The following is a 113,623-nucleotide window of genomic DNA, read 5'->3' as shown; positions in this document are numbered from 1 at the left end:
ACCAAGGAGCGCCTGCTCGTCGAGGTCGACGCCTGGAACGGCTGAACGTTCGTGAGCGCCGATCAGGGTTAGCACCCCCGATCGGCACTCACGACCCGGCTACGCCGCGAACCATATGAAGTAGGCCAGGAACACCAGCAGCAGTACGTACAGCGCCGGGTGGACGTCTCGCCAGCGCCCCCGGAACAGCATCATCAGCGGGTAGAAGATCAGGCCGAGCGCGATGCCGTTGGCGATCGAGTACGTCAGCGGCATCGCGATCACCATCACGAACGCCGGAATCGCGAACTCCAGCTTGTTCCACTCTATGCCGCCGAGACCGGTCGCCATCAACACACCGACGACGATCAGGGCGGGCGCGGTCACCTCGGGCGTCACCACCGCCAGCAGCGGCGAGAAGAACAGCGACAGTAGGAACAGCACCGCCGTGAACACCGACGTCAGCCCGGTCCGGCCACCAGCGGCGACACCGGCGGACGACTCGATGTAGGACGTCGTGGTCGACGTCCCGAGCACCGCGCCACCCATGGTCGCTACCGAGTCGGAGGTGAACGCGCGCATCGCGCGGGGCAGCTTGCCGTCACGCAACAGGCCGGCCTGGTTGGCGATCGCGATCAACGTGCCCGAGGTGTCGAAGAAGTCCACGAACAGCATCGTGAACACCACGATCGCCATCTGCGCCGTGAACAGCTCCGGGATGTTCGTGATCGCCTCGCCGAACGTTGGTGCCAGGCTGGGCACGCCGCTGACCACGGCGTCAGGCGGGTCGATGTAGCCGGTGATGACCCCGGCCGCCGCGGTGAGCACCATGCCGTAGAACACGCCGCCCCGAATGCCGCGCACCAGGAACAACGTCGTCATCAGCAGACCGAACGCGGTCAGCACGGTGCCCGCCGAGGTCAGGTCGCCCAGAGTGACCAGGGTCGAGTCACTGTCTACGACGACACCGGCGTTCTGCAGCCCGATGAAGGCGATGAACAAGCCGATCCCGGCGCCGGTGGCGAGCTTGAGCTGGATGGGGATGGCATTGATGATCGCTTCCCGGACACCGGTGACCGCGAGGAGGAAGAACAGCAGGCCGGAGGCGAATGTGCCCGCCAGCGCAGTCTGCCACGGGATGCCCAGCGTCAGCACCACGGTGAACGCGAAGAAGGCGTTCAAGCCCATGCCTGGCGCGAGCGCGATAGGGTAGCGCGCCCACAGGCCCATGATCAGCGTGCCGAGCGCGGCGGCCAGCCCGGTCGCGACGAAGATCGCGTCGGTGTCCATCCCGGTTTCGCCGAGAATGCTGGGGTTGACGAAGAGGATGTAGGCCATCGCGAGGAACGTCGTGACGCCCGCGATGGCCTCTCTGCCGACGGTCGTGCCTTCCGTGCTTAGCCGAAAGAAACGGTCCACGATATTGCCGCTTTCGCCCTGGTCTGGGGCCGAGACCTTGTCGTCCGACGTCACGATCGTCCTCCTGCCGGTGCTGAATGATCTCGCGATGTGGCCCCTGATCCTGCACCACGGACGCGGTTCGTCCAAGTCCAGCGGGGTGACACTGTGATAAGCGACGATCGTTCGTGGCCACCTTGACGAGATGCCGTGATGTGACCCACTATGATTTCGTATTCCGGTAAATGCATTCCAAGACTCGGAAGTGCGGAGGCGGGCATGGTTGACCTGGCGTTCAGGGCGCGACGAGCTATCACGGCGGCAGGCGAGGTCGCGCGGTCGATCGGCGTCTCGGACGGAAAGATCGTGGCCATCGAACCGTACGACGCCGATCTGGACGCCGATCGCGTCATCGACCTGGACGACGACGTCGTGCTGCTGCCCGGCCTCGTCGACACCCACGTGCACGTCAACGACCCTGGCCGCAGCGAGTGGGAGGGTTTCGAGACGGCGACCCGCGCGGCGGCGGCAGGTGGCATCACCACCCTCGTGGACATGCCGCTGAACAGCATCCCGCCCACGGTCGACGTCGAGTCGCTTGAGGTGAAGCGCAAGACCGCCGAGGGCAAGGTGCATATCGACGTCGGGTTCTGGGGCGGCGCCGTGCCGGGCAATCTCGGGGACCTGCGCGGTTTGCACGACGCGGGCGTGTTCGGGTTCAAGTGCTTCCTGCTGCACTCCGGGGTGGACGAGTTCCCGCCGCTCGGCGCGCAGGAACTGGAGGACGCGCTGCGCGCGGTGCGTAGCTTCGGGGCGCAGATGATCGTGCACGCCGAGAACTCCGACGCCATCGAGCATGCGCCCGCCGCACAGGGGGCGCAGTACGAGAAGTTCCTGCGCTCACGTCCCCGTGGGGCGGAGAACGTGGCGATCGCGCAGGTCATCGAACTGGCGCGGTGGACGGGCGCACGGGTGCACATCCTGCATCTGTCCTCGTCGGACGCGCTGCCGATGATCGCCACCGCCCGCCGCGACGGCGTCGCGCTGACCGTGGAGACTTGCCCGCACTACCTGTGCTTCACCGCGGAAGAGATCCCGGAAGGCGCGACCGAGTTCAAGTGCTGCCCGCCGATCCGCGAGGCGGAGAACCGGGAACTGCTGTGGCAGGGGCTCGCCGACGGGACCATCGACTGCGTCGTCAGCGACCACTCGCCCTGCACGCCGGAGCTGAAACGGCTCGACATCGGCGACTTCGGCGTCGCGTGGGGCGGCATCGCGAGCCTGCAACTCGGCCTGCCCGCCGTCTGGACCGAGGCGCGGAAGCGCGGCTTCGCGCTGACCGACGTCGTCCGCTGGATGGCAGAACGTCCCGCCGCGCAGGTCGGCATGCGCCGCAAGGGGCACATCGCGCTCGGCTACGACGCGGACTTCTGCGTGTTCGCACCCGATGAGGGGTTCGTCGTGGACGTCGGGAAGCTGGCGCACCGCAACCCGGTCAGCGCTTACCACGGCCGCACGCTCTCCGGCGTTGTGCGCAACACCTGGCTGCGCGGCGCGGAGATTTCGGGGGAGGAGCCCACCGGGACGTTGCTGCGACGCGGGATGTGCTGACTAGCCGAGATTGACCCAGACCGCCACGGCGGGCACCGCGCCGGTGTTGGCGATGCGGTGCGGCCTGCTGGACGGGAACTTGATGGCGTCGCCAGGGCCGAGTTCGTGGGTGTCGTCGCCGACCTCGATGAGGAGCCTCCCGGACAGCACGCTGCCCATCTCGTGCCCGCCGTGGCGCAGGAACTCACCGTCCTGGGTGGACTCCGCGCCAGGCGGATAGGTGCATTCGTAGATCTCCAGTCCAGGCACGGATTCGGGTAGGAGCCGCCGGTAACGCACGCCCTGGCCTAGTTCGAGCATCGGCATGTCGCCGCCGCGCGTGACGACGACGTCGTCGTCGAGGGCGTGGGTGGCGCGCCCGGGTTCGAACACCGCCGACAGTGGCGCGTTGAGCAGCGACACGATCTGGATCAGGCGCGTGACCGATGGCCGCATCGTGCCGCGCTCGATCTGCGACAGTGCGCTCGGGCTGATGCCCAGCTCGCCGGCGAGCGCGCGTAGCGACGTGCCCTTGGCACGACGAAGGGTGCGTATGCGGGCGCCGATGTCATCGCCGTCGCGTGATTCGTCTGGAACGTCCTGCGGCGCATGAGCCATAACGTTGTCGAGTCTAGGGCGATCGAGGTGACGTCGTCGGCTTGTCACGACACCGTGACCCAACTCGGTGTTCAGCTATCGCTTCACAAAGACGTCGCTCATCTATTGACGTACGTCACACCTAAGTGCTGTACTCCAATGAACGGAAGCTTGTTTCCGTAAAGCGGAATCATAGACAGCCTTATCCACAGCACTCAGGGAGACTCCCGTGAGTAACGAGCAGATCGCCGCGAGGATCCATCGCAGCCCGTCCACCCCCGTTCCGGACGTCTCGGCCTCGGCTTCCGCGGAGCCGGACTCCTTGGTCGTCCCCACCGACGACCCCACCCTCTACAACAAGGACCTCGCCCCGCTGCCACACGCCAAGCGCAAGTGGGGCGCGTTCGAGATCTTCAACGTCTGGTCCAACGACATCCAGAGCTTGTTCGGCTACACGCTGGCGGCCACGCTGTTCATCTCCTACGGCCTCAGCGGTTGGGCGGTCATGGCGGGCATCGTGCTCGCCGGGTTGATCGTCATGGGCTTGGTGAACCTGACCGGGAAGCCCAGCGTCCGCTACGGCATCCCGTACCCCGTGATGGCGCGCGCCAGCATGGGTGTGCGCGGCGCGCAGTTTCCCGCGTTGGTACGCGGCATCGTGGCGATCTTCTGGTACGGCGTACAGACGTACTTCGCGTCGACCGCGATCGCGCTGCTCATCACCGCCGTCACCGGATCGTCCGGTGGGCCGACGTTCCTTGGGATGACCGCGATCGGCTGGCTGTCGTACGTCATCGTCGCGGTGTTCCAGGTCGGGCTGTTCCTGCGCGGTATCGACTGGATCTCCCGCTATCTCAACTGGGCCGCGCCGATGGTCTACGTCGTGATGATCGCGCTGATGGTGGCCATCTGGGTGCGGGCGGGTGGAGGTCTGCTCGGCGAGCTCGGCACGATGTTCTCCGGCGTAGGTTCGTACGACGGCGGGCCAGTGCTCGCGTTCGTCGCTGTCGTCGGCACGATGGTCGCCTATTTCGCCGCCGTGATCATCAACTATGGCGACTTCTCACGATTCGTGAAGACAGAGCGCAAGATGCGGCGTGGCAACTTCTGGGGCCTCCCAGTAAGCCTCGCGGTGTTCTCGCTGCTCGCGATGGTGATCACCGCCGGTACCGGTGTCCTCTACGGCGAGGCGCTGACCGACCCGGCCGCGATCGTCGAGCAGGTCGACAACATCTGGCTCACCGTGGTCGCCGCGCTGACGTTCTTCGCGGCGACCGTCGGCATCAACTTGGTCGCGAACTTCGTCCCGCCCGCTTACGACCTGGCGAACCTCATGCCTGGCAAGATCAGCGCCAGGACCGGTGGCATGATCGCCGCGTCCATCGCCTTCGTCATCGGTGGGCTGTGGGTGTCGTTCGTGTCGAATATGGGCATCGCGCAATTCGTCGACACGCTCGGCGCCGTGCTCGCACCGCTCTACGGCGTGCTGGTCGCCGACTACTACCTGGTGCGCAAGCAGCGTCTGAACGTTCAGGAGCTGTTCAACGCCGAGGAGGGCAGTGCGTACTACTACGTCAAGGGCTGGAACCTGCGCGCCCTCGCCGCATTCGGCATCGCCGCGGTGTTCTCGGTGGCGACCGTGTGGGTACCGGCGCTGACGAACCTGACCGGGTTCGCGTGGATCCTCGGCGCGGCCATCGGCGCTGTACTGCACGTGCTGTTCATGCGGGGGCACCGAGAAGCAGCGCGAGTCGAGGCTGAGCCCGCGCACTGATCCCGAGTGCCGAGTTAATCAACATTGCTCCCCGTGTGACGAAGAATATCCGACAAAGCGGATAAAATTCGGTCTCCCAGGGAGCACGGTTGATCAACTACTCAGGGCGACCGAGCGCCAAGCCTTGTGGACGGCTTGGCGCTCGGCCCTCTTCCTAGGCGGGAGGCTCGATGCCCTTGTACTGACGCCAGGAGCCGACGTCGGAGATGTCGGTGAGCGTTGCCGTGCGGCGGTATTCCTTACGCAGCACGACCGCGAACGACGACGTGCCGTCCTCCAGCTCGATGACGCTTAGCTCCAGTTCTGGTGGCTCCGCGGGCAGCAGCGAGTCGCGCAGCGTCTCCATCGGCAGGTCATACAGTTCACCCCAGACAGCGACGCCGCCCTCGTCGACGGGCTCCAGGGCGGGGAAGCGGTCGTCGACAGAATGGAAGCGGTACTTCGGCGCGGTGCGTGTCTCCTTCACCAGCGGTGCGCCCCGCAACTGGTGATGCAGATCGCCGCCGCGCATTCCGCCGCCATTGAGGAACATATAGACCACGGGAAACCTCCAGGGAGTTCGGTCAAGAGCGCGCATATCGCGCGTCCGGGACTTTTGCTCAGCCGAGAACAAGACGTTCGACGTCGACAGCGGCCTGCTCGGACACCGCCGCGGCCGCTAGCGCGGCGCGCACGCCATCGGCGTCGGCCAGCGGTCGCTTGGAGACGACGACCTCGGCCGCCGACGCGCTGAGCCCGGCATCCTCGGTCAGCACCGTGACGGCGTTCGCGCCGGGCAGCCGGTCGAACCAGTTCAGCCCGATCCGTTTTCGCCCCGCTGCGGTGAGGTCGCCGAACAGCCGGAGGCGAGCGAATCCGCCGTCCGGATAGACGTCGACCCGAGCGTGTGTCACCGGAGCGGACTCGGCGACCAGGAACCGATGGCAGGTGTCGGGCTGCAGCCGGGTGCGGCTGATGAGTTCCTGCCAGTCCTGCGTGTGGTCGGGATCAGTTCCGCCGACAAGGCGGAACCAACCGGGTGCGTTGCCTTTGAAATGCGTGGTATCCACGACGACCTGCCGCACGACGCCCTCGGCCGCGAGCCGCACGCTAACCCAGTCGTTGGCGTCGTCGCGGCGACGAGCCGTCTCCCAACCTTCGCCCATGCTGTGCGCGTTGCCGGGCAGTAACAGGTTGTTCGGAGTGGAGAAGAACCTGTTGGAGCAGTCGGTGACCGCGCCCCCGTTCGCCATCGCCGCCAGGTCGAGCGGCATCCCGACGAACCAGCGCGGGTCCGGCACCACCTCGCCGTGCACGCGCAGCCGTGCGACGCCGCCGTCCGGATGGATGTTCAGCCGCACGTGAGTGAACCGCTGCGTCGAGTCGGTGGGAAACAGGTTCGCGGTGTCGCCCTTCAGCGGGGAGCGTGGCAGGATCTCCACCCACTCGGCGTCCGCCAGTTCATCGGGGGAGGGGTAGCCGGGGATCGCGGCCGCCTCGACGGAGCACTCCTCGGGGTAGTTGCCCTTGAAGAACGCCGTGTCGACGTTGACTCCGTGAATGACGCCGGGCGCACCAAGCCGCACCACGGCCCAGTCGTGGCCGGGTTCACGACGACGGCGCGTCTCCCAGCCGTCGTAGACCTGCCCCTTGTGACCGAACGTGTGCGGGCGGAACTCCGGCGCGCCGGGATTGAGCAGGTTCTCTTTCTCCGCGAAGAACTCGTCGTTGGCCGCGATGACGGCACCGCCGAGCGCCCTCGCGGCGAGATCGGGCAGGTCGGTGAATGCGGTGCTCGTCATCGCGTCTCCTCCAAGTGGGTGTCGGTGTCGATTATCGCCGCCAGCCGCTGCTCGGCGAGCCGCTCCAGCAGCGGGCCCGCTTCGTCGACGCAACGGCGCTGGTCCGGTTCGATGTCGGTCAGCGCATAGGCACCCGCGAACCCCGCCGCATGGAGGGCCGCGTGGGGCAGCAGGCACCGGCCCGCCACCGCCACCACCGGTACTCCGGCGGCGCGAGCGGCGTCGGCTACACCAGCGGGTGCCTTGCCACGCAACGTTTGCTCGTCGAGTGACCCCTCCCCGGTGACGACGAGCGATGCGCCCGTCAACTGCCGGTGGAAGCCGACGAGGTCGAGCAGGTACTCGATACCGGGCCGGAGTTTGGCGTCGAGCAAAGCGAGCGCGGCGAACCCGACACCGCCCGCCGCACCAGCGCCGGGCAACGTCGCGGTCGCGGGCGCGACGCCAGCGTCTCGCTCCAGCACCTCAGCCCAACGGGCCAGCGCGGCGTCCAGCAGCTCGACCTGCTCGGCGTCAGCGCCCTTCTGCGGGCCGTATACCCCTGCCGCGCCGTGCTTACCGAGCAGCGGGTTGTCGACGTCGCTCGCGACGACGATGTCCGCCTCGCCCACCGCCGGATGCACACCGGATACGTCCACGGTGGCCAGCCTCGTGAGTGCTTCTCCGCCCGGCGGCAGGTCGTCCCCGTGCTCATCGAGCAGCCGCACGCCGAGGGCCTGTGCCATACCCGCGCCACCGTCGGTGCAGGCACTGCCCCCGAGACCGAGCACGATCGTGCGGCAGCCGTCGTCCAGCGCGGCACGGATGACCTCGCCGGTGCCGAACGACGTCGCGATCAGCGGAGCCAGCCGTCGTCCTGGCAGACGGGACAGCCCGGAGACGTCGGCCAGCTCCACCACAGCGGTGTCACCCTGGCGTACGTAGGCGGTGGTCACCGGCTCGCCGGTGGGGCCGCTCGCGGTCACCGGCACCCGGGTGAAACCCGCCGCCAGCGTGGCGTCCAGTGTGCCGTCACCGCCATCGGCGACCGGCACCTCGCGGACGTCGACGTCAGGTCGCGCGCGCCGCAGGCCCGCCGCGACGTGCGCGGCGACCTCCGGCGCGGACAGCGAACCCTTGAACTTGTCTGGCGCGACCACCACCTGGTTCATGAACCTATGGTGGCGATCGCCGTCGGGGCATGCTCGGCCGAGGTGGCCAACTCCTCGAACTCGTTCACGTTGTCGAGTTCGGTGCCCATCGCGATGTTGGTGACTCGCTCCAAGATGACTTCGACGACGACCGGAACCCGGTATTCGGCCATGAGTGAACGGGCCTTGTCGAAGGCGGGTTGGATCTCGTCGGGGTCGTGCACGCGGATGGCTTTGCAGCCGAGACCTTCCGCGACCTTGACGTGGTCCACGCCGTATGAGTTCAGCTCGGGGGCGTTGAGGTTGTCGAAGCTGAGCTGCACGCCGTAGTCCATGTCGAACTGCCGCTGTGCCTGCCGGATCAACCCGAGATAGGAGTTGTTCACCACGACGTGCAGGTAGGGCAGGTTGAACTGCGCGCCGACCGCCAGTTCTTCGATCATGAACTGGAAGTCGTAGTCACCCGAGAGCGCGACAACGGTGGCGTCCGGATCGGCCTTGGCGACGCCGAGGGCGGCGGGTGCGGTCCAGCCGAGGGGTCCGGCTTGGCCGCAGTTGATCCAGTGCCGCGGCCGGTACACGTGCAGGAACTGCGCGCCCGCGATTTGGGACAGCCCGATCGTGCTGACATAGCGCGTCTCCGGTCCGAACGCGCGGTTCATCTCCTCGTAGACCCGTTGCGGTTTGATCGGCGTCTGGTCGAAGTGGGTCTTTCGCTGCAACGTCGCCTTGCGGCGCTGACAGTCGGCCACCCACGCGACGCGGTCTGGCAGCCCGCCTCGTGTCGCTCGCTCCCGCGCGACGTCGAGCAGCATGCGCAGCGCCGCACCCGCGTCGGAGGTGATGCCGTAGTCCGGCGCGAACACCCGGCCGATCTGGGTGGGTTCGATATCGATGTGCACGAAGGTGCGGCCCTGGGTGTAGGTGTCGAGGCCGCCGGTGTGGCGGTTGGCCCACCGGTTGCCGATGCCGAGCACGAAGTCGGATTCGAGCAACGTCGCGTTGCCGTAGCGGTGCGCGGTTTGCAATCCGGCCATGCCCGCCATCAGCGGGTGGTCGTCCGGGATGGTGCCCCACCCCATCAGCGTCGGGATGACGGGGATGTTCAGCAGTTCGGCGAGTTCGACCAGCTCGGTCGACGCGTCGGCGTTGATGATGCCGCCGCCCGCGACGATCAGTGGCCGCTCCGCCTCAGCGAGCATGTCGAGCGCCTTCTCGACCTGTGCCCGGCTCGCGGCGGGCTTGTGCACGGCGAGGGGCTGGTAGGTGTCTGGATCGAAGTCGATCTCGGAGAGCTGGACGTCGAGGGGCAGGTCGACCAGCACCGGTCCGGGGCGTCCGGAGCGCATCTCGTGGAACGCGCGCTGGAACACCCAGGGCACCTGCGCCGGTTCCAGGACCGTCACCGCCAGCTTTGCCAACGGCTTCGCGATCGACGAGATGTCGACGGCCTGGAAGTCCTCCTTGTGCAGCCGTGAGCGGGGTGCCTGGCCGGTGATGCAGAGGATCGGGATGGAGTCGGCGGCTGCCGAGTACAGCCCGGTGATCATGTCGGTGCCTGCGGGGCCGGAGGTGCCGATACACACGCCGATGTTGCCCGCGGTGGTGCGGGTGTAGCCCTCGGCCATGTGGGAGGCGCCCTCGACGTGGCGGGCGAGCACGTGGTCGATCTCGCCGGAGTCACGCAGCGCGGCGTAGAACGGGTTGATAGCCGCGCCGGGCACACCGAACGCGGTACTGACACCTTCGGCTTTCAGAACCTCCACCGCCGCGCGGGCGGCCGTCATACGAGCCATGGGCGTTCTCCTTGCTGGGGCGGGCTACGGGAAAGGCTGTGGGGAGGGTGCGGCTGTCGACATACGCACAGGGAGCATGTCGACAGCCGCACCGGGGATCAGGTGATTAGCTGCGGCCGGAGAGCTCCTCGACCAGCTTGAGCAGCGCGGAGTGGTCCAGCGCGCCGTCGCCGCGGGCGACAAGGGCCGCGACCAGCTGGGAGGCCACCGCGCCGAGTGGGATCGTCACGCCTGCCTCGCGGGCAGCGGCCTGGACGATGCCGAGGTCCTTGTGGTGCAGCTCGGTGCGGAAGCCCGGCGTGAACTCGCGCTTGAGCATGCCCGCGCCCTTGCGTTCCAGGATCGCGCTGCCCGCGAGTCCGCCGTTCAGCACCGAGAGCGCGGCCTCGGTGTCAACGCCGTGTGCTTCCAGGAACACGATCGATTCGGCGACCAGCTCCAGGGTGCCCGCCACGATGAGCTGGTTGGCGGCCTTGACGGTCTGGCCGGAGCCTGCCTTGCCGACGTGCACCACGGTTTTGCCGACCGCGTCGAACACCGCCGATGCCGCCTCGAACGCCTCGGCCTCGCCGCCGACCATGATCGACAGCGCGCCGTCGATCGCGCCCTGCTCGCCGCCGGAAACCGGAGCGTCCAGCGCCCGCACGCCCTGCTGGGCGGCCTGTTCGGCGACCGTGCGGGCGGTGTCCGGCTTGATCGTGGAGCAGTCGATGTAGAGCACCCCGGCTTTGGCGTTGGCCAGCACGCCGTCCTCACCGAGCGCGACCCGTTCGACGTCGGGGGAGTCCGGCAGCATGGTGATCACGACGTCGGCGTCGCGCACCGCTTCGGCCACTGATGACGCGGCCTTGCCGCCCTGCTCGGCCAGCCGGTCCACCGCCGCTTGGCTGCGGTTGTAGCCGACGACGTCGAAACCGGCCTTCACCAGGTTGGCCGCCATCGGCCCACCCATGATGCCGAGACCGATGAATCCCACTGTGGTCATCGCTTCAAGTCCTTTCTATGTGCTATCGGGTGAACCAGCCGAAGCTGTCGGCGGTGGCACCGGATGGCTTGTATTCCGCCGCGATCCAGCCGGTGTAGCCACGCTCGCTGAGCTGGTCCAGGTAGCCGCTGATGTCGAGCGTGCCGGTGCCGGGCTCGTTGCGGCCTGGCGCGTCGGCGATCTGCACGTGGGCGATGCGGTCGGCGTGGGTGTCGATGGCCCGCGCGACATCATCGCCGTTGACGTGCAGATGGTAGAGATCAGCGAGGAGTGCGGCATTGGTCGCGCCACGCTCGGCGAGCGCCGTGATGACGTCGATGGCGTCGTTGGCGGTGCGCAGTGGATATCCGGTCGCGCCGCTGACGGGTTCGATTAGCACGGTGCCGCCGATCTCGGCGACGGCCGATGCCGCGTGGCTGAGGTTGTCCAACGCGAGCTTGTCTTGCGTATCCGGGTCCGTGTCGTCGAAACGGTTGCCGTACAGCGCGTTGAACGCCCGGCAGCCCGTGCGTTCACCCAGGGCGGCGACGACGGCGGCGTTGTCCCGGAACTCCTGCTCGCGACTTGGCCAGGACACGATGCCTCGGTCACCGGCGGGCATGTCCCCGGCGAAGAAGTTCAGCCCGATCAGCGACACGCCCGCGTCGTCCAGCGCGGCCACGAACTCGTCTTGCTCCGCCTGGCTCGGCACTGGTTCCGCGAACGGCCACCAGAACTCAACGGCGTCGAAACCGGCCGCCTTCGCTGCCGCCGGACGTTCGAGCACGGGCAGTTCGGTGAACAGGATCGAGCAGTTCACCGCGAAGCGATTCGCGTGCCGGTCCATGATGGCTCCTGTACTTTCATGATGCGGAAATATTGTTCTGTTTTCTGGAAATTAGCGTACGACGCGGGTGTGAGCTGCGTCAAGCGAGTCGCTACGGCGACAAAAAACGGCACCCCGCTCGCTCGCGGGGTGCCGTCGGTCGATGCGCCGGGTCGCTTCAGCCGCCGCGTTCCTGCTCGGCGATCGACTTGGACAGCCGGGCGCCGATCTCGATCGCCGTCGGTGCGATGCGTTCCGCGATCTCCGGGGTGAGCCTGCCTTCCGGGCCGGACACCGACACCGCTGCCGGGACGGGGCAACCGGTCAGTGGCACGGCGATGCAGCGGACGCCCAACTCCTGCTCGCTCTCGTCCAGTGCGTACCCCTGTGTGGCGATGTCGGCCAGGTGGGAGATGAACTCCTCCGGGTCGGTGTGGGTGTGTGGGGTGTAAGCGGGCATGCCGGTTCGCCGCAGCAGCGCCCTCACCTCATCGGGTGGAAGTTGCGAGAGCACTGCCTTGCCGACACCGGTGCCGTGTGGCAGCAGCCGACGTCCCACCTCGGTGAACATCCGCATCGAGTGCTTCGAGGGGACCTGCGCGACGTAGACCATCTCGTCGCGTTCCAGCACGGCCAGATTCGCCGTCTCGCCTGTGGTATCGACGAGCTCCGTGAGGTGCGGTCGTGCCCAGGTGCCGAACTGCTTGCTTGCCTGCTCGCCGAGTCGGATCAGGCGAGAGCCGAGGGCATAGTGCCGGTTCGCGTTCTGCCGGACGTAGCCCAGCTCGACAAGGGTGCGGATCAGCCGGTGGATCGTGGGCATGGGTAGCCCCGTTGTGGCCGCCAGTTCGGAGAGGCTCGCCTCGCCCCCGGTGTCGGCGAGCCCCTCGAGCAGCTCAAACGCGCGCCGGAGCGACTGGACGCCGCCGCCCCCACCGCCGGTCTGCTTCGGGGATGTCATGCCGACTCCTTTCGTCGAGCCCCACATTGTTGTTCCGTAATGCAGAAACTATAGTCCGTTATGTAGAGAAGCGCAGTAACCCGTGGCTTGGAGAGTTCGTATGACTGATGTTCGTGTCCTCGGTGGCTCCGTCGATCGAGGCGACGAGATCCTGACCCCCGAGGCGCTCGCCTTCGTCGGTGGGCTGCACAAGGCGTTCGCCGCCCGGCGCGACGAACTGCTCCGTGCACGCGCCGAGCGTAGGGACGCCGCGGCGAAGGCGGGCAAGCTTGACTTCCTGCCGGAGACCAAGGAGGTGCGCGAGGGCGACTGGCAGGTGGCTCCCACCCCGGAGGCGCTGCGCAACCGTCGCGTCGAGATCACAGGTCCGACCGACCGCAAGATGACCATCAACGCGATGAACTCCGGCGCCAAGGTGTGGCTGGCCGACCTCGAGGACGCCAACACGCCGCACTGGTCCAACGTCGTCTCCGGCCAGGTCAACCTGTACGACGCCGCGCGCGAGACGATTTCGCTGGACACCGGCGCCAAGAAGTACGAGCTCCGCGACGACGTCGAGCGCCCGACCATCGTGGTGCGTCCGCGCGGTTGGCACCTGCCCGAGCGCAACATCACCGTCGACGGTGAGATCACCGTGGGTGCGCTTGTCGACTTCGGCCTGCACTTCTTCCACAACGCGAAGTATCTGACAGAGCGGGGCACCGGTCCGTTCTACTACCTTCCGAAGATGGAGAGCCACCTCGAGGCGCGGCTGTGGAACGACGTGTTCACGCACGCCCAGAAGGAGCTGGGCATCCCGCACGGCACGATTCGTGCCACCGTGCTGATCGAGACCATCCCGGCAGCCTTCGAGATGGAGGAGATCCTCTACGAGCTGCGCGACCACGCCGCCGGCCTGAACGCGGGCCGCTGGGACTACCTGTTCAGCGTCATCAAGTACTTCCGCGACGCGGGCGAGAAGTTCACGCTGCCGGACCGCAACTCCGTCACCATGACCGCGCCGTTCATGCGCGCTTACACCGAGCTGCTGGTGCGCACCTGCCACAAGCGCGGCGCGATGGCCATCGGTGGCATGGCCGCGTTCATCCCGAGCAAGGACCCCGAGGTCAACGAGAAGGCCTACGCCAAGGTCACCGACGACAAGAACCGCGAGGCCAACGACGGCTTCGACGGCTCGTGGGTCGCCCACCCCGGCATGGTCGCGCTGTGCCGGGAGCAGTTCGACAAGGTGCTCGGCGACAAGCCGAATCAGGTCGACCGCAAGCGCGAGGACGTCTCGGTGACCGCCGAGCAGCTGCTCGCCGTGGAGGAGACCCCAGGTTCATGCACCGAGGCTGGGCTGCGCGGCGCGGTCGACGTCGGTGTCCGCTACATCGCGTCCTGGCTGAGCGGTAACGGCGCGGCCGCGATCCACAACCTGATGGAGGACGCGGCGACCGCCGAGATCTCCCGCTCGCAGCTGTGGCAGTGGGTGAACAATGGTGTCGAGCTGGAAGGCGGCGTGAAGGTCACCGCTGACCTGGTCCGCGAGGTGCTCGCCGAGACTCGGAAGGAGCTCGCTGGCGAGATCGACGCCGAGGTGCTCGACCCAGCCGTCGAGCTGTTCGAGCAGGTCGCGCTGGCGGACGAGTTCCCGGACTTCCTGACGCTGCCCGCCTACGACCGCATCCAGTGACACACCGTCCTAGGTGACGCATGGCGGCCCCCGGTCACTGCCGGGGGCGGCCATGCGGTTGTGTCCTGCGTTCCCGACGGTGTGTCCGACACTCACGACGTTGTGTCCTGCACTCACGACGTTGTGTCCTGCACTCACGACGTTGTGTCCGTCAGTCAGGGCGGTTCGTGCGTGGCTCGAACGGTGGCACGTCCGGGTCGTCGTCGGCGGGCGGCTCCGGATCGCGCCACGTCTCAGCGCGCGTCGGCTTGTCGCCACGCAGCGTGCCTTCGAGTTCTTCCTTGAGCGCCTCGTCCTGTCGGGGTGAATGCTTCTCGCTTTCGCGCTCCATCTCACCTCCCTGATGGGGTGCGTTTGTGGTCCGGCGTACCCACAGGTCGTGGTGACAAACCCGTGTCCCACGCAGCAGTGCGCCGAACGACTGGCGCGAATGCCTAATACAACGTCGTGAGTGTCGGACACACTGTCGTGAGTGTCGGACACAACGTCGGGAACGCAGGACACACCGTCGTGAGTGTCGGACACGGCGCGGTGGTGGCTCAGGGTAGGGCGGCGCGGATGCGACGGGCACGTTCGTCGGGGTGCTGGTTGGGGCAGCTGGCGCACTTGGCGAGTCCCGTGGCCTTGTCGATCAAACAGCAAGACACCCGCCGCACGACCAGACGGTCGCCGTAGCGTTCGAACCGTGGCCGGGGGAGTGCGGGGCCAATCCCGTCCGCGACCGCGCTCACCACGGTTAGCGCACGGTCGACGTCACCGATTGCCTGCCCTGCCCAGAGCGCCCGGTTGGCGATCGAGTCAGCGGCGATCGCCCACAACGCCCGCTCGCTAGCACCACACGCGGACGACACCGAAGTGACGGCGGCCGCTAGCGCGGCACCCATCGCCTTGCCCAGTGCGACAGCGTCACCGTCGAAGGGGCGGGAGGAGTGCGCGTCGACCAGCCGACCGTCGGAGTGAATCTGCAACGTCACCGCGTCAAGCGAGGGATCAGCGGCTCGTCCGGTGTGCAGCAGCGCCTCCAACGGTGGCGCGACCAGCACCGACGACGTCGAGTACCACCACACCGTGCCAAGCACCCGGTTCGGCGCCGACCCGTACAGCGCCCGCGCGAGCCGCAACCGTTCCGCCATCCAGTCCGGGTCGGTGATTAACGCGGCGCTGAACTCCGTCATCCCGCCTCACCTCGGGGCCGGTACACGCCGACCGTGCACGACACGGTGACCGTCACGTTGTCCGGCAGCGCGTCGAGCGCGCCCGGGGAGAGGTGATGCGCTGCCGGTCCCATCTCGATCAGTGTCCGTGCCTCCGTCGCGGACAATTCCAGCGGGTAGCTGACGTCTTCGGCGTCGGCCTGCTCGAAATGCCGCGACAGGCCTTCCGTCAACCGCTGTTCCTTCGCCGGATCGACGTCGAGGGTGAACTCGCGAAATTCGGCCAGGTGCGCGGATGTCGGTGTCACGACGACCAAGATCCCATCGGCGCGAAGCACGCGCCGGAACTCCGCGGGGTTGCGCGGCGCGAAGATGTTCAACACGACCGACGCGCAGCCGTCCGCGAGCGGTAGCGGCTCCCACGTGTTCCACACGGCGGCGGCGGCGCGCGGGTGCGCCCGTGCCGCGCGCCGGCACGCGGCGGCGGACAGGTCCAGCGCGAGGCCCGTCACGTCGGGGAGTGCCTCCAGCGTCGCCGCGAGGTAGTACCCGGTGCCCGCTCCGACGTCCACGACTAGAGCGTGTCTCCCGATTCATCGGGCGAGCATGACGGTGGCGGCGAGGAGTACGCCGCCGAAGTAGGTCCGCGCGTACTTGTCGTAGCGGGTCGCGATTCCGCGCCACTGCTTGAACCGGCCGAAACCGCGCTCGACGGTGTTGCGCTGCTTGTAGAGCTCGGGGTCGAAACCCGGTGGCCGACCACCGGCGGACCCCTTGTCCTTACGGCGTTTGGCCTGGTCGGAGCGCTCGGGGATGGTGTGCCGGAGGCGTCGCCGCCGCAGTTCGCGGCGAGTCGACGGGTGTGAGTAGGCCTTGTCCGCCAGCAGGCGATCCGGCCGGTGCCCGGTCGCGGCCAGGGCCTCGAGCAACGGCGCCAGGCGCGGATTGTCCCCGGCTTGCCCGGCGGACAGCAGCATGGCCACCGGGCGGACACCGGAGGTGACCAGGGCGTGGACCTTGGTGGTCAATCCGCCGCGCGAACGACCGATCGCGTGGTCGTCCGGCTCGGAAATCTTGTCATTCGACCTGGCCCCCTGTGTGGTCCGCGGAGGGCGCGCCGGCGGCATGCTGGTGCGCCCGCACGACGGTGGAGTCCACCGACAGCAACCAGTCCAGCTTGCCCGTATCGGCGTGGTCGGACAGCACATGCTCGAAGATCCGCTCGTACGTGCCGTCGCTTGACCAGCGGCGATGCCGCTTCCACAAGGTCTGCCAGGGGCCGAACTCAGCGGGCACATCACGCCACGGCGATCCGGTGCGAAAGCGCCACGCGATCGCTTCCAGCACCTGACGGTGATCACGCCAGCGCGCACCACGCCGCCCAACATCAGACGGCAACACCGGCTCGATCGACTCCCACAACTCGTCCGTGATCACACCAGTTCTGATCATTCACCGATCATCAGCGAACCACCGGCCGATATTCGGGAGACACGCCCTAGGCCCGAGGTGCCGGCTGCCGCACGGGAGACCGCCTCCGCCAGCGGTGTGTAATGCCCCGCGTCCAGGAACGCCGCCCGCGCCGCGACCATCTCCTTCGTGTCGGCCGTCCCCGACGGCACCTTCGCGTGCAGCAGGTTGACGTAGCCCTGCTTGGCGATGTCGAAGTTGTGTCCCTGCTCGCACCGCACGGCGCGCCCTGCGATCGCGAAACCAGTGCCACACAGCGAACAGCGCAAAGCTCGTAATACAGATGGCCTACACACGCCGCCCGCGGAGGCAGTCACCGACCGTGCGTTAACCATCGCACTCCGTTCAATATCCCTGGTCATGCTCTCCCGAATCAATCGGACAGGGGGTGGACAGCGGATGCGCGAAACGCACCGTTAACACGCCCTGTCGCTTGGTTCACGGCAGGGAAACGTGGCACGTCATTCCGCGCAACATGGCTTTCCCATGCTTTGGGCCAATTGTCATGTAGGCGAGTACGTCTCAAGGAGACACCATGGAAGGTAATACCGCCTGGCTGCTCACCAGCTCCGCGCTGGTGCTGCTGATGACGCCGGGTCTCGCGTTCTTCTACGGCGGCATGGTCCGCTCGAAGAGCGTGCTCAACATCATGATGCTCTGCTTCGGCGCCATGGGCCTGATCGGCGTGCTGTGGGTGATCTACGGCTACGGCATCGCCTACGGCGACACCATCGGAACGCTGTTCGGTTGGTCGTCCGACGCGATCGGGCTGAACGGTCTGATGGACCCGGCCGAGGACCCGACAGGGACGACGGTGGATGTCGCGTTCCAGGCGATGTTCGCCATCATCACGGTCGCGCTGATCGCGGGTGCCATCGCCGACCGGGTGCGGTTCGGGCCATGGCTGCTGTTCGCGGGCCTGTGGGCGACCCTCGTCTACTTCCCGGTCGCGCACTGGGTCTGGGGCGGCGGCTGGATCGCCGAGATGGGCGCGCTTGACTTCGCGGGTGGTACCGCGGTCCACATCAACTCCGGTGCCGCCGCGCTTGGCCTCGCGTTGGTGATCGGCAAGCGCAAGGGCTGGCCGAGGGAGCCGATGAAGCCACACAACTTGCCGTTCGTCATGCTCGGCGCTGGTCTGCTGTGGTTCGGCTGGTTCGGCTTCAACGCTGGTTCCGCGTACGCCGCCGACGGTGTCGCCGGTATCGCGTTCGTCAACACCCTGACGGCCACCTGTGCCGCGATGCTCGGCTGGCTGCTGCTCGAGCGCATCCGCGACGGTCACGCCACCAGTCTCGGTGCGGCGTCCGGCATCGTCGCTGGTCTGGTCGCCATCACCCCGGCGTGTGCCTTCGTCGACACCTGGGGCGCGCTGGCGATCGGTTTCATCGCCGGTGTCGTCTGCGCGCTCGCGGTGAGCCTGAAGTACAAGCTGGGTTACGACGACTCGCTCGACGTCGTTGGCATCCACATGATCGGTGGTCTGATCGGGACCGCGACGATCGCGCTGTTCGCCACCTCGACCGTCGACCCTGGTGCGGGCACCGAGGAGGCCTTCACCGAGGGCCTGCTCTACGGCGGTGGCCTTGACCTGGTCGTCCCGCAGCTCGCCGGCGCGTTCGGTGTCATGATCTACTCCTGCGCGGTGGCGATCATCCTGGGTCTGGCGATCCAGAAGACCATCGGCTTCCGGGTCAGCGAAGACGTCGAGACGTCTGGTATCGATGAGTCCGAACACGCCGAGGTCGCCTACGAGTTCGGCGCCCTGCGTGGCGGAAGGACCGGTGGCTCCGTCACCGCTCCGGCAACCAAGAAGCTGGAGGACAGCAAGTCATGAAGCTGATCACCGCCATCATCAAGCCGTTCACCCTTGACGATGTCCGCAACGCGCTGGAACAGCTCGGCGTGCTCGGCATGACCGTCAGCGAGGTGCAGGGCTACGGCAGGCAGAAGGGCCACACCGAGGTCTACCGGGGCGCCGAGTACGCCGTTGACTTCGTCGCGAAGCTGCGGGTCGAGGTGGTCACGGACGAGTCCAGTGTGGACAAGGTCATCGAGGCCATCACCAGTGCCGCGCACACCGGCAAGATCGGCGACGGCAAGGTGTGGGTGACCCCGGTCGAGCAGGTGGTCCGGGTCCGCACCGGTGAACGCGGCACGGACGCGCTCTAAGCGCCCGTGATCGCAGGGGAGCTCGTCGAAGCGGCCGAACGGCTGCTCGGCGGCAAAACCAAGAACGGGAGGATGGGGGCGGCGGCGCTGCGTGCGGCGCTGGTGGACCTCTACGAGTTCTGGCTGGGGAAAGGCGCGGCGGCGGCCGGCGTCGACACCGACCATCCCGGTGTCGCGCTGGTCGCCGTCGGCGGCCTCGGGCGCGAAGAGCTCGTGCCCTACTCCGATCTGGACCTGGTACTTGTCCACACGGGCATGCCAGGGATCGCCGAGACCGCGGACGCGCTGTGGTATCCGCTGTGGGACGCCCGCGTCGGACTCGACCACTCGGTGCGCACCACGTCGGAAGCGCTTTCCGTGGCACGCAAGGATCTGCGCACCCAACTGGGGTTGCTCGACGCCCGCTACATCGCGGGCGACGCCGAACTCGCCGCGTCGCTGGTGACCGCCGCGCGTGAGCAGTGGCAGCGCACCGCGCGCAAACGCGTCGGGGAGCTGGCCGACTCGGTGCGCCAGCGCTGGCGACGCACCGGCGAGATCGGCCAGTCCGCCGAACCCGACCTCAAGTACGGCGGCGGCGGGCTGCGCGACCTCGGACTGCTGGACGCGCTCTCAGCCGCCCAGCTCGTCGATCGGCCCGGTGACGAACTGCACCGCGCTCGCACGCTGCTGCTCGACGTCCGCACCGAACTGCGGCTAGAGCTTCGCCGTGACCGCGACGTCCTCGCGGCGCCGCAGGCCGACAAGATCGCCGCGACGCTGGGCTTCGACGACCGGTTCGCGCTGGCCCGCGAGCTGGCGGGCGCGGGCAGGGCCGTGCGCTACGCCGTCGACGTCGCGCTGCGTGCCAACACCGACACCCCGAAGCGCGCTTTCGGACTACGCGGTGCCCGTAAGCCCCTCGACGAGGGTGTCGTGCTGCATGGCAACGAGGTCGCGCTCGCCAAGGGGGCGCTGCCCGCCAAGGATCCCACGCTGCTGCTGCGAGTAGCTTCCTCCGCGGCGCGTACCGGCAAGCCGATCACCTACGCCGCGCTGCGCACGCTCGCCGACTCCGCGCCGGAACTCCGTACGCCGTGGCCCGCTGATGCCCGCCAGGAACTGACCGCTCTGCTTGGCGCGGGCGAGGGCCTGGTCGACGCGGTGGAGGCACTGGACAACACCGGGCTGTGGGCGCGGCTGTTTCCGGAGTGGGGAGCGGTCCGCGACCTGCCGCCCCGCGAGCCCGTGCATCGCTGGACCGTGGACCGCCACCTGGTGCAGACCTGCGTCGAGGCGTCCGCGCTCACCACCACCGTGTCCCGGCCCGACCTGCTCGTGCTCGGTGCGCTGCTACACGACATCGGCAAGGGGCGCGGCACCGATCACTCCGAGCTGGGGGCCGCGATCACCACGCAGGTCGCGCGGCGCATCGGTTTTCCAGGGCCAGACGTCGAGCTACTGACCGGCATGGTGCGGCACCACCTGCTGCTGCCGCACACCGCCCTGCGTCGCGACATCTCCGAACCGGAGACAGTGCAGCGCGTCGTGGCCACGCTTGACGAGAATCCGGTGCTGCTTGAGTTGCTGCACGCGCTCGCTAAGGCCGACGCGCTGGCGACCGGACCTGGTGTGTGGAGCGAGTGGCGGGCAGGACTGCTGCGGGAGCTGGTCGCGCGGTGCAAGGCGGTCATGCGGGGCGGGCCGCTGGTCACCGAGGAACCCCTCGACGAGCGACAGCGGGTGCTCGCCGAGACGGCGAAGTCGTCCGGTCGTACCGAGGTGCTGGTGACGTCGGAAGGCAACGTCGCCACCATCGCCATCGCCGCACCTCCGGGCGGCGACCTGCTCGCGCCCGCCGCTGGCGCGCTGGCGTTGCAGTCCCTTGAGGTGCACCAGGCGTCGTTGCACGTCCACGCCGGAGTACGGGTCGGGCTGTTCAGCGCATCACCCCGTTTCGGCACCCCACCCGACCCGGCGTTGCTGCGGGAGAAGCTCACCCGCGCGGTGAGCGTGCCGGACGCGCTCGGCGAGCAGTTGGCGTCGAAGGAACGCGACTACGGCGACCAGCCGCAACAGGCGGAGCCGAGAGTGCTGTGGTTCGACGAGGAGACCGAGGGCGCGGACACCGTGCTGCTTGAGCTGCGCGCCACCGACCGGATCGGGCTGCTTTACCGGGTCGCCGACGCGCTGCGCTCGTGTGACGCCGAAGTGCGCTGGGCCAGGGTGGCGACGCTGGGCGTGTCCTGCGTCGACTCGTTCGCGCTGCGGCCGAAGGGCGGGCGGGCTGACCTGGAGTGGCGGCGCGGTGTCGAGCGGGCGGTGCTGGCCGCGGCGACCGGCTGACGGGCATCCTCACAGGCGGCGCGCGTATGTGACGCGATACGGTGGTCATGAGGGTCCTTCCGCCCGCGCGGCGGGAAGGCAGCCACTTCATCGACCCGCTGGAGTATCCACTCGTGTTCGAGACCCTTTCCGACCGGCTCACCTCGGCCCTGCAGAACCTGCGTGGCAAAGGCAAGCTGACCGACGCCGACGTCGACGCCACGGCGCGCGAGATCAGGATCGCGCTGCTCGAGGCGGACGTCGCGCTGCCTGTGGTGCGCACCTTCATCAACCAGATCAAGCAGCGCGCCAAGGGCGCGGAGGTCTCGCAGGCGCTGAACCCGGCACAGCAGGTCATCAAGATCGTCAACGAGGAGCTTGTCGGCATTCTCGGCGGCGAGACCCGCAGGCTCAACCTCGCCAAGAACCCGCCGACGGTGATCATGCTCGCCGGTCTACAGGGGTCCGGTAAGACGACGCTGGCGGGCAAGCTCGCCATGCACCTGAAGAAGCAGGGCCACGCGCCGCTGCTGGTCGCGTGCGACCTGCAGCGCCCCAACGCTGTCACGCAGCTGCAGGTGGTCGGCGAGCGCGCGGGGGTGCGGGTGTTCGCGCCTGAACCGGGCAACGGCGTCGGTGACCCGGTCGCCGTCGCCCGCGACAGTGTCGCGGAGGCGCGCTCGGCGCAGCACGACGTCGTCATCGTCGATACCGCGGGTCGCCTCGGTGTCGACGAGGAGATGATGCGCCAGGCCGCCGACATCCGTGACGAGGTCGAGCCGAACGAGACGCTGTTCGTCGTCGACGCGATGATCGGTCAGGACGCCGTGTCCACGGCGGAGGCGTTCCGTGACGGTGTCGGCTTCACCGGCGTCGTGCTGACCAAGCTCGACGGTGACGCCCGCGGTGGTGCCGCGCTGAGCGTGCGGGAAGTCACTGGCGCACCGATCCTGTACGCGTCCAACGGCGAGAAGCTGGAGGACTTCGACGCCTTCCACCCGGACCGGATGGCGAGTCGGATCCTGGGAATGGGCGACATGCTCACCCTGATCGAGCAGGCCGAGCAGGCCTTCGACCAGGAGCAGGCAGAGCAGGCGGCGAGCAAGCTCAGTACCGGCGAGATGACGCTGGAGGACTTCCTCGACCAGATGCTCGCGGTGCGCAAGATGGGCCCTATCGGCAATCTGCTCGGGATGCTGCCGGGCGCGGGCCAGATGAAGGACCAGCTCGCGGGCATCGACGACAACTACCTCGACCGGCTGCAGGCGATCATTCGGGGCATGACGCCGGAGGAGCGAGCCAACCCCAAGATCATCAATGGCTCGCGTCGTTCTCGCATCGCCAACGGTTCCGGCGTGCAGGTCCGCGAGGTCAACGACCTGGTGAACCGCTTCTTCGAGGCCCGCAAGATGATGCAGCAGATGGCGGGTCAGTTCGGCATGGGTGGCGGGAAGAGCGCCACCAAGAAGCGCAAGGGCAAGAAGGGGAAGAAGGGCAAGAACAAGGGCCCCACGCAGCCCAAGGCGCGCGGCGGCTTCCCCGGCGGCATGCCGATGATGCCGCCGCCAGGTGGCGGCGGCCAGGGCGGGCCCGACCTTTCGCAACTCGGTGGTGGCATGAACGACTTGCCACCCGGCTTCGACCCCTCGAAGCTGAAACTGCCGAAGAAGAAGTAGCCCGGCAGCCTGCCGCCATGGCGCCATCACGGCACTGCCACGGCGGAGTCGAGGCGAATGATCGGAAGGCCAGTCGCAAGGTCGAGTCGAGGAAGGGGTTCTCGTGGCGCCGCTTCACCTGCACGGTGTTGTCCTGCCGGACGGTGAGGAACGCGACTTGTGGCTCGTGGATGGCAGAATCACGCACGAGCCGGTCGCGGGTGCGGAGACGGTGGTGCGCTCCGGGTATCTGCTTCCTGGGCTGGTGGACGCGCACTGCCATATCGGGATCGGCCCCACCGGCGGTGTGGACATCGACACTGCCGAGCGGCAGGCGCTCACCGAGCGCGATGCCGGGGTTCTGCTGGTGCGCGACTGTGGTGTCCCGATCGATACTCGGCCGTTGCAGGGGCGTTCGGACCTGCCACGCATCGTGCGTGCTGGTAGGCATCTGGCTCGGCCGAAGCGGTATATGCGCGGTTTCGGCGTCGACATCGAGAACCCGGATGCGTTGCCGGAGTTCGTTGCCGAGCAGGTCGCGTACGGGGACGGTTGGGTCAAGCTGGTTGGCGACTGGATCGACCGCGAAGTTGGCGACTTGGCGCCGCTGTGGCCGGACGACGTCCTCGACCAAGCCATCAAGGTGGCGCACGAGGGTGGCGCGCGGGTCACCGCGCACGTCTTCGGAGAGGCGGCGCTGCCGGGGCTGCTCGCCGCTGGCATCGACTGCATCGAGCACGGTACGGGCCTCACCGAGGAGACCATCGCCGAGATGGTGCGCCGCGACGTCCCGCTGGTGCCTACGCTGATCAACATCGCGAACTTCCCTGACATCGCGGCGCAAGCGGCCAAGTACCCTGACTACGCGGCACACATGCTCGACCTGCACGCCCGTTGCGACGACACGATCCGTGCCGCGCACGACGCTGGCGTGCGGCTCTACACGGGCACCGACGCGGGCAGCGTCGTCCAGCACGGTCGCATCGTCGACGAGATCGAGGCACTGCACCGGGTCGGTCTCACGCCGGAACAGGCGATCGGTGCCGCGTCGTGGCACGCACGGGAATGGCTCGGCTACTCGGGGCTCGTCGACGGCGCGGAAGCTGACGTTCTCGCCTTCGACTCCGACCCGAGGGACAACCTCGCCGTGTTGCGCGACCCATCGGCGATCGTGCTGCGCGGTGTGGTTGTGCGGTGAGCCACCGTGGTGAGCCCGGTGGGCAGGAAGACGCCGCGCTGCCTTCGGGGTCGTCGGAGTCGTCGCGTGCCAGGCTCGTGTTCGGTGCGCACTGGGCACTGCTGGCGTTCCTGATCGGCCTCGGTGGCTATCACCTGCTCAACGTCGTCTTCGCGGTGATCCTGCCCGGCACGGCGGAAAACGACTTCGGATCGGCGGTGGTACTGGCATTCGTGCCGACCGTGGCGCTGGCCGGTGGTCCCGTGATCGGCTCGCTGCTGTGGGGCGAAGGCCTGCCGCGGGACTTCCATCCGTTGCCGAACCGCCATGACCTGCGCGTCGGTTTGTTCTGCGGGTCGGCGGCACTGGTCGTCGCGTACGGGCTGACGTGGCTATTGCGGCCGGTGTACGGCGACCGCGAACTCTCCGACGCCCCGCTGCGCGATGTCTTGTCCGGTTTACACGGCTCGACGGTGGTGCTCATCACTGTCGCGGTGATCATGGTGCTGGCCGCGCCGCTCGCCGAGGAACTGCTGATGCGCGGGGCCTTGTGGCGGGCGCTAGCACACTACCGGGTACCGCCCTGGGCGGTGCTTGTCGTCACTTCGGTGTTGTTCGCTTATCTGCACACCGACTCCTCCCGCACGCTGGTGCTCGTCGGGCAAGGACTCGCCTTCGGTGCGGCTCGGTTGATCACCGGTAGGGTCGGGGCGAGTGTCGTCGCGCACGCGGTGAACAACACACCACCCGCGGCGCTGATCCTGGTGGGGGCATGGTGACGGCGGTGTCGGACGAGCGCACCTATCCGAGCCACCGCTGGGGTTTCGGAGCGTTCCTTCTCGTAGAGGCCTTGTTGCTGGCGACGGCGGCGCTGGTGTCGGTGTTACTGGCCGCCGACGAGCCACGCGAGTCGATCCCGGTGCGTGGCGTGTTGATCGGCACCATCGCGCCGACGGGTATCGCCGCGCTCGCCGCGTTGCTGATCACGGTCGTGCGTGGCAACGGCCCGATGACCGACCTTCGGCTGGAATGGCGCTGGGACGACGTCAAGACCGGGCTCCGGTTTGGTGCCATCGGGCTGGTCGTGACCACCGTCGGTGTGGCCGTCTGGACCAATCTCGTCGGCGAGGAGAACGCGCAGTCCGCCATCGGCACGCTGGTCGCGGACAAGCCCATGTCGGTCAGGGCCGCGTTGGTGATGTTCTGCTACATCTGGTTGGTCGGGCCGATCTGCGAGGAGATCATCTACCGGGGCTTGCTCTGGGGCGCTGTCGAGCGCTTGCATTGGGGGAGCGAGCGCTGGGGCCGCTGGGCGGCGTTCGTGCTTTCCACCGGTCTGTTCGCGGTAAGCCACCTCGAACCGCTGCGTACATCGCTACTGCTGGTCATCGCCATCCCGATCGGTCTGGCGCGGCTGGTGACCGGCAGGCTGCTCGGTAGTGTCGTCGCGCACCAGGTGAACAACTTCCTGCCCGCGGTGGCTATCCTGCTCCCAGCGCTCGGTGTCATGCAGTTCTGACGCGTGCTCCGCGATGCGGTCTTAGTGTCCGCGGGGCGGGTGGGCGCGGGGCAGACAGGTGCGTCTGGCAGAATGTTTGCTTGTCCGCTCCGGTCGGACCCCTCTCACCGCACCGGGGCCTACCAGAACTTCCGGCCGCGGCATCCGTCCCCACTCGGAAGCGCGCGCGGCCGAGCAGCGACCAAACGAGAGAAGCAAGGAGTCCCACACCCGTGGCCGTCAAGATCAAACTGCAGCGCCTCGGCAAGATCCGGGCACCGTACTATCGGATCATCGTCGCCGACGCTCGCACCCGTCGTGATGGCAAGGCCATCGAGACGATCGGCAAGTACCACCCGAAGGAAGACCCGAGCTTCATCGAGGTCGACTCCGAGCGCGCGCAGTATTGGCTGGGCGTCGGCGCGCAGCCGACCGAGCCGGTGCAGCGGATCCTTGAGGTCACCGGCGACTGGCAGAAGCACAAGGGCCTGCCTGGCGCGGAAGGCACCATGAAGGTTGCCGAGCCGAAGCCGACCAAGCAAGAGCTGTTCAACAAGGCGTTGGCCGAGGCGGGCGAGGAGCCCACCACCGAGGCGACCACGCCGAAGAAGAAGCAGCCCAAGAAGAGCACCAAGGCCGAGAACGCCGACGAGTCCGGCGCCGACGACAAGGCCGAGGCCAAGTCCGAGGAGGCGGAGTCGGCCGAGGACAAGGCGTGAGCTTCCTGGCCGACTCACTCGAACACCTCGTCAGGGGCATCGTCGAGCACCCGGATGACGTTCGCGTTGACCTGATCACCACTCGCCGTGGTCGCACCCTTGAGGTGCATGTGCACCCCGACGATCTCGGCAAGGTGATTGGCAGGGGTGGCCGCACCGCGACCGCCCTGCGCACCGTTATGGGTGGCATTGGCGGCAAGGGTGTTCGGGTCGACGTCGTGGATACCGACAGATAACCAGCGGCGGAAGTCAGTGGACGTCACTGTCGGAAGGGTCGCCAAGGCGCATGGCATCGGCGGTGAACTGGCCGTCGATGTCCGCACCGACTCACCGGAGCTGCGCTTCGCCGTCGGCGCCGTGCTGACGGCGAAGAAGCGCGGCCAACCAGCGCGTAGCCTGACCGTGGCGTCCGCCCGTTCTCACGGCAATCGGCTGTTGCTGCGCTGCGAAGAAGTGGCAGGACGCGACGATGCGGAGACGCTGCGCGGCGCATTGCTGCTCGCCGACACCGACGACCTGCCACCTACCGAAGATCCGGACGAGTTCTACGACCACGAACTCGCTGGGCTAGCCGCCGAGTTCGTCGACGGCACTCCCGCGGGCACCGTGCGCGAGGTGGTGCATGTCCCTTCGGGTGAACTGCTCGCGGTCGACGTCGACGGCAGCGACGTCCTTGTGCCATTCGTGAAGGCGATCGTGCCTACGGTGGACGTCGCGGCGGGTAAGGTCGTCATCGATCCGCCCGATGGTCTGTTCGAGTGACCATGCGCATCGACGTCGTCACCATCTTCCCGGAGTACCTCGAGCCGCTGCGTGTCGCGCTGCTCGGCCGTGCGATCGATCGCGGACTGATCCGCCTCGACGTTCATGACCTGCGGGACTGGACCCACGACGTGCACCGCGCGGTGGACGATGCCCCCTATGGCGGCGGGCCGGGCATGGTGATGAAGCCGCAGGTGTGGGGGGAGGCACTGGACGACGTCGCGCCGGAAGGCACCGGCGCGCGCTTGGTCGTGCCGACCCCTGCCGGGCGACCGTTCACCCAGTCGCTCGCGCACGAGTACGCGAGCGAGTCCCACCTGATCTTCGCCTGCGGCCGGTATGAGGGCATTGACCAGCGCGTCATCGACGACGCGGCGCGTCGGATGCCCGTCGATGAGGTCTCCATCGGCGACTACGTGCTTGTCGGGGGCGAGGCCGCGGTGCTTGTCATCGTCGAGTCCGTCGTTCGGCTCCTGCCAGGGGTGCTCGGCAACCCGGCATCCGCCAAGGAGGATTCGTTCACCGGTGCGCTGCACGGTCTGCTGGAAGGCCCCAGCTATACCCGTCCGGAGCGGTGGCGCGGTCTCGTTGTGCCTGATGTCCTGCGCTCAGGTGACCATGCCAAGATCGACCGCTGGCGGAGGGACCAGGCGTTGATCCGGACCTTCCTGCGGCGGCCAGATCTACTCGACGCGCTGCCGGAAGAGGACCTGGACGCCGCTGATCGGAAACTGCTGGCTGAGCTGCGCGAGCAAGGGGAGTAACCATCAGTGACCCCCCGGATGCCGGAGCCAGCTCGCTGTCTGTAATACTTGCCTGGTTGGCGCGGCCGGTGTCGGCGCGCCCGCATCCTTGAGGCGACTCGCACCATGCTCGAAGCGCGCCTCTGCGAGTACGTAGACCCAGTGCGAACGATGAGGACGGACCACCGATGAACACCCTGGACGCTCTTGACGCCGAGTCGCTGCGTTCCGACATTCCGGACTTCCGGCCAGGCGACACGTTGAAGGTTCACGTCCGCGTCATCGAGGGCAACCGGGAGCGCACCCAGGTGTTCCAGGGCGTGGTCATCGCGCGCCAGGGCGGCGGTATCCGCGAGACCTTCACCGTGCGCAAGGTCTCCTTCGGCGTCGGTGTGGAGCGCACCTTCCCACTGCATTCGCCGAACATCGCGAAGATCGAGGTCGATAAGCGCGGTGTCGTCCGCAGGGCGAAGTTGTACTACCTGCGCGACAAGCGCGGTAAGGCCGCCAAGATCAAGGAGCGGCGAGAGGCTCCTTCCGCCTCCTGATACCGCACGCGGTGCCGTAACCTGGCATTGTGGTCGACGTTGTGTCAGCGAGCGGTGCGGAAGGCGAGCGTCGGCCGCGGCGTTATCGGGTGAACGACGAGTCCGCCGGGCCAAGGCCTTCGCGCGGCGCGCATCGGATCAGGAAACCGAGGAAGCAGCGGTCGTTCTGGAAAGAACTGCCGATCCTGATCGTCGTCGCGCTCGTGCTCACCTTCGCGATCCAGCACTTCGTCGCGCGTGTGTACATGATCCCGTCCGGCTCGATGGAGCAGACGCTGCACGGCTGCCCCGGTTGTACGCCGGACCGGGTGCTGGTGGACAAGATGATCTACCAGTTCACCGATCCAGAACCCGGTGACGTCGTCGTCTTCAAGGGGCCGGGCCCGTGGACGGAGAACGACGTTCCGCTCGACACGTCTGGGGAGAGCCTCACCGACGTGTTTCAAGATTTCGGGTCGCTGGTCGGCCTCGCGCCGCCGGATGAGCGGGACTTCGTCAAGCGCATCATCGCCGTTGGCGGCCAGACGGTCCGCTGCTGTGACGGCAACAACCGCGTCGTCGTCGACGGCAAGCCGCTCTACGAGCCTTATCTCTACTGGTCGTCGCCGTATAACCAGGAGCAAGCGGAGTTTGGTCCCGTGACGGTGCCAGCTGGCAGCGTGTGGGTCATGGGGGACAACCGGAACAACTCCAGCGACTCCCGCGTGCAGGGTGGTGGCGGCGTGCGGGGTGCCGTCCCTGTGGAGAACATCATCGGCAAGGCCCGGCTCATCGTGCTGCCGCCGGGCCGCTGGGGCTCGGTGAGCGACTACAACCCGCAAAAGGGACTGCCGCTGCCTTGATCAGGGCTCGCGACCGCCCTGATCGGACACGCCTCGGTCCGACTCAGCGCCGCCACCTGGTTCCCGTAACCTTGCGCACGTGTCCGATGACGTGACTGACGACGATTACGGTGACGAGCCACACGAGGAGACGGACCGGCGGCGTACACCGCGCAAGAAACGGTCGTTCTGGAAAGAGCTCCCGATTCTGATCCTCGTTGCGCTGCTGCTGACGTTCGTGATTCAGCAGTTCATCGCGCGGCCGTACATGATTCCGTCCGGTTCGATGGAGCAGACGCTGCACGGTTGTACCGGCTGCACACCGGACCGGGTGCTTGTCGACAAGCTGGTGTACCGGTTCAGCGATCCCGAGCCGGGCGAGGTCGTCGTGTTCCGGGGTCCGGACACGTGGCTCGACGGCGCCGAGACATCGGACTCCGAGAACATCTTCGCCGGGTTCGTGCAGTATCTCGGCTCCCTTGTCGGGCTCGCGCCCGCGGACGAGCGGGACTTCGTCAAGCGCATCATCGCCACCGGCGGGCAGACGGTGCGCTGTTGCGATGAGGACAATCGCGTCGTCGTCGACGGCGAACCGCTTGACGAGCCTTACGTCTACTACCCGCCTGGTGGTGAGCACCAGCATGACCCATTCGACCCCGTCACGGTGCCGGAGGACATGGTGTGGGTGATGGGAGACAATCGTGGCAACTCCAGCGACTCGCGAGCGAACGGTCCCGTGCCGGTGGACAACATCATCGGCAAGGCTCGCGTCATCGTGCTACCGCCGGGCCGCTGGGGTGTCGTCAGCGACCACAATCCACAGCAGGAGGCGAGCGGGTGACGGCTTCGGCGTTGCGTCCGGCGCGGGTGCCGATCCGATACGACTCGGGAAGCTGGGGTTTCCAGAGTGCGCTGGACCGGCGAGGGCTCGGACCGGTAGCGGGAGTCGACGAGGCGGGCAGGGGTGCCTGCGCCGGCCCGCTCGTCGTCGCGGCGTGTGTCTTACGTCCTGGTGACGGCACCCGATTCGCCGACCTGACCGACTCGAAGTTGCTCACACCCGCCGTGCGGGAACGGATCTACGATCAGGTACTGGCGCGGGCGGTGACGTTCGCGGTCGTGGTGATACCGCCGGAAGAGGTCGACGCCGACGGTGTACACGCGGCGAACATCGCGGGCATGCGGCGCGCGGTGGCGCGGCTGGACCGGCATCCCGGCTACGTGCTCACCGACGGCTTTCGGGTACCTGGGCTGACCGCGCCGAACGTGCCGGTGGCGAAAGGTGACCGCATCGCGGCCTGCGTGGCCGCCGCTTCGGTGCTCGCCAAGGTCACGCGCGATCGGATCATGGTTGATTTGCACGATGAGTTCCCCGTGTACGGTTTTGACGTGCACAAGGGGTACAGCACCGGTGATCACACCGCCGCGCTCACCGCGCACGGACCGTGCGAGATGCACCGTTGGTCGTTCGCCAATGTCGCCATCGCCGGGCGTGATCACGGCAGGGTGCCACCTCGGCGGGTGTTACGGAGCGCCGCGTCGGTGCGCGCGGTCGCCACGGGATCGCTGTGTGCTGACGAGGGCGCCGTGAGTCAGAATGGATTGACCGTGGACACGACAGCCGACCTGCGGGCGGGAGGGACATCAGCACGATGAGCGCGGAAGATCTCGAGAAGTACGAGACGGAGATGGAACTCTCGCTTTACCGGGAGTACCGCGACATCGTCAGCCAGTTCACCTATGTCGTCGAGACAGAGCGGCGGTTTTACCTGGCCAACGCGGTGGATGTGCAGGTCCGCGACGCCGGTGGCGAGGTGTACTTCGAGGTGAGCATGTCCGACGCCTGGGTGTGGGATATGTATCGCCCTGCCCGCTTCGTGAAGAACGTTCGAGTTATTACGTTCAAGGACGTCAACGTCGAAGAACTGGACAAGCCCGACTTGCGGCTGCCCGAAGACGGGCCGTTCGCGGGCTGAGCGCGCGGGCTCGGAGGCGGGTCGTTCGCCGAGCCGACGTGGGTTCACCGCTGGCCCAGTGCGCCGTTCGCTTACCGGGTTATCCACCGCGCCGAGTTGTCCACAGGCGCGGATCCGGTCTGGTCTGACCGCCAATCGCCGCGTGATCGTTGTGTCGCCACACACGACGGTCTCGGAACGGGGGTAGGCGATGGCGGCCGACAGTCGCGGCGGCGCCACGGCGCGGCAGGAACTGGGTCGCGAGGGGGAGGAACTCGCGGCGCGTCATCTTGAGCGGCAGGGCTTTACGGTGCTGGCGCGCAACTGGCGGAGCAGAGCGGGCGAACTGGACATCATCGCATCGCGCGGCACACTCCTGATCGTCTGCGAGGTCAAAACCCGCTCCGGGACCGGGTTCGGCGTCCCCGCCGAGTCGGTGACACGCACCAAGATCGCGCGTATCCGCAGACTCACGCAGCTGTGGCAGTGCACCTACCACCGGCCGTGGGGACAGACTCGTTTCGACGTGATCAGCGTGCTGTTCGACCAGGACGGCCAGGCGTGGTTGCAGCACATCGAGGGCGCGTTCTGATGCCGATCGCGCGGACGTGGTCCATCGCGCTGTTCGGTGTGTGCGGTATCCCGGTCGAGATCGAGGCGGACATCGGTGTCGGCCTGCCGGGTACGACGCTGGTCGGGCTGCCAGATCCCGGTTTGCGGGAAGCCAAGGATCGAGTGCGCTCGGCCGTGCGCAACTCGCGGTGCGACTGGCCCAACCGGAAGCTGACGCTCGGTTTGTCCCCGGCGAACCTGCCGAAGGTCGGCTCCGCGTACGACCTGGGTATCGCGCTGGCGGTGCTCGCGGCCGCGGGCACGGTGCCGGAGGGCAAGCTCGCGGGCACCGTGCTGCTCGGCGAGCTTTCGCTCGATGGCAGGATCCGGCCGGTGCGCGGTGTGCTACCGAGCGTGCTTTGCGCCCGCGACCACGGTCTCCGCAGGATCGTCGTCCCCAACGACACGCTCGCCGAGGCCGGTCTGGTGGACGGCGTCGAGGTGCTTGGTGCGGGCAGCCTCGCCGAGGTACTCGCGTGGTGTCGTGGCGCCGTAGCGTTGCGTCCCGCACCCGAACCACGCGCCCATGCCGCGCCCACCGTCGCGGACCTCGCCGACGTCACTGGCCAGCCGGAGGCCCGGTGGGCGCTCGAGGTCGCCGCCGCCGGCGGCCATCACATTTTGTTTCTTGGTCCCTCCGGCACAGGGAAAAGCATGCTGGCGCGACGGCTACCAGGCCTGTTGCCGCCGTTATCGATAGACGAGGCGTTGGAAGTGACGGCGGTGCACTCGGTCGACGGCTCCCTCTCGCCGGATGCGCCTCTGGTACGGACACCGCCGTTCATCGCACCCCACCACTCCATCTCGATCGCCGCGCTTGTTGGTGGCGGGGCGCGGCTTGCCGCACCAGGGGCGATCAGCAAGGCCCATCGCGGGGTGCTGTTTCTCGACGAGAGCTGCGAGTTCGGTGCGAATAGTCTGGACTCGCTGCGTACCGCGCTCGAGGAAGGCGAGGTCCGGCTGGCAAGGGCGCGTGGCGTCGTCACCTATCCCGCGCGCTTCCAGCTGGTGTTGGCCACGAACCCGTGCCCCTGTGCCTCACCCACGGAGTCCGACTGCACCTGCAGCGCCATGACCCGACGGCGCTACCTCGGCAAATTGTCAGGGCCGCTCCTTGATCGAGTTGACATCAGTGTCCAGATGCGTCCGGTCACCACTATGCACGCCCACCTCGCGGAACGGCCCGAGTCGACCGCGACGGTCCGGGAGCGGGTCGTCGCGGCACGGGGCAGGGCACGGCAACGATGGGCTGAGCACGGCTGGCTCACCAACGCCGACGTGCCAGGACCTCGCCTGCGCACGACCGCCGCGCCCGATAGGGACGCGACCGCGTTGCTCGACCGAGGACTGCAGCGCGGGTTCCTCACGGCACGTGGGGCGGACAAATGCTTGCGGCTCGCATGGACGCTCGCTGATCTCGCTGGCCGGAGCCGGCCTGGTGTCGACGAGGTCGCGGCGGCGATGGACCTGCGGGACAGGACGGCGATATGAGCGATATCAGCGAGATCCGGCTCGCCCGCGCGTACCTGCTCACGGTTGCTGAACCACCCGCACCCGCCGTGTCGGCGCTGATCGCGAAATGCGGTCCGATCGACGCCGCCCACCGGGTACGAAACGGGGAGGTGCCCGATGCTGTCGCCAAGGAAACAGCGGCACGCAGCCGACGCGAGATCACCGAGAAGGATCTCGCGCACGCCAAAGAAGCCGGGACCCGGCTGATCATCCCGGAGGACGACGAATGGCCGCGGTGGCCGCTGCTGTCGCTGCGGGTGGCCGACGGGCGCGGTGTGCGGGGAATGACCGGTCCCATCGCGCTGTGGGGACGCGGTCCCGCCCGGCTTGACGAGATTCTCGATCGCTCGGTTACCGTCGTCGGTTCTCGTGCGGCGACCGGCTACGGCGAGCACATCGCCGCTGAGTGGGCCTACGCCTTGGCGCGGTCTGGCGTGACGGTGCTTTCCGGCGCGGCGTATGGCATCGATGGGGCGGCGCACCGTGGCGCGCTCGCGGCGGGTGGGCCGAGTGCGGCCGTGCTCGGCTGTGGGCTCGGCGCCGGCTACCCAGCCGGACATCACACGCTACTGCGGCGTATCGCCGAGTCCGGCGTCGTCCTCAGCGAGTATCCGGACACGACACCGCCAGCACGGCACCGGTTTCTCGTGCGGAACAGATTGCTGGCCGCTCTGAGCGCCGGTTCGGTTGTCGTAGAAGCTGATCTGCGCAGCGGCGCGCGCAATACCGCGGGCACCGCCGCCGCGCTCGGCAAGGCGGTCATGGCCGTGCCAGGACCGATCACGTCACGCACGTCGTCCGGCTGCCACGAGATGCTCCGTTCAGGTACGGCGAGGCTGGTCACAACGGCTGACGATGTGCTGGAAGACGTCGGCAGACTTGGTATCGACCTGGCCGTGCCCGCCGCCAAGCCCTCTCGTGATACCGATCGCCTCAGCGGCGACGCGTTGCGGGTGTATGACGCACTACCGCCGCGGGCTGGCCGGTCGGTCGACTGGATCGCCGCTGAGGCGGGTGTGCCCACCACCAAGGCTCGTGCGGTGCTGTGTGCGCTCGAACTCGATGGCTTGAGCCAGCGCTGCGATGCGGGCTGGCGGCGTGGCACTGGTCGCGGACGGCGCGACACGGGCTGATGGTGCTTGACGACGCGTGTCCGCTCGCGCAGCGTCGACACCATGGTGCGGGAAGGAGGGAACGGGCGTGCTCGCGCGCCCGGCCTAGCCGCGTCGCGGTCGGCGCTGCCACGTGCGACCGCGGCGATCGTGGCGGACTACGAACGGCACCTGAGCGCGGAGCGGGGCCTGTCGCCCCATACCGTGCGCGCCTACCTTGGCGATGCCGTGTCGCTGCTGGCGTGCTTTCACGGGGTCGCTGACTCGGACCGAGACGGTTCCTGCCATCCCGCACGCACCGAGACGGGCGGCGAGGGGGTGCCGGACGACGCTGACCTCACTGGCCTTGACATCGCTGAGATCCGCGGCTGGCTGTCCGCGCAGCACGCGTCGGGTGTCAGTCGCTCAACGTTGTCGCGCAGGACGGCGTCGGTGCGTACGTTCACCGCGTGGGCGCATCGGGCGGGCTACCTCGACAGCGACCCCGGCGTACGAGTGCTCGCACCGCGGCCCCGGCGGACGCTGCCTACCGTGCTCAGCGCCAATCAGGCGGGCGAACTGCTGCGTGCATCCGGTACTCCGGCCACGGAACAAGACCCGGTGATGTTGCGGGATACCGCGATACTGGAGACGCTGTACGCGACTGGCATCAGGGTCGCCGAGCTCTGCGGGCTCGATCGTGACAACATCGATTTCTCGATGCGCCTGCTGCGGGTGCTCGGTAAGGGAGGAACGGAGCGCGTGGTGCCGTTCGGGAAACCGGCCGCCGTGGCCCTCCGGGGATGGCTTGATCACGGCCGCCCCAGGCTCCTGGCTGGTCGCACGACGTCCCATGGTGCTTCCGCTGATTCGTCTACCGGCGCGGTCGAGGGCTCACGGAGGGTAGCGGGTGATGCCGTGTTTCTCGGTGTACGTGGGGGCCGAATCGACCAGCGCACCGTCCGTAAGATCGTGCATGCTGCGGTAGGCAGCGTTCCAGGTGCGGCTGACATGGGACCGCATGGGCTGCGACACTCCGCGGCGACCCATTTACTCAACGGTGGGGCTGACCTTCGCAGCGTTCAGGAGTTACTTGGTCACGCTACGCTAGCGACGACCCAGCTCTACACTCATGTGACCGTCGAGCGGCTGAAGGCGATACATGACCGAACCCATCCCCGCGCGTGATGACCGCATCGGTGACGAGGCGACGTCCCGATCCGTCGAGGTGGCCACGACTCCGGCCAGGGCAACCGATCGCGTCCAGGTTCAGGTGCCGTCCGACGAGAGCGCGACTGATCGGGACGGGCAGCACGAGACCGGCACCCCCACCTCGGACATCGACGAGCTGTGGCGGGAGTACGTCCGCCTGCCGAGCCGTGCCCTGCGTGATCGGCTGGTACTGCATTACGCGCCGCTGGTGAAGTATGTCGCCGGCCGGGTCGGTACGGGTTTGCCAACGCACATCGACACCGGGGATTTGATCGGATCTGGCATCTTCGGTCTCGTCGACGCCATCGAGAAGTTCGACCCAGACCGGGGATGGAAGTTCGAGACCTACGCGATGCAGCGGATCCGTGGCGCCATCCTCGATGACCTGCGTTCCCAGGACTGGGTGCCCAGGGTGGTGCGTAGCAGGGCGCGTGAGGTCGAACGAGCACTGGAACGTCTCGGTGGACGGCTACACCGCACCCCGACCGACGTCGAACTCGCCGACGAACTCGGCTACACGGTCACCGAACTTCGCGACCTCTACGGGCAGCTGCGGTTGACCAGCGTCGTCGCGTTGGAGGAGCTCATCGGCGCCGGTCGGGAGTCCGGCTCCCTTGTCGACGCACTGCCCGATGACGACGCGATCGATCCGGTCTCGGTGCTCGTCGACAGGGACAACCGCAGGCAGCTCGCCGACGCGATCGCGCAACTCGCCGAGCGGGATCGGATCGTGGTCAGCCTGTACTACTTCGAGAGCCTCACGTTGGCCGAGATCGGCAAGGTTCTTGGTGTGACCGAATCGCGGGTGAGCCAGCTGCACACCAGGGCGGTGCTGCGACTGCGTGCCAAGCTGACCGAACAGGCGAGCGTGTAGACGGTCGTGCGGGCTCAGTCCGGCCATGGTTTCAGCCGGACAGTGGTGTGTGCCAGAAGTGGTAGCGGGTTGAGGTACTCCGGCGGTGCTGATCCGCGCCGGACGCCCCAGTGCAGGCAGGCAGGCACGCAACCGCGATGGCCCCGCCGCAGTGTGCCGATTCGCTGTCCCGCGTACACCTGCTCTCCCGCGGTGACGGTCGGTTCCACGGGTTCGTAGGTGGTGCGCAGCAGGCTATGGTCGATCGAGACCACGCCCCGGCCCGCCAGCGTCCCGGCATGGATCACCACCCCCGAGGCCGCGGCGTATACCGGAGTCCCTGGCGGGGCCGCGAGGTCGATGCCTCGGTGGCCAGGCCCGAACGGGGAGAGCGGCGCGCTGAACGGACGCGTGACGTCAGGTCTGCCCGGTAGTGGCCAGTCGAACCGTGGTGGATCGGATCGCACGGCTTCGGTGACGGTCCGGCTGGCGTGCCCTATCGCCGGCTCCGCCGTCGGCACGGTCGCTGCTGGAAGTAGTGCCAGCACTCCGAAGGCCAGCAGTACGAGGGCACGGGCTGGTCTGCGTTGTCGTCGTGTCGTCATGGCCATTACCGTCGTCCGCCACGGCGCTTCGTGGCCGCCCGCCGCGCGTATGGGGATGATTTCGCGTGCCGATGGCGCCAGCGGCGTATCAGGCGGTGGCACGTCCGGGCGATGGGGACGGCCGACAGGCCTATCCGCTGCTCATGGGCAGTGACGAGCCGCGTACACTGATCCGTGCAGTCCGCCTCGTGTGGATTGACTTCGCGTGCGCGTGCGCGGTCGGCGGGTGGTGCATCCATCGCTGGCCACGGCGCCCTGCGGTCCCCGAGAAACTCACCGGGGTCAGGGCATCGGCACCGCACCAGGGCGGCTGACCACCCGGCAGCCGCGACAACCGACACCGGTGATGCCCAGCGCATCACCACAACGCAAAAGAGGTGCTTTCGGTCATGGCCGTCGTCACCATGAAGCAGCTTCTGGACTCCGGTGTGCACTTCGGGCACCAGACCAGGCGCTGGAACCCCAAGATGAAGCGCTACATCCTCACCGAGCGCAACGGCATCTACATCATCGACCTGCAGCAGACGCTGTCCTACATCGACAAGGCGTTCGAGTTCGTCAAGGAGACGGTCGCGCACGGCGGGTCGATCCTGTTCGTCGGCACGAAGAAGCAGGCGCAGGAGGCCATCGCCAACGAGGCGCTGCGCGTCGGCATGCCGTTCGTCAACCAGCGCTGGCTCGGTGGGATGCTCACCAACTTCCAGACCGTGCACAAGCGGCTGCAGCGACTCAAGGAACTCGAGTCGATGGAGCAGACGGGCGGCTTCCAGGGGCTCACCAAGCGGGAGATCCTGACGCTGACCCGCGAGAAGGACAAGCTGGAGCGCACGCTCGGCGGTATCCGCGACATGTCCAGGGTCCCGAGCGCGGTGTGGATTGTCGACACCAAGAAGGAGCACATCGCCGTCGGCGAGGCTCGTAAGCTGGGCATTCCGGTCGTCGCCGTCCTCGACACCAACTGCGACCCGGACGAGGTCGACTACCCGATCCCGGGCAACGACGACGCCATCCGGTCGGCCGCGCTGTTGACCAAGGTCGTCGCTGAGGCCGCTGCCGCTGGCCTGCTCGCCCGTTCCGGTGCCCGCAATGGTGCCGCCGAGGGTGAGGAGAAGCCGGAAGCCGGCGTCGCCACGGACGAGCCGCTCGCCGAGTGGGAGAAGGAGCTGCTCGCTGGCGAGGGTGCCGAGTCGGGTGAGACCGCCGACGCGGACGCCGCGGCCAAGCAAGAGCAGACCACTGGCTCCTGATCGCCACCACCAGCATCGAGAGGACGGGAACAACCAACGATGGCGAACTACACCGCGGCTGACGTCAAGCGTCTCCGCGACACGACCGGCTCCGGCATGATGGACTGCAAGAAGGCGCTCGAGGAGAGCGGCGGTGACTTCGACAAGGCGGTCGAGCTCCTCCGCATCAAGGGTGCCAAGGACGTCGGTAAGCGTGCCGAGCGTGCCACGGCAGAGGGCCTCGTCGCCGGTGGTGGCGGTGCGCTGATCGAGCTGAACTCGGAGACCGACTTCGTCGCCAAGAACGATGAGTTCGTCGCGCTCGCCGACAAGATCGTCGACGTTACCCGGGCCGTGAAGGCTACGGATGTCGAGCAGGTCAAGGCAGCTGAGCTGGACGGCGGCACTGTCGACGCCGCGATCCAGGCGCTGTCGGCCAAGATCGGTGAGAAGCTGGAGCTGAAGAAGGCCGTTTACTTCGACGGCAAGGTCGAGACCTACCTCCACCGGAGGGGCGCGGGTCTGCCGCCCGCCGTCGGTGTGCTCGTCGAGTACACCGGCGAGGGTGACGCGGCGGCCGAGGCCGCTCGCGGTGCCGCGATGCAGGTTGCCGCGCTGCGGGCGAAGTACCTCACTCGCGACGACGTTCCCGCCGACGTCGTCGAGAAGGAGAAGAGCATCGCCGAGCAGACGGCCAAGGAGGAGGGTAAGCCGGAGCGCGCCCTCCCGAAGATCGTCGAAGGTAAGGTGAACGCCTACTACAAGGACAACGTGCTGCTGGAGCAGCCGTCTGTCACCGATAACAAGAAGACCGTCAAGCAGCTGCTTGACGAGGCGGGTGCCACGGTGACCCGGTTCGTGCGGTTCGAGGTCGGCCAGGCCTGAGCCGGTGATCACGGTGCACCAAGCCGTTGAGTAACGTTTGTGCCCCGTCCCCGAGCATTGGGGGCGGGGCACAATTATGAACGGGGCCGGGCGAAGCACAGGAGGAAGCGTGACGACAGATCAGCCCACCGGCTACCGGCGAGTCCTGCTCAAGCTGGGCGGTGAGATGTTCGGCGGTGGCCAGGTTGGCGTCGATCCCGACGTCGTGCACGACGTGGCCAGGCAGATCGCCGACGTCGTCCGTGGGGGCACGCAGATCGCGGTCGTGATCGGTGGTGGCAACTTCTTCCGGGGTGCTGAACTCCAGCAACGTGGTATGGACCGGGACAGGGCCGACTACATGGGCATGCTCGGCACGGTCATGAACTGTCTCGCGCTGCAGGACTTCCTCGAAAAGGAAGGCGTGCCGACCAGGGTGCAGACCGCGATCACCATGGGGCAGGTCGCTGAGCCCTATATCCCTCGGAAGGCGGAACGCCATCTGGAGAAGGGCAGGGTCGTGATCTTCGGCGGCGGCGCTGGCCTGCCGTACTTTTCCACCGACACCACCGCGGCGCAGCGGGCGCTGGAGATCGGTTGTGACGTCGTGCTGATGGCCAAGGCCGTCGACGGTGTCTATACCGCCGATCCCAGGAAGGACCCCGACGCGACGATGTACGAGACCATCACCCATGCCGAGGCACTGGAGAAAGGTCTCAAGGTCGCCGACTCCACCGCGTTCTCGCTGTGCATGGACAACAAGATGCCCATTATCGTGTTCAACCTCTTGACGGAGGGCAACATCGCTCGCGCGGTGCGTGGTGAGAGGATCGGCACGCTTGTCGCGACCCCGGCCGCACCGGTGCCCGCTTCAAGGGGCTGACAAGACAAAGCCGCAGCAGAGCCGCAAGGAGTAACCGTGATCGACGAGACCCTCCTCGACGCCGAGGAGAAGATGGAAAAGGCGGTGTCCGTCGCCAAGGAAGACCTCGCCTCGGTGCGGACGGGGCGGGCGACACCCGCGATGTTCTCGCGGATCACCGTGGAGTACTACGGTGCGCCGACCCCACTGAACCAGCTCGCGGGAATCAACATCCCCGAAGCCAGGATGGCGGTCATCAAGCCGTATGACGCCAGCCAGCTCAACGAGATCGAGCGTGCCATCCGTGACTCCGACCTCGGCGTCAACCCGAGCAACGACGGCACGATCATCCGCGTGAACATCCCGCAGCTCACCGAGGAGCGTCGCAAGGAGATGGTCAAGGTCGCCAAATCCAAGGGCGAGGATGCCAAGATCTCCATCCGCGGTGTGCGCCGCAAGGCTAAGGAGGAGCTGGAGCGGCTCGGTAAGGAAGGCGAGGTCGGCGAGGACGAGGTCACCCGTGCCGAGAAGGAGCTGCAGAACCTCACCGACACCTATGTGCACCAGGTCGAGGACCTGGTCAAGCACAAAGAAGCCGAGCTGCTCGAGGTCTAGGAGCCAGTGTGCGCGATCAGGGCGGAGCGGCGCGTGGATGAGCCCGCCGTGAGCGAACCGAAGAAGGTCTCGCGCGCTGGCAGGAATCTGCCCGCCGCGATCGCCGTTGGCGTCCTGCTCGGCGCGGGCATCCTGCTGTCTCTCCTCGCCGTGCGGCACGCGTTCATCGGTGTCGTCGCGGTCGCGCTCGCCGTCGGGACGTTCGAGCTGGCGACGGCGTTGCGTGCGGCGGCGGGCATCCGGATCCCGCTCATTCCGGTGCTGGTCGGCGGACAGGCGATGCTGTGGCTGGTGTGGCCGTTCGGGCTGGAGGCCGCCGTGGTCGCGCTGGCGGGGACGGTGTTGCTGTCGCTCCTGTGGCGGCTGCCTGGCGGTAGCGACGGTTATGTGCGCGACGTCTCCGCGACCGCGCTCGTGCTGGGGTACGTGCCGCTGTGCGGGGTTTTCGCGGTGATGCTCGTGCTGCCGGACGACGGCGTCGCGCGTGTGCTGACGTTCCTGCTCGCGGTGATCGCCTCCGACGTCGGGGGCTATGCGGCCGGAGTGCTCAAGGGCAGGCATCCGATGGCGCCCAGCATCAGCCCGAAGAAGAGCTGGGAAGGTTTCGCCGGGTCGATGACGGCGGGGACCGTCGTCGGCGGCGTGACGGTGACGCTTCTGCTGGACGGCGCGGTATGGCAGGGCGCGCTGTTCGGCGCGGCGATCGTGCTAACGGCGACGCTGGGAGACTTGGTCGAGTCGGTCATCAAGCGCGATCTCGGCATCAAGGACATGGGCGACCTGTTGCCCGGCCACGGCGGCATGATGGACCGGCTGGACTCGCTGTTGCCGTCGGTCGTGGTCTCCTGGGCGTTGCTATCGGTGTTCGCGTAGTTGTCGCTGGTCGTTACGCGCGACCTGGGACCGAGGTCACCGCGTACGGCCGCATTGGAGCCGAGTTAGTCGTCATAGGGATCATCGACCTCGGCACGCCAGTCGGGATCCGATCTACTGCGGTCGATGATGGCAAAGCGTACCCCGGCGGGATCGGCCACCACGGCGGAACGGCCATATCCGGTGTCGAACGGCGGAAGGATGACCGTGCCGCCGAATGCTTCCGTTCGTGCGGCGAGCGTATCGGTGCCGTGACGTGGATCCGCACCAAGGTAGATCAGCCAGTGTGGGGGCGTGCTGCGCTGATATTCATCGCCCATGATGTTGCGATAGAGGATGGGTTCGTCGAGACGCCACTCGACATAGTCCAGACCGGGCGCGTAGCCGACCTGCCGACCGGCGAAGCCGAACAAGGTGGGATAGAAGCCGTCGACGGCATCACCATCCCAGGTGTTGAGGTCGGCGGCGCAGAACGTGCCGGGTTGGTCCCGGCCGAAGGTCCAGCCTTCCGGCGTCTCCCAGAGAACGCAGACGGCGCCTGACGGATCCTTGACGTGCGCGACACTGCCCCTGCCTGGGATGTCAACGGGATTGAGCAACACCGTGCCGCCCAGGTTGGTGGCCCAGCCGACCGCGCTACGGACGTTGGTGACGGCGAGGTGCACCAGCCAGGCTGGCCGCTGGTTCGGCAGCGCCCGATACAGTCCGGCGACCTGTTGGCCGTCGCGGCTCGCGATCGTGTAGGTGCCGGTCGCCGGATCGGGCTTACTCTGATACCGCCAGCCGAACAGCCCGGTGTAGAACGCTCGCGCCGCCTGTTCGTCCAGCGTGGCGAGTTCGATCCAGCAGGGAGTGCCGGGAGCCGGACGGCCCGCGGTGGTGTGTGACGTCATGGTGGCCCTCCGCTTGGCATCCTGCCTTCCGCCGGGTGCTCCGGGCCAGGGCCATGCGACAACGCCGGACGAACGTCACAGTGATGGCCGTGGGACACTGGTGGGCGCTATGACTGCCCTCCCGCTGGTTTTCGACGCACCCCGTGGCGGCATGCCGCCACGGCATCTCGCCGACCTCACGGCCGCCGAGCGCGCTGATGCCGTCACCGAGCTTGGTGAGAAACCCTTCCGTGCCAAGCAGCTGTCGCACCATTACTTCTCGCGGCTGACGGTTGACCCGGTAGCGATGACAGATATCCCCGCTGCCTCGCGGGAACGACTGGTGGCCGAGCTGATGCCGCCGCTGCTTACGGAAGTGCGAGCGATCTCGTGCGACGAGGGCACGACACGTAAGACGCTGTGGCGGGCACACGACGGCACCCTGCTGGAGAGCGTACTGATGCGGTACCCCGACCGCGCGACGCTGTGCATCTCCAGCCAGGCCGGGTGCGGCATGGCGTGTCCGTTCTGCGCGACCGGCCAGGGCGGTTTGGAACGGAACATGTCGGCGGCCGAGATCGTCGACCAGGTGCGAGCTGCCGCCGCGGTGATGCGAGACGGTTTGATGCCCGGCCCGGACGGCGAACCAGCTGAGGGGCGGCTATCGAACATCGTGTTCATGGGCATGGGCGAGCCACTCGCCAACTACAAGCGCGTGGTGACGGCCGTGCGCCGGATCACGGCGCCAGCGCCGGATGGCCTCGGTATCTCGCAGCGCTCGGTCACGGTGTCCACGGTCGGACTTGCGCCCGCGATTCGGCGGCTCGCCGATGAGGGGCTGCAGGTACGGCTGGCGGTGTCCTTGCACACGCCAGACGACGAGCTGCGCGACACGTTGGTTCCGGTGAACAACCGGTGGCCGGTCTCCGAGGTACTGGAGGCCGCCCGCTACTACCTCGATCGCACGGGGCGCCGGATATCGATCGAATACGCGCTGATCAGGGACATGAACGATCAGCCGTGGCGGGCGGACCTGCTGGCCAAGCGCCTGCGGGAGCACTTGGGCCACCTGGTCCACGTGAATGTCATCCCGCTGAACCCGACGCCCGGGTCGAAGTGGGACGCCAGCCCGAAGGACGTGGAGCGGGAGTTCGTGCGCCGGGTGAACGCCGGTGGTGTGGCATGCACGGTTCGCGACACTCGTGGGCAGGAAATCGCCGCGGCCTGTGGGCAGCTGGCGGGAGAGAGCTAGCGGTTCACGTCGAGAACTGACCGGCGTGAGGTGCGGAGTGCGGTCCCGTCACCGCCGCCAGGACAGCCGACGGCGGCGGATGTCCGTGACAAGCATGCCCACGATTACCGCGGCGATGCCGACGAGCCAGAGATTCTCGACATTGCCCTCGTGGTTTCCGATGAGCATCGCGAGCAATATGACGACGATGGTCCACCCCATGATCTGCGTCGCCCTGGGGAAGTTGCCATGCCAGCCCCACTCGGCTGACGGCTCGTCGCGGGGGTCGACCTGCGACTTCGTCTCGATCTCCTTCGTCGGCGCCACGATTACTCCTTCTGCGTCACGTCCCAGCGGGCAGGTGACCGTCCTTCACGAGCCAGCTCACCCGCCCGGCGTCGATGATTACACACCGCTCGCATCGGTCGGGCAGGGCATCGGCGAGAATGGGGCGTGATGAACACGCGCGCCTCACTTGGTGACCCCAATCACGACCGTCGCTACGGTCGTTCCCGTGACGACACCGATACCCGGTCGGTGCTCGTGCTGGGCTCCACCGGGTCGATCGGAACGCAGGCGCTGGACGTGGCGGCTCGGAACCCGGGCCGGTTCCGAATCGCGGGTCTCGCGGCGAGCGGTTCGGACCCCGCCGCGCTGGCGGACCAGGCCATCAGCCACGGGGTCGATGCGATCGCGGTGGTCCGGCCAACCGCGCTGGAGGATGTCCAGCTCGCCCTCTACGCCGAGGCGCAACGCCGAGGCTACTCCCGAGGTGAGTTCGCCCTGCCCAGAGTGTTCGCTGGCGCTGACGCCGTCACCGAGTTGATCGATGCGGTCAGGGTGGACGTCGTCCTCAACGGGATGCCCGGTTCGCAAGGGCTCGCCCCGACCATCGCAGCGCTAAGCACCGGCGCGACGCTCGCGCTGGCGAACAAGGAGTCCCTGGTCGCGGGTGGGCCGCTCGTGCGGGAGGCGGCCGAACCCGGCCAGATCGTGCCGGTGGACTCCGAGCATTCCGCGCTGGCTCAGGCGCTGCGGGGAGGCCGCGCGGAAGAGGTCGAGCGGCTGGTGCTGACCGCGTCCGGCGGCCCGTTCCGGGGACGCGGGAAGGCCGAGTTGGCCGAGGTCACGTTGGAGCAGGCGCTGGCGCACCCGACGTGGGACATGGGGCCTGTCGTCACCATCAACTCCGCCACCATGGTCAACAAGAGTCTCGAACTCATCGAGGCGCACCTGCTCTTCGACGTCGACTACGACGCCATCGACGTCGTCGTGCACCCGCAGTCGATCGTGCATTCGATGGTGACCTTCACCGACGGCTCTACACTCGCCCAGGCCAGCCCGCCTGACATGCGGCTGCCCATCGCGCTCGCCCTGAACTGGCCGCACCGGGTACCCGGCGCCGCCCCCGCCTGCGACTTCAGCCGTGCCGCGGAGTGGACCTTCGAACCGCTGGACAGCGAGGCGTTCCCCGCCGTCGACCTCGCCCGGCACGCCGGTAGCGTGGGCGGCTGCTTGCCCGCCGTCTACAACGCCGCGAATGAGGTGCTCGTCGAGGCGTTCCTGGCGCAGAACACCAGCTTCACGTCGATCGTGGACACTGTATCCAAGGTGGTGGCTGAAGCGGACGAATGGCACTGTGCGCCACGGGACATCGACGACGTGCTCGCGGCCGAGAACTGGGCTCGGTCACGCGCCGCCGAGCTGGGAAGGGACTAGTACGTGGATTCGGGCCTGCTCCTCTACATCGTCGGAGTGGTGCTGTTCGCGCTGGGCATCTGCGTGTCCATCGCGCTGCACGAAGCCGGGCACATGATGACGGCGAAGTGGTTCGGCATGAAGGTGCGACGCTACTTCATCGGCTTCGGACCAACCCTGTTCTCCTTTCGCAGGGGCCAGACGGAGTACGGCCTCAAGGCGATCCCGCTCGGCGGTTTCTGCGACATCGCGGGCATGACGGCCCTCGACGAGGTCACGCCGGAGGAATCGCCCAAGGCGATGTGGCGCTACCCGGTGTGGAAGCGCACCGTCGTGCTCGCCGCGGGCTCGATCACGCACTTCATCATCGGCTTCCTCGTGCTGTACTTCCTCGCGGTGAGCATGGGCCTGCCGAACATCGACGGCAAAGCTCAGCTCGAGTCGCTGTCCTGCGTCAAGGACGCCACCACCGAGCAGCAGCTGGATAACTACCGCTGCGAGCCCGGCGATCCCACTCCCGCGGCTGAGGCCGGCATGCGGCCTGGCGACGTCATCACCGCTGTCGGCGGCGCCGCTGTTTCCGACTGGAGTGACGTGCGCAGGGAAATCCGGGAGAGCTCCGGCCCAACGCCCATTGAGGTGCTCCGTGGCGGCGAGACCGTGCGGCTGACCGTGGACGTCGTGGAGGCCAAACGTCCCGAGATCACCCAAGGTGCTCTGGACAGGGGCGAAGATCCGCGCATCGTCAGCGTCGGCATGATCGGCATCGCCGTGCAGTCCCAGTTCGAGTACGGTGCGCTCGACGGCGTGCCCGCTACCGCCGTGTTCACCGGCGACATGTTCCACAACACCTGGAACGCGCTGCTGCGGTTCCCCGAGCGCATCCCGAAGGTGGTCGAGGCGATCTTCGGTGCCGAGCGCGATCCCGATACCCCGGTGAGCGTCGTCGGTGCGAGCCGTATCGGGGGTGAAGCCGCCGAGCGCGGGCTGTGGGAGCTGTTCCTGCTGATGTTGGCGGCACTGAACTTCTTCGTCGGCATCTTCAACCTGTTGCCGCTGCTACCGCTCGACGGCGGACATATCGCCGTCACTTGGTACGAGAAGGCGCGCGACGCGATTCGCAGACTTATGGGCAAAGCGGCGGCGGGACCGGTTGACTACACGAAGTTGTCAGCGGTCACCATGGTGTTTGTGATTATTGGTGGTGCGGTGGTGCTGCTCACAGTGACCGCTGACATCGTCAACCCGATTCGATTACCGGAGTAGCGGTAACGTTGCTGGCGAATACCCGTGAAGTGAGGAGCCTGCGGATCTGATGACCGTCGACCTTGGTCTTCCCGACAGTCCGCCGCCCGTGCTCGCCGATCGCAGGAAGACGCGCCAGTTGCACGTGGGGCCGGTCGGTGTGGGCAGCGACTATCCCGTGTCGGTGCAGTCGATGACGACGACGCAGACCGCCGACGTCAATGCCACGTTGCAGCAGATTGCCGAGCTCACGGCGGCGGGATGCGACATCGTGCGAGTCGCGTGCCCGACGTCCGATGACGCCGACGCGCTGCCCGCGATCGCGCGGAAGTCCCAGATCCCGGTTATCGCTGACATCCACTTCCAGCCACGCTACGTGTTCGCCGCCATCGAGGCGGGCTGTGCCGCGGTGCGGGTCAACCCGGGCAACATCAAGAAGTTCGACGATCGCGTCGGTGAGATCGCCAAGGCGGCGAAGGATCACGGCACGCCGATCCGTATCGGGGTCAACGCGGGATCGCTTGACAAGCGCCTGCTGGCCAAGCACGGCAAGGCCACGCCGGAGGCGCTGGCCGAGTCGGCGTTGTGGGAAGCGGGGCTGTTCGCCGAGCACGACTTCCACGACGTCAAGATCTCCGTCAAACACCACGACCCGGTTACCATGATCAGGGCGTACGAGCTCCTCGCCGAGCAGTGCGACTACCCGCTGCACCTCGGCGTAACCGAGGCCGGTCCGGCGTTTCAGGGCACGATCAAGTCCGCCGTCGCGTTCGGCGCGCTGCTGCGGCAGGGTATTGGTGACACCATCCGGGTTTCGCTGTCCGCGCCGCCGGTCGAGGAGGTCAAGGTCGGTGCGCAGATCCTGCAGTCGCTGAACCTGCGGCCCCGCAAGCTGGAGATCGTCTCGTGCCCGTCGTGTGGACGTGCGCAGGTCGACGTCTACAAGCTGGCCGATGAGGTCACCGCCGGTCTTGAGGGCATGGAAATCCCGCTGCGAGTCGCCGTCATGGGCTGTGTCGTCAACGGGCCAGGTGAGGCGCGGGAGGCCGACCTCGGGGTCGCCTCCGGCAACGGCAAGGGGCAGATCTTCGTCAAGGGCGAGGTCATCAAGACGGTGCCTGAGGCACAGATCGTGGAGACCCTCATCGAGGAAGCCATGCGCATCGCCGAGGAGTCCGGCATGGACGCCGGTGAGGGCTCGCCGACGGTGACGGTGAGCTGACGTCGTCGACGGGTGGGGCGTACGACGCTTTCACCGCATCGGGCGACGCAAATGACGCTTTCACTGCGCTGAGTGCATTGAAACCGTCATTCATCGCACACTGGTCCACCCGTTTGCGCAGGCAGCGGCACTAGGTATCGGGTGCCAAGTTCTGGCACGCTGGATGCGTGTTGCGGCTCGCGGGCGCCCGTCTGGTCGACGAACGGGACTACCCGGCGGTGCGTGCTGCGCTCGCGTCGGACCCGATCGCGAGCTGCATGGTGAGTTCCCGGGTGGAGAGCCTCGGTCTCGATCCGTTCCGCCTCGGTGGTGAACTGTGGGCGCTCGAGTCGCGCTATCACCGCCATACCCGCCTGCCAGGGCTGTGCTTCGCGGGAGCGAACCTCATCCCACTGCGTGGGGACACCGGTGCGTTGCAGTCGTTCGCTGACCGTGCGCTGCGCGGGCCTCGGCGCTGTTCCTCCATCGTTGGACCAGCTACCCAGGTCCTCGGCCTGTGGGACGAGCTCGCTAGCGACTGGGGTCCAGCGCGCGAGTTGCGGTGCCAGCAGCCGCTACTCGCCCTGGACCGTGCGCCCGCCGTCCCGTGCGATACCCGTGTCCGCAGGGTTCGGCCGCACGAGATCGATCGCTACTATCCGGCAGCCGTCGCGATGTTCACCGAGGAGGTCGGCGTGGACCCACGGCTGGGGGACGGCGGCGCCAGCTATCACGCCAGGGTGTCCGAGCTGATCGCGGGCGGTCGCGCATTCGCCCGGTTCGAGGACGGTGAGGTGGTGTTCAAGGCGGAGATCGGTGCGTTATCGGCCACCGTCGGGCAGATCCAAGGCGTGTGGGTGCACCCGGAACGTCGTAGCGGGGGGCTGGGTTCAGCCGGAACGGCGACGGTGGCGGCAACGCTGATCCATGATCTCGGCAGGACGGCCAGCTTGTACGTCAATTCGTTCAACGCGCCCGCACTCGCCGCCTACCGGAAGATCGGATTCACCAAGGTTGGTGAGTTCGCGACCGTGCTGTTCTGAGCTATTCGGGCGGCGAGACTGGCCGCCAATGGCGCCACTCGCGGGCCACCACGCGCGGCTGGGGCGATTTCGGTGCGGCGACCTCCCCGAACGTCGGTGCCTTCCGGCATACTCCGGTGGCGTGCGAACCAGCCTCAGTCTCCTGCTTACCGCCGTGCTCGCTGTCAGCGGCTGCTCGTTGTTCGACTCGGATGGGCCGGACGACACGCTCGAGCGCTTCGTCGACGCCTTGGGTAACGGTGATGTCGCGGGTGCGGCCGCGCTGACCGACTCCCCCGAGTCGGCACGAGACACCATAGATCAGGCCATCGATGCGCTGGCACCGCAGGCGTTGACCGGCGAGATCGCCTCCGTCGCCGAAGCGGCCGACTCATCGAGTGCGCGAGCGACACTCGCTTTCACCTGGAAGCTCCCAGCGGACCGCACCTGGCGCTACGAGACTCAGCTCGAGCTGCTGCCCAGCCAGGACGGTTGGCAGGTGCGCTGGACGCCTTCGGTGCTCCACCCGGAGCTGGCCGCGCAGCAGACCGTGGCTGTCGTCGAGGAGGAACCGGAACTGGCACCCGTCCTCGACCGGGACGGTCACGCCTTGCTTCGTCCGCAGTCGGTCGTGTCCATCGTGCTCTACCCGGCAGAAGCCCGTGCCGACACCGGGCTCAGGGAGGTCGCGAGCCAACTGGCTGACTCGCTGGTGCGATTCGACGACTCGATCACGGCGCGTTCCATCGTGAGGCAAGCGCGGAAGGTGGACGGCAAGAATGGGTCCACGCTGGTCGCCGTATTGCGAGAAAAGGACTACCAGCGCGTAAAACCGGACATCTATGAGCTGCCTGGCGTGAAGTTCAGTCGGCAGGAACGGCTGCTGGCCAAGAACAAAGACTTCGGTCTGCACGTGCTGTCGGCGGTCCGCCGTGTCGTGCGCGAACGGATCGAGGGAAAGTCCGGCTGGCGGGTCATCGCACGGGACGCCTCCGGTGCGGAAACCGCTGAGCTGCACGCCGAGGCACCGTCGCCGAGCGAAGCGGTCGAGACGACGCTGAGCGAGCGGACGCAAACCGCTGCCGAGGCCGCCATCGACGACACCCCGAAGCCTGCCGCCGTGGTGGCGATGCGGGCGTCGACGGGAGAGCTACTCGCGGTGGCGCAGAACGAGAAGGCCAATGAGCGGGGGCCGATCGCGCTCACAGGTCGCTACCCGCCTGGCTCGACGTTCAAGATCGCCACCGCGCTCGCCGCGCTGAGTAGAGGCGAGGTGCGGCCTCGCAGCATGGTCGAGTGCCCCGGCACGGTGACCTTCGAAGGCAGGGAGATCCCCAACCAGGACGAGTTCGACCTCGGCGAGGTTCGGCTGTCGACGGCCTTCGCGCGGTCGTGTAACACCACGTTCGCGTCGCTTGCGGCCGATCTGCCGCCGGATGCGCTGACCGACGCGGCGCGCGACTTGGGTATCGGCGCGGACTTCGTCATTCCAGCCATCACCACGATTACCGGCTCGGTGCCGACGGCGGAGAACGTGGTGCAACGGGCGGAGAACGGGTTCGGGCAGGGCACCGTGCTCGCGAGCCCATTCGGGATGGCGCTGGCCGCGGCCACGGTAAAGGCGGGTGAAACGCCCGTCCCCACCTTGCTCGACGGGGAAAAGACCGAGGCGAAAGGGATGGGAGAGCCGCTGCCGGAGGCCGAGGCCTCGGCGGTGCGCCGGATGATGCGCGCCGTCGTCACTCGGGGAACCGCCACCGAGCTGTCCGGGCTTTCCGAGGTGCACGGCAAGACCGGAACCGCCCAGTACGGCGATGGGTCGAAGTCACACGGCTGGTTCGTCGGATATAGCGGCGACACCGCGTTCGCGGTGCTGATCGTGGGTGGTGGTAGCTCGAAACCAGCGGTCGACGTCGCTCGCGGAATGCTCACGGCGCTGGGCTAGGCTGGGCTATATGCGTGCTCCACTCAAGCCAGGCGTGCAGTCTCCGCGCCGTGCTGTACCGCAGTCCATCGTCCGCCCCGAGTACGTGGACAAGCCCGAGCCGAAGCGGGTTCCTGGCAACGGTGTGCGCAGTCCCGAGGTTATCGAGGCGATGCGGGTGGCGAGCCGGATCGCCGCACAGGCGCTCGAGGAAGGCGGCAAAGCCGTCAAACCGGGCAACACCACCGACGATATCGACAAGGTGGTGCACGAGTTCCTGCTCGACCACGGCGCGTACCCGTCCACGCTGGGCTACCGGGGCTTCCCGAAGTCTTGCTGCACCTCGCTGAACGAAGTCATCTGCCACGGCATCCCCGACTCGACTGTCATCGAAGAGGGCGACATCTGCAACATCGACGTCACCGCTTACATCGGCGGCGTGCACGGCGACACGAACGCCACCTTCCTCGCGGGAGAGGTCGACGAGGAAGTGCGGCTGTTGGTCGAGCGCACCAGGGAAGCCACCATGCGTGCGATCAAGGCGGTGCGGCCCGGCAGGCAGCTCAATGTCATCGGCAGGGTGATCGAGTCCTACGCCAAGCGGTTCGGCTACGGCGTGGTGCGGGACTTCACCGGTCACGGCGTTGGCCCCGCGTTCCACACCGCGCCGACCGTGCTGCACTACGAGGAGCCGTCCGTGACCACCCTGATCGAGGAAGGCATGACCTTCACGATCGAGCCGATGATCACGCTCGGCACCATCGACTACGACCTGTGGGACGACGACTGGACGGTCACCACCAAGGACAAGAAGTGGACCGCCCAGTTCGAGCACACGCTGCTGGTGACCGCGGATGGCGCGGAGATCCTGACGCTGCCGTGACGTGCGTCCGGAGACCCTCGTGGGGGTGTTGATCAACAACGCGCTCGTCGAGTATTCGACCACTCAGTCCAGTTCCAGCTGCAGCAGCGCGTTCTCCACCACTTCGGGCATGGCCGGGTGGATCCAGTACTGCCCGCGAGCCATGCTGGGGGCGTCGAGCCCGAAGCTCATCGCCTGGATCAACGGCTGGATCACGGTCGGCGCCTGCGGGCCGATGATGTGGGCGCCGAGCAGCTGTCCAGACTCGGGATCAGCGAGCAGCTTGACGAACCCGGTCGTGTCCTCCATCGCCCAGCCGTACGCGATCCCGCCGTAGTCCTGCGTCGCGGTGACGAACCGCAGTCTGCGGGACCGCGCCTGCTGCTCGGTCAATCCCACGGACGCGATCTGTGGCGAGGTGAACACCGCCTGCGGCACGAATCGGTGGTCGCTGGCCACGGGGTCGTCGGGGTGTAACAAGTTGTGCCGCACCACCCGTGCCTCGTGGTTGGCCACGTGTTTGAGCTGGTACTGCGAGCTGACATCGCCAAGCGCGTACACCCCGTTGACGGAGGTGCGCTGGTACTCATCGACGTTGATCCTGCCGTCGATGGTGGCGATACCACCCGCCTCGGCGTCGAGCAGATCGGCGTTTGGTGTGCGCCCTACCGCGATGAGCAGCAGTTCCGATGTGATGGATTCGTTCCGGTCGTCCTTGGTTCGCAGATCGAGTGTCGTGCCCTCGGTGGTCCGGCGCGCTCCGACGAGGGTGCGTTGCGTGCGGACGTCCCAGCGCTTAGCGGCGAGTTCGGTGAACCGGGTGCTGACGTCGAGGTCGTGCGCGCGCAGCAGCGCGTTGGAGCGGGCGACCACGGTGACGTCGGCGCCGAATGCGGAGAACACATGCGCGAACTCCGCCGCGATGTAGCCGCTGCCGAGGATGGTGACACTTGACGGCAGCTTGTCGATGCGCATCACGGTGTCAGATGTGTGGTACTCGACGTCGGCGTCGGCAACGAGGTCCGGGATGATAGGCCTGCTGCCCGCGGCGAGCACGATCCGATCGGCGGTCAGAGACTCCGGTGTGCCACCGTCGCTCGGTGCGACCTGGAGTGTCCGTTCCCCGGTGAAGCGCGCGGTGCCGTCGTAGAGAGTGACGTTGGCGTTGTCCGGGTGGGCCGCTCGGTAGTCCTTGCCACCGGACGCGATGGGATCGATCCTGCCGAATATCCGGTCGCGCACCTCATGCCAGCGGATCTCACGGAGTTCGGCGTCGACGCCGAGTGGTTCGCTGGTGCTGATGGCCTGCGCGATGTCGGCGGGGTAGACGAACATCTTCGTCGGGATGCACCCGACGTTCAGACACGTCCCGCCGAATATCCCCTTCTCGACGATCGCCACCCGCCAGTCCGCGAACCGCTGGTCGAGGATGGTGTTGCCGGAACCAGTACCGATGATCACGAGGTCGTAGTGGGTCACACAAATAGTCAACCGTAGACGAGCGAGCGGTGTTCCAGGTTGCCCAGATCCACTCGATTCGGTGACGCCGTGTCGCGTTCGTGGCCAGTACGATCGACCAGTCTCGTGCCGCGTATCGAGCGATGCCGAGATTCTGAGATCGATCCCGAGGAGCGCGTGTGAGTAACAGGGCGAGACTCGCCCGGTGGGCGGGACTGACGATCGCCATCGTGACGGCGGGTCTGCTTGGCCTGGTGTCCGTGACGTCCGCCGCGCCGAACTCCGCGAGCCAACCCACGATCGTCGGCGGCAGCGAGGTCGAGTCAGGCAACCGGGAGTACGTCGTCTACTTGGCGGACGAGGACGGCATGCCGTATTGCGGCGGCACGTTGGTCGCTCCGGACAAGGTCGTCACCGCCGCCCATTGCGTCAGTGCCGCCGACCCGGAGGATCTCACCGTTGTCGCGGGCAGGAACGACATCCGTAGCGATGACGGCAGTGAAGCCAGCGTCGAGCGCACGTGGGTCCCGAAGGACTACGCCAGCGTGACCGAAGGTAGCGATATCGCCGTGCTCCTGCTGGCGAAGAAGCTGCCGTACCGCACGATTCAGCCCGCCACCGAGAACGATGACCAGCTCTACCGGGTCGGCAGGCAGGCGACCGTGCTTGGCTGGGGCAAGACGGCGGAGCGCGGGGAGTCGTCCGATCGATTGCGCGCCGCCAAGGTGCCGTTGCGCGCCGACGCCGACTGCGAGGACGCCTATGGGGTCTACGTCGCGGACGAGATGGTGTGCGCGGGGTATCGTGAGGGCGGCAAGGACGCGTGCCAGGGAGACTCCGGTGGGCCGCTGATCACTGGTGGCAGGCTCATCGGCATCGTGTCCTGGGGTGAGGGCTGCGCCCGGCCGGGTAAGTACGGCGTCTACACCGAGGTGCGTCGGTACGCCAAGCAGATAGCGACGACGCCCGCTGACGAGGAAGCGCCCGATGACGAGGGCGACTCCCGCGAGCCTGAGAGCGGCGGGATCACGTTGCCCATCCTGGGTGGCGACTGAGGCCGGACGCCGCCCGGGAGCGGTCAGCTATCCGGCATGCGGAGTTCGCCGTCACGGTGTGCTAAGCACGGTGCATGGCAGACGTCCGCTCCGCGACCGGTCCCGAGATCACCGCCGCCGACCTGTACGCACTGCTGCGGCTGCGCGTCAACGTCTTCGTCGTCGAGCAGGAGTGCGCATACCCAGAGCTTGACGGCCTAGACCTGCTGCCCGGCACGTGCCACCTGTGGCTCGCCGAGGGCGACACCCTCCTAGGCTGTCTGCGGATCATCGACGACGGCGGCGGTGTGCTACGGGTGGGGCGGGTGTGCGCGTCGGCCGCCGCGCGGGGGACCGGAGTGGGTGCGCGGCTGATGACGGCCGCGCTCGACGTCATCGGGGACGCCGAGTCGGTGCTGGGCGCGCAGACCTACGCGACCGGGTTCTACGAGCGGTTCGGCTACCGCACCGAGGGCGAGCCGTACGACGAAGACGGCATCCCGCACATCACGATGCGGCGGGTGCTGTCTCGGTAACGACCTGGATTGCCTGCTCCACCTCGGCGTCCGTCAGGCCAGCGTTCGCGGTGAGCCGGAGCCGGGATATGCCGTCCGGCACCGACGGTGGCCGGAAGCAGCCGACGCGCACGCCCCGTTCGGCGCAGCGCGCCGCCCAAGCTACCGCGTCATCGGGGAAGGGGGCGCGCACCGCGAGCACGGCTGCTTCCGGGGTGCTTGTAGGCAAGCCGGCCGCCGCGAACCGCTCCGCCATCGTCGCGGTGATCTCGCGGGCCCGCTCGGCCCGTTGCGGCTCCTCGACCAGCACTCGCAACGCCGTGAGCGCGGCTGCCGCGCTCGCGGGAGCCAGTGCGGTGTCGAAGATGAAGCTGCGCGCCGTCTCGGTGAGATGCCGGATCACCCGGCGCGGCCCAAGCACCGCACCGCCTTGCGCACCCAACGCCTTGGACAACGTCACTGTGGTGACGACGTCGGGGGCCGCGTTCAACCCAGCTTCATGCACCGCTCCCTTGCCGCCGTCGCCGAGCACACCGAGACCGTGCGCGTCGTCGACGAGCATCGCCGCTCCCGTCTCGCGGCAGGCGTTGTTGAGTGCGGTCAGGTCAGCCTTGTCACCGTCAACCGAAAACACCGAGTCCGTGACGACCAGCGCGCGCTTGTGTCGCCGGGTGCGCAACGCGTGGGCGACGGCGCTTGGGTCGTTGTGGGCGACGGCAGCGATGTCGGCGCGGGAAAGGCGGCAACCCTCGATCAGCGAGGCGTGAATCGAGGCGTCGGTGACGATCGCCGACTCCCTGCCGGACAGCGTGGTGACCGCGCCAAGGTTCGCGGTGAATCCGGAGGAGAACACCAGCGCCGCCTGGGTGCCGCAGAAGCGTGCCAGCTCCTGTTCCAACTCGGCGTGCAGTTCCGTGGAGCCGGTGACAAGGCGTGAGCCCGTTGAGCCAGCGCCCCACTTGAGCGCGGCGGCCGCGGCCGCTCCTGCGACGCGCTTGTCCCTGGCCAGCCCCAGGTAGTCGTTGCCAGCCAGATCGAGTTCGGTCGCGGCGGCCGCGCGCGGCCTGAGGCGGCGCACCAGGCCGGCCTGGGCGCGTTTCTCGGCCTCGACGTCGAGCCAGTCGAGGACGTTGTCTGCTGGTACCGGGGCGGCAGGACCTTCGACGCTCACGTCAAGCAGTGTCGCACCGAACCCAGCTTCCGATGTGAGGAGGTGCCGGGAGGGCAGGCCGGATGCGGGCCGGGTAACACCGTCAGGTATTCTTGATCGGTTGATTCATGGCGCACCTCGCGCCGGGTTCGTCCCTGTTACCCCCACCGGCTGCCGGTGAGATCGCTTCGCGCCGACGCGGAGCTGTCCGGGCCTTACGGTGACGTGCCACCATCCGAAAGGCATCTGTGACTACCACTGAGCAGCCGCGTTCGCGCGCGCCCAAGCACACCAAACCCCGGCACCGCACAACCGTCAAGAACCGGTTCTCGCCCCGTGCCGCGACCTACACCAGCACCCCTACGACGTCACGGCCCGCCGCGTCGTTCGACACTCTCGGCCTGCCGCCCGCGTTGCTGCGCGCGCTCCAGGACGCGGGCATCACCGACCCGTTCCCCATCCAGTCGGCGACGATTCCCGACGCGCTCGCTGGACGCGACGTCCTTGGTAGGGCGCAGACCGGCTCCGGCAAGACGCTGGCGTTCGGTCTCGCGCTGTTGACGCGTCTCAACGGCGGCACGGCCCAGCCACGCAGGCCCCGTGCGGTGGTGCTGGTGCCAACGCGCGAGCTGGCCATGCAGGTCGCCGACGTCCTGATGCCGCTGGCGAAGGCGACTGGCCTGTGGTGTCGCACCGTCGTCGGCGGTATGTCGTTCGTGCGCCAGGCCGACGCGCTCAAGCGCGGTGTCGACCTGCTCATCGCCACGCCCGGCAGGCTGTCGGACCACGTCCGGCAGGGGACGTGCACGCTGTCCGACGTCGGGTTCGTCGCGCTCGACGAGGCCGATCAGATGGCCGACATGGGTTTCTTGCCGCAGGTGCGGGAGATCCTCGATCTCACCCCGAAGACCGGGCAGCGGCTGCTGTTCTCCGCCACCCTCGATGGCGCGGTCGGCCAGCTGGTGCGGGAGTATCTCGTGGAGCCGGTCGAGCACTCCGTCGCCCCCGTGACGGCGAGCGTGACCACCATGGAGCACCATGTGTTCTCGGTCACCAAGGTGGACAAGCAGGCTGTCGCGGCCGAGATCGCGGCACGCTCGGGCCGCACGATCTTGTTCGTGCGAACCAAGCACCATGCCGACCGGGTCGCTAAGCAACTGCGACAGGTTGGCGTGTCCGCGGTGTCGCTACACGGTGGTAAGACGCAGGGACAGCGCAACCGCGTGCTGTCCGACTTCAAGGACGGCAGGTCGAACGCGCTGGTCGCGACCGACGTCGCCGCGCGCGGCATCCACGTCGACGACGTCAGCCTCGTGCTGCATGTTGACCCGCCCAACGACTCGAAGGACTACCTGCACCGCGCGGGCAGGACGGCTCGCGCCGGGGCCGACGGCACCGTCGTCACACTGATCACCCCGGACCAGCGGCGCACGATGCGGCGGCTGACCGACCAAGCTGGCGTCAAGCCGACGACGACCCAGGTTCGGCCCGGCGACACCGAACTCGCGCGTATTACCGGCGCGCGGCAGCCGTCGGGTGAGCCGGTGGCCGAACCGCAGGCGGGCAGCAGGCCGAGTGGGCCGCGTTCGGATGGCCGTCGTCGCCCGCACCAGGGTACGGCTTATGGGCGCCAAGGTGGTGGCCCGCGTCGGCGGACATCGCCGTCCGGCGGCCGACGGCAACGGCGTGACTGACCTGCGTATGACGCCATAGCCATGAAAGCGGCCCGCGAGTGCTTCCACTCGCGGGCCGCTTTCGGTTCGCCCGTTCCTGGGCCGTGGTTTCCGTGGCAGTGTGGGGCGGCAGCTTCGAGAAGGGAGACGGCGTGCGGATCACGGTCATCGGTGGGGGAGTCGTCGGATTGAGCGCCGCGCTGCGGTTGGCGCGGCGCGACCATCGAATTACGGTCGTCAGCGCGGACCCGCTTACCGAGACCACGACGACTGTCGCTGGCGGGTTGATTTATCCGCGCCACGCCGAGCCGGTCGAGCGGGTCGCGCGCTGGACCGAAGTCAGCGTCGCCGAGTTCCACCGGCTCGCCGAGGTGCCGGGAACCGGCGTTCGGTTCCGGCCGGGAGCATTGCTGCGACGCACCGATCGCCCCATGCCACCGTGGGCGGATGCCGTCGGCGGTATGACCCGTGACACTGACGTCGCCGCGCCCTATACCGACGCGCTGCGCTGCGTTTCGCCGCTGGTCAACACCGGGCGGTACGTGGCATGGCTCGAAGCCGAACTGCGGCGTGCTGGAGTCGAGTTCGAGCGGCGTACGGTGCGCGCGCTGAGCGATGTCGCGGACGAGACCGATATGGTGGTCAACGCGGCGGGGATGGATGCGGGCAGGCTCGCGGGTGACGACACGGTGCGGCCAGCGCGCGGCCAGGTCGTGCACATCGCTGATCCCGGCTTGACCGAATGGATCGTCGACGAGGACGACTTCAGCTACGTCCTCCCGCACGGTGACCACGCCGTCTGCGGCGGCACTGAGGAGTTCGGGGAGGACTCCCTCGAACCCGACCCCGACACCACCAAAGACATCCTGCGTCGGTGCGCCGCGCTGCTGCCCGGTATCGAGGACGCCGAGATCCTGCGCGTGAAAGTGGGGCTGCGACCGCATCGGGACCGGATTCGGCTCGACCGCGAGGGCGACGTGATCCATTGCTACGGGCTCGGTGGGGTCGGCGTCACGCTGTCCTGGGGTTGTGCCGACGAGGTCGCCGATCTCGCGGGCCGATGAGCGCGCTAGTCGGTGAGCAACTCCAGGCTCCGCTCGCCCGTGCGCTCCACTTTCAAACCCGCCGCCGATGCCGTCGTCAGCACGTCGTCGACGCCCGAGGGTTCTCGCGTCGCGCGTGCCAGCGCGGCGGCCAGCTGCCCCTTGTACGCCTTGTTGTGATGGCTGACGGTCTTCCGCTTCCCCTTCGCGTCGATCGTGACCACCCGGACGGTGACGGCACCGGACACCCGCGCCAACGACGCATAGGCGCCGGACCGCAGGTCGACGATCAGCTCATCCAGTCCAGCGAGCACGGGCGCCAGCGCCGGTCGCCACACCGCGCGCAGCGGTCCGATGCCCGGCAGTGTGCTGCCCGCGGAGAGCCGGTAAGCCGGGATCGCGTCACTCGCCCGGACGATTCCGAACAACGCGGACGCGGTGGCGAGCCTACGTTCGGCGCGCGCCCACTCGGCCTGGTTGAAGCTCGCTGCGCCGAGCGCGTCGTAGAGCACCCCGGTGTAGCGGAGCAGCGCGGGCCCGGTCGGCGCGCTGAGCAGCTCCCGGTTTCGGTCGACTTCGGCGGTCTGTCGCTCCGAAAGGCCGAGCGCCGCCAAACTGGCGGGCACGTCCTCCGCGAGCGCACACAACGCCTGGACCAGGTCGCGTCGTGTCGACGTCAGCTCTGGAAACGACAGCGCATCGAGGTCCAACGCCTCGCCATCGCCGACGGCCTTGGTCTCCGACGGAGGAAGCAGTACCAGCACCTGAACAGGCTAAGCGATACCGTAGTGTCGCCCACGCCCCTGGCCGTGTCGACGCGGTCCCCGTAACCGCCATGGAATCGTCCCGTGCCATGTCGCGAACGTCAGCGCCGGATCGGCACGGATAACCGGTTGCGATGGCGCTGAGCCCGTCGCATACCCTGCGTGCATAGCCGAATAGGCTCGTCGTCAAGGAGCTACCAGAGTGATCACCAGGATGTCGTCGCTGTTCCTGCGCACGCTGCGCGAGGATCCTGCCGACGCCGAAGTACCCAGCCACAAACTTCTCGTGCGTGCCGGTTATGTGCGGCGCGTCGCGCCGGGCGGGTTCTCCTGGCTGCCGCTGGGGCTCATGGTGCTGCGCAACATCGAGCGGGTGGTGCGCGAGGAGATGAACGCCATCGGCGCGCAGGAGATCCAGTTCCCCGCGCTGTTGCCGCGCGAGCCTTATGAGGCGACCGGCCGGTGGACCGAGTACGGGCCCAACGTGTTCCGGCTTGTTGACCGCAAGGGCGCGGACTACCTGCTTGGTCCCACTCACGAAGAGCTGTTCACGCTTACCGTGAAGGGCGAGTACACGTCCTATAAGGACTATCCGGTCATCCTGTATCAAATCCAGACGAAGTACCGCGATGAGGCGCGGCCCAGAGGGGGAATCCTGCGCGGCAGGGAGTTCGTGATGAAGGACTCCTACTCGTTCGACCTCGACGCCGCGGGGCTGCAGCGGTCGTACGAGAAACACCGCGACGCCTACATCAAGATCTTCGATCGGCTCGGGCTGCGGTACGTGATCGTCAAGGCAACCTCGGGCGCGATGGGCGGCTCGGCCTCTGAGGAGTTTCTCGCGGAGTCCGACACCGGCGAGGACACCTACGTGCGCAGCAGCGACGGCAGTTACGCCGCCAATGTCGAGGCCGTGGTGACACCCGTGCCGCCCGCGCAGTCCATCGAGGACAAACCTGCCGCGCAGGTGCACTACACGCCCAACACACCGACCATCGAGACCCTGGTCGACTACCTCAACGCGCAACCCGAGATCGGCCGCACCTTCACCGCGGCCGACACGCTCAAGAACGTCATGCTCAAGACACGCCAGCCCGGCTCGGACGAGTGGGAGCTGGTGTGCGTTGGCGTGCCCGGTGACCGCGACGTGGATATGAAGCGGTTGGAGGCGGCGCTGGAGCCCGCCGAGGTCGCGTTGCTTGATGATGCCGACTTCGAGCGCAACCCGTTCCTGGTGAAGGGCTACATCGGGCCGAAGGCGCTGCAGGACAACAAGGTCCGGTACCTGGTCGACCCGCGCATCGTCGAGGGCACCGCCTGGGTGACCGGCGCCGATAAGCCGGACCACCACGTCGTGGACCTGGTGTGTGGGCGGGACTTCACCCCCGACGGCACCATTGAGGCCGCCGAGGTGCGTGAGGGCGACCCCGCGCCGGAATCCTCCGGCACGCTCCAGGCCGCGCGCGGCATCGAGATCGGCCACATCTTCCAGCTCGGTACCAAGTACAGTGATGCGTTCGCGCTGGACGCGCTCGGTGCCGACGGCAAGCCGATTCGCATCACCATGGGGTCCTACGGTATCGGCGTGTCCCGGCTGATCGCCGCGATCGCCGAGCAGCATCACGACGACCTCGGGCTGGTGTGGCCTCGGGTTGTCGCGCCCGCCGACGTGCACATCGTGCTCGCGGGCAAGGACGACGCCGTCACGGAGACAGGGGAGAAGCTCGCGGCTGAGCTAGACGACGCCGGGGTGCGTGTCATCCTCGACGACCGCAAGTCCAGCCCCGGCGTGAAGTTCGCCGACGCCGAGCTGGTTGGCGTGCCGACCATCCTGGTGGTCGGTAAGGGACTGACCAAGGGCGTCGTCGAGGTCAAAGACCGCGCGACCGGCGAGCGCACCGAGGTGCCAGTGGGTGAGGCGGTCGCCCACCTCACCGCCCTCATGCGGTGAGACTGGCTTTCAAGGGCACGTCGGTCGTCAGCCCTCGTATGGCCGCAGGCTGGCGATGATCTTGTCGCTCACGTCGGTGGCGAGCTCATCGTCGACGCCGACGTCCGTGTAGAGGATCAGGATGATCGTGTCGGCGCCCGGTGCTGGCTGGAAGGCGGCGACGCTCAGCCGGATCTTGTCGGCGTCGGCGCACTTCTCTCCTTGTTGCTCAGGCAAGGGGACCATCGCGGACGAGACGTGTGCCGTGAGCGAGCCTTCCGCGATCGAGACTTCCTTGGCGGCGGTGGGGGAGACCTTCTTCGAGTCCACCGGGAGCTCACCGGCTGCCGCACCCCAGAACTGGGTGGCTGCCACCGCTGCCTTGCTGGGCTCGAGGTCTCCCGCGGTCTGCGTTCCGACCCGTGCACGGTGCCAGCCCTCCACCGGCTCGCCGCAGTAGTTGTCCTTGTAGGTCGAGACACCGCGCATGATCGCCGTGTCGCCGTTCGGATTCTCGAAGCCCGCGAGCGTGCTCGGGGTCGCGATCTGCCAGCCCTTCTCGGGGACGTCGTAGGCGACGTTGTCCTTCGGTGACCACACACCCTGCCAACCGCTGGTCACCGCGTCGATGCGGATCTCCTGCTGGCTCGGCAGTTCTTGGGTTCTCCTGCCGGGCGCTGACGGCTCCTGCTCCGACGAGGACCGCTCAGCGGACGGTGGTGCGGCTGGTGGCGCTGAGGTGACAGGGCCGGATGCCGCGGCGCTGCTCTGGTCGGAGCGCAGTGTCAGCACGGCCACAACCCCACCGGCGCTGAGCAGCACCACGAGCCCGACCGCCAGAGCCAGGATCAATGGTCCCCGTGATTTCCTTGGCGGTTCCGGCGGCTGGTACATCCCGAACCCGCCGTATTCCCGCTGCCAGTCTGTCTGGTTCTGCTGGTAGTGCGGCTGCTGGTAGCCGGTCCGCGGTGGGTAATGGTGCGGAATCGGATCGCCTGTGAACGGGTCGACCTGCTGGCCTTCCCAACCCCCTGGATAGCTCATGCGCGAAACCTTACCGCCGTCCTCGGGAAGGGAGGCGCCAGCCACAGATTTCAACAACCGTTGACATATTCGGGGTGCCAACCGTACGCTCAGGTCACCAATAATTCATCGTACGTAGAATTTGGAGGGGGTCATGGCGAAGTCAACGAGTAAGCGTGCGCCACTGGTTGTGGTCACCGCCTTGGTGGGCGGGTTGGTCGCGGGTGTTCTGGCGCTGCTGACCTTCGGAGCGCAGGCGAGTGCGGGGCCGGACGGTGTGCCAGTCGCCGTCGCGGTCGCCGACGATCCGACGTCAGCGGGGCTGCGCGCGGCGATCGGTGCGGTCGAGGCACGAGCGGGTGATCGGCTGGATGTCGAAGTGACCACGCCAGACAAGGCCCGAGGCCTGCTGCATGACAAGGAGGTCTATGGGGTGCTTGAGCTTTCCGCCGGTCCGGGCGGACCACAGGTCACGGTGGTGACGTCTGGGGCGGTCAATCCCGCGGGTACGCAGGTCGCACAACAGGCGCTGACCGGTGCCGGCCAGGCGGTGCTGGCGGCTGCCGCGCGGAACGCCGGTGCGGACGCGGAGCCGATACAGGTTGAGCGGATCCATCCCGTCGGGACGTCGATGCGTGCGATACCGGTCGCGTTGAGCGCACTGGCGTGGCTGGGCTGTCTCGTAGCCGGGGCTACGTTGACACTGCTGGCGCAGCGCGGCCGGGTGCGGATCGGGGCGGCTGGCAGGCTCGCCGGAATGGGTGTGACGAGCGTGTTCGTGACAGCGGTGCTGGCTGGGCTCGTCCTGCTGTGGGACTCGTCGCTGCCGCTCGGCTGGGATGTGATCGGCCTACTCGCGCTGGTTACGCTCGCCTTCGCGGCCGTGCAGGGTGGGCTACTGCATCTGCTCGGAATCAAGGCGATGGCCGTGCTGGCACCGCTGTACCTGACGGCGTCCGTCGTCGCCGCCCAGGTGCCGGAACTGCTGCACCCCGGCTACCGGGTCGCCTTGTGGTCGTGGTCACCGTTTCGGTTTCCCTCGGAGGCGCTGCGCAGTCTGCTAGCGGGCACCTCTGATGTCCCCGACGTGACATTCGCGGTATGGGTGTTGACCGGGATCCTCGTCGGGGGGCTGCTTCTGCTCGCCGTCCCGCGACGATCAGCCGGGCAGCAGGCTGAAACGCACCCGGCGGACAGGATTGTCGATGTTGGTGTCGACAAGGCAGATCGACTGCCAGGTCCCCAGCATGAGCTGGCCACCGAGTACGGGGACCGTCGCGTACGGCGGTAGGAACGCGGGCAGGACGTGGTCTCTGCCGTGGCCGCTGGTGCCGTGCTGATGGCGCCAGCGGCCGTCGCGCGGAAGCTGGTCGTCGATCGCACGCAGCAGGTCGTCGTCGCTGCCCGCGCCGGTCTCGATGATCGCGAGTCCCGCGGTCGCGTGCGGCACCCAGACGTGCAGCAGGCCGTCACCACCGCCGCATCCGGCGAGGAACTTCTCCGCGTCGCGTGTCAGGTCGTGCACCACGGCGGTTGAGCCGGTGCGGACCTCGATCTGCTGGGATTCCACACCTCTACCGTACGATCCTCACCCTCGCCTGTTCCATGCCGACATACGTGGGTGTGCTGGCATGTTCGTGGTGGCGAGGGTTATTCGCGCTCCTCGTCGTCGCTCTTGGCGCGCCGCGCGGCCTCGCGCATCTCGATCGCGTCGGTGATGCCGTCACCGATCTCGCGGGCGACCCCGACGACGGCACCCGTGATGATCTTGGCGATGTTGCCGACGCGTTCGGCCGCCGACTCGGTCAGTTCCTGCACCGTGTCCTTCTTGCGTTCGAACTCGCCGACCATCGCCGTTCCCTTCGTGATGCCCCGGTCAGGCCGTGTCACGCTGCTATTCCGGCCCGGGAGCTGTCTTGCTGTGCGTCAACGGTAACCTGCCGCGCCTCGGTTGACCTGTCGGTGTGACCACCGACAAGCGCCCGCAGCGCGCCCTTGGGCGGCATCGCCAGCGTGACGATCTTCTTCGCGACGGACGCGAGCTGCTTGTGCAGCGGCCCGGTGTGGTAGGGCAGGCCGTACTTCTCGCAAATCGCGCGCACCTCGTCCGCGATCTCCGGGTACCGCCGCGCCGGGATGTCCGGGAACAGGTGATGCTCGATCTGGTGCGACAGGTTGCCACTCATGATGTGGAACAGCTTCCCGCCGGTGATGTTGGCCGAGCCCAGGATCTGCCGCAGGTACCACTGCCCACGTGTCTCATTCTCGGTCTCTTCCTCGGAGAAGCTCTCGACGTCCGCGGGGAAGTGGCCGCAGAAGATGATCGAGAACGCCCACAGGTTGCGCACCAGGTTCGCGCTGGCGTTGCCGAGGAACGTCAGCGGTGCCAGCGGTCCGGTGAGCAGCGGGAACAGCACGTAGTCCTTGCCGATCTGCTTGGTGGCCTTGGCGCGCATCTTCCTGCGCACCTCCTTGGTCTCCGCCCAGCTCAGCTCGCCCTTGACGATGCGGTCGACCTCGAGGTCGTGGAACCACACGCCCCACTGGAAGAAGATCGCCAGCAGCGTGGCGTAGACCGGGTTGCCCAGGTAGTAGGGGTGCCACTTCTGGTCAGGGTCCATGCGCAGCACGCCGTAGCCGATGTCGCGGTCCTTGTCGAGGACGTTGGTGTGGGTGTGGTGCAGGTAGTTGTGCGAGTGCCGCCAGTTGTCGCCTGGCGCGGCCGTGTCCCACTCGAACGTCTTCGAGTTCAGCTCGGGGATGCGGGTCCAGTCGTACTGGCCGTGCATCACGTTGTGGCCGATCTCCATGTTGTCGAGGATCTTCGACACCGACAGCGAGGCCACCGCTGCCAGCCAGAACGGTGGCAGGAACCCGAGGTACATCAGGCCCCTGCCCGCGACCTCGAGCCCACGCTGGGTCTTGATGACGCGGTTGATGTAGTCGACGTCGGCCTCGCCGAGGTCGGCGACGATCCGCTGGCGGATCGCGTCCAGTTCGCGGCCGAACTCCTCGACCTGTTCCGATGTGAGCCTGTCCTGCAATCCTGTCATGGTGCGTTCCTCCTGGTGTGTTCAGCGCCGGTGCTCAGCAGTTGATGTTCACGTCGCCGACGGGGACGGAGATGCACAGTTGGATCTCCTCGTCTTCCTCGGCGGACAGCTCACCGGTTAGCGCGTTGCGTACGCAGCCACTCGTCTTGACCTGGGTGCACGAGAAGCAGATGCCCATGCGGCAACCGTGCTCCGGCCGCAGTCCCGCCTGCTCGGCCTGTTCCAGCAGCACGTCACCAGAGTTGGCCGACTCCCTGCCACTGCGGGAAAACCGCACCGTGCCGGTCGCGTTGGCGGTGTCGATCTCCAGCGCCGGTGGTGAGAACTCCTCGGTGTGCAGGTGTTCACTGACGCCGTTTTCGGCATACGTGGTGCGCACCGCGTCCATCAGCCCCTGCGGGCCGCACAGGTAGGTCTCGGCCTCGCGCCACCACGGCGCGACCGCGTCCAGGTGCTCCGCGGTGAACAGGCCGTGCACGTCGGCGCCGGTTTCGGTGGCCGTGTACCCGAGCGCGACGTCGATGGTCTCGCTGTCGTCGGCGAGTGCGGTCAGCACGTCGCGGTAGAGCACATCGTCCGCGGTGTTCGAGTAGTGCAGGAACGCGACCCGGCCCTTGTAGCCCTCGTCGTGCAGCGTGCGCAGCATCGACAGCACCGGCGTGATACCGCTGCCGCCGCTGATGAAAAGCAGCGAGTCTGGCCGCCACGTGGGCAGCGTGAAGGTGCCATCCGGGTCCGAGATGCCGAGCACCATGCCTTCGTGCGCGTGCTCGTGCAGGTGCCGCGAGACCAGGCCGTTCGGGTCGACCTTGATCGTCAGCTCCAGGGTGCGCGGGTCGCCGTACTGCGAGTTCGCCGGCGAGTAGCAGCGCGTGCGGCGCACACCGTCGATGTCGACCGAGACCCGCACGTACTGACCCGCGCTGAACCCGCGCCACGCCCTGTTCAACGACAACGTGAGCGTGACCGTGTCGTGCGTCGGGTGCGCTACTCCGGTGACGCGCGCCCTGATCTCGAAGCGCACGAGCAGCGGATCGACGAGTTCGAGGTAGCGGTCGATGCCGTGCGGGGTGAGTAACCGTTCCGCCAGCGACATCGCGGCCTTGCGCGCTGTCGTCGCCCTTCTCGGCAGGAGTGTCCTCACGTGCTCGTCCTTCCGGTCATCAACCAACGCATTACAGTGAACATCTGTGCACTAACAAGTGCACTGGAATCGGGAAGTCGTGTCAACCAGGCATGACTGTGAGTTGGGCGATACACCCGAAGCGGAAGGTGCGGTGGACGCACGTACGCTGAAGCCTGTGACGACGAGGCAACCCGATGAGCCGGTGAGCAGGCAGGAGCGCAAGCAGCGCACCAGGCAGGCACTGCTTGACGCGGCATTGCGGCTGGCCAAGGACCGCACGTTCGCCGGGTTGAGCCTCCGCGAGGTCGCCAAGGAAGCCGGGATCGTGCCGACCGCGTTCTACCGGCACTTCGAGTCCATGGACGACCTCGGCATCGCGCTGGTCGAACGGGCCATGCGCAGTCTGCGCACCATGATCAGGGAAGCGCGCCAGAACCCGGCGACCTACGACGACGCGATCCGTGCGTCGGTACACACGTTGTGCTCGCACGTGCGCGCCAACGAGGCGCATTTCCGGTTCCTGACCAGGGAACGCTACGGTGGGACCGGTCCTGTGCAGGCCGCGATCGCGACCGAATTGCGATTGTTCGGCAGTGAACTGGCGGTCGACCTCGGGCGCTTCGAGGGCTTGGCGGAGTGGAGCGCCGAGGACCTGCGGATGATGGCTGACCTCATCGTGACCGCCATGCTCGGCATCGTGATGGAACTCGTCGACATCCGTACCCCCGAGCCGAACGCCGAGGAGGAAATCGCCGCCAAGGCACGCAAGCAGTTACGGCTGATCGTGGTAGGGGTGGCCGGATGGCGGAGCACGTGATGCCGCACGCGCCGCGCCTTCCGGCCTGCGAAATCGGGTTGTAACGAAGCCCACCGAAGATCGCGCGCGACGGTGCGGCGTGGTAAACATTCCGCACGCCAGCGATCCTGGCCAGTTCGTGCTCAAGGTCCCGAGCAGGAGGTTGTGCGGTGACGGAAACCGAATCGGGGGAGGCAAGGGCTATCACGATCGGTGTGGTCGCCGAGTCAGGTGAGGGTGAACGCAGGGTCGCGCTGGTGCCCAAGATGGTGCAGCGGCTGACGCGCCGGGGCGCGCGTGTTGTCGTGGCGTCCGGTGCGGGCGCGGGCGCGCACCTTTCGGATGACGACTACACCGAGGCGGGCGCGACCATCGGCGAGCCCTACGACGCCGACGTCGTGGTGGGCGTCGCGCCACCGAGTGACGCCGAGATCGCGCGGCTACGGGAAGGCACTATCCTCGCCGGGTTCCTCGCGCCACTGTCCGATCAAAATCGGATCAGCGCGCTGGAGAAAGCCGGTGTGATCGCGTTCGCGATGGAATCCATTCCCCGGATCTCGCGAGCGCAGGCAATGGACGCGCTGTCCTCACAAGCAAATGTGGCGGGTTATCGCGCGGTGCTCCTCGCGGCGCAGCATCTCGCCCGGTTCTTCCCGATGCTGACCACGGCGGCGGGCACCGTGAAGCCAGCGAAGGCACTGGTCCTCGGTGCTGGCGTTGCCGGCTTGCAGGCCTTGGCGACCGCGAAGCGACTCGGCGCGCAGGCCACCGGCTACGACGTCCGACCCGAGGTTGCCGACCAGGTGCGTTCCGTCGGGGCGCAATGGCTGGACCTCGGCATCGAGGCGGTCGGTGAGGGCGGCTATGCCAGGGAACTCACTGAGGAGGAGCGCGCCGAGCAGCAGCGCAAGCTCACCGAAGCGATCACCGGCTTCGACGTCGTCATCACGACCGCACTCGTCCCGGGGCGCGCGGCACCGAAACTGGTCAGCGCCGAGGCCGTGCGGGGCATGCGGCCCGGCAGTGTTGTCATCGACCTCGCGGGTGAGACTGGCGGCAACTGCGAGTTGACCGAGCCGGGCCAGGTCACAACGGCGCACGACGTGACGATCGTGTCGCCGTTGAACCTGCCCGCCGAGATGCCAGACCACGCCAGCGAGTTGTACGCGCGAAACATCGTCGAGCTGCTGGAACTGATCATCGACACCGACGGCAGGCTCACGCTCGACGCGGGCGACGAGATCATCGCGAAGTCGTGCGTCGCGGGCAACGACAAGCTCAGCCAACCCGAGCCGGCGAGCGGGACGGAGGACAGCTGATGGACAGCGAGCTGGTACAGAACCTGGGGATCCTGGTGCTCGCGGGATTCGCCGGGTTCCTCGTGATCTCCAAGGTGCCGAACACGCTGCACACCCCGCTGATGTCGGCGACAAACGCGGTGCACGGTGTCGTGGTGCTCGCGGCGCTGATCGTGCTCGGTCAGGGCGTCGACCTGGGCGTGTTCAACGACATTCTGCTCGTCATCGCGATCATCTTCGGCACCATCAACGTCGTCGGCGGGTTCCTGGTGACCGACCGGATGCTCGGGATGTTCAAGGGCAAGCCGGGTGACAAGGCGAAGAAGCAGGAGGAGACGGCGTGAGCTGGATCCAGGACCCCGCGTTCATCAACATCCTTTACATCATCTCCTTCTCGCTGTTCATTTACGGGCTGATGAAGCTGACCGGCCCAAAAACGGCGGTGCAGGGCAACTGGATCGCCGCGGCGGGCATGGGCGTCGCCGTGGTGGCGACGCTGCTGATCCGGGGGATGAGCAACTGGTGGCTGATCGCGCTCGGCGTCGTGGTCGGCACCGTCATCAGCATCCCCGCCGCTTACAAGGTCAAGATGACCGCGATGCCGCAGATGGTGGCGCTGTTCAACGGCCTCGGCGGTGGCGCGATCGCGTTGATCTCGTGGGCGCAGTTCCGCGACACCGGCGGCTTCGCCGAGGAGGAGCTGTCCAAGGTCATCGCGTCGTTGTTCGCCGCGCTGGTCGGGTCGATCTCGTTCTGGGGCTCCAACGTCGCGTTCGGCAAGCTGCAGGAGATCCTGCCCGGCAAACCGGTCGGGCTGGGGCGACTGCAGCAGCCGGTGAACCTGCTGACCTTCGTGGCGGCCGTGGTGTGCGCGGTGGCGATCGCGTCCGGTCAGACGTCCGAGTGGTGGATGATCGGCCTGCTCATCGCATCGGCGATCCTGGGGCTGATGGTGGTGCTGCCCATCGGTGGCGCCGACATGCCGGTGGTGATCTCGCTGCTCAACGCGCTCACCGGGTTGTCGGCCGCCGCCAAGGGCATCGCGCTGGACAACACCGCGCTGATCGTGGCAGGCATGATCGTCGGTGCGTCCGGTTCCATCCTGACCAGCTTGATGGCGAAGGCGATGAACCGGTCGATCCCCGCGATCGTGGCGGGCGGTTTCGGTGGCGGTGGCACCAGCGGCGGTGGCGACACCGGCGGCGAGGACCGGCACGTCAACAGCACCAGCGCCGCCGACGCGGCCATCCAGATGGCCTACGCGGGCAACGTGGTCGTCGTTCCCGGCTACGGCCTCGCGGTGGCGCAGGCACAGCACCTGGTCAAGGAGATGGCCGAGCTGCTGGGGGAGAAGGGCATCACCGTCTCCTACGCGATCCACCCGGTCGCGGGCCGGATGCCAGGCCACATGAACGTGCTGCTGGCCGAGGCCGACGTGCCCTACGAGGCGCTCAAGGAGATGGACGAGATCAACTCGCAGTTCGGGCAGACGGACGTCTCGCTGGTCATCGGCGCCAACGACGTCACCAACCCCGCAGCCGAGACTAACCCCGACTCGCCCATCTACGGCATGCCGATCCTCAAGGTCAACCAGAGCCAGTCGGTGATCGTGCTGAAGCGTTCGATGAGCCCAGGCTTCGCCGGTATCGAGAACGAGCTCTACTACGACCCGAAGACAGCGATGCTGTTCGGCGACGCCAAGTCATCGGTCGCGGACATCGTCGAGGAGCTCAAACAGCTTTAGGGTGTCGACTCCGCCGGGGCGGGCGCGGACGCGGTTCCGTGCCCGCCCCGGTGTGTGTCTGGTGGTGTGCGTTATGCGCCGCTTGGCGCGTCGCGGTTGTCGCGCAGGATCGTCAGGATCTCGTCGAGCTTCGTGCCGTGGTCGTCGAGCTTCGCGGTGTGCTCGTCAAGCTTCGCGGTGTGCTCGTCGACCGTGGTAGTCAGTGAGTCGAGCTTCGAAGTGTGCAAGTCCAGCTTCGCGCTGTGCCTACCAAGGATGGAGGTATGGAACTCCAGCGTTGCGCTGTGGGAATCCAGGACGGCGCCATGCCGCGCCAGGGCCGTGCTGTGTTCCTGTTGAGTGGCGTCAATGCGCGAGATCGTTCTATTCGTTTCGATGAGCTGTTGATTGGTCTCGTCGAGCAGCAGGTAAAGGTCTTCGATGTCGTGCTGGTTCCGCTTCACGCGCCGGTCGACGTCGGACGCTGGCGTCATCGTGGTGATCTCCCTGGGTCGGGTGCAACTGATCCTGCCACCGTAGGCCGCGCTTCCGACAGTCCCCGTTCGAAGTTCAGCGCAAGTGCGGCATAGGTACAACAAAGGCGCGCCGGACCACCGGTGTGAGTGATGTGTCGTCGCCGTCGTCCGACTCATCCAGCCAGATCGCCCGGACCAGGCGCAGCCGGGTGTCAGCGGTGGCGCTGCGGTACGACGGCGTGCCGACTGCGGACGTGTCCGGCCAGGCGTCGCGGTCCGTTGCCAGGTCCAGCGCCCAGCCGGTTCCGGTAGTGTTCACGAGCTTGTCGATGCGCTCAGCCTGCTTCGATGAGTCGAACTCGAAAAGCGCCATGCTGACGGCGGCACGTCGGCCGTCGACGGTGGTCAGGTAGCTGCCGAGGTGGACGCCCTCGCAGTCTGATGCGGCCACCGTGGAGCGGAGGTCGCCGTAGGTGTGGCGTGCGCAGCGCCGATCGGTGTCCGCCGCCATGACATGGAAGTCGAGCCCATCGACATTGTGGATCACTAGGTCGGGAAGGGGCGTGCTGCTGCCGGTGGGGGAGGAGTCGCTGGCTCCCGCCGTCGCGACCGCGATCACCGCGATGAGGCCAACCACGAGCAGGCAGACTACGGCGATCGGTAGCGGACGCAGCAACATCGATCGCTGTCGAGGGCTACTGGACGGCTGCTGGTGCGGCGGGCCGGATGCTGTCGGGTGCGGACGACCGGGCACGGCCCGCGGCCCCGCACCGGGCGCCTGCGGCGTCGGCCCTGGCGGCGCGGCAGGCGGCTGCCCGTGCGGAGCCGCGCCGGACGACGGCGGCCGTGCGGTCGTTACCGCGCTCGGGAACCCTTCCTTCGCCAGCGTGGTGTCCGGCTGGATCGGAGTCGCGGGGTCGACAGCGCGGAGCACGGCCCGCGCTTGTTCCGCCGAGCACGGATTTGGGCCGGGCGGCGTGAGCGCCGCGATGGCGTTCTTGAGGCCGTTGATCGTCGGATAGAGCACCCGCACCGGTTGGTCGAGATCGCCCTGGCCAGGCGCTACCGAGTCGACGAACGGACCGACTGCCAGCACCGTGGCGACCGGTACCGTCAGCCCCGCTTCGTGGGCGATTCGCTGGGCAAGGTGCCGGGATGCCGCGAGCGCGGGCGAACCGGGGTTGACCGCGTCACCCGAACCGACCAGTGGCCAGTTGTCGGCCTTCCACTGTCCGTACAGCGGCGCATCCAGCCGCATGGTAGGCCCTGGCAACTCGACGCCGCTGATCAACAACACTCCGTGCGGCGTGACGACGATAGCGTCGAACGGCGTGCTGAAGCCCCGCGGCGTCACGTTCATGAGGGCCATGCCGCCCACGGTGCCGTCACCTCGGCCGAGGCCGCGAAGGCTCGCGCTGATGTCGGCGGCGATAAGTGAGTTCGGCTTTCCGTCGCCTACTAGCCGCATTCGGCCTCCGCCCCGCGTGGTGTCGCGATCGTGGGGTTCCGCGCTGCGTTCGATGTCACGCGCACAGATTATCCAGTCATTCGATCGAGTGGGTTCGACTCGGCTCTCATCGCACAGCGTCACCGTGTCGCTACCGGCGGCGATTCTAGCGGCAGTGATCTATGCCACGAGAAAAATTCATCATAAGCCAAGCGTCATTATTGACAGTGAGCCGACTCACCTAGTTGTGTAGACCCAATTGATGGTCGCCCAAATGGGTGAACACGAGGAGGAGGTCAGCATGACCGATCGCTCACGGTGGCGCCGGAAGCTCGCGGTGGCCGCTGCCGCCGCGCTCGCGCTACCCATGATGGGGGTGTCGAGCGCTTCCGCGCAGGAAAGCGATTCCCCGCTCGCGCCAGTGTCCGACTCGCTCAGCGGGCTGCTGGGCACGCTCGCCGGTGGTTCCCAGGTCACCGCGCTGGTGCACGGCAGCGACCTGGCCGCGGCCGAGGCGGCCATCGCCAAGGTGGGCATGGACCGCGTCACCAGCTTTGATCGGATCGCCGTCGTGGCAGCGACCGGCACCGTCGACCAGGTGCGCGAGGTGCGCGGGGCCGAGGGTGTGACCTACGTCGAGAACAACGACCCCATTGAACTGTTCGCCTCATCGGGCACCGTCGCCACCCGCAGCGCCGAGGCACGTCTTTCGCGGACGAGTCCCACCGGCGAGGCGCTGGATGGCAGCGGATCGTCGGTGGCGATCATCGACACCGGCGTCGACCCGAACCACCCGGCCTTCGCCGCCGAGGACGGCTCAAGCAGGGTGGTCCGCAACCTCAAGAGCCTCTGCACCTCCGACCAGGACACCGGATGCATCATCGACGCCGGTCCGCTTGACACCGACACCCTGTCGGTCGGTGGCCACGGCACCCACGTCACCGGTATCGCTGCCGGGGCGCCGTACTCGCTGTCCGGTATCGACGTCGGCGGTTCCGCGCCTGGCGCCAAGATCGTGTCCATCTCTACCGGCGCGGGCCTCGTCATCCTCGGTGCCAACGCCGCCCTGGACTGGATCCTGGAAAACCATGAGGCGCCCTGCGGTGCCGACGTCTCCGCCGAGGAATGCCCGCCGATCAAGGTGATCAACAACTCCTACGGTCCCAGCGGTGGTGGCGAGTTCGACCCGGACTCGGCGACCGTCAAGTTGCAGCGCGCGCTGGCCGCCGAAGGTGTCGTCACGGTCTGGGCCAACGGCAATGACGGCGGCGACGGCTCGCAGAGCCTGTCCAACCCGCCTGGGCAGGACCCGACCCCCGGTGTGATCTCCGTCGCGTCGTACTTCGATGAGGGCACCGGTACCCGCGACGGTAAGGTCTCCGACTTCTCCTCGCGCGGTCTTGCCGAGGACTCGTCCACGTGGCCGGACATCTCCGCGCCTGGTGAGGCGATCGTGTCCGCGTGCCGCCCGTACCTGCTGATCTGCAGCACCGGTGGCGAGCCGTACAGCGGTCCTGGTTTGCTCGATCTCGCAACGTACAACGTGATCAGCGGGACGTCGATGGCGGCGCCGCAGATCACCGGCATCGTGGCGCAGCTGTACCAAGCCAAGCCGGACGCGACCCCGGCTGAGATCGAGGACGCGCTCAAGGCGACCGCCCACAAGTACACCGACGGCGCGGCCTACGAACCGCTCGAGGACTACACGTCGAGCTTCGACAAGGGCACTGGTCTTGTCGACGTTGTCGCAGCCGTGGACCACCTGACCGCGACGTCCTGACCTCCTCCCGCGGGAACTCGCCGCGAAAACCCGCGAAAACCCGCGAAAACACAGCGGCTCACCGGGAGTTATGACACGATCGTGTCGTGTTGTGGCTCCCGGTGAGCCTTCTTTCGTTGTGACACCTGGTGCGGATGGGGCGACATGACATAGTGTGTGACCACAAAGGAGAGCGAGTTCGCGCTCGATGACTGAACTCCGGGGCTACTGACGAGGTCGTAGGGGAAGATGCTCCTCGTCAATCCAGCACCGTCGACAAGCGGAGGTCAGCAGTGAGCGCACGTGAGCTCAGCCGTGGCGTAGTGTATGTCCACTCGTCGCCAGCTGCGGTATGTCCGCACGTCGAGTGGGCTATTTCTGGTGCTCTGGGACAGCGGGCCGAGATGGAGTGGACCGCGCAGCCAGCGGCACCGGGACAACTGCGCGCCGAATGCGCCTGGCGTGCCGCGCCGGGCACCGCTGGCGCGCTCGCCAACGCACTCAAGGCGTGGCCGATGGTGCGTTTCGAGGTCACCGAGGAACCGAGTCCCGGCGTGGATGGTGAGCGGTTCTGCCATGCACCGGGACTCGGACTGTGGCACGGCCGCACGAGTGCGAACGGTGACATCATCGTGGCGGAGAACCAGTTGCGGGCACTCGCCGAGAACAGCAGGGCGGGGGAACAGTTCGCGCACAAGATCGACGAACTGCTCGGCGCGAGCTGGGACGAGGCGTTGGAGCCATTCCGGCATGCGGGGGACGGTGCGACGGTCACCTGGTTGCACCAGGTCGGTTGATCACTCGTCTGGACCAGTCCGGTGTGGAGAGCTACTAAGCTGGCCGTGTGCCAGCGATCGTCAACGCCAGCGTGAGCAGCCGCTGGCTGGTGCCGGTGCTGATCGGCGTCGTCTCACTCGCCCTCGCGGGCGGCCTGCTCGCGCGCGATCTTTATCAGCGGGCCGACAGCGAAGCCGCGATCGGACCGGTGAGCCTGCCGACGACGACCTCGCTCGCGGCCGAGGAGCAGCCCGGCTCGCCGCTGGTCAAGCTCACCCCGGATGCGGCACGGCACCCGCACGACGAGACGGTGCGGCGGTTGCTGCAGGCGTACTTCGACGGCATCAACGGTCGCAACTATGACCGCTGGAAGACGTCGGTCACGAGCGAGCGAGTCCGCGCCAAGACCGAGCGGCAGTGGCTGCGCGACTACCGTTCAACGCAGGATGGCAACATCCTGGTACACCGCATCGAAACCGCCCACGACGACACCATGCGGGTGCTGCTCAGCTTCACCAGCACGCAGGACATTCGCGATGCGCCGGTGATCCTGCCCCGTCGGTGCATCCGCTGGTGGCTCGCCCTGCCCATCGCGCTGGAACGTGGCCACTGGAAGATCGACACCGTCCCGCCGGGAACGGTGCCCGAGATGGCGGCGTGCTGATTCGTCGCGTTACGTCGCACTTGGCTGCCGGTGTCGCCATGGGACAGCCGACGTCGTCGTGATGCCGAGCCCGCCTTCAGGACGGTGTGGCCGGGGAGTCATCTGGCGTTGGTTCGCCAGCGGCCGTTGGCTCGTCGAACCGGTCGAACTCGAACCTGATCTCGCCATCGACGATCACCGTGCGAACGATGCCCGCCGCGTCCTTACGGGACAGTCGATACAACGTCGTGGCGAGGGACTCCACGGCACCGCGTGGCTCGTAATCCGTCTGCAGGATGGTTCGGTGCAGGTCCGCGATATCCCATCCCTCGTTGTTTCCGCTGCCAGCCGGGACGGCGAGCGCGACGTCAAGCAGCCATCGCGATGGTTTCCCGACGATCGATGGGGTGCGATGCGCCGTGATCGCGATGACTTGGTCGGCACGCACCAGGCCGTCGCTGAACGTTCGGATCCAGATGTGTTCCACCACGTGTCACCCCTTCGCGGATCACAGTGCCTGCCGTTGTGAATGACGCTTTCGCCGCGGTCAACGCGAGAAAAGCGTCATTCACCGCATCCTGCGGACCATAACCGACACCGTAACCGACACCGCGCGCTGCCCGGGGGCGCCGTTGACCTCGGGCAGCCCGACGGGTCATACCGCCGCGAAGGCCAGCGAGACGTTGTGGCCGCCGAAGCCGAACGAGTCGTTGAGGGCGACGTCGAGGTCGGCCTTGCGCGGCTCCCCTGTGACGACGTCGTGGCTGACGCCGGGGTCGATCTCGTTGAGGTTCTGTGTCGGCGGAATCAGTCCGTGGTACAGCGACAGGATCGTCGCCACGGACTCCACCGCACCGGCAGCGCCGAGCAGGTGTCCCAGCGCGCTCTTGGGCGCGGTGAGCACCGGGTGCTCGCCGATGGCCTTGCGGACGGCAACCGTCTCGGTGACGTCGCCGACCGGCGTCGACGTCGCGTGCGCGTTGACATGCCCCACCCGCGACGGGTCGATGTCGCCGGTGCGCAGCGCCGCCGCCATCGCCCGTGCCTGGCCGGAGCCCTCTGGGTCCGGGGCGGTGATGTGGTACGAGTCGGCGCTGGTGCCGATCCCCGCCAGCGAGGCGTAGATCCGCGCACCACGCGCCTTCGCGTGCTCCGCCCGCTCCAGCACCACGATGCCCGAGCCCTCGCCGAGCACGAAGCCGTCCCGCTCGGCGTCCCACGGCCGTGACGCCGCTTCGGGCTCGTCGTTTCGGGTGCTCATGGTGCGTGACTGCGCGAAGCCCGCCATGGTGATCGCCGCGATGCACGCCTCAGCGCCGCCCGCGACGACGACGTCCGCCTCGCCGGAGCGCAGCATCCGCCACGCCCACGCGATCGCCTCCGCCCCGGACGCGCAGGCCGAGACAGGGGCGTGCACCCCTGCTCGTGCCTTGAGTTCGAGACCGACGTAGGCGGCTGGTCCGTTCGGCATCAGCATCGGAACGGTCAGCGGTGACACCTTGCGCAGCCCGCTGGTCTCCAGCAGGTCGTCCATGTTCAGCAGGGTGGTCGCGCCGCCGATGCCGGTGCCGACGACAACGCCGAGCCGCTCGGGATCGACGTCGTCAGCGTTGCCTTCGCCGAAGCCCGCGTCCTGCCACGCCTGCCGCGCGGCGACCATGGCGACCTGCTCCGAGCGGTCGAGCCGTCGGGCCTCCACCCTCGGCAGCACCTCGCTCGGTTCGACGGCGAGCCGCGCGGCGATCTTGACCGGGAGGTCGAAGCGCTCCACCCAGTCCTCGTCGAGCCTGGCGACCCCGCTGCGACCCGCGAGCAGGCCGTCCCACGTGGACTCGACGTCCCCGCCGAGCGGCGTCGTCGCGCCGAGTCCGGTTACCACGACTTCGGCGTTACTCATGATCGTCCCTAAGGTTGTTGGTGTCTGGGGTTGATGCCCTGGACGCCCAGGGCGGTGGGGTGTAGCTGATGATCGTTCGCCTTTGTCGAGGCTGGAGAGGACTGGCTGCCCCGCCGTGCTGGACGCTCCGGCCGCTGATTGAGAGCTGATGCGGACCGTCGCTGTTTAGGGATCTGCCGGCGGGGTTGTCCACGGGCTTGACCAGTAACGACAGGAGTTGACCGGTGGCCGATCACCCGGAGATCTGGGTCGGGATCGACGTAGGAAAGCAGACGCATCACGCGTGCGGGATCGACCCAGACGGGAAGGTCATATTCCGTCAGAAACTCGGCAACGACCAGCATTCGATCGAGCAGCTGCTGGCCCGCGCCGGCCACACTGCCCCACGGGTGCGATGGGCGGTTGATCTGACCAGCCCACTGGCGTTGCTGCTGATCAGCGTGTTGTTGGCCGCCGAGCAGACGGTTACCTATGTCCCGGGCCGGGTGGTCAACACCATGACCGCAGGCTTCCGCGGCGAGGGCAAGACCGACGCCAAAGACGCACGCGTGATCGCCGAAACCGCGCGCCTGCGGCGAGATCTGGACCAGGTCGCCATGCCCGACGAGCTGGTGGTCGGGCTGACCCAGCTCACCAGCTACCGCACCGACCTGATGGGCGACTGGGTGGCCGGGATCAACCGGCTTCGCGCACTGCTGGGGTCGATCTTCCCCGGCCTGGAAGCCGCCTTCGACTACTCCAACCGGACCCCGCTGATCCTGGTCGCCGGGATGTGCACGCCGGCTGAGATCCGCACCGCCGGAATCGACGGCGTAGCAGCGCATCTGCGGGAGAACAAGGCGTGGCCAGCCGGGATCGCCAAGACCGCGGCCGCCGCCCTGGCCGCCGCCCAAGCCCAGACCATCGCGCTGCCCGGTGAGACCGACACCGCGATGCTGGTCAAGCGCGTCGCGGCGAAGCTGCTTGATCTCGACCGCGAGATCAAGGACACCGACAAACTGATCACCGCCCGGTTCCGCGCCCATCCATGGGCGGCGATCATCGAATCTCTGCCAGGCATGGGACCCGGCCTGGGCGCGGAGTTCCTGGTGGTCACCGGTGGCGACCTGGCCGCATTCGGCACGGCCGGTCGACTGGCCTCCTACGCAGGACTGGTGCCCGTACCGCGTGATTCCGGGCGAGTAAGCGGCAACCTGCGCCGCCCCAAACGCTACAACCGGCGCCTGCGCAGGGTGTTCTACATGGCCGCATTGTCCAGCCTCAAGGTCACCAACGGCCCGTCGCGGCGGTTCTACGACCGCAAACGCAGTGAGCGGCTCATTCATACCCAAGCACTCCTAGCCCTGGCCCGACGCCTGGTCGACGTGCTGTGGGCACTGCTGCGTGACGGACGCACCTTCACCCTCGCCGAACCAAGTTCGGCCGCCGCTACTGCTTGACAACTTCATTGAGAGTCCCTTCGAGTACGTCGGGCGGCGCCTGAGTGACCGCGGGTGCTCAGGAGTTGTTGGCGACGTAGGCGACGGCGTCACCGACCGTCTTGAGGTTGGCCAGCTCGTCGTCCGGGATCTTGACGCCGAACTTGTCCTCGGCCTGCACCGCGATCTCGACCATGGACAGCGAGTCGATGTCGAGGTCGTCGACGAACGACTTCTCCTTGGTCACCTCGTCCTGCGCGACCCCGGCGACCTCCTCGACGATCTCGGCGAGGCCAGCGACGATGTCCTGCTCGGTGAGCTGCTTGTCAGCCATGTGTGTCCCGTTTCCTTCCTTGGTTGCACCCCGCGCGGTGTGGCGGGGTGGGTGGTGATCAGGGTGCGATGAAGACCTGTCCCGCGTAGGACAGCCCGGCACCGAACCCGACGGCCAGCACCACGTCGGCCCGCGAGACCCTGCCCGCCGCGCGCATGTGGTCGAGCGCCATCGGGATGGACGCCGACGAGGTGTTGCCCGAGTACTTGATGTCGTCGGCGACCACCATGTCCTCCCGTGCGCCTTTGGCACGCAGGCGCTTGGCGATGGCTTCGACGATGCGGAGGTTGGCCTGGTGGGGGATGAGCACGTCGACATCCGACGGTTCCAGCCCGGCGGCGGCGACGGCCTCCAGCGCGACCGGCGCGATCTTGGTGGTCGCCCACCGGAAGACCGACTGACCTTCCTGGTAGATGTAGCGGTGGTCGCGCATGTAGATGGTGTCGACAAGATCACCCGCACTACCCCAGGTCACCGGGCCGATCTCCGGCTTATCCGACGGCCCCACCACAGCGGCGCCCGCGCCGTCGGCGAAGATGATCGCGTTCGCCCGATCCAGCGGGTCGACGACGTCGGTGAGCTTTTCCGCGCCGATGACCAGCACTCGGCCAGCGGAACCCGCCTTGATCAGGTCGGAGGCGACACCAAGGCCGTAGCAGAACCCCGCGCAGGCGGCGTTGAGGTCGAACGCGCCCGCCGCCTTGATGCCGAGCCGGTCAGCCACTTGCGCCGCCGCGTTCGGGATCGGAGACGGCATGGTGCAGTTCGGCACGATCACCGTGTCTATGTCGGACGGCTCGACGCCCGCGTCGGCCAGCGTTCGCTCGCCAGCGGTGACCGCCATGTCGACAAGCAGTTCATCCTTGTCCGCGAAGCGGCGTTCGATGATGCCCACACGGTCGCGAATCCACTGGTCGTTGGTGTCCATCACCTTCGAGAGGTCGTCGTTGGTGACGACCTTCTCCGGCTGGAAACTCCCGATTCCCAGGATGCGGGTGGCTGCGACGCCGGTCGACTGGCGCAGGGTCGTCACGATGCGGTGTCCTCGTCGGTCGGGGCCAGCTTGGCGACGTCGTCCGGGGTCTTGAGTGCGACCGTCGATGTCACGGTGCCCTTGAGCTGGCGCCGCACCAGCCCGGTGAGCGTACCGGCGGGAGCGAGCTCAACAGTAGCCGTCGTGCCGAGCTTGGCTAGGGTGTCCATGGTGAGGTCCCAGCGTACGGGGCTGGTCACCTGGTTGACGAGACGTCGCAGGTATTCGTCGCCGCTCTCGACGACGGCACCGTCATGGTTCGACAGCAGTGGACGCGAGGGATCGCGCACCGTGATCTTCTCGGCGTGGGCCGCAAGGGCCTCGCGGGCAGGGGCCATGTACTCGGTATGGAACGCGCCAGCGACCCGCAGTTGCCGCACCTTCGTGCCGGGCATCGGCTCCGCCACGATGCGCTCGATGGCGTCGGCCGCACCCGAGGCGACGATCTGACCAGCGCCGTTCTGGTTCGCGGCCGCGAGTCCGTTCTCCGCAAGCCATGCCACGACCTCGTCCGGGTCGCCCAGCATCACGGCGGCCATACTGGTTTCGGCCAGCCCGCATGCTTTCGCCATTTCCGCACCCCGTACGGCGGCCAGCGCGACGGCGTCGTCGGCGTCGAGCACACCCGCGATCGCGGCGGCGGCTAGCTCGCCAACCGAGTGCCCGGCGACAGGGGTGTCGGCGGACAGCGTTCCGCGCTGCTGAGCGGCGTCGAACGACAGTAGCGATAGCGCCACGATCAGCGGCTGCGTAACGGCGGTGTCGGTGATCTCCTCGGCGTCACCGGTGGTGCCGAGCCGGCGCAGGTCGAGCCCGGCGCGCTCCGACCAGCGATCGATGGCGTCGCGCGCGCCGTCGACGTCGAGCCACGGCGTCAGCATGCCGGGAGACTGGGAGCCTTGTCCTGGAGCGAGCACAGCAAAGGTCACTGCTCCAGGGAACACGGTCAGCGGGGGTTTCGGGGATGCCGGAGAGCACGAAGTACTTTCCACGACTTTGGAGGATTCCTCCAAACGTTTCTGGGAGATGAACTGGTTGTGGCGATCACTCTTGTGGGATCCGCATATCACTCACGGCGCCGTTCGGGACAGCGGTCGCGCTGAGAGGTTGCTCACAGCCGCGTAGGTGACCGGCTCACCATGTGCCCCGTGATCGAGCGAGCCTGCCGACGGCCATGCCGATGCGCAGCACGAACGCGTCACGCGGGTCCATCGGGTTCCGCCCGGTCAGCTCGGTGGCGCGCTTCAGCCGGTAGCGCACCGTGTTCGGGTGCACGAACAGCGCCCGAGCGCATGCCTCAAGAACGCCGCCCGCCTCGAGGTACGCGGCGACGGTCTCCTCGATGGCGCCGCCCGCCTCATCGAGCGGCCGAGCGATCTGGTCGATGAGTTGCCGCTCGGCGTCGGCGTCGCCGGTCAGCGCGCGTTCCGGCAGCAGGTCCAGTGAACGGACGGGCCGTGGCGCCGCTTCCCAGCCGACGACGGCTCGGAGCCCGGACAGTGCTTCGGCGGTGCTCTGGTGGGCATCGGCGATGCTGGTCACCGTTGGCCCCGCGACGACAGGGCCGTCGCCGAACGACTCCGCGAGGGTGTCCAGCACGGTCTCCGCGCGCGCCGAGCCTGTGGTGGGTCCGCCGACGACGACGATCAGCCGGGAACCCTGCACGCCGAGCATCACCGGCCGGTCGATGCGTGCTGCCCGCGCGCGGACGTCCTTGACCGCGATCGGTGGATCCTCTGGCGGCGCGTTGCCCACGATCGCCGTGGCCGCGTCGGCGAGGTCCCAGCCCAACGCCGACGCGCGGGAGAGCAGCGCCTCCTCGGCGTCGCCGCGCACGATGCCGTCGACGACGAGGGCTTCCAGTCGTGCGTCCCACGCGCCGCGTGACTCGGCGGCGGTAGCGTAGGCGGTCGCTGCGGTAAACGCGACCTCGCGCCCATACCGGACGGCTGCCTCGGCCAGTGCCGCGCGTTCGGTTTCGTTCGCGGCGAGCTTGGGTAGTTCTTGTTCGAAGACGTCGAGAGCGATCCGGATCAGCAGCACGGTGTGGCGCATGTTGATCCAGCGCGACAGTTCCTGCGGTGCGTTGCGGAAGGCATCGGTTTTCGGACGCTGCGCCGTGTCGGGGTCGCGTAGCCACTCGATGAAGCCCGCCGCCTCGACCTGAGTGATCAGCAGGATGCTGGCGCGCTGGTCGGCGGGCATGCGAGAGAACCATGGCAGTCGTTCCGCCATCGCCGCCACGCTCTTGGCCGCGAGTTCCCCTGACGCGCGCTCCACCTTCCGCACGGTGCGCGCCGACAGCTCCCCCTCGTGTCTCATCTGCCATGTCGCGTCTGCGCCCATGGGGCAACAGTAATCGACTGCGGTGCGGCCTCGGTTCGGTCGTGTAGCGGCGCCACGAGTGCTGCCCGAGAGTCGCCCGAGTGTGGCGGGCGAAAACAGGACGATCGCCCGATGACTCGGATGATTCGTACCCATTTCGGGGATAATCTCGCGGATTGCCACTCTGCGGTGGGCGGCGGTTTCGTGATAATGCGCGGAGAACCTGGCGAGTCATCACAGCGAGATAGCGCGAACTGCTGGGAGAAATCCGGCATAACGCCGCTACGTGCGCGAATTCGATGCCGTGCCGAGAAACCCGGTGCGACGGGTACGGCGCGCCGCACCGGGTTTCTCGGCATCCCCGGTCCCCACCGGTGGATCCACTATGGACCCCGAGATTCGGGATACGCCACCGGACTCACTCTTTCGTGTCGCCGTTTCGAGTTGCCCCGTTCTGTGCGTTGATTAAGGTCTCGCCAGACACCGGCGTTTGTCACGACCAAGGAGGAGATTGCAGTGGATCAGCTCAAGGAGGGTTTGGGCGACGCGTGGAGCGCTATAGCCACGTTCGTGCCGAAGCTCTTCGCATTCTTGATCATCCTGCTGATTGGATGGCTGATCGCGAAAGCGGTTGCCAAGGGATTGACGCTGGTTCTCAACCGGCTTGGTTTCCCGAAGCTCATCGAGAAGACCGGTCTTTCGGGAACGCTCAGCCAATCCAAGGTTGACGCGACGGGAATTATCGCCAAACTGGCGTACTACTTCATCCTGCTGATCGCGCTGCAGCTCGCGTTCGGCACGTTTGGCCCGACCAATCCGGTAAGCGAGCTCCTCAACGACGTCATCGCCTTCCTGCCGAGGATCGTGGTCGCGATCGTGCTGGTGGTCGTCGCGGCGGCCATCGGCAACGCGGTGCGCGGCCTGGTCAGCAACGCGATGGCGGGCAGGGGAGCGGGCAACCTGCTCGCGTCGATCGCCTACTACTTCATCCTGGCCTTCGGCATCATCGCCGCACTGAACCAGGTCCAGATCGCCACCACGGTGACCGGTCCGGTTCTGATCACGGTGCTCGCCACCATCGGCGGCGTGATCGTCGTTGGCTTCGGTGGTGGCCTCATCAAGGCGACCTCGGAGCGCTGGCCCGGTTGGCTTGCCAACATTGAAGGTCAGTTCGGCGGCGGTGGCCAACAGCAGACTCGCGCTACCGCTGGCGCGGGCGCGCGGTCCGCGCAGGCCTCGCAGGGTACTGAGCCGCCAACCCCGCCGCACGGCAACCCCGTTCGGTAACGTTACGGGTTCGCCCCGACCCCGGTGCCCGGTGACGGAAGTCCGTCACCGGGCACCGTTTGTGTGTAGGGGCGTGGGAGCCCGGCCCGGCCCTGATCCACTACCGAGGTGGCCGGGAAGTGCTGCTCACGCCCGCTTCGGGGGCAGCGGGACGAACCCGCTGGTGCGCCGCACGTAGTCGGCGTAGCCGGGCCTGCTGGACAGCATTCGGCGTTCGGTCATCGGCTTGCCGGTGCCACGCGCGAGCAGCGTGGTCATGACCACTGGCGCGACGACGGTGAGCAGCCCGATCCAGTGGTAGCCGGCGAACAGGAACAGGCCCCACCAGACGCAGGCGTCGCCGAAGTAGTTCGGGTGCCTCGAGAACCGCCACAGCCCACTGTCCAACACTCGCCCCTTGTTCTCAGGGTTGGCGGAGAACCTCGCTAGCTGCGCGTCGGCGATCGTTTCGAACAGGAACCCGATCAGCCACACCACCACGGCGAGGACGTCGAGCACGCCGAGGCCCGCTGTCAGGTGTGCCGCGGCTTGCAGTGGTAGCGACACGAGGAACATGATCGCGCCCTGCGCCGGGAAGACGACGAGAAGCAGGTGCCGGTACGGGTTGCCGCCCGCGCGCTCGGCCATCTCGGTGTAGCGCGGGTCCTCGCCGCGCTGGCTGTTGCGTTCGTGCAGGTGGGCGGCCAGTCTGCCGCCCCACACCGCCGTCAGCGTCAGCACCAGCCACGCCCGTGGCTCGCCCGCCGAGACGACGACGCCCACCGCCGCGATGGCGACGAATCCGAGTCCCCACGCGGTGTCGATGGTGTCCTTGCGGCCCCTGGCCACGGTGACCGCGAACGTCACCGCGAGCACACTGACGACGGCCACCGCCGACGCCACGAGGTTGACCAGCAGGCCGTCCAAATTCACGCGCCCACCCCGAAGCCGCTGCGGCCTTCGCCGTCGAGTCGCACCGCGAGGATCTGGTCGACGCCCATCCGGTTCTCCTCGAACGCCAGCGCGCCACCAGCGAGGTACAGCCGCCACACGCGCGCGAACCGTTCGCCGCTGTGCGCCACGACGGCGTCCCAGCGCTGTTCGAGGGTGTCCTGCCAGGCCCGCACGGTCTGCACGTAGTGCTCCCGCAGTGCCTGCACGTCGCGGATCTCCAGCCCGGCGCGTTCCAGGTGCGCCATGGTCGCCGACAGCGGCCGCATCGTCATGTCCGGTGCGATGTAGGACTCGATGAACGCGCCACCGCCGGGAGCGTTCGTGCCGCGCGACATCTGTTGCAGCAACAGCCTGCCCTGCGGTCGCAGCATCGTCCGCAACGTCTCGGTGTAGCGCGGGTAGTTGTCCTCGCCGACGTGCTCGCCCATCTCGATCGAGGCGACCGCGTCGAACGACCCGGCGTCCTCGGTGTCGGGCAGTTCCCGGTAGTCGCGCAGCCGCACCTCGACCAAGTGGTCTAGTCCGCGCTGTTTCGCCCTGGCGTGCACGAACTCAGCTTGCTCCGCCGAGAGTGTGATGCCAACGGCACGGACCTCGTATTTCTCGGCGGCCCGTAGCAGCAGCGAGCCCCAGCCGCAGCCGACGTCGAGCAGCCGCATGCCCTCTTGGAGCCCGAGTTTCTCGCAGATCAGGTCGAGCTTGTCGCGCTGCGCGTCGTCGAGCATGTAGTCGGGGTCGTCGGCGGTGAAGTACGCGCACGAGTACGCCATGTGCTCGTCGAGCACCAGTGCGTAGAAGTCGTTGCCGTGGTCGTAGTGGTGCGAGATCGCCGCGCGGTCCCGGAATCGGCCGCGCAGCCGCGCCTCCTCGGCGGGCGGGGCCGGTGGCGGGCCGAGCACGCCGCGTCGTAGTCCGAACCCGAGCCCGGACAACAACGTCTTCGCGCTGATCCCGCTCGTGCCCGCGTCGCGCACGGCCGCGCCACCCCGCCGGAGGGCCTCGGTCAGATCGCCCTCGACGTCAAGGTCGCCGCACACGTAGGCCCGCGCCAGGCCGAGCTCGCCCGGCTTGAACAGCAGTCGGCGTAACGCCTTCGGTGAGCGAAGCACCGCCTGCGGGCCGTCGACCGGTCCGGCATGGCTGCCGTCCCAACCTTTGAGCCCGACGGGGAGTGCCACGCCCATCGTCTCCGTCATCAGGCGCTCGATCTCCTGGGCAACACCCGTCATCGCCTACCCCTTCCTCGGTCCCGCTGCCTATCCGTTGTTCGGAGAGGCCTCGAACGCGGATTGGCGAACGAGCCGATCTCGACCCATCCGGGCGGGCGTCGGCGCCGAATGAAGATGTGACGCCGTTTCGCATGTCATGAACGAGAGGACATCGATGAGTCGCCAGCGAGTCGCCGTGATCGGCGCGGGGGTGTCGGGGCTGACCGCCGCGTACCTGCTCCAGCGCCGCTACGACGTGCTGCTGTTCGAGGCGGACGACCGGCTCGGCGGTCACGCCCACACCCACGACGTCGCGACGTCGGAGGGTACGCAGCTTGCCGTCGACAGCGGGTTCATCGTGCACAACGAGCGCACCTACCCGAACCTGCTGCGGTTGTTCGGCGAGCTGGGCGTCGCCACGCAGGACTCCGAGATGTCGATGAGCGTCCGCTGCGACGGCTGCGGGCTGGAGTACGCGGGCGGCAGGGGCGTCGGCGGCGTCACCGCGCAGCCCCGTGCGCTGCTGCGATCCGCCTACCTGCGAATGCTGACGGAGCTGCCGCGTTTCCATCGTGCCGCGCATGCGGTGCTGGCGGCGGAAGACGATGGCACGACCACCACGCTCGGCGAGTTCCTGCGCGCGGGCGGCTACTCCCGCTACTTCGCCGACCACATGCTGCTGCCGCTGATCTCGGCGGTGTGGTCTGCCGATTTGCGCACCTGCCTGGACTACCCGGCGCGCTACCTGTTCCGGTTCCTCGACCACCACGGGATGTTGTCGGTCACCGGATCGCCGACGTGGCGCACCGTCACCGGCGGCTCGCGCACCTATGTCGAGCGCGCGGTCAAGAACCTCACCGCCGTGCGGACGTCGACACCGGTGCGCGTGGTGTCTCGTCACTCCGGCGGCGCGACGGTGCGCGACGAGGCGGGGGAGACCCACGACGTCGACAAGGTCGTCATCGCCACCCACGCCGACCAAGCGCTCAGCCTGCTGGCCGATCCCACGGATGACGAACGCCGCGTGCTCGGCGCGTTCGGCTACTCGGTCAACGAGACATGGCTGCACGCCGACGACAGCGTGCTGCCGAACGCCCCGAAGGCGAGGGCGTCGTGGAACTACCTCAAGCTCGGCTGCCACGTCACACCGGAGAAGGTGCTGATCAGCTACGACATGAACCGGCTGATGAACCTGTCCACAAGCGATCAGCATGTCGTCACCCTCAACGCGACGGACTTCGTGGACCGGCGTGGCGTTCGCTACCTCGACGACAGCAGCGTGATCGCGCGGATGACGTACGAGCACCCGATCTACACGCCGGGGTCGGTGGCCGCGCAGGCGGAACTGCCGTCGCTGCGCACCGCGACCACGACCTACGCCGGTGCCTACCACGGCTGGGGCTTCCACGAGGACGGGTGCGCGTCCGGCGTCGCCGCCGCTGAGGCGTTCGGGGTGTCCTGGGCGTGATCACGGCACCCGCGCTGTACGAGACGACGGTGGTGCACGCCCGGCGACAGCCGCGCGTGACGGTGTTCCGCCACCGGTTCTACCTGTGGCTGGTCGACGTCGACGTGCTGCCGAGGCTGCCGTGCCCACTCGCGCCGTTCGCCCGGTTTCGCGCCGCCGACCACGGTGACGGACGCGGCGCGACGATCCGCGAGGACCTCGACCGCTGGCTCGCCGAGCAGGACGTCGATTTGCGCGGCGGCCGGGTGCTGATGCTGGCGTCGGCGCGAGTGCTCGGGCACGTGTTCAACCCGCTCAGCGTGTTCTGGTGCTACCGCGACACCGGCGAGCTGGCCTGCGTCGTCGCGGAGGTACACAACACCTACGGCGGCAGGCACCGCTACCTGCTCTACCCGGACGTGAGCGGCGACGACACCGCCGAGAAGCGGTTCTACGTCTCGCCGTTCATCACCGTCGACGGGACGTATCGGCTGCACGTGCCTGAGCCGGGCGAGCGGCTGCACGTCACCGTCGCGCTGGACCAGGCCGACGGCCGCGTGCTCACCGCTGTCCTGCGCGGCACGCGGCTGCCCGCGACTGCGCGGCAGTTCGTCCGGCTCCTGCTGCGCTACCCCCTCGCACCCCTGGTTGTCTCGGCGGCCATTCGCCTGCGCGGTATCGCGCTCTGGCTGCGTGGCCTGCCGATCGTTCCCCGTGTCGTGACCAACGAGGAGAAAGCCACATGACCAGCGACATGACCATCGACAGGGCTACGGCGTGGCCCGGGATCGCCACCGCTCCCCGGTCCGCGCCGCGAGCATGGCTGGCCGAGCTGCTGTTCCGGCAAGCGGTGCGGTCCCTGCCGGTGCGGGTGCTGCTGCCGGACGGCTCCCACTTGGGTGCCGGGAAACCGGACGCGCCCGCGATGCGGCTGGTGCGGCCCGCCGACTTCTACCACCGGCTCGGCGTCGACGCGAAGATCGGCTTCGGCGAGTCGTACATGGCGGGCGACTGGACGTCCGACGAACTGGCCGAGGTGCTGACACCGTTCGCCGTGCGCATGGCCACGCTGGTGCCGCCGACGCTGCAGCGGCTGCGGCGCTGGGTGGATCGCCGCAGGCCGGATGCCGAGCGCAACGACCTCTCCGGGGCGCGCAGCAACATCGGCCGTCATTACGACCTGTCGAACGACCTGTTCGCGGCCTTCCTCGACGAAACCATGACGTACTCGGCGGCGTGGTTCGAGCACTCGTGTCAGAGTCTCTACGACGCGCAGCTGCGCAAGATCGACGGCATCCTCGACTACGCGGGCGTGCGCGAGGGCAGTGAGGTGCTGGAGATCGGCACCGGCTGGGGCGCGCTCGCCATCCGCGCGGCGCAGCGCGGCGCGCACGTGACGTCGGTGACGATCTCGCGGGAGCAGCGTGAGCTGGCGGAGGCGAGGATCGAGGCGGCCGGGGTGTCGGACCTCGCGACGGTGCTGCTCTGCGACTACCGGCAGGTCACTGGCAGCTACGACGCGATCGTGAGCGTGGAGATGCTGGAGGCGGTCGGGCTGGAGTACTGGCCCACGTTCTTCGCCGCCGTCGACCGGCTGCTGCGGCCCGGCGGGCGGATCGGGCTCCAGGTGATCACCATGCCGCACGACCGGATGCTGGCCACCAGCGAGTCGTACACCTGGATCCACAAGTACGTCTTCCCCGGTGGGATGTTGCCCTCGGTGCGCGCCATCGAGGAAGCCGTCGCCGACAACACCAGGCTGCGGGTGGTTGAGCGCCGCACGCTTGGGTTGGACTACGCGCACACGCTGCGGCTGTGGCGGGAACGTTTCCTTGCCAACTGGAACGAGATCCGCCGCGGTGGCTTCGACGAGACGTTCCGGCGGATGTGGGAGTTCTACCTCGCCTACAGCGAGGCGGGCTTCCGATCGTCCTATCTGGACGACTGGCAGTTCTCCATGGTCAAGCCCGCCTAGGGCAGGCTCCTAGCCCGCTACCCGCGGGTCCGCTGGGGTCAGGTCTGCGCCGCCTGGCCTCAGCGCGGGTGGCGTGGGGCCTACGTCGCGTGGGTACGGTGCACCGTGCCACGTTCCGCCCGCAATGCCCCATTCGTCGTGTTCCCCATCTCGAAGAAGTTGATCTGAAGACGTTTCGGTCGTCATAACGACCACACCGTCTTCAGATCAACTCGAAATCCGGCCGTGAGTCTGATGACTCGCTCAAAACGTCCGACCGTGCGCCGCCAGCCGAGACGTCGAGCCGGGTCCAATCGCGATCCGCGCGCCGTCGTGAGTCGCTTCACGACCGCCGCTAGCGCGGCTGCCAGGCGTCTTCGTCCTTCGTGCGGGCCATGACGCGGTCCGGCAACTGTTGCGCCGCGAGGTCCGCGATGCTGACCTGCTCGAACACTTCGCGGAGGCTGCTGCGCGCCGCGATCCAGACGTGTTGCAACGACGCCGCCGACGCGTTGTATGTGACGCCCTCTGGGCGCAGGCCGTAGATGCTGACCAGCGGGCCGTCCACCGCCCTGATGACGTCCGCGACCGTCACCGTGGCCGCGTCGCGGGCCATCCGCCAGCCACCGGACTGGCCTCGCTGGCTGACCACGATGCCAGCCCGTCGCATGTCGGCGAGGATCGCCTGTAGGAAGCCATGCGGGACGTCTTGCGAACGGCCGATCTCCTCGGCGTTGACCGCCTCGCCCTCCGGCCGCCGCGCCAACTCGATCAGGGCGCGGAGCGCATAATCAGACTTCGCTGAGACCCGCATGACACAAAGTCTCTCAGAAAACATGACTTAGAGCTTCGGCGGTATAAAAAGCCCTCGAAGATTCGGTAAATCGCGCACAAAGAACCGGCGTCAGCCAAGCGCCATCGTCATCACCGGCTCGGTGGTGGGCTGTTCGGAGCCGCCTTCCGGCTCGACGGTCACGCCAAGGACGTTGGCGCCGGCGATGGTGTCCGCGATGACCGGCGTGTCCTGGTCGGCCAGCAGCCCGGCGGAGTGTGCGCCGTCTGGCCCGATCAACCAGAGCTGGTACGTCTTGTTCTCGCCAGGCTCGGGCACTTCCTTCGGTAGGAAGGCGACCTTGCCGTGCTGGCGGGAGACGACGACGGTGGCTCGCATATCGCCGGATTTCGCCGCCATGATCTTGGTGTTCCGCGCCGCGATCATGTCGGCGACCGTCTCGTACCGATCGCTGACCTCGGCAAGCCGCTGCTCGGCACGTGTCGCTTCGTCGTCCAGCCGGATGACCTGCGAGCCGAGCACGATCGCGGCGATCGCCGCCGCGGCTGCCGCCAGCGCCGTCACGCGCAGCGGCCACTTTCTGCCTCGGAGGGGGATGATAGGACCTTCGTCCGGTGGAAGTTGGCGCACCCGGCGAATACTGGCCATGACGTCTTGTTTGAGCGACTCGGGTGGTTGCGTCGCGACGGCGGAGCCGAGGCGGGCCGCCGTCTCCCGCATCTCGCTGACTTCTTTGCGGCACGCCGCGCATTGGGCCAGGTGGTCCTCGAACGCCGCGCGCTCGGACTCCGACAACGCATGCAGCGCGTACGCACCGGTCAGGGTGTGAATGTCGGCGTTCATCGGCTCACCCCCAAGCAGTCGCGCAGCCGGATGAGGCCGTCACGGAGGCGTGTCTTGATCGTTCCGAGCGGGGTGTCGAGCAGTCTGGCGACCTCACCGTAGGTGTAACCCTGGTAGTACGCCAGGCCGACGGACTCTCGCTGCAGTTCGGTGAGCGTGTCAAGGCAGTTGCGTACCTGATGTTGCTCGAACCGGTTCGCGACCTCGTCCGCGACACTGTCGAACGGTGTGTCCCGCTGGCTAGCCGCCATCCGGGCTTCCCTGTCGATGGTCGACTGCGACGAGCGCACCCGGTCGACCGCCCTGCGATGTGCGATGGTCATCGCCCACGACGTCACGCTGCCCCGCTCGGACTGAAACCGCGACGCCGTGCGCCACAGCTCGACGAAGACCTCTTGGGTGACCTCCTCCGACTGGGCGGGGTCCCGCATGACCCTGAGTACGAGCCCGTACACCCGTTCGGCGAGCAGGTCATACAGCTCGGCGAAGGCATGCTCGTCTCCTCGGGCCACCTGGCTCATCAAGTCTTGATGACCTGATTGGGCTACCGCACGCAGGTCCGGCGTGCCGGAACTCGGGCGCTCAGGTGTCGCACCGTGCATCGCATCTCCTCATCGCGGACAGCTAACCGCAAGGTGTTCGGAGCCGCTGGTCGTCTCGGATTGGTGCGCTGCGCACGTTTCTGCGGTGACCAGTCCATGACGTTGTCTGCGCCGAATGACCGACGCGGTCGGCAGACCGCCCAGTACGACACGGCAGCAGGAGAACAGTATGGACTCGCACCTTCACATCCGCGCGGTATCACCTAACCGGGTCGCCGGCGCGGTCGTCGGAGCGTGTCACACCCTCATCGGGATGGCAGGGCTGACCCTGTCAGCGATCACGGGGTTCGCCCTTGGCGAGACGTCCCGGCTGCTGGTGTTCCAGGCGAACCCGCTCTACAGCCTGCTGCACGTGGTGCTGGGCATAGCGCTCGGTCTCGCGGCTTATCGCGGGCTGCGGCACGCGATGCTGATGAACTCCATCGCGGGTGCCCTTTACGGCGCGCTGGGCTTCGTGGGGCTGATCCTGCTTGGCACGGGCACGCACCCGCTCGCGGGAACTGGTCCAGACAGCGTGCTGCACCTGTCCAGCGCCGTTGTCCTGCTCGGCGTCTCGGCGGTGCGCAGGTGACCATACGTTCGAGTGAAGTGCTCACACGACCAATCCGCCGCGATCACCGCGCCGAATGCTGGGCATGACCACCAACGACCGGAAGCATGGAACGCGCCGCGGTGCCCGCATCCTGATCGGCGCCATCGTGGGCGTCATCGCCGCTGGCTCCGGACTCGCGCTCGGTGAGCTGGCCGCGGCCGTCACGGGGCCAGCGACGTCCCCAGTGCTTTCGGTTGGTTCGGCTGCCATCGACCTCGCACCGACTCCGGTGAAGGAGTTCGCGATCCGCACTTTCGGCACCGCGGACAAACTGGTGCTGATCTCCGGCGTGCTCGCGGTGCTCGTGGTCCTGTCGGCGCTCGGGGGCATCCTGGTCAGGACGCGATTCGCCACCGGTGCGGCCATCTTCATTTCCTTCGGTGTCCTCGGCGTGCTCGCCGCGGTGACCCGCGCCAGCGCGCAGCCGACCGACAGCATGCCGTCCGCGCTGGCGGGTGTGGCCGCCCTCGGCGTGCTGTACCTGCTGGTCCGTGTGTGGCGCAAGGGCGAGGAGCCCGCGATGGCGGAAGGCGTAGCTCCCGGCGACGTGACGCCCGCCGATACGCCGGACGCCGCGCCGGACTCCGTTGCGGGCACCACCGAGGGCACCACCGAGCGCGGCACGCCTTCCCGTCGGGGCCTGCTAATCGCGAGCGCGGCCAGCGTCGCGGTCGCCGCCGTCGCGGCGACGGCGGGCAGGCTGCTGCAAGCCGTCCGGCGGGACGTCGCCGAGTCCCGCGCCGCCGTGCGACTGCCGAAACCGGCCGATCCCGCGCCGGAGCTGCCCGCCGGGTACCGCACGAAGGTGTCGGGCATCAGCCCGTACTTCACGCCGAACAAGGACTTCTATCGCGTCGACACCGTGCTGTCGCTACCGTCCGTTCCCGCCGAGGAGTGGACGTTGCGCATCGGTGGCGACGTGAAGCGGCCGATCGAGCTGAGCTTCCGTGACCTCCTCGACCGCGGCCTGACCGAGCGCGACCTCACGCTGTCATGCGTGTCCAACGAGGTCGGCGGTCCCTACGTCGGTACGGCGCGCTGGCTCGGCATCCCGCTCGGTGACCTGCTGCGCGAGGCCGGAGTGTCCAGCTCGTCGGATCAGCTGCTGAGCCGTTCCGAGGACGGCATGACCATCGGCACCCCCATGGAAGGGGTGCTCGACGGCAGGGACGCGCTGCTCGCGGTCGGCATGAACGGCGAGCCACTGCCTGTCAACCATGGATTTCCCGCTCGCATGATCGTGCCGGGTTTCTACGGTTACACCTCGGCGACCAAGTGGGTCGTCGAGCTGACCGCGACCCGGTTCGACGAGGTCCAGGCGTACTGGACCCAACGGGACTGGGATCCGCGCGGGGTCGTCAAGACCGCCTCGCGCATCGACGTGCCGCGACCGTTCGAACGGGTGAGCCAAGGCGAAATCACCGTCGCCGGTGTTGCCTGGGCTCAGCATCGCGGCATCAGTGCGGTTCAGGTCCGCATGGACGGCGGTCCATGGCAGGACGCTGAGCTCTCCACACAGGTCAGCGCCGATACCTGGCGGCAATGGCGCACGACCTTCTCCGCTCGTCCCGGCACTCGCCGGTTCGAGGTCAGAGCCGCCGACGGCAATGGGGACCCGCAGACCGAGAAGCGCACGCGACCGTTCCCCGACGGTGCGTCCGGTTGGCATTCCGTTGCCGTGACCGTCACCCCATAGCACCCGCACGAAGGCTCGTCGGGTTCGTAGGAAGGAAACACAGAAATGTCGAGGACAATGAATCGATTCGCGGGTGTCATCGCGGGTATCGCCGCGTCGGGTCTGCTGCTCGCCGGCTGCTCGCAGGGTGAGGAGGCCGCCTCTGGTTCCGAGGACACGGGTAGCAACGACACCGCGACCGCGGCGCCGGCCGAGACCCAGGCCGCGAGCGGCGAGTTCGGCGAAGCCTGCTCCGCCGTGCCGGAGGATGGCGCTGGCAGCTTCGAGGGTATGGCCCAGGACCCGGTCGCCACGGCCGCGTCCAACAACCCTGTGCTGTCCACTCTGGTCACCGCGGTGAAGAAAGCAGGCCTTGTCGACACGTTGAACTCGGCCGAGAACATCACCGTGTTCGCGCCGACCAACGACGCGTTCGGCAAGATCCCTGAGGAGGACCTCAACGCGGTGCTCTCCGACAAGGAGACGCTGACCTCGGTGCTGACCTACCACGTGGTCGGCGAGGAGGTCACCCCGGAGGAACTGTCCTCAGGTGAGTTCGAGACCCTGCAGGGCGGCACCGTCGAGACCTCGGGCAGTGGCGAGGAGTTCACGGTCAACGGCGAGGCCAGCGTTGCCTGCGGCAACGTCCAGACCGCCAACGCGACTGTCTACATCATCGACAGCGTGCTCATGCCGAAGCAGTAAGCTCGGCTGAGTAGCAGGGGCCCTTCCGGTTTGTCAGTGCGGCCGGAAGGGCCCTTGTCGTGCTCAGGCGTCGTTGGACAGCGTGCTGCCTCAGGGGAAGCGGGGATCGAGGACGTCGAACTGGTTGGGCAGGCCCATCCGATACAGCTGGCGGTCCCACTGCTTGGCCGGTTCGAACTCTGGTGGCCGGAACAGCGGCGTGACTTGGCATTTCTCCGCGTCGGCACCCGCCGCGTCCAGCAGCGCGTTGACAGCCTGCCGCCCACCCTTGTTCGCGCCTTCCATCGTCGTGACGTTGATATCGGTGCGGACCCAGTCACCCGCGAGGAACAGGTTGTCTACGTCGGTGGCCGATTCGGGGCGGTCCGCCCACGAGCCAGGCGACTGGATGAACAGTGGTTCGTCATTGCGGACATCAGGTGTGCCGGAGTCGATGATCGCGGGGTCAAGGAACCAGGAGTGCAGCATGTCGTCGGTGAGCACATAGTCGCCGGTGTCGTTGAGGTGGGCCTTGATCTCGGCCCAGACCTCGTTGGCGATCTCCTCGGGAAGGCAGTCCTTGGCCGCCTTAGCGGTGAACATGCCAGGGGAGGTCCAGTCGGACAGGATCGTCGACAGACAGTCGGACACCGTGCCGTCACCGTAGGTGGCGAAGTCCCGGTGCCAGAACTGCGCCTGGCTGATTGACGTGATCGCCCACCCTGAGTCGACGTAGTTGACGTGGCCAGGGGTGATCGGTACCGGCTGCTTGAGGTAGAACATCAAGCCGTTCATCCAGTCGGTGCGCAGATCGCGGATGCTGGCAAGGCTTGGGTCCGCCGCGAGCAGATCGGGCGTCAGCAGCTGGGTGAATCGCTCGACGGGGATCGCCGAGACGAACCAGTCCGCGTGCACCGCCGTGGTACTGCCATCCTGCCCGGTTACCGTCGCCGAGGTGATCCGGCCGCGGTCGAGCTGGAGGCCGTCCAGTGTCCAGCCGACCTCGAACCGCACGCCGAGCTCGCGCAGGTGCTCGATCCATGGGTCCAGCCACCGTTCGCTCGTTTCCCCATCGAGAACCCGGTCGACGGAGGCGTCCTCCTCGTTGCCCCTGCCCATCGCGCTCCACGCCGTCGTCTCACCGACAAGGCCGATCGAGTGCGTGCTGGCATCGGCGGACTTCATCGCCGCGAGGTTGCGGATCATGCCATCGGCCAGGAACGCCCGATACTCGTCTGACATCCGCTCGGCCCGGATGAAGTCGCTCCACGGTAGTCGGTCCCACTGGCCGAGTCGCCGCTCGTCACTACTGGTCGCGTACACGAGCGCCTTCTGCGCGAAGAACGCCGCCTCGTGTGGCGGCAGCCGGAACGCCGTCTCGGCTCCCGCGCGCATTGTCTCCAGGAATGACTCCGGTGTGTACGGCTGTGGCTTCGGCGGGAACGGCTCGGGGAACGGGATCGTCAGATCCGCCCGGTCACCAGCTCGCGCGCCGAGATACGTCGTGGCCCTGGTCAGGTTCTCCCAGCAACCCTTGTCGTTGCCGGGGAACGGAATGCGGCGCATCGTGTCGCCGAGATCGTGGTAGAAGCCAGGGAAGAACCGGAACCCGTGCTCACCGGGCAGCGGCTTGCGGTCGCCGGTGGCGGACTCAGGTACGGGGATGCTGCGTGCTTTGCCGCCCAACGACTTGCGCTCGTACACGGTGACGTCGAAGCCCCGCTCGACCAGCTCGTGGGCGGCGGTCAGTCCGGCGACCCCGGCACCGAATATCGCGACGGTACGTCCAGGAGGCCGTCGAACTGAGCCAGACGCGGGTGCGCCGATACTCCACGTGGCAGCGGCGGTGCCCGTCGCGGCCACGGTGCGGAGGAAGGACCTACGGGGCACGGGTGGCTTCATGATGTCTCCCGCCGTTCCGCCATGGGCTATGACGGTACTGTTGAACAATGGCCAACAGCTATTGGCGGGCTGCCAACTCACCCGAAAAGAGCAAGGGTCCTTCCGGTTTGTCAGCGCGGCCGGAAGGGCCCCTGCTATCGCGTTACGCGTCGCCGGACTCGGACAGCTGCGGGCCCGCGGCTGCGATGTCGTCCAGCCGGTACGTGCGCGTCGCCTGAGACACGACCGACTGCTCCACCTGCCCCTTGCGAGCAAGTGCGGCCAGTGTGGCGACCACGATCGACTGGGCGTCGACCAGGAAGTACCGCCGGGCCGCGGGCCGGGTGTCGGAGAACCCGAACCCGTCGGTGCCGAGGCTGATCATGTCGCCGGGTACCCACGGTCGAATCTGGTCCGGCACCGCACGCATCCAGTCCGAGACCGCCACGATCGGCCCCTCGGTGTCGAGCAGTTTTTCGGTCACGAACGGCACCTTCGGCTCGTCGTCCGGATGCAGCAGGTTGTGCTTGTCCACCGAGACGGCGTCACGACGCAGTTCCGACCAGGACGTCGCCGACCAGACGTCGGCGCGCACGCCCCACTCGTTCGCCAGCATCTCCTGCGCCCGCAGGGCGTCCGGCATCGTCACACCGGAGACGAGGATCTGCGCCTTCGGACCGGAGCCCCGCTCTGCCTCCTGGTAGCGGTACAGCCCGCGCAGCAGGCCGTCGAGGTCGAGGTTCTCCGGCTCGGCAGGCTGTTGGTACGGCTCGTTGTAGACCGTCAGGTAGTAGAAGATGTTCTCTGGGTCGTCGCCGTACATCCTGCGCAACCCGTCGCGGACGATGTGCGCGATCTCGTACGCCCACGCCGCGTCGTAGGCCACCACCGCTGGGTTGGTCACCGCGAGCAGCAGCGAGTGACCGTCGGCGTGCTGCAGCCCCTCACCGGTCAGCGTGGTGCGGCCCGCCGTCGCACCGATGACGAACCCGCGCGCCATCTGGTCCGCTGCCGCGTAGAAGAAGTCGCCGGTGCGCTGGAACCCGAACATCGAGTAGAAGATGTAGATCGGGATCATCGGCTCGCCCTGCGTGGCATACGACGTCCCCGCCGCGGTGAACGACGCGACCGAGCCAGCCTCGTTGATGCCCTCGTGTAGCAGCTGGCCCTGCTCGCTTTCCTTGTACGAGAGCATGAGCTGGGCGTCGACGCCGGTGTAGGTCTGGCCGTGCGGGTTGTAGATCTTGGCCGTCGGGAACATCGAGTCGAGCCCGAACGTGCGGGCCTCGTCCGGAATGATCGGCACTAGCCGGTCACCGATGCCCTCGTCCTTGGCCAACTCGCGGACCAGCCGGACGAACGCCATCGTAGTGGCGACGTCCTGCTTGCCAGACCCCTTGCGGATGGCGTCGTAGACCTTGTCGCCAGGCAGCACCAGCGGCTTCGACTGGGTGCGCCGCTCCGGCAGGAACCCGCCGAGCGTCTTGCGGCGGCCCATCATGTACTCGATCTCCGGTGAGTTCTCGCCGGGGTGGTAGTACGGCGGCAGCTTAGGGTCGCGCTCCAGCTCCTCGTCGCTGATCGGGATGCGCTGGGCGTCCCGGAACAGCTTCAGGTCGTCCAGCGTGAGCTTCTTCATCTGGTGGGTGGCGTTACGGCTCTCGAACGACGCGCCGAGGCCGTAGCCCTTGATGGTGTGCGCGAGGATCACCGTCGGCTGCCCGTGGTGCTCCAGCGCCGCCTTGTACGCGGCGTAGACCTTGCGGTAGTCGTGGCCGCCGCGCTTGAGGTTCCAGATGTCGGCGTCGGAGAGGTCGCGGACAAGCTCTTTGGCGCGCGGGTCGCGGCCGAAGAAGTGCTCGCGGACGTAGGCGCCGTCGTTGGCCTTGTACGTCTGGAAGTCGCCGTCCGGCGTGGTGTTCATCAGGTTGATCAGCGCGCCGTCCCGGTCCGCGTGCAGGAGCGCGTCCCACTCGCGGCCCCAGATCACCTTGATGACGTTCCAACCCGCACCCCGGAAGTACGCCTCAAGCTCCTGAATGATCTTGCCGTTGCCCCTGACGGGACCGTCGAGCCGCTGCAAGTTGCAGTTGATGACGAAGGTGAGGTTGTCCAGCCCCTCACCGGCCGCCACGTGGATCAGGCCGCGCGACTCCGGCTCGTCCATCTCGCCGTCCCCGAGGAACGCCCAGACGTGCTGGTCGGAGGTGTCGGCTATGCCACGCGCGTGTAGGTAGCGGTTGAACCGCGCCTGGAAGATGGCGTTCATCGGGCCGATGCCCATCGACACCGTGGGGTACTCCCAGAAGTCCGGCATCAGCCTCGGGTGCGGATACGACGGCAGGCCGCCGCCCTCACCGGCGTGCGAGTACTCCTGGCGGAAGCCATCGAGCTGCGACTCGGTGAGCCTGCCCTCCAGGTACGCGCGGGCGTAGATGCCGGGGGAGGCGTGGCCCTGGATGAAGATCTGGTCGCCGCCGCCGGAGTGGTCCTTGCCTCGGAAGAAGTGGTTGAAACCCACCTCGTACAGCGCGGCCGACGAGGCGTAGGTGGAGATGTGTCCGCCGACGCCGACCCCGGGGCGCTGCGCCCGGTGCACCATCATCGCCGCGTTCCACCGGATGTAGGCGCGATAGCGGCGCTCGATCTCCTCGTCACCGGGGAACCACGGTTCGTTCTCGGTGGGGATGGTGTTGACGTAATCGGTCTCGGTCAGCGGTGGTACGCCGACATTGCGCTCACGGGCTCGTTCGAGGATGCGCAGCATCAGGTAGCGGGCGCGCTGCTGACCACCCCTGGCGAGCGCCGCGTCGAACGAGTCGAGCCACTCCGAGGTCTCCTCGGGATCGATGTCGGGCAGGTGGGCGGCAAGGCCGTCGCGGATGACGTGCACGCGCGACGGGCTGGCGTGGCCAGCCGGTGCACCGTTGCCGTTCGAGCTGTGCTGGGGCAAGGGATCTCCTAGCCTCGTGGAACTGTGATTACTGTCATTGTGCTCCGCGCCCGACTTTGTCGCGGTTCGGGTACGCGCGCGCGGGTTACTAGTCATCCTGGCGTGTTTCGTAGTCCACGTCACTGTTACTAGCCAGTACGAGGACTGTGTCTCACTCCGTGCGACCCCGGTGATCGGCGGAAACTTGATCGTGTAAGGAGTCAAGTCGGGCGTTGCCGCTTGCATGTGACGCCGTTGCCGTGTTCGCTAGCGCATGAAGGTGTGACATTGACGCGCTGCGAGTCAGCGCGCGCGAGAATGGAGGAACAGCGGTCGTGGTCGCCTCTGGAGACGCTGGGGGCAGCGTCGCCGAAAGGCTCGGCATCAAGCCGGACATGGTGGTCCAGGAAATCGGCTGGGACGAGGACGTCGACGAGGATGTTCGAGCCGCGATCGAGGAGCTCACGGGCGACGAGCTTCTCGATGAGGATGCCCAGGAAGTGGTGGACGTCGTGCTGCTGTGGTGGCGCGACGGCGACGGCGACCTCGGGGACGCGCTCGTCGACGCACGGGTGTCGCTCGACGAGGACGGTGCGATCTGGGTGTTGACGCCGAAGACGGGGCGACCCGGTCACGTCGAGCCTGCCGAGCTCGCCGAGGCCGTGCCTACGGTGGGGCTGTCACAGACGTCGAACGTCAGCGTCGGAGAAGCGTGGATGGGCTCTCGCCTCGTATCGCCGAAAAAGGCGAAGCGTTGAGCCGTTCTCGAGGCCGATAGGGTGTGATCAGGAGCAGCACACACCCGAGGTGATCGAGAGGATGTCGCCGATGGCGGTCGAGGTTGGTTCACAGGCGCCGGACTTCACGCTCAACGACTACAACAAGCAGCCCGTCACGCTGTCGGACTTCCGCGGCGACAAGCCGGTGCTGCTGGTGTTCTACCCGTTCGCGTTCAGTGGGATCTGCCAGGGCGAGCTGTGTCAGCTCCGCGACGAGTTCGACGACTACGACGGTAACGGCGTGCAGGTGCTCGGCGTCTCGGTGGACACGCCGTTCTCGCTCAAGGCGTGGGCTGACCAGCAGGGTTACCAGTTCCCGTTGCTGTCGGACTTCTGGCCGCACGGCGAGGTCGCCAAGGCGTACGGGGTGTTCCACGAGAAGGCTGGGCTCGCCGTGCGTGGCACCTTCCTGATCGACACCGATGGCGTCGTCCGCTACGCCGAGGTCAACGAGCCAGGCGAAGCACGGGACCAAGGTGCTTGGAAGAAGGCCATTGCCGGGCTGACCTGACGGCACGGCATGATGTCGGTAGCGGTACGCGGCATCATGCGGTGTTACCGAGGCATGATGTAATGCGGTGCCCGCTCGTGTAGCGGGCCCGATCGGGCGCATAGCTCAGCGGAAGAGCACTTGCCTTACAAGCAAGGGGTCGCTGGTTCGAACCCAGCTGCGCCCACCGTCCTGATGGCTGTCACCCTCCATCCGTCTCGGCAGGGGTCGCCTCATGGCCTGGGAGGCCAGGGGTGCGGCGCGCACGTTTCAGTCCTGCCTCGTACAGATGGCGGTAGCCCAAGGTCAGTTCGCGGGCTTGGCGCTCGAACTCGCGAAACGGTGCGTAGTAGAGGTCGTCGTACTCCTCGATCACCTGGAACGTCCACCGGCCAGGTAGGACGTTGCGTCCGAGAAGCTCGCGCTGGAGCTTGCGCGCGAGCCCGCCGTGACCGGCCTCGTCCAGCAGTTCGATCGCTCGCTCCAGCTTGAAGTCGGCTGATCCGGTCAGCTGGTGGAACGTGTACAGATGACCGCGTGCGCACTCGACGGTCTCGAACGCCTCGGTCAGCTTGCCGACGGCGGTGATGGTCGTATCGTCTACCTGTCCGGTCTCGGCCAAGTTGTCGTCCAGGCGTGGATCGGGTATGTGGTGAGGTGTCTGCGTCATGCTCGCCGAGTACCCATTCGCGGACGTTCGATGCGAGGGAGTGCGGCATGGATGACGACACCGCACGCCGTGTTCTGGGAATCAGCCCGCACGCCACCCGGGAGCAAGCTCGTGCGGCATACAAGCGGCGCGCCAAGATGATCCATCCGGACCGACACGCGAACACCTCGAATGCCGCTCGTCACGAGGCGGAACGGGCCATGGCGGAGCTGAACGAGGCGTGGCGAGCGCTGCGGAGCGGGACGTCGACGCCCGGCGACACCGTGCGGCAGGCCGCTAACCGGGAGAGGTCAACCGAGGATCACGTCGCCGCGCGACACGACCGGGCGCGCCGCCCGCGCGATCGGGAATGCGAGATCTGCGGGTACACACCTGCGGTCTGGATCGACATCCGGGCACTCACGGGGCTGATCATCCTGCACAGCTCGGACCGCTACGCCGCGACGCTGTGCAAGAACTGTGGCACGGCGATCTGGCGAGACGTGCAGGCGCGGACGTTGACGCTCGGCTGGTGGGGTATACCCGCGTTGTTCGTCAACCTCGCCGTGCTGGTCAACAACCGTGGCTACGGTGCTTCGCTCCGAGAGTTGGCGCCACCCACGGCGCGGGTGGCCGATTCACCAGCACCCATGTCGGAACCGATGTCGGTCACGAAGCCCGTCACGGCCCGGGTGCTGCCGTGGCTGGCGACGATCTCCGTCGTGGCGATCATCGTGCTTGTGGCGATAGCCGCGGTACGGGTGCGGGGATGAGCGCTACTCGACACTGCTCGACGCGCTACCGAGCGTCGATCACGCTGACGTGTGGCGCGACTCGTTTCACGCTCGATTCGAGCGACGCCGGGTCAAGCGACCATCCGTTCACCGGGCGGCTGGCGACCGTGACCTCCCCGGGAATGTGCGGGATGATAACCGACGCGGTGCGCTGGCCGAGCCGACCGGTGCCTGGGCCGGGCAGCGGTGGCAGACCCTTCTTCCGTTGCACTCCGACGTAATCCATCCTCGCGCCGGGAGCCATGCGCTGCCGCCACAGCACCACGGCGACGACGTCGCGCCACGGGACGAAAGCCGTGGTCGCCCGATAACGTGGCGGGGAGCCACCCAACGTGATCCCCGAGGAATCGACCCGTAAGGCTGTCTTCCTGGAGAACATGAGCAGCAGCATGATCACGCTGCCGCCACCGAACAAGGCCAGTCCCAAAACCCGCACGAGTATCGGTATGTCAGGTCCCGGCCAAAGGAATACCCCGACGAAGACCGCGCTGACCAGGAGAAAGATCACGCTCCGTGGATTGGGCCCGTACCGCTCCTCATACTCAGCCGCTGTCAACATGCCCCCTCGTCTCGACGACAGTGCACGGTATCACCGCTCGGACGGTGCGCCTGGTCATCAGGCGGCATCGCTACGAGTCAAGGCGCTCGCGGAACCGCTCCAGCAGGTCGCGCTGGCCAGCGACGATTTTCTCGACCGCCTCGTCGAGCCCGAACCACGCCACCCGGTCGACCTCGGGAAACTCTCGTATCCGCCCTGACCCTCGTGGCCATTCCATCTCGAAGGTGCCAGGGTCGATGGCGTCCGGGTCGACGTCGCCCGCCACCGCCCACGCCGTGACGACCTTGCCGCCGGATTGCCGGACGTCGCCGAGTGCGATCACGTCGCCGGCCGGCGGTGCGAGGCCCAACTCCTCGCGGAATTCGCGAAACGCCGCCGCGCGCGGTTCCTCGATGTCGTCGTACTCGCCCTTCGGGATGGACCACGCCCCGGCGTCGCGCCGCGACCAGAACGGTCCGCCCATGTGGGCGAGTAGAACTTCCGTCGCTCCCGCTCGCGTGCGATAGACGAGGAGCCCGGCGCTGCGCTTGCCTGCCATGGTCCGCAGTCTGCCCTAACGTCATCTGGACGTTCCTAGGGTTGTTGCGGGCAGAAACGGATGAAACAGACATAATGCTGTCACAGGCCCAAAAGGTCGAGGTGCGGCGGGCATCCTCGCGCGCGGCGTCGGAGATTCGCGCTTTCTGTGCGTGGTGGGCGGTTCAGGTTCGCCGCCATCCCGGGCGGAAAAAACGCGCGAGCAGGTGATATCGCGACAACCTCCCGTCGACCACGGAAAGTGATTACTGGCATTCGGGTAGTGATTGGCCACCTGCCGTGTGGTGGTGTCGCCAGCCTCTCGCGATCACAGCCACGTGCCCCTGACCATGGGGTTTCACCCCAATCAGGAGGTAGCGAGATGCGCCGGACAACACGACTGGCAGGGCTGACGGCAACCATGGCCGCCGGCGTCTTGGTGCTCGCGCCAGCGGCTCACGCGGCACCGAGTTCGGACATCACGGTGGGTGATCCAGGAATCGTCATCGACTTGTTCGACGGCGACGACATCCTGATCACCATCGGCAGTCTCGTGATCAGCATCGGATAGGCGCGCCCGCCCCGCGCGCCGTGCGATCGCCGAGGAGGCGGCCGGGACACGGCGACATCAGTCGGGGGGAGGGCCTGCCAGGCATGTTCTGGGAGCGAACCCCGTGCCCGCCAGGTCCTCCGTGTTCCGCCGTCGGCTCCATCGGCGATGAAGTGAAGGGCGTCTTCGCGACACGTGGCGTTGCGAAGACGCCCTTCACCAACTCGCGTCCAACCGTGGCGAGGGGCACGTGACACCGCACGGGCATTTCGGATACCATCGGTATCTGAAGCGGTGTTCATCAATGATTGCGAGGCAAGGCGATGTCGGACGACGTGCACGAGGTGGTGATCGTCGGGGCTGGTTTCGCCGGGATCTGCGCGGCGATCCGGCTCAAGGACGCGGGCATCGACGACTTCGTCATGCTGGAGCGCGCCGACGATGTCGGCGGTACCTGGCGCGACAACCGCTATCCCGGCGTCGCGGTGGACATCCCGTCGGTGACCTATCAGTTCTCCTTCGCGCAGAAGAGCGACTGGCGACGCGTTTTCGCACGCGGCGCCGAGGTCAAGGACTACGTCGACGACGTCGTCGACCGCTACGGCCTTCGCGAGCATGTGCGGTTCAACACCGAGGTCGTCGACGCCGAGTTCGATGAGGACGACCACCGCTGGCGCGTCCGTACCGCCGGCGGCCGCACCCTCAGCGCGCGGTTTCTCATCTCGGCGCACGGCGTGTTCTCCAAGGCGAAGCGCCCCGACATCGACGGCGTCGAGGACTTCGCGGGCAAGACCATCCACACGCTGCATTGGGACGACGACCACGACCTCACCGGTGAGCGTGTCGCCGTCATCGGGACCGGCGCCACGTCGGTGCAGCTCGTACCGGAGATCGCCAAGAAGGTCGAGCGGCTCGACGTCTATCAGCGCACCCCGATCTGGGTCGTGCCGCGGCCTGATGTGCGGGTGCCACCGGCTGTGCGGCGCCTGTTTGGCGCGTTGCCGCCCGCGCGCTGGGCCGCCCGCGCGGCGGTGAGCGCCGGGATCGAGATCGCGATGCTGCTCGGCGTCACCAACCACACACGGCTGCCGTTCCTGGTGAAAGGAATCCGGAAGCTCGCGGAGCGCCACCTGGAACGTCAAGTGCCCGACCCTGAGCTGCGTCGGCGGCTGCGGCCGCAGTACGAGTTCGGTTGCAAACGTCCCGCGTTGTCCAACGACTACTGGCGCACCTTCACCCGCGACAACGTCGACCTGGTGACCGAGAAGATTCAGCGCATCCTGCCGCACGGCATCGAGACCGTCGACGGTCAGGTTCGTGAGATCGACACGCTCATCCTGGCGACCGGGTTCCAGTTCCTCGAGTACGACAGCGTGCCCGGCTACCCGCTGCGCGGCGAGGGCGGTGTCGATCTGCGGGACTGGTGGGTCGACAACCGCTACCAGGCCTACGAGGGCATCAGCGTCACCGGTTTCCCGAACCTGTTCCTGATCCCGGCCCCGCACTTCGCGACGAGCTGGTCCTGGCTGGTCATGGTGGAGTCGCAGACCCGGCACGCGCAGCGCGTCATCAGCCACGCCTTGCGCAACGGCGCCACGTACGCAGGGGTGCGCCCGGACGCGCAACGCCGGTTCTACCGGGAGATGGACACCGGACACGAGAAGACGCTGTTCCTCAACCCGTCCTGCGCCGGGTCCAACACTTACTACCTTGACCGCGACGGCAGGCCGTCCATCGTTCGGCCTCAGTCCAGCGTCACCGCGCGGTGGCGGGCCAACCGCTTTCCGCTGGACGACTACGAGTTGCGCGCGAGCTGACACTCCGGCACGAATCACCCGGTGAAGCCGGTTACAAAAGCCTGGTCGACGCCCAGCGAACGGCCCATGATGGCTCGGTTCCCGCCGCCTTGTGCCTGGCCGCCCCCGCGAAGGAGAAGCTGTGTCTTCCGTTGCTTCCGCAGAGACGTCCGAGCCGATCACGCGAGCGGGCAGGCTGATGGTGTGGTTCGGCGGTGGTCACTGGCGCGACCTCGCTGACCGAGACGAACGCGCTACCTACCAGCTCGCGGGCTTCCTGGTGTTGCTCAACGCGCTGATGGCGTGGGGTGTGGCCACGGCGGCGACGCTCAGTGTCAGTTCCGTGCACCCACTGCTGGCTGCGGCGTTCACACTGCCGCTCGGGTTGCTGGTGGGCGCGTTCGGCAGGGTGTTGGCGAGCAGACTGACGCGCACCAGGCGATTCGGGCTGGGCGACGTCGTTGGCGGGCTCGTCGCGGTGCTCATCGGGCTCGTGGTGGGGGAGCTGGCCGCGTTGGCGCTGTTCGCGGGACCGGTCGACCGCGCGCTGAACGACAAAGTCGACCAGGCCCGCGCCGACGTCGCGACCAGCGAACCCGCGCAGCGGCTGGAGCGGCTGCAGCAGGAGCGGCGGGAGCTCGACACGGACGTCAACGCCGCTATCGCGCAGCGCAACAGCGCCCGTGCGGTGGCGCGCTGTGAGGTCGACCCGGGCCCTGGGTGTCCGACGGACCAGATCACCGGTGACCCCGGCCTTGCTGACGAAGCCCGCGAAGCCCAAGCCGCCCTCGCGGCGGCGGAGCGCGACCTGGCGCGGGCGCGCGCGGAGCGGAACCAGGACGCACCAGGTTTCGACCGCGACATCGCTGAGCTGCGTGAACAGCTAGCCGCCGATCGGGAGCGCGCGGTCTCGCTGGCCCGGGCCGACTCCGGCATCGACGCCAGGTGGCAGGCGATGCACGGCTACACTGCGGCGCACCCTGTGGCGCTTGTGCTTCGGCTCGGGGTGCTGACGTTCTTCGTGGCGCTGACCCTGCTGCCGTTGCTGTTGCGACTCTGGCGAGGTCAGACCGAGCAGGACCGCAGGATCCTCGCGCGACGGGAGCGGCTTCGGGCCGAGGAGGAAGCGGACACCGCGCTGGCGATCGCACGAGCGGAGGCACGCACCGAGGCGGCTGCCGCGCACGCGTCGCTGCCACCCGCGGAGCGGGCCGTAGCGCTCGCCGCGCTCGCGGAACGACCCGACGTGGAGCGGCCCGTGCTGACCGCGACCGCGCGTCGTGAGGGGGAGTGGGCTACGGCGAAGGCGCTGGCCGCCAGCGGCTCGGACGGCCAGGATGCGGGTTCCTCGGCGAACGTTGTTCCGGAGGCTGGTTCCGCCGTGCCCGCCGATGCCGCTGGGACCGCACTGAAGCGCCCGTCCGGATCCGGCGACGTGTCGCGTCACGTGCCGGGGCCGCTGGACAACTTGCCTGGCCCACTGCCGAGCCTCGCGCGAGCCGTTACTGGACTGATCCCGGAGCGCATCACCCAGCTGCCCGCCCAGGTCGCGACCAATCCGGTGAAGACGGCCCGCACGCTGCTGGAGGACGTCGAGGAACTGCGGGTCACCTTCACCAGGAAACGCAGCGTCACCGTGCACGAGGAGTCCAGCGGTGAGGCGGCGAGTAGCTCGGACGCGTTGGCCGCGGATAGTGACCGGCCACGCGTTCAGCACGTGAGGGCCAGCCGCGTTATCGACCCTGACGCCGGCCGCGATGAGCTGAGCGGGCGTTCCGCCACCACTCTCGGTTCCGGCCTTTCGGCGCGCGCTGTCGAGCGGGGACGGCGCCGGGAGCTGCCCCGCGGTGACTGAGGTGGATGACGCCTTCACTGTGCTCGGCGGACGTTCGCCGGGGCGACTCGAGCGCTGCCTGCTTCCTCCCGTAATGCCCTTTTAACGAATATCGCGTCCCAAGTCCGGCCAGGCCGTAACTCTTCCAGGTGACCACGCGAAGTTAGGGGCAGTAACCCGCGGACTGCGTGACCGCATGTTGGCGGTCACGGCACACGTGAGGACACCACAGTGGACGGGCGTACCCGAGCTGGGGCACGGGCAGGCCCCGGTAATGGCACGGTTAGGGGGCGGGACAGAGTGACCGAAGACGTCGACTCTCGGCTCGCGAGTCCGATTTCGACCGGACCCGCTCGCCCCGCTTGGACTCGGCAGCGACCGCGTGGAAAACACCGAGAGCGCCGTGCGTTCAGCCTGTCGGCCACCCGGTGGGAGCCCCGCTACCGGCAGGCGGTGATCGGCGGTGACGTCCTCGCGACGGCGCTCGTCGTGATCGTCGTGGGTGCCGTGATGAAGATGCGTCACCCGGGATGGACGACATTATCCCTGGTCACCCTGGAAGTGCTGACCGTGCTCGCGGTGGCATGCGCGCTCGGGCTGAGCCGGGTGTGGCATCCAGTCGTGCTCGGTCAGGGGCCGGACGAGTTCAACCGGCTTGGCAAGGGACTGTTCGCCTCTGTCGTCACGCTCAACCTGTCACTGTTGGCTGTCGGTACCCCGGCGGGTGCGCGGTTGTGGGTGTTCGTCGTCGTGCCAGCCATCGCGTTGCTGGTGTTTCCGCAACGCTACCTATTGCGGCAGCTGCTGCACCGGCAACGCTACCGGGGCCGATGCCTTCTGCCCGTACTCGCCGCGGGCAATCCCGCCGCGATCCGCGACCTCATCGTCCGCACCAGGAACGCGGCGCATGTCGGCTGGCGGGTGGACGCGGTATGCACCGAGACGGGAATGGCTGGCCCCTCCACCACCGACACCGACCTCGACGGCGTTCCCATCATCGGCACGTTCCACGACGTCGCGGAACATGTGCGGCGCGGTGGGTACCGCATCGTCGCCATCACACCGGACGCCTACTGGACACCTGATCGGCTGCGCAGGCTCGCCTGGGACCTCGAAGGCACCGGCACCGAGATGGTCATCGATCCCGGTCTGATGGAGGTCGCCGGACCCCGGCTGCACATCAGCGGCGTCCTCGGGCTGCCGCTACTGCGGGTCAGCGAACCCGCGTTCACTGGGTTTCGCAGAGTCGTCAAGGAGTTGGTCGATCGGGGCGGCGCCGCGTTGCTGCTGACGCTGCTCGCTCCGCTGATGGTGATCATTTCGACACTGATCGCGATCGAGAGCAAGGGCGGCGTGTTCTATCGGCAGCGTCGCGTCGGCAAGGACGGCACCGAGTTCAGCATCATCAAGTTCCGGACCATGCATCCCGACGCAGAACAGCGCCTCGCCGAGCTCGCGGACGACAACGAGGGCGCTGGGCCGCTGTTCAAGCTCCGCACCGATCCGCGCATCACCCGCGTCGGCGCGATCCTGCGCCGATACTCCCTGGACGAGCTGCCCCAGCTGCTGAATGTGCTCGCCGGGTCGATGTCGCTCGTCGGTCCGCGTCCACCGTTGCCAAGCGAGTGCGCCGAGTACCCGCCGCACGTGCGACGTCGCCTGCTTGTCAAGCCAGGTATGACCGGACTGTGGCAGGTCAGCGGGCGCAGCGACCTGTCGTGGGAAGAGTCGGTGCGCCTCGACTTGCGCTACGTCGAGGACTGGTCGCTCGCCCTTGACGCGCTGATCTTGTGGAAGACGATTCGTGCCGTCGTGAGCGGTGAGGGGGCCTACTAGATGCGACAGTGCCGGTTGTGTGGTTCGGATGCGCTAGCCAGCGTGCTCGACCTCGGAGCGACACCGCCATGCGAGCGAGTGCTGACCGAGGCGATGCTCGACGAGCCGGAGCCCACGTACCCGCTGCACCTGCGAGTGTGTCAGTCCTGTCTGCTCGCGCAGATCCCCGCGCTCATCACGCCGGAGGACACCTTCCGCGAGTACGCGTACTACTCCTCGTACTCGACGTCGTGGGTGGCGCACGCTCGGCGGTTCGTAACCGACGCCGCCGACCGGCTCGGTCTGGACGACGACTCCTTCGTGGTCGAGGTCGCGAGCAACGACGGTTACCTGCTGCGGCATTGCGTCGAGCGCGGTATCCGTTGTCTCGGTATCGAGCCGTCCGTCAACGTCGGTGAGGCCGCGCGCGAGGCGGGGGTCCCGACGTTGACCGGGTTTCTCGACCCGGAGTTGGGCGCGACGGTGTGCGCGGGACACGGCCCCGCTGATCTAGTCGTCGCCAACAACGTCTACGCCCACGTGCCTGATGTCATCGGGTTCACCGAGGGACTGCGGCGGCTGGTCGCCGACGACGGCTGGGTGTCGATCGAGGTGCACCACCTGCTTTCGCTGATCGAGCACAACCAGTTCGACACCATCTACCACGAGCATTTCCAGTACTACACCGTCGCCTCGGCCCAGCGGGCACTCGCTTCCGGTGGGCTCGCGCTGGTCGACGTCGAACCGCTGGACACCCATGGCGGTTCGTTGCGGCTGTGGGCGCGGCCCGCCGAGGTAGCGAACGGTCCGAGTGAACGGATGCGCGACGTCTTCGCCCGGGAGAAGGCGGCAGGCCTGCACGACATGTCCGGCTACATCGGGTTCGGACAGCGGGTGGACCAGCTACGGCGCGATCTGCTGGTGTTCCTGCTCACGGCGTCCCAGCGCGGCGACACCGTCGTCGGTTACGGCGCGCCTGGTAAGGGAAACACGTTGTTGAACTACTGCGGTATCCGCCCGGACTTGCTTTCTTACACCGTCGACCGCAACCCCTACAAACACGGCACCTACACGCCGGGCATGCGCATCCCGATCCTGCCGCCGGAGCGGATCGCCGCTGACCACCCGGACTACGTGCTGGTGCTGCCGTGGAACCTGCGCGACGAGATCACCGCGCAACTGTCCTATGTGGCCGAATGGGGTGGCAAGCTCGTCTTCCCCATCCCCAGCGTCGAGATCGTCGAGGTGACGCCATGAAAGTCGTCTTGTTCTGCGGTGGGTACGGCACGCGGATGCGCACCGGAACGCCGGGTGACGTCCCCAAGCCGATGCAGCTGGTTGGGCCGCGGCCGCTGATCTGGCATGTGATGCGCTACTACGCTCACTTCGGCCACACCGACTTCATCCTGTGCCTCGGCTACGGCGCGCATCACATCAAGGACTTCTTCCTGAACTATCAGGAGACGACCTCGAACGACTTCGTGCTCCGCGACGGGGGCGTTGAGTTGCTCTCCACCGACATCTCGGACTGGACGGTCACGTTCGTGCAGACCGGCATCGAGTCACCGATCGGGGAGCGGCTGCGGCGCGTGCGCGAGTATCTGGACGGCGACGAGATGTTCCTCGCGAACTACGCCGACGTGCTCACCGACGCACCGCTGCCGGAGATCGTCAACCGGTTCGCGGACTCCGACGCGGGCGCGTCGATGATGGTGGTGCCGCCGCCGGGCACGTTCCACTGCATCGACGTCGGTGACGACGGCATGGTCGCCTCGATCGCGCCGGTCAGCGAGATGCCGCTGTGGGTCAACGGCGGCTACTTCGTACTACGCCAGGAGGTGTTCGACCATCTCCCGGAGAACGGCGACCTCGTGGGCGACGCCTGCGTTGAGTTGGCTAAGCGCGGCAGGCTGTTGGCGTATCCGCATCGGGGTTACTGGCGGCCAACCGACACCGTGAAGGAGCGGGTCGCCCTCGACGAGGCATACTCGCGCGGCGACCGGCCGTGGGCACTCTGGGAGCAGGACGTGGCGCGGTCGAATGGCGCGGCGACCCATGACGTGACGTCCGAGAGCGCGGCATCCAACGGTGCGGCGGTATATGGCGCCACGCACGGCGCGGTCGCCGCCCAGGCCCTGGCGCGGCACGTATGATCCGCCTGCGCGCTGGACAGGTCGAGCGCATCGTCGCGGTGGGTGCCCATTGCGACGACATCGCCATCGGCGCGGGCGGCAGTCTCTACGCGGCCTGCCGTGCGCACCCAGGTGTGCGGGTCACGGCACTGGTGCTCACCGGCGGCGGTACCGAGCGCGAGACAGAGGAACGCGCCGCGCTCACCGCGCTGTGCCCTGGCGCAGAGATCGACCTGACCGTGCTCAAACTGCCGGATGGTCGTACCCCCGCGCACTGGGATGAGGCCAAGTCGGCGGTGCGAGAACTGCGGGAGCGCGCCGACACCGGTCTGAACGCCGATGTCGTCTTCGCGCCGAACCCGGGTGACGCCCACCAAGACCACCGGCTGCTCGCCGAACTGGTACCGCAGGTGTTCCGCGACCACCTGGTGCTTGGTTACGAGATCGTCAAGTCCGACGGCGACCTCGGCAGGCCTGCTGTCTACCACCCGCTGGCTGACGACGTGGCGCGGCGGAAAGTCGACGTCCTGCATGAGCACTACGCGTCGCAGCGGCACCGCCCGTGGTTCGACGATGAGGCGTTCCTCGGGCTGGCGCGGATTCGTGGCATCGAATGCCAGACCCGCTACGCAGAGGCGTTCCACACCACCACCGTGACCCTGGACCTGGAGGGCTGATCTGATGCGTGTGCTGCTGACCGGACATCAGGGCTATCTCGGCACCGTCATGGCGCCGATTCTCGCCGAAGCGGGCCACCAGGTCACCGGGCTCGACTCGGGTCTGTTCGCCTCCTGCGTGCTCGGCGCCGAGCCGGAGGACCCACCCGGCATTCCGGTCGACCTGCGCGAGATCACGCTCTCCCACCTGTCAGGGTTCGACGCCGTGATTCACCTCGCCGCGCTGTCCAACGATCCGCTCGGGTCGCTCGCGCCCGAGCTGACGTTCGACATCAACCACCGCGCCAGCGTCCGCCTCGCTCGGCTCGCACGTGATGCGGGGGTGCGGCGGTTCCTGTACGCGTCGACGTGCTCTGTGTACGGCGCGTCCGGTGGTGACGACCTGCTCAACGAGGACGCGCCGCTGCGGCCCGTTACCCCGTACGCCGAGTCGAAGGTGCGGGTCGAAGACGATCTGCACGCGCTCGCTGACGTCGACTTCTCCCCGGTGTATCTGCGTAACGCGACCGCGTTCGGGTTCTCACCCCGGCTGCGCACGGACATCGTGCTGAACAACCTCGTCGCCCACGCGCTGCTGTCCGGCGTAGTGCTGGTGCTGTCGGATGGCACCCCGTGGCGGCCGCTGGTCCACGCCGCTGACATCGCGGCCGCGTTCGCCGCCGCGCTGGTCGCGCCGCGCGAGTACGTGCACGACACGGCGTTCAACGTCGGCACCGAAACCAACAACCTCACCGTGGCCGAGATCGCGAACGAGGTCGTCGCCGCCGTGCCGGACGCCGAGCTGCGCATCACCGGCGAGAACGGCTCGGACCCGCGCTCCTACCGCGTCGACTTCTCCCGGATGCGCGCCGCCACCGGCTTCGCCGCCCGCTGGACCGTCGCGGACGGCGCGGTCGAACTCGCCGACGCCTACCGCCGCTTCGGACTGACCACGGCGGACTTCGAACGCCGCTTCACCCGGCTGGCGTGGTTGTCCGACCGCACCGACGTGGGCGACATCGACGCCATGCTGCGACCGACGAAGGCGGTGGCGTGATGAGCACGGCATCCGCCGTTGGCGCCGAGATGCACACACTGGTGCGGCGGCTGTACCCACTGTGTCGCAGCATCACCGGCGACGGTGTCCGCGAGACGCTACGGATCATCGGCGAGGATCTCCCGCTCGACGTCACCGAGGTTCCGTCTGGCACCGAGGTCTTCGACTGGACCGTGCCGCCGGAGTGGACCATCCGGGATGCCTATATCGTCGACGCCGCAGGCAGGCGCGTGGTCGACTTCGCCGTGTCGAACCTGCACGTCGTCGGCTACAGCGAGCCGGTGTCGCGACGGATGTCCCTCGCCGAGTTGCGGCCGCACCTGCACACGCTGCCCGATCATCCCGACTGGATTCCCTATCGAACCAGCTACTACCAGCGCGACTGGGGCTTCTGCCTCACCCAGCGCACTCTCGACGCGCTGGAGCGGGACGGCGATGACGCCGTATACGACGTCGTCATCGACGCTGACCTCGCCGACGGCCACCTCACCTACGCCGAGCACGTCGTGCCCGGCCAGGTCAGCGATGAGGTGCTGATCTCCTGCCACGTCTGCCACCCGTCGCTCGCCAACGACAACCTCGCGGGGATCGCCGTCGCCAGCCAGCTCGCCCGACACTTGGCGCGACAGACACCCCACTAC

The 113,623-nt window shown here is 67.5% G+C and carries 110 protein-coding genes, 1 tRNA gene and 3 pseudogenes (2 of these 114 running past the window's edge); 71 read left to right on the top strand and 43 right to left on the bottom strand.

Annotated features, from left to right (window positions below; genetic code table 11):
• Positions 1-45, top strand: partial view of an adenosine deaminase gene (locus ACFQGD_RS22195; RefSeq protein WP_345403834.1) — the 3' portion only. The gene continues 936 nt to the left of window position 1, outside the view; the window shows 45 of its 981 coding nt (coding positions 937-981); the start codon falls outside the window, past its left edge; it ends in the stop codon at positions 43-45.
• Between the two features lie 54 nt (positions 46-99).
• Here ACFQGD_RS22195 and ACFQGD_RS22190 read toward each other — a convergent pair whose 3' ends face one another.
• The gene (locus ACFQGD_RS22190) at positions 100-1,452 is read right to left on the bottom strand and encodes an NCS2 family permease (protein ID WP_345403831.1); all 1,353 of its coding nucleotides are present in this window, start codon (positions 1,450-1,452) and stop codon (positions 100-102) included.
• 204 nt (positions 1,453-1,656) lie between these two features.
• Here ACFQGD_RS22190 and allB point away from each other — a divergent pair, with 204 nt between their 5' ends.
• Complete coding sequence (gene allB / locus ACFQGD_RS22185) at positions 1,657-2,988, top strand: allantoinase AllB (RefSeq protein WP_345403828.1); 1,332 nt, start codon at positions 1,657-1,659, stop codon at positions 2,986-2,988.
• On the opposite strand, the gene ACFQGD_RS22180 is transcribed toward allB, so the two are convergent.
• Positions 2,989-3,585 (bottom strand): cupin domain-containing protein, encoded by a 597-nt coding sequence (locus tag ACFQGD_RS22180; RefSeq protein WP_345403825.1) that lies wholly within the window; start codon positions 3,583-3,585, stop codon positions 2,989-2,991.
• 208 nt (positions 3,586-3,793) lie between these two features.
• Here ACFQGD_RS22180 and ACFQGD_RS22175 point away from each other — a divergent pair, with 208 nt between their 5' ends.
• On the top strand, positions 3,794-5,338 hold the full coding sequence (locus ACFQGD_RS22175) for an NCS1 family nucleobase:cation symporter-1 (protein ID WP_345403822.1): 1,545 nt from the start codon (positions 3,794-3,796) through the stop codon (positions 5,336-5,338).
• 154 nt (positions 5,339-5,492) lie between these two features.
• On the opposite strand, the gene ACFQGD_RS22170 is transcribed toward ACFQGD_RS22175, so the two are convergent.
• The 7 genes and pseudogenes from ACFQGD_RS22170 to ACFQGD_RS22140 form a co-directional block, all read right to left on the bottom strand.
• Positions 5,493-5,870, bottom strand: coding sequence for an allophanate hydrolase-related protein (locus ACFQGD_RS22170; protein ID WP_390183323.1), 378 nt, complete (start codon positions 5,868-5,870; stop codon positions 5,493-5,495).
• A gap of 268 nt (positions 5,871-6,138) precedes the next feature.
• Positions 6,139-7,119 (bottom strand): annotated as a pseudogene (gene alc / locus ACFQGD_RS22165) (allantoicase); the annotation flags it as partial.
• Positions 7,116-8,270 carry a glycerate kinase gene (locus tag ACFQGD_RS22160; protein WP_345403813.1) on the bottom strand — a complete coding sequence of 385 codons (1,155 nt, stop codon included), beginning with the start codon at positions 8,268-8,270 and terminating at the stop codon, positions 7,116-7,118. The pseudogene alc and the gene ACFQGD_RS22160, both read right to left, overlap by 4 nt.
• The gene (gene gcl / locus ACFQGD_RS22155; RefSeq protein WP_345403810.1) at positions 8,267-10,045 is read right to left on the bottom strand and encodes a glyoxylate carboligase; all 1,779 of its coding nucleotides are present in this window, start codon (positions 10,043-10,045) and stop codon (positions 8,267-8,269) included. Before gcl ends, ACFQGD_RS22160 begins: the two co-directional genes overlap by 4 nt.
• A 106-nt stretch (positions 10,046-10,151) precedes the next feature.
• Positions 10,152-11,030: a 2-hydroxy-3-oxopropionate reductase gene (locus ACFQGD_RS22150; protein WP_345403807.1), complete on the bottom strand. Its 879-nt coding sequence runs from the start codon at positions 11,028-11,030 to the stop codon at positions 10,152-10,154.
• A gap of 22 nt (positions 11,031-11,052) precedes the next feature.
• Entirely contained in the window at positions 11,053-11,856 is an 804-nt protein-coding gene (locus tag ACFQGD_RS22145) for a hydroxypyruvate isomerase family protein (protein WP_345403804.1), read from the bottom strand.
• Positions 11,857-12,013: 157 nt separating this feature from the next.
• Positions 12,014-12,796, bottom strand: a complete 783-nt coding sequence (locus ACFQGD_RS22140; protein ID WP_345403801.1) for an IclR family transcriptional regulator — start codon at positions 12,794-12,796, stop codon at positions 12,014-12,016.
• A 100-nt stretch (positions 12,797-12,896) separates the two neighbouring features.
• Between ACFQGD_RS22140 and aceB the strand changes: the two genes are divergently transcribed.
• Positions 12,897-14,471: a malate synthase A gene (gene aceB, locus ACFQGD_RS22135; protein WP_345403798.1), complete on the top strand. Its 1,575-nt coding sequence runs from the start codon at positions 12,897-12,899 to the stop codon at positions 14,469-14,471.
• A gap of 151 nt (positions 14,472-14,622) precedes the next feature.
• Here aceB and ACFQGD_RS22130 read toward each other — a convergent pair whose 3' ends face one another.
• From ACFQGD_RS22130 to ACFQGD_RS22110, 5 genes and pseudogenes are all read right to left on the bottom strand, one after another.
• Positions 14,623-14,802 (bottom strand): hypothetical protein, encoded by a 180-nt coding sequence (locus ACFQGD_RS22130; RefSeq protein WP_345403795.1) that lies wholly within the window; start codon positions 14,800-14,802, stop codon positions 14,623-14,625.
• Positions 14,803-15,010: 208 nt separating this feature from the next.
• Entirely contained in the window at positions 15,011-15,646 is a 636-nt protein-coding gene (locus ACFQGD_RS22125; protein ID WP_345403792.1) for a Fe-S oxidoreductase, read from the bottom strand.
• Entirely contained in the window at positions 15,643-16,197 is a 555-nt protein-coding gene (locus ACFQGD_RS22120) for a methyltransferase domain-containing protein (protein WP_345403789.1), read from the bottom strand. Before ACFQGD_RS22120 ends, ACFQGD_RS22125 begins: the two co-directional genes overlap by 4 nt.
• Positions 16,198-16,218: 21 nt before the next feature.
• Positions 16,219-17,077: pseudogene (locus ACFQGD_RS22115) on the bottom strand (IS5 family transposase).
• Positions 17,074-17,430 carry a putative RNA methyltransferase gene (locus tag ACFQGD_RS22110; protein WP_390221096.1) on the bottom strand — a complete coding sequence of 119 codons (357 nt, stop codon included), beginning with the start codon at positions 17,428-17,430 and terminating at the stop codon, positions 17,074-17,076. Before ACFQGD_RS22110 ends, ACFQGD_RS22115 begins: the two are co-directional and overlap by 4 nt.
• Positions 17,431-17,630: 200 nt before the next feature.
• On the opposite strand from ACFQGD_RS22110, the gene ACFQGD_RS22105 reads away from it, so the two are divergent.
• The 21 genes from ACFQGD_RS22105 to ACFQGD_RS22005 all read left to right on the top strand — a co-directional run bounded on the left by ACFQGD_RS22105 (position 17,631) and on the right by ACFQGD_RS22005 (position 36,750).
• A complete protein-coding gene (locus tag ACFQGD_RS22105) occupies positions 17,631-18,932 on the top strand; it encodes an ammonium transporter (protein ID WP_345400932.1) in 1,302 nt (433 codons plus the stop codon).
• Positions 18,929-19,267, top strand: a complete 339-nt coding sequence (locus tag ACFQGD_RS22100; RefSeq protein WP_345400935.1) for a P-II family nitrogen regulator — start codon at positions 18,929-18,931, stop codon at positions 19,265-19,267. Before ACFQGD_RS22105 ends, ACFQGD_RS22100 begins: the two co-directional genes overlap by 4 nt.
• A gap of 6 nt (positions 19,268-19,273) precedes the next feature.
• Positions 19,274-21,592, top strand: a complete 2,319-nt coding sequence (locus tag ACFQGD_RS22095; RefSeq protein WP_345400938.1) for a [protein-PII] uridylyltransferase — start codon at positions 19,274-19,276, stop codon at positions 21,590-21,592.
• A gap of 113 nt (positions 21,593-21,705) precedes the next feature.
• Complete coding sequence (gene ffh / locus ACFQGD_RS22090; RefSeq protein WP_345401094.1) at positions 21,706-23,247, top strand: signal recognition particle protein; 1,542 nt, start codon at positions 21,706-21,708, stop codon at positions 23,245-23,247.
• Positions 23,248-23,350: 103 nt separating this feature from the next.
• Positions 23,351-24,424 carry an amidohydrolase family protein gene (locus tag ACFQGD_RS22085; RefSeq protein WP_345400941.1) on the top strand — a complete coding sequence of 358 codons (1,074 nt, stop codon included), beginning with the start codon at positions 23,351-23,353 and terminating at the stop codon, positions 24,422-24,424.
• Positions 24,421-25,182, top strand: coding sequence for a CPBP family intramembrane glutamic endopeptidase (locus tag ACFQGD_RS22080; RefSeq protein WP_345400945.1), 762 nt, complete (start codon positions 24,421-24,423; stop codon positions 25,180-25,182). Before ACFQGD_RS22085 ends, ACFQGD_RS22080 begins: the two co-directional genes overlap by 4 nt.
• Positions 25,176-25,922 carry a CPBP family intramembrane glutamic endopeptidase gene (locus tag ACFQGD_RS22075; protein WP_345400948.1) on the top strand — a complete coding sequence of 249 codons (747 nt, stop codon included), beginning with the start codon at positions 25,176-25,178 and terminating at the stop codon, positions 25,920-25,922. The genes ACFQGD_RS22080 and ACFQGD_RS22075 overlap by 7 nt, the downstream gene beginning before the upstream one ends.
• A gap of 212 nt (positions 25,923-26,134) precedes the next feature.
• Positions 26,135-26,620, top strand: a complete 486-nt coding sequence (gene rpsP, locus ACFQGD_RS22070; RefSeq protein ID WP_345400950.1) for a 30S ribosomal protein S16 — start codon at positions 26,135-26,137, stop codon at positions 26,618-26,620.
• Positions 26,617-26,856 (top strand): RNA-binding protein, encoded by a 240-nt coding sequence (locus ACFQGD_RS22065; protein ID WP_345400953.1) that lies wholly within the window; start codon positions 26,617-26,619, stop codon positions 26,854-26,856. Before rpsP ends, ACFQGD_RS22065 begins: the two co-directional genes overlap by 4 nt.
• A gap of 16 nt (positions 26,857-26,872) precedes the next feature.
• Positions 26,873-27,382 carry a ribosome maturation factor RimM gene (gene rimM, locus ACFQGD_RS22060; protein ID WP_345400956.1) on the top strand — a complete coding sequence of 170 codons (510 nt, stop codon included), beginning with the start codon at positions 26,873-26,875 and terminating at the stop codon, positions 27,380-27,382.
• Between the two features lie 2 nt (positions 27,383-27,384).
• Positions 27,385-28,146 carry a tRNA (guanosine(37)-N1)-methyltransferase TrmD gene (gene trmD / locus ACFQGD_RS22055; RefSeq protein WP_345401097.1) on the top strand — a complete coding sequence of 254 codons (762 nt, stop codon included), beginning with the start codon at positions 27,385-27,387 and terminating at the stop codon, positions 28,144-28,146.
• A 167-nt stretch (positions 28,147-28,313) separates the two neighbouring features.
• Positions 28,314-28,673 carry a 50S ribosomal protein L19 gene (gene rplS / locus ACFQGD_RS22050; protein WP_345400959.1) on the top strand — a complete coding sequence of 120 codons (360 nt, stop codon included), beginning with the start codon at positions 28,314-28,316 and terminating at the stop codon, positions 28,671-28,673.
• Between the two features lie 29 nt (positions 28,674-28,702).
• Positions 28,703-29,515: a signal peptidase I gene (gene lepB / locus ACFQGD_RS22045; protein WP_345400962.1), complete on the top strand. Its 813-nt coding sequence runs from the start codon at positions 28,703-28,705 to the stop codon at positions 29,513-29,515.
• A 79-nt stretch (positions 29,516-29,594) separates the two neighbouring features.
• Positions 29,595-30,335 (top strand): signal peptidase I, encoded by a 741-nt coding sequence (gene lepB, locus ACFQGD_RS22040; RefSeq protein WP_345400965.1) that lies wholly within the window; start codon positions 29,595-29,597, stop codon positions 30,333-30,335.
• Positions 30,332-31,150: a ribonuclease HII gene (locus ACFQGD_RS22035; RefSeq protein ID WP_345400968.1), complete on the top strand. Its 819-nt coding sequence runs from the start codon at positions 30,332-30,334 to the stop codon at positions 31,148-31,150. Before lepB (ACFQGD_RS22040) ends, ACFQGD_RS22035 begins: the two co-directional genes overlap by 4 nt.
• Entirely contained in the window at positions 31,147-31,470 is a 324-nt protein-coding gene (locus tag ACFQGD_RS22030; protein WP_034273369.1) for a DUF2469 domain-containing protein, read from the top strand. Before ACFQGD_RS22035 ends, ACFQGD_RS22030 begins: the two co-directional genes overlap by 4 nt.
• Before the next feature lie 190 nt (positions 31,471-31,660).
• On the top strand, positions 31,661-32,041 hold the full coding sequence (locus ACFQGD_RS22025) for a YraN family protein (protein ID WP_345400976.1): 381 nt from the start codon (positions 31,661-31,663) through the stop codon (positions 32,039-32,041).
• Positions 32,041-33,552, top strand: coding sequence for a YifB family Mg chelatase-like AAA ATPase (locus tag ACFQGD_RS22020; protein WP_345400979.1), 1,512 nt, complete (start codon positions 32,041-32,043; stop codon positions 33,550-33,552). Before ACFQGD_RS22025 ends, ACFQGD_RS22020 begins: the two co-directional genes overlap by 1 nt.
• A complete protein-coding gene (gene dprA / locus ACFQGD_RS22015; RefSeq protein WP_345400982.1) occupies positions 33,549-34,706 on the top strand; it encodes a DNA-processing protein DprA in 1,158 nt (385 codons plus the stop codon). The genes ACFQGD_RS22020 and dprA overlap by 4 nt, the downstream gene beginning before the upstream one ends.
• 42 nt (positions 34,707-34,748) lie before the next feature.
• Entirely contained in the window at positions 34,749-35,852 is a 1,104-nt protein-coding gene (locus ACFQGD_RS22010) for a tyrosine recombinase XerC (RefSeq protein ID WP_345400985.1), read from the top strand.
• The gene (locus tag ACFQGD_RS22005) at positions 35,827-36,750 is read left to right on the top strand and encodes a FliA/WhiG family RNA polymerase sigma factor (RefSeq protein ID WP_345400988.1); all 924 of its coding nucleotides are present in this window, start codon (positions 35,827-35,829) and stop codon (positions 36,748-36,750) included. Before ACFQGD_RS22010 ends, ACFQGD_RS22005 begins: the two co-directional genes overlap by 26 nt.
• Positions 36,751-36,764: 14 nt before the next feature.
• Here ACFQGD_RS22005 and ACFQGD_RS22000 read toward each other — a convergent pair whose 3' ends face one another.
• Positions 36,765-37,334, bottom strand: coding sequence for a M23 family metallopeptidase (locus ACFQGD_RS22000; RefSeq protein ID WP_345400991.1), 570 nt, complete (start codon positions 37,332-37,334; stop codon positions 36,765-36,767).
• Between the two features lie 389 nt (positions 37,335-37,723).
• Between ACFQGD_RS22000 and rpsB the strand changes: the two genes are divergently transcribed.
• From rpsB to ACFQGD_RS21975, 5 genes are all read left to right on the top strand, one after another.
• Complete coding sequence (gene rpsB / locus ACFQGD_RS21995) at positions 37,724-38,581, top strand: 30S ribosomal protein S2 (protein ID WP_345400994.1); 858 nt, start codon at positions 37,724-37,726, stop codon at positions 38,579-38,581.
• 39 nt (positions 38,582-38,620) lie between these two features.
• Positions 38,621-39,445, top strand: a complete 825-nt coding sequence (gene tsf / locus ACFQGD_RS21990; protein ID WP_345400997.1) for a translation elongation factor Ts — start codon at positions 38,621-38,623, stop codon at positions 39,443-39,445.
• A gap of 109 nt (positions 39,446-39,554) precedes the next feature.
• Positions 39,555-40,307, top strand: a complete 753-nt coding sequence (gene pyrH / locus ACFQGD_RS21985; protein WP_345401000.1) for a UMP kinase — start codon at positions 39,555-39,557, stop codon at positions 40,305-40,307.
• Between the two features lie 36 nt (positions 40,308-40,343).
• Positions 40,344-40,901 (top strand): ribosome recycling factor, encoded by a 558-nt coding sequence (gene frr / locus ACFQGD_RS21980; RefSeq protein ID WP_345401003.1) that lies wholly within the window; start codon positions 40,344-40,346, stop codon positions 40,899-40,901.
• A gap of 48 nt (positions 40,902-40,949) precedes the next feature.
• Complete coding sequence (locus ACFQGD_RS21975) at positions 40,950-41,774, top strand: phosphatidate cytidylyltransferase (RefSeq protein WP_345401006.1); 825 nt, start codon at positions 40,950-40,952, stop codon at positions 41,772-41,774.
• 65 nt (positions 41,775-41,839) lie between these two features.
• Here the strand turns inward: ACFQGD_RS21975 and ACFQGD_RS21970 are convergent, their stop codons facing one another.
• Entirely contained in the window at positions 41,840-42,667 is an 828-nt protein-coding gene (locus ACFQGD_RS21970; RefSeq protein ID WP_345401009.1) for a VOC family protein, read from the bottom strand.
• 109 nt (positions 42,668-42,776) lie between these two features.
• On the opposite strand from ACFQGD_RS21970, the gene rlmN reads away from it, so the two are divergent.
• A complete protein-coding gene (gene rlmN, locus ACFQGD_RS21965) occupies positions 42,777-43,898 on the top strand; it encodes a dual-specificity RNA methyltransferase RlmN (RefSeq protein WP_345401012.1) in 1,122 nt (373 codons plus the stop codon).
• Between the two features lie 48 nt (positions 43,899-43,946).
• On the opposite strand, the gene ACFQGD_RS21960 is transcribed toward rlmN, so the two are convergent.
• Positions 43,947-44,207: a DUF2631 domain-containing protein gene (locus ACFQGD_RS21960; RefSeq protein WP_390221152.1), complete on the bottom strand. Its 261-nt coding sequence runs from the start codon at positions 44,205-44,207 to the stop codon at positions 43,947-43,949.
• A gap of 213 nt (positions 44,208-44,420) precedes the next feature.
• Here ACFQGD_RS21960 and dxr point away from each other — a divergent pair, with 213 nt between their 5' ends.
• The 6 genes from dxr (at position 44,421) to map (ending at position 51,850) form a co-directional block, all read left to right on the top strand.
• Positions 44,421-45,596 (top strand): 1-deoxy-D-xylulose-5-phosphate reductoisomerase, encoded by a 1,176-nt coding sequence (gene dxr, locus ACFQGD_RS21955; RefSeq protein WP_345401099.1) that lies wholly within the window; start codon positions 44,421-44,423, stop codon positions 45,594-45,596.
• Positions 45,597-45,611: 15 nt separating this feature from the next.
• Complete coding sequence (locus ACFQGD_RS21950) at positions 45,612-46,841, top strand: M50 family metallopeptidase (RefSeq protein WP_345401102.1); 1,230 nt, start codon at positions 45,612-45,614, stop codon at positions 46,839-46,841.
• 49 nt (positions 46,842-46,890) lie between these two features.
• Complete coding sequence (gene ispG, locus ACFQGD_RS21945; protein ID WP_345401018.1) at positions 46,891-48,042, top strand: flavodoxin-dependent (E)-4-hydroxy-3-methylbut-2-enyl-diphosphate synthase; 1,152 nt, start codon at positions 46,891-46,893, stop codon at positions 48,040-48,042.
• A gap of 167 nt (positions 48,043-48,209) precedes the next feature.
• The gene (locus ACFQGD_RS21940; protein WP_345401021.1) at positions 48,210-49,064 is read left to right on the top strand and encodes a GNAT family N-acetyltransferase; all 855 of its coding nucleotides are present in this window, start codon (positions 48,210-48,212) and stop codon (positions 49,062-49,064) included.
• A gap of 121 nt (positions 49,065-49,185) precedes the next feature.
• Positions 49,186-50,988 carry a penicillin-binding transpeptidase domain-containing protein gene (locus ACFQGD_RS21935; protein WP_345401024.1) on the top strand — a complete coding sequence of 601 codons (1,803 nt, stop codon included), beginning with the start codon at positions 49,186-49,188 and terminating at the stop codon, positions 50,986-50,988.
• A gap of 10 nt (positions 50,989-50,998) precedes the next feature.
• Positions 50,999-51,850 carry a type I methionyl aminopeptidase gene (gene map, locus ACFQGD_RS21930; protein ID WP_345401027.1) on the top strand — a complete coding sequence of 284 codons (852 nt, stop codon included), beginning with the start codon at positions 50,999-51,001 and terminating at the stop codon, positions 51,848-51,850.
• A 63-nt stretch (positions 51,851-51,913) separates the two neighbouring features.
• Here the strand turns inward: map and ACFQGD_RS21925 are convergent, their stop codons facing one another.
• The gene (locus ACFQGD_RS21925; protein WP_345401030.1) at positions 51,914-53,308 is read right to left on the bottom strand and encodes a mycothione reductase; all 1,395 of its coding nucleotides are present in this window, start codon (positions 53,306-53,308) and stop codon (positions 51,914-51,916) included.
• Positions 53,309-53,466: 158 nt separating this feature from the next.
• On the opposite strand from ACFQGD_RS21925, the gene ACFQGD_RS21920 reads away from it, so the two are divergent.
• Both ACFQGD_RS21920 and ACFQGD_RS21915 read left to right on the top strand, forming a co-directional pair.
• Positions 53,467-54,342, top strand: a complete 876-nt coding sequence (locus ACFQGD_RS21920; protein WP_345401033.1) for a S1 family peptidase — start codon at positions 53,467-53,469, stop codon at positions 54,340-54,342.
• Between the two features lie 74 nt (positions 54,343-54,416).
• On the top strand, positions 54,417-54,857 hold the full coding sequence (locus ACFQGD_RS21915) for a GNAT family N-acetyltransferase (RefSeq protein WP_345401036.1): 441 nt from the start codon (positions 54,417-54,419) through the stop codon (positions 54,855-54,857).
• Here the strand turns inward: ACFQGD_RS21915 and ACFQGD_RS21910 are convergent.
• Positions 54,829-56,007 (bottom strand): 8-amino-7-oxononanoate synthase, encoded by a 1,179-nt coding sequence (locus ACFQGD_RS21910; RefSeq protein WP_390221094.1) that lies wholly within the window; start codon positions 56,005-56,007, stop codon positions 54,829-54,831. The genes ACFQGD_RS21915 and ACFQGD_RS21910 overlap by 29 nt on opposite strands.
• A 227-nt stretch (positions 56,008-56,234) precedes the next feature.
• Between ACFQGD_RS21910 and ACFQGD_RS21905 the strand changes: the two genes are divergently transcribed.
• Positions 56,235-57,680: a DEAD/DEAH box helicase gene (locus ACFQGD_RS21905; protein ID WP_390221093.1), complete on the top strand. Its 1,446-nt coding sequence runs from the start codon at positions 56,235-56,237 to the stop codon at positions 57,678-57,680.
• Positions 57,681-57,811: 131 nt separating this feature from the next.
• A complete protein-coding gene (locus tag ACFQGD_RS21900; RefSeq protein ID WP_390221092.1) occupies positions 57,812-58,723 on the top strand; it encodes an NAD(P)/FAD-dependent oxidoreductase in 912 nt (303 codons plus the stop codon).
• A 5-nt stretch (positions 58,724-58,728) separates the two neighbouring features.
• Here the strand turns inward: ACFQGD_RS21900 and yaaA are convergent, their stop codons facing one another.
• Positions 58,729-59,466 carry a peroxide stress protein YaaA gene (gene yaaA, locus ACFQGD_RS21895; RefSeq protein WP_345401045.1) on the bottom strand — a complete coding sequence of 246 codons (738 nt, stop codon included), beginning with the start codon at positions 59,464-59,466 and terminating at the stop codon, positions 58,729-58,731.
• Positions 59,467-59,668: 202 nt separating this feature from the next.
• Between yaaA and ACFQGD_RS21890 the strand changes: the two genes are divergently transcribed.
• Positions 59,669-61,417, top strand: coding sequence for a proline--tRNA ligase (locus ACFQGD_RS21890; RefSeq protein ID WP_345401048.1), 1,749 nt, complete (start codon positions 59,669-59,671; stop codon positions 61,415-61,417).
• 27 nt (positions 61,418-61,444) lie between these two features.
• Here the strand turns inward: ACFQGD_RS21890 and ACFQGD_RS21885 are convergent, their stop codons facing one another.
• On the bottom strand, positions 61,445-62,440 hold the full coding sequence (locus ACFQGD_RS21885; protein ID WP_345401051.1) for a DUF8017 domain-containing protein: 996 nt from the start codon (positions 62,438-62,440) through the stop codon (positions 61,445-61,447).
• 133 nt (positions 62,441-62,573) lie between these two features.
• On the opposite strand from ACFQGD_RS21885, the pseudogene ACFQGD_RS21880 reads away from it, so the two are divergent.
• A pseudogene (locus tag ACFQGD_RS21880) lies at positions 62,574-63,638 on the top strand (ABC transporter permease); the annotation flags it as partial.
• On the opposite strand, the gene ACFQGD_RS21875 reads toward ACFQGD_RS21880, so the two are convergent.
• The 4 genes from ACFQGD_RS21875 to ACFQGD_RS21860 form a co-directional block, all read right to left on the bottom strand.
• A complete protein-coding gene (locus tag ACFQGD_RS21875) occupies positions 63,579-63,989 on the bottom strand; it encodes a YjbQ family protein (RefSeq protein ID WP_345401053.1) in 411 nt (136 codons plus the stop codon). The pseudogene ACFQGD_RS21880 and the gene ACFQGD_RS21875 sit on opposite strands and share 60 nt — an antisense overlap.
• Before the next feature lie 80 nt (positions 63,990-64,069).
• Positions 64,070-64,270 carry a hypothetical protein gene (locus ACFQGD_RS21870; RefSeq protein ID WP_345401108.1) on the bottom strand — a complete coding sequence of 67 codons (201 nt, stop codon included), beginning with the start codon at positions 64,268-64,270 and terminating at the stop codon, positions 64,070-64,072.
• A 35-nt stretch (positions 64,271-64,305) separates the two neighbouring features.
• Positions 64,306-65,472 (bottom strand): fatty acid desaturase family protein, encoded by a 1,167-nt coding sequence (locus ACFQGD_RS21865; protein WP_345401057.1) that lies wholly within the window; start codon positions 65,470-65,472, stop codon positions 64,306-64,308.
• Positions 65,473-65,506: 34 nt separating this feature from the next.
• Entirely contained in the window at positions 65,507-66,616 is a 1,110-nt protein-coding gene (locus tag ACFQGD_RS21860; protein ID WP_345401060.1) for a ferredoxin reductase, read from the bottom strand.
• 157 nt (positions 66,617-66,773) lie between these two features.
• Here ACFQGD_RS21860 and ACFQGD_RS21855 point away from each other — a divergent pair, with 157 nt between their 5' ends.
• From ACFQGD_RS21855 to ACFQGD_RS21840, 4 genes are all read left to right on the top strand, one after another.
• Positions 66,774-67,415 carry a TetR family transcriptional regulator gene (locus ACFQGD_RS21855; RefSeq protein ID WP_345401063.1) on the top strand — a complete coding sequence of 214 codons (642 nt, stop codon included), beginning with the start codon at positions 66,774-66,776 and terminating at the stop codon, positions 67,413-67,415.
• Between the two features lie 149 nt (positions 67,416-67,564).
• Positions 67,565-68,713, top strand: coding sequence for a Re/Si-specific NAD(P)(+) transhydrogenase subunit alpha (locus ACFQGD_RS21850; RefSeq protein WP_345401066.1), 1,149 nt, complete (start codon positions 67,565-67,567; stop codon positions 68,711-68,713).
• Entirely contained in the window at positions 68,713-69,036 is a 324-nt protein-coding gene (locus ACFQGD_RS21845) for an NAD(P) transhydrogenase subunit alpha part 2 (protein WP_034273313.1), read from the top strand. Before ACFQGD_RS21850 ends, ACFQGD_RS21845 begins: the two co-directional genes overlap by 1 nt.
• Complete coding sequence (locus ACFQGD_RS21840) at positions 69,033-70,436, top strand: NAD(P)(+) transhydrogenase (Re/Si-specific) subunit beta (protein WP_345401071.1); 1,404 nt, start codon at positions 69,033-69,035, stop codon at positions 70,434-70,436. The genes ACFQGD_RS21845 and ACFQGD_RS21840 overlap by 4 nt, the downstream gene beginning before the upstream one ends.
• Positions 70,437-70,507: 71 nt before the next feature.
• Here the strand turns inward: ACFQGD_RS21840 and ACFQGD_RS21835 are convergent, their stop codons facing one another.
• On the bottom strand, positions 70,508-70,909 hold the full coding sequence (locus ACFQGD_RS21835) for a hypothetical protein (RefSeq protein ID WP_345401074.1): 402 nt from the start codon (positions 70,907-70,909) through the stop codon (positions 70,508-70,510).
• Positions 70,910-70,985: 76 nt separating this feature from the next.
• A complete protein-coding gene (locus ACFQGD_RS21830) occupies positions 70,986-72,359 on the bottom strand; it encodes a hypothetical protein (RefSeq protein WP_345401077.1) in 1,374 nt (457 codons plus the stop codon).
• Positions 72,360-72,639: 280 nt separating this feature from the next.
• Between ACFQGD_RS21830 and ACFQGD_RS21825 the strand changes: the two genes are divergently transcribed.
• The 3 genes from ACFQGD_RS21825 (at position 72,640) to ACFQGD_RS21815 (ending at position 75,538) form a co-directional block, all read left to right on the top strand.
• Positions 72,640-74,118 carry a S8 family serine peptidase gene (locus tag ACFQGD_RS21825; protein WP_345401080.1) on the top strand — a complete coding sequence of 493 codons (1,479 nt, stop codon included), beginning with the start codon at positions 72,640-72,642 and terminating at the stop codon, positions 74,116-74,118.
• 272 nt (positions 74,119-74,390) lie between these two features.
• Positions 74,391-74,894: a DUF3145 domain-containing protein gene (locus ACFQGD_RS21820; RefSeq protein ID WP_345401083.1), complete on the top strand. Its 504-nt coding sequence runs from the start codon at positions 74,391-74,393 to the stop codon at positions 74,892-74,894.
• A gap of 47 nt (positions 74,895-74,941) precedes the next feature.
• Entirely contained in the window at positions 74,942-75,538 is a 597-nt protein-coding gene (locus ACFQGD_RS21815) for a hypothetical protein (protein WP_345401086.1), read from the top strand.
• A 76-nt stretch (positions 75,539-75,614) separates the two neighbouring features.
• On the opposite strand, the gene ACFQGD_RS21810 is transcribed toward ACFQGD_RS21815, so the two are convergent.
• Both ACFQGD_RS21810 and fabF read right to left on the bottom strand, forming a co-directional pair.
• Complete coding sequence (locus ACFQGD_RS21810; RefSeq protein ID WP_345401088.1) at positions 75,615-76,007, bottom strand: hypothetical protein; 393 nt, start codon at positions 76,005-76,007, stop codon at positions 75,615-75,617.
• A 165-nt stretch (positions 76,008-76,172) separates the two neighbouring features.
• Positions 76,173-77,414: a beta-ketoacyl-ACP synthase II gene (fabF, locus tag ACFQGD_RS21805; protein WP_345401091.1), complete on the bottom strand. Its 1,242-nt coding sequence runs from the start codon at positions 77,412-77,414 to the stop codon at positions 76,173-76,175.
• Between the two features lie 224 nt (positions 77,415-77,638).
• Here fabF and ACFQGD_RS21800 point away from each other — a divergent pair, with 224 nt between their 5' ends.
• On the top strand, positions 77,639-78,853 hold the full coding sequence (locus tag ACFQGD_RS21800; protein ID WP_345398877.1) for an IS110 family RNA-guided transposase: 1,215 nt from the start codon (positions 77,639-77,641) through the stop codon (positions 78,851-78,853).
• 58 nt (positions 78,854-78,911) lie between these two features.
• Here the strand turns inward: ACFQGD_RS21800 and ACFQGD_RS21795 are convergent, their stop codons facing one another.
• From ACFQGD_RS21795 to ACFQGD_RS21780, 4 genes are all read right to left on the bottom strand, one after another.
• Positions 78,912-79,166 (bottom strand): acyl carrier protein, encoded by a 255-nt coding sequence (locus ACFQGD_RS21795; protein WP_034273219.1) that lies wholly within the window; start codon positions 79,164-79,166, stop codon positions 78,912-78,914.
• 58 nt (positions 79,167-79,224) lie between these two features.
• Positions 79,225-80,202, bottom strand: a complete 978-nt coding sequence (locus ACFQGD_RS21790; RefSeq protein WP_390183351.1) for a beta-ketoacyl-ACP synthase III — start codon at positions 80,200-80,202, stop codon at positions 79,225-79,227.
• On the bottom strand, positions 80,196-81,143 hold the full coding sequence (locus tag ACFQGD_RS21785) for an ACP S-malonyltransferase (protein ID WP_425557343.1): 948 nt from the start codon (positions 81,141-81,143) through the stop codon (positions 80,196-80,198). The genes ACFQGD_RS21790 and ACFQGD_RS21785 overlap by 7 nt, the downstream gene beginning before the upstream one ends.
• 190 nt (positions 81,144-81,333) lie before the next feature.
• A complete protein-coding gene (locus ACFQGD_RS21780; RefSeq protein WP_345397834.1) occupies positions 81,334-82,545 on the bottom strand; it encodes a PucR family transcriptional regulator in 1,212 nt (403 codons plus the stop codon).
• A 495-nt stretch (positions 82,546-83,040) separates the two neighbouring features.
• On the opposite strand from ACFQGD_RS21780, the gene ACFQGD_RS21775 reads away from it, so the two are divergent.
• Complete coding sequence (locus ACFQGD_RS21775; RefSeq protein WP_345397831.1) at positions 83,041-83,811, top strand: mechanosensitive ion channel family protein; 771 nt, start codon at positions 83,041-83,043, stop codon at positions 83,809-83,811.
• Positions 83,812-83,937: 126 nt separating this feature from the next.
• Here ACFQGD_RS21775 and ACFQGD_RS21770 read toward each other — a convergent pair whose 3' ends face one another.
• Positions 83,938-84,723 (bottom strand): DUF1295 domain-containing protein, encoded by a 786-nt coding sequence (locus ACFQGD_RS21770; protein ID WP_390183340.1) that lies wholly within the window; start codon positions 84,721-84,723, stop codon positions 83,938-83,940.
• Positions 84,720-85,973, bottom strand: a complete 1,254-nt coding sequence (locus tag ACFQGD_RS21765) for a cyclopropane-fatty-acyl-phospholipid synthase family protein (RefSeq protein WP_345397828.1) — start codon at positions 85,971-85,973, stop codon at positions 84,720-84,722. Before ACFQGD_RS21765 ends, ACFQGD_RS21770 begins: the two co-directional genes overlap by 4 nt.
• A 154-nt stretch (positions 85,974-86,127) precedes the next feature.
• Between ACFQGD_RS21765 and ACFQGD_RS21760 the strand changes: the two genes are divergently transcribed.
• From ACFQGD_RS21760 to ACFQGD_RS21750, 3 genes are read left to right on the top strand one after another with little or no spacing between them, the layout of a single operon-like run.
• Entirely contained in the window at positions 86,128-87,420 is a 1,293-nt protein-coding gene (locus tag ACFQGD_RS21760) for an NAD(P)/FAD-dependent oxidoreductase (RefSeq protein WP_345397825.1), read from the top strand.
• Positions 87,420-88,145, top strand: a complete 726-nt coding sequence (locus ACFQGD_RS21755; protein ID WP_345397908.1) for a DUF1365 domain-containing protein — start codon at positions 87,420-87,422, stop codon at positions 88,143-88,145. The genes ACFQGD_RS21760 and ACFQGD_RS21755 overlap by 1 nt, the downstream gene beginning before the upstream one ends.
• The gene (locus ACFQGD_RS21750; protein ID WP_345397822.1) at positions 88,142-89,374 is read left to right on the top strand and encodes a cyclopropane-fatty-acyl-phospholipid synthase family protein; all 1,233 of its coding nucleotides are present in this window, start codon (positions 88,142-88,144) and stop codon (positions 89,372-89,374) included. The genes ACFQGD_RS21755 and ACFQGD_RS21750 overlap by 4 nt, the downstream gene beginning before the upstream one ends.
• A 334-nt stretch (positions 89,375-89,708) precedes the next feature.
• On the opposite strand, the gene ACFQGD_RS21745 is transcribed toward ACFQGD_RS21750, so the two are convergent.
• From ACFQGD_RS21745 to sigK, 3 genes are all read right to left on the bottom strand, one after another.
• Complete coding sequence (locus tag ACFQGD_RS21745; RefSeq protein ID WP_345397819.1) at positions 89,709-90,167, bottom strand: RrF2 family transcriptional regulator; 459 nt, start codon at positions 90,165-90,167, stop codon at positions 89,709-89,711.
• Positions 90,168-90,257: 90 nt separating this feature from the next.
• Positions 90,258-90,989 carry an anti-sigma factor gene (locus tag ACFQGD_RS21740; RefSeq protein WP_345397816.1) on the bottom strand — a complete coding sequence of 244 codons (732 nt, stop codon included), beginning with the start codon at positions 90,987-90,989 and terminating at the stop codon, positions 90,258-90,260.
• A complete protein-coding gene (gene sigK, locus ACFQGD_RS21735) occupies positions 90,986-91,591 on the bottom strand; it encodes an ECF RNA polymerase sigma factor SigK (RefSeq protein WP_345397813.1) in 606 nt (201 codons plus the stop codon). The genes ACFQGD_RS21740 and sigK overlap by 4 nt, the downstream gene beginning before the upstream one ends.
• Before the next feature lie 115 nt (positions 91,592-91,706).
• Between sigK and ACFQGD_RS21730 the strand changes: the two genes are divergently transcribed.
• From ACFQGD_RS21730 to ACFQGD_RS21720, 3 genes are all read left to right on the top strand, one after another.
• On the top strand, positions 91,707-92,162 hold the full coding sequence (locus ACFQGD_RS21730; protein ID WP_345397810.1) for a DUF4383 domain-containing protein: 456 nt from the start codon (positions 91,707-91,709) through the stop codon (positions 92,160-92,162).
• Positions 92,163-92,226: 64 nt separating this feature from the next.
• Positions 92,227-93,879, top strand: coding sequence for a molybdopterin-dependent oxidoreductase (locus ACFQGD_RS21725; RefSeq protein ID WP_345397807.1), 1,653 nt, complete (start codon positions 92,227-92,229; stop codon positions 93,877-93,879).
• A 57-nt stretch (positions 93,880-93,936) separates the two neighbouring features.
• Entirely contained in the window at positions 93,937-94,563 is a 627-nt protein-coding gene (locus tag ACFQGD_RS21720) for a fasciclin domain-containing protein (protein ID WP_345397804.1), read from the top strand.
• A 90-nt stretch (positions 94,564-94,653) separates the two neighbouring features.
• Here the strand turns inward: ACFQGD_RS21720 and ACFQGD_RS21715 are convergent, their stop codons facing one another.
• Complete coding sequence (locus ACFQGD_RS21715; RefSeq protein WP_345397801.1) at positions 94,654-96,444, bottom strand: hydroxysqualene dehydroxylase; 1,791 nt, start codon at positions 96,442-96,444, stop codon at positions 94,654-94,656.
• A 142-nt stretch (positions 96,445-96,586) separates the two neighbouring features.
• The gene (gene aceE / locus ACFQGD_RS21710) at positions 96,587-99,376 is read right to left on the bottom strand and encodes a pyruvate dehydrogenase (acetyl-transferring), homodimeric type (RefSeq protein WP_345397798.1); all 2,790 of its coding nucleotides are present in this window, start codon (positions 99,374-99,376) and stop codon (positions 96,587-96,589) included.
• Between the two features lie 314 nt (positions 99,377-99,690).
• Here aceE and ACFQGD_RS21705 point away from each other — a divergent pair, with 314 nt between their 5' ends.
• The 3 genes from ACFQGD_RS21705 (at position 99,691) to ACFQGD_RS21695 (ending at position 100,811) form a co-directional block, all read left to right on the top strand.
• Positions 99,691-100,113 carry a DUF3052 domain-containing protein gene (locus ACFQGD_RS21705; RefSeq protein ID WP_345397796.1) on the top strand — a complete coding sequence of 141 codons (423 nt, stop codon included), beginning with the start codon at positions 99,691-99,693 and terminating at the stop codon, positions 100,111-100,113.
• 70 nt (positions 100,114-100,183) lie between these two features.
• On the top strand, positions 100,184-100,645 hold the full coding sequence (locus tag ACFQGD_RS21700) for a peroxiredoxin (RefSeq protein WP_345397793.1): 462 nt from the start codon (positions 100,184-100,186) through the stop codon (positions 100,643-100,645).
• 94 nt (positions 100,646-100,739) lie between these two features.
• A tRNA-Val gene (locus tag ACFQGD_RS21695) sits at positions 100,740-100,811 on the top strand.
• Between the two features lie 15 nt (positions 100,812-100,826).
• On the opposite strand, the gene ACFQGD_RS21690 is transcribed toward ACFQGD_RS21695, so the two are convergent.
• Entirely contained in the window at positions 100,827-101,294 is a 468-nt protein-coding gene (locus ACFQGD_RS21690; RefSeq protein ID WP_345397790.1) for a hypothetical protein, read from the bottom strand.
• Between the two features lie 47 nt (positions 101,295-101,341).
• Here ACFQGD_RS21690 and ACFQGD_RS21685 point away from each other — a divergent pair, with 47 nt between their 5' ends.
• Positions 101,342-102,046 (top strand): J domain-containing protein, encoded by a 705-nt coding sequence (locus ACFQGD_RS21685; RefSeq protein WP_345397787.1) that lies wholly within the window; start codon positions 101,342-101,344, stop codon positions 102,044-102,046.
• A 25-nt stretch (positions 102,047-102,071) separates the two neighbouring features.
• Here the strand turns inward: ACFQGD_RS21685 and ACFQGD_RS21680 are convergent, their stop codons facing one another.
• Positions 102,072-102,626, bottom strand: coding sequence for a hypothetical protein (locus ACFQGD_RS21680; protein ID WP_345397784.1), 555 nt, complete (start codon positions 102,624-102,626; stop codon positions 102,072-102,074).
• Between the two features lie 70 nt (positions 102,627-102,696).
• On the bottom strand, positions 102,697-103,164 hold the full coding sequence (locus ACFQGD_RS21675) for an NUDIX hydrolase (protein WP_345397781.1): 468 nt from the start codon (positions 103,162-103,164) through the stop codon (positions 102,697-102,699).
• A 360-nt stretch (positions 103,165-103,524) separates the two neighbouring features.
• Here ACFQGD_RS21675 and ACFQGD_RS21670 point away from each other — a divergent pair, with 360 nt between their 5' ends.
• The 9 genes from ACFQGD_RS21670 to ACFQGD_RS21630 all read left to right on the top strand — a co-directional run.
• Positions 103,525-103,713: a hypothetical protein gene (locus ACFQGD_RS21670; protein ID WP_345397778.1), complete on the top strand. Its 189-nt coding sequence runs from the start codon at positions 103,525-103,527 to the stop codon at positions 103,711-103,713.
• A gap of 302 nt (positions 103,714-104,015) precedes the next feature.
• Positions 104,016-105,509: a flavin-containing monooxygenase gene (locus tag ACFQGD_RS21665; RefSeq protein ID WP_345397775.1), complete on the top strand. Its 1,494-nt coding sequence runs from the start codon at positions 104,016-104,018 to the stop codon at positions 105,507-105,509.
• A gap of 121 nt (positions 105,510-105,630) precedes the next feature.
• Positions 105,631-107,343: a DUF4407 domain-containing protein gene (locus ACFQGD_RS21660; protein ID WP_345397772.1), complete on the top strand. Its 1,713-nt coding sequence runs from the start codon at positions 105,631-105,633 to the stop codon at positions 107,341-107,343.
• 432 nt (positions 107,344-107,775) lie between these two features.
• Positions 107,776-109,158 (top strand): sugar transferase, encoded by a 1,383-nt coding sequence (locus ACFQGD_RS21655; protein ID WP_390221091.1) that lies wholly within the window; start codon positions 107,776-107,778, stop codon positions 109,156-109,158.
• Positions 109,159-110,394: a class I SAM-dependent methyltransferase gene (locus ACFQGD_RS21650; RefSeq protein ID WP_345397769.1), complete on the top strand. Its 1,236-nt coding sequence runs from the start codon at positions 109,159-109,161 to the stop codon at positions 110,392-110,394.
• Positions 110,391-111,290 carry a sugar phosphate nucleotidyltransferase gene (locus ACFQGD_RS21645; protein WP_345397766.1) on the top strand — a complete coding sequence of 300 codons (900 nt, stop codon included), beginning with the start codon at positions 110,391-110,393 and terminating at the stop codon, positions 111,288-111,290. Before ACFQGD_RS21650 ends, ACFQGD_RS21645 begins: the two co-directional genes overlap by 4 nt.
• A complete protein-coding gene (locus tag ACFQGD_RS21640) occupies positions 111,287-111,946 on the top strand; it encodes a PIG-L deacetylase family protein (protein ID WP_345397763.1) in 660 nt (219 codons plus the stop codon). Before ACFQGD_RS21645 ends, ACFQGD_RS21640 begins: the two co-directional genes overlap by 4 nt.
• 4 nt (positions 111,947-111,950) lie before the next feature.
• Positions 111,951-112,982: an NAD-dependent epimerase/dehydratase family protein gene (locus ACFQGD_RS21635; RefSeq protein ID WP_345397760.1), complete on the top strand. Its 1,032-nt coding sequence runs from the start codon at positions 111,951-111,953 to the stop codon at positions 112,980-112,982.
• A protein-coding gene (locus ACFQGD_RS21630; RefSeq protein WP_345397758.1) for a DUF4910 domain-containing protein crosses the window boundary here: on the top strand, positions 112,982-113,623 show its start. 654 nt of this gene lie beyond the right edge of the window; the window shows 642 of its 1,296 coding nt (coding positions 1-642); it begins with the start codon at positions 112,982-112,984; its stop codon lies off the right edge, out of view. Before ACFQGD_RS21635 ends, ACFQGD_RS21630 begins: the two co-directional genes overlap by 1 nt.

Source organism: Haloechinothrix salitolerans (genome assembly GCF_042662605.1).
GTDB classification, from domain to species: Bacteria; Actinomycetota; Actinomycetes; order Mycobacteriales; family Pseudonocardiaceae; genus Haloechinothrix_A; species Haloechinothrix_A salitolerans.
This window is presented reverse-complemented; position numbering and strand designations above follow the sequence as displayed.

Excerpts from the sequence above, each read along its gene's own strand:
- allB (WP_345403828.1), top strand. The coding sequence starts at position 1,657 with ATGGTTGACCTGGCGTTCAGGGCGCGACGAGCTATCACGGCGGCAGGC.
- ACFQGD_RS22180 (WP_345403825.1), bottom strand. The coding sequence starts at position 3,585 with ATGGCTCATGCGCCGCAGGACGTTCCAGACGAATCACGCGACGGCGAT.
- ACFQGD_RS22170 (WP_390183323.1), bottom strand. The coding sequence starts at position 5,870 with ATGTTCCTCAATGGCGGCGGAATGCGCGGCGGCGATCTGCATCACCAG.
- ACFQGD_RS22160 (WP_345403813.1), bottom strand. The coding sequence starts at position 8,270 with ATGAACCAGGTGGTGGTCGCGCCAGACAAGTTCAAGGGTTCGCTGTCC.
- gcl (WP_345403810.1), bottom strand. The coding sequence starts at position 10,045 with ATGGCTCGTATGACGGCCGCCCGCGCGGCGGTGGAGGTTCTGAAAGCC.
- ACFQGD_RS22150 (WP_345403807.1), bottom strand. The coding sequence starts at position 11,030 with ATGACCACAGTGGGATTCATCGGTCTCGGCATCATGGGTGGGCCGATG.
- ACFQGD_RS22145 (WP_345403804.1), bottom strand. The coding sequence starts at position 11,856 with ATGGACCGGCACGCGAATCGCTTCGCGGTGAACTGCTCGATCCTGTTC.
- ACFQGD_RS22140 (WP_345403801.1), bottom strand. The coding sequence starts at position 12,796 with ATGACATCCCCGAAGCAGACCGGCGGTGGGGGCGGCGGCGTCCAGTCG.
- aceB (WP_345403798.1), top strand. The coding sequence starts at position 12,897 with ATGACTGATGTTCGTGTCCTCGGTGGCTCCGTCGATCGAGGCGACGAG.
- ACFQGD_RS22130 (WP_345403795.1), bottom strand. The coding sequence starts at position 14,802 with ATGGAGCGCGAAAGCGAGAAGCATTCACCCCGACAGGACGAGGCGCTC.
- ACFQGD_RS22125 (WP_345403792.1), bottom strand. The coding sequence starts at position 15,646 with ATGACGGAGTTCAGCGCCGCGTTAATCACCGACCCGGACTGGATGGCG.
- ACFQGD_RS22110 (WP_390221096.1), bottom strand. The coding sequence starts at position 17,430 with ATGGTTAACGCACGGTCGGTGACTGCCTCCGCGGGCGGCGTGTGTAGG.
- ACFQGD_RS22105 (WP_345400932.1), top strand. The coding sequence starts at position 17,631 with ATGGAAGGTAATACCGCCTGGCTGCTCACCAGCTCCGCGCTGGTGCTG.
- ACFQGD_RS22100 (WP_345400935.1), top strand. The coding sequence starts at position 18,929 with ATGAAGCTGATCACCGCCATCATCAAGCCGTTCACCCTTGACGATGTC.
- ACFQGD_RS22075 (WP_345400948.1), top strand. The coding sequence starts at position 25,176 with ATGGTGACGGCGGTGTCGGACGAGCGCACCTATCCGAGCCACCGCTGG.
- trmD (WP_345401097.1), top strand. The coding sequence starts at position 27,385 with ATGCGCATCGACGTCGTCACCATCTTCCCGGAGTACCTCGAGCCGCTG.
- rplS (WP_345400959.1), top strand. The coding sequence starts at position 28,314 with ATGAACACCCTGGACGCTCTTGACGCCGAGTCGCTGCGTTCCGACATT.
- ACFQGD_RS22030 (WP_034273369.1), top strand. The coding sequence starts at position 31,147 with ATGAGCGCGGAAGATCTCGAGAAGTACGAGACGGAGATGGAACTCTCG.
- ACFQGD_RS22025 (WP_345400976.1), top strand. The coding sequence starts at position 31,661 with ATGGCGGCCGACAGTCGCGGCGGCGCCACGGCGCGGCAGGAACTGGGT.
- ACFQGD_RS22020 (WP_345400979.1), top strand. The coding sequence starts at position 32,041 with ATGCCGATCGCGCGGACGTGGTCCATCGCGCTGTTCGGTGTGTGCGGT.
- dprA (WP_345400982.1), top strand. The coding sequence starts at position 33,549 with ATGAGCGATATCAGCGAGATCCGGCTCGCCCGCGCGTACCTGCTCACG.
- ACFQGD_RS22010 (WP_345400985.1), top strand. The coding sequence starts at position 34,749 with ATGGTGCGGGAAGGAGGGAACGGGCGTGCTCGCGCGCCCGGCCTAGCC.
- ACFQGD_RS22005 (WP_345400988.1), top strand. The coding sequence starts at position 35,827 with ATGACCGAACCCATCCCCGCGCGTGATGACCGCATCGGTGACGAGGCG.
- ACFQGD_RS22000 (WP_345400991.1), bottom strand. The coding sequence starts at position 37,334 with ATGACGACACGACGACAACGCAGACCAGCCCGTGCCCTCGTACTGCTG.
- rpsB (WP_345400994.1), top strand. The coding sequence starts at position 37,724 with ATGGCCGTCGTCACCATGAAGCAGCTTCTGGACTCCGGTGTGCACTTC.
- tsf (WP_345400997.1), top strand. The coding sequence starts at position 38,621 with ATGGCGAACTACACCGCGGCTGACGTCAAGCGTCTCCGCGACACGACC.
- ACFQGD_RS21970 (WP_345401009.1), bottom strand. The coding sequence starts at position 42,667 with ATGACGTCACACACCACCGCGGGCCGTCCGGCTCCCGGCACTCCCTGC.
- rlmN (WP_345401012.1), top strand. The coding sequence starts at position 42,777 with ATGACTGCCCTCCCGCTGGTTTTCGACGCACCCCGTGGCGGCATGCCG.
- ispG (WP_345401018.1), top strand. The coding sequence starts at position 46,891 with ATGACCGTCGACCTTGGTCTTCCCGACAGTCCGCCGCCCGTGCTCGCC.
- map (WP_345401027.1), top strand. The coding sequence starts at position 50,999 with ATGCGTGCTCCACTCAAGCCAGGCGTGCAGTCTCCGCGCCGTGCTGTA.
- ACFQGD_RS21915 (WP_345401036.1), top strand. The coding sequence starts at position 54,417 with ATGGCAGACGTCCGCTCCGCGACCGGTCCCGAGATCACCGCCGCCGAC.
- ACFQGD_RS21885 (WP_345401051.1), bottom strand. The coding sequence starts at position 62,440 with ATGAGCTATCCAGGGGGTTGGGAAGGCCAGCAGGTCGACCCGTTCACA.
- ACFQGD_RS21870 (WP_345401108.1), bottom strand. The coding sequence starts at position 64,270 with ATGGTCGGCGAGTTCGAACGCAAGAAGGACACGGTGCAGGAACTGACC.
- ACFQGD_RS21865 (WP_345401057.1), bottom strand. The coding sequence starts at position 65,472 with ATGACAGGATTGCAGGACAGGCTCACATCGGAACAGGTCGAGGAGTTC.
- ACFQGD_RS21845 (WP_034273313.1), top strand. The coding sequence starts at position 68,713 with ATGGACAGCGAGCTGGTACAGAACCTGGGGATCCTGGTGCTCGCGGGA.
- ACFQGD_RS21835 (WP_345401074.1), bottom strand. The coding sequence starts at position 70,909 with ATGACGCCAGCGTCCGACGTCGACCGGCGCGTGAAGCGGAACCAGCAC.
- ACFQGD_RS21830 (WP_345401077.1), bottom strand. The coding sequence starts at position 72,359 with ATGCGGCTAGTAGGCGACGGAAAGCCGAACTCACTTATCGCCGCCGAC.
- ACFQGD_RS21825 (WP_345401080.1), top strand. The coding sequence starts at position 72,640 with ATGACCGATCGCTCACGGTGGCGCCGGAAGCTCGCGGTGGCCGCTGCC.
- fabF (WP_345401091.1), bottom strand. The coding sequence starts at position 77,414 with ATGAGTAACGCCGAAGTCGTGGTAACCGGACTCGGCGCGACGACGCCG.
- ACFQGD_RS21795 (WP_034273219.1), bottom strand. The coding sequence starts at position 79,166 with ATGGCTGACAAGCAGCTCACCGAGCAGGACATCGTCGCTGGCCTCGCC.
- ACFQGD_RS21780 (WP_345397834.1), bottom strand. The coding sequence starts at position 82,545 with ATGGGCGCAGACGCGACATGGCAGATGAGACACGAGGGGGAGCTGTCG.
- ACFQGD_RS21765 (WP_345397828.1), bottom strand. The coding sequence starts at position 85,973 with ATGACGGGTGTTGCCCAGGAGATCGAGCGCCTGATGACGGAGACGATG.
- ACFQGD_RS21760 (WP_345397825.1), top strand. The coding sequence starts at position 86,128 with ATGAGTCGCCAGCGAGTCGCCGTGATCGGCGCGGGGGTGTCGGGGCTG.
- ACFQGD_RS21750 (WP_345397822.1), top strand. The coding sequence starts at position 88,142 with ATGACCAGCGACATGACCATCGACAGGGCTACGGCGTGGCCCGGGATC.
- ACFQGD_RS21745 (WP_345397819.1), bottom strand. The coding sequence starts at position 90,167 with ATGCGGGTCTCAGCGAAGTCTGATTATGCGCTCCGCGCCCTGATCGAG.
- ACFQGD_RS21740 (WP_345397816.1), bottom strand. The coding sequence starts at position 90,989 with ATGAACGCCGACATTCACACCCTGACCGGTGCGTACGCGCTGCATGCG.
- sigK (WP_345397813.1), bottom strand. The coding sequence starts at position 91,591 with ATGCACGGTGCGACACCTGAGCGCCCGAGTTCCGGCACGCCGGACCTG.
- ACFQGD_RS21730 (WP_345397810.1), top strand. The coding sequence starts at position 91,707 with ATGACCGACGCGGTCGGCAGACCGCCCAGTACGACACGGCAGCAGGAG.
- ACFQGD_RS21725 (WP_345397807.1), top strand. The coding sequence starts at position 92,227 with ATGACCACCAACGACCGGAAGCATGGAACGCGCCGCGGTGCCCGCATC.
- ACFQGD_RS21720 (WP_345397804.1), top strand. The coding sequence starts at position 93,937 with ATGAATCGATTCGCGGGTGTCATCGCGGGTATCGCCGCGTCGGGTCTG.
- ACFQGD_RS21715 (WP_345397801.1), bottom strand. The coding sequence starts at position 96,444 with ATGAAGCCACCCGTGCCCCGTAGGTCCTTCCTCCGCACCGTGGCCGCG.
- ACFQGD_RS21700 (WP_345397793.1), top strand. The coding sequence starts at position 100,184 with ATGGCGGTCGAGGTTGGTTCACAGGCGCCGGACTTCACGCTCAACGAC.
- ACFQGD_RS21690 (WP_345397790.1), bottom strand. The coding sequence starts at position 101,294 with ATGACGCAGACACCTCACCACATACCCGATCCACGCCTGGACGACAAC.
- ACFQGD_RS21685 (WP_345397787.1), top strand. The coding sequence starts at position 101,342 with ATGGATGACGACACCGCACGCCGTGTTCTGGGAATCAGCCCGCACGCC.
- ACFQGD_RS21680 (WP_345397784.1), bottom strand. The coding sequence starts at position 102,626 with ATGTTGACAGCGGCTGAGTATGAGGAGCGGTACGGGCCCAATCCACGG.
- ACFQGD_RS21675 (WP_345397781.1), bottom strand. The coding sequence starts at position 103,164 with ATGGCAGGCAAGCGCAGCGCCGGGCTCCTCGTCTATCGCACGCGAGCG.
- ACFQGD_RS21670 (WP_345397778.1), top strand. The coding sequence starts at position 103,525 with ATGCGCCGGACAACACGACTGGCAGGGCTGACGGCAACCATGGCCGCC.
- ACFQGD_RS21665 (WP_345397775.1), top strand. The coding sequence starts at position 104,016 with ATGTCGGACGACGTGCACGAGGTGGTGATCGTCGGGGCTGGTTTCGCC.
- ACFQGD_RS21650 (WP_345397769.1), top strand. The coding sequence starts at position 109,159 with ATGCGACAGTGCCGGTTGTGTGGTTCGGATGCGCTAGCCAGCGTGCTC.
- ACFQGD_RS21645 (WP_345397766.1), top strand. The coding sequence starts at position 110,391 with ATGAAAGTCGTCTTGTTCTGCGGTGGGTACGGCACGCGGATGCGCACC.
- ACFQGD_RS21640 (WP_345397763.1), top strand. The coding sequence starts at position 111,287 with ATGATCCGCCTGCGCGCTGGACAGGTCGAGCGCATCGTCGCGGTGGGT.
- ACFQGD_RS21635 (WP_345397760.1), top strand. The coding sequence starts at position 111,951 with ATGCGTGTGCTGCTGACCGGACATCAGGGCTATCTCGGCACCGTCATG.